The 90,202-nt window shown below is 70.3% G+C and carries 68 protein-coding genes, 1 other RNA gene and 1 pseudogene (1 of these 70 cut by a window edge); 33 read left to right on the forward strand and 37 right to left on the reverse strand.

The features are described from left to right. Nucleotides 1–332, reverse strand: partial view of a TetR family transcriptional regulator gene (locus tag M8J74_RS14125; RefSeq protein WP_249836719.1) — the 5' portion only. Its footprint begins 298 nt before the window's first position; only the first 332 of its 630 coding nucleotides appear in the window; it begins with the start codon at nucleotides 330–332; the stop codon falls past the left edge of the window. 210 nt (nucleotides 333–542) lie between these two features. On the opposite strand from M8J74_RS14125, the gene M8J74_RS14130 reads away from it, so the two are divergent. The 3 genes from M8J74_RS14130 to M8J74_RS14140 are packed head-to-tail and all read left to right on the forward strand — an operon-like array spanning nucleotide 543 to nucleotide 3,738. Continuing rightward, nucleotides 543–1,943, forward strand: coding sequence for a glycosyltransferase family 4 protein (locus tag M8J74_RS14130; RefSeq protein ID WP_249836720.1), 1,401 nt, complete (start codon nucleotides 543–545; stop codon nucleotides 1,941–1,943). After that, complete coding sequence (locus M8J74_RS14135; protein ID WP_058925602.1) at nucleotides 1,937–2,671, forward strand: class I SAM-dependent methyltransferase; 735 nt, start codon at nucleotides 1,937–1,939, stop codon at nucleotides 2,669–2,671. The genes M8J74_RS14130 and M8J74_RS14135 overlap by 7 nt, the downstream gene beginning before the upstream one ends. Next, the gene (locus M8J74_RS14140) at nucleotides 2,668–3,738 is read left to right on the forward strand and encodes a prenyltransferase/squalene oxidase repeat-containing protein (RefSeq protein ID WP_249836721.1); all 1,071 of its coding nucleotides are present in this window, start codon (nucleotides 2,668–2,670) and stop codon (nucleotides 3,736–3,738) included. Before M8J74_RS14135 ends, M8J74_RS14140 begins: the two co-directional genes overlap by 4 nt. 115 nt (nucleotides 3,739–3,853) lie before the next feature. Here M8J74_RS14140 and M8J74_RS14145 read toward each other — a convergent pair whose 3' ends face one another. After that, nucleotides 3,854–4,141, reverse strand: a complete 288-nt coding sequence (locus tag M8J74_RS14145; protein ID WP_200698593.1) for a hypothetical protein — start codon at nucleotides 4,139–4,141, stop codon at nucleotides 3,854–3,856. 46 nt (nucleotides 4,142–4,187) lie between these two features. On the opposite strand from M8J74_RS14145, the gene M8J74_RS14150 reads away from it, so the two are divergent. After that, a complete protein-coding gene (locus M8J74_RS14150) occupies nucleotides 4,188–4,601 on the forward strand; it encodes a VOC family protein (protein ID WP_249836722.1) in 414 nt (137 codons plus the stop codon). Nucleotides 4,602–4,613: 12 nt separating this feature from the next. Here M8J74_RS14150 and M8J74_RS14155 read toward each other — a convergent pair whose 3' ends face one another. The 3 genes from M8J74_RS14155 to M8J74_RS14165 all read right to left on the reverse strand — a co-directional run bounded on the left by M8J74_RS14155 (nucleotide 4,614) and on the right by M8J74_RS14165 (nucleotide 7,597). After that, nucleotides 4,614–5,624, reverse strand: coding sequence for an LLM class F420-dependent oxidoreductase (locus M8J74_RS14155; RefSeq protein ID WP_249836723.1), 1,011 nt, complete (start codon nucleotides 5,622–5,624; stop codon nucleotides 4,614–4,616). A gap of 120 nt (nucleotides 5,625–5,744) precedes the next feature. After that, entirely contained in the window at nucleotides 5,745–6,524 is a 780-nt protein-coding gene (locus tag M8J74_RS14160) for a DUF5336 domain-containing protein (RefSeq protein WP_249836724.1), read from the reverse strand. Nucleotides 6,525–6,607: 83 nt separating this feature from the next. Further along, nucleotides 6,608–7,597, reverse strand: coding sequence for an N-acetylmuramoyl-L-alanine amidase (locus tag M8J74_RS14165; protein ID WP_249836725.1), 990 nt, complete (start codon nucleotides 7,595–7,597; stop codon nucleotides 6,608–6,610). 313 nt (nucleotides 7,598–7,910) lie between these two features. On the opposite strand from M8J74_RS14165, the gene M8J74_RS14170 reads away from it, so the two are divergent. Beyond that, complete coding sequence (locus M8J74_RS14170) at nucleotides 7,911–8,363, forward strand: hypothetical protein (protein WP_249836726.1); 453 nt, start codon at nucleotides 7,911–7,913, stop codon at nucleotides 8,361–8,363. A gap of 94 nt (nucleotides 8,364–8,457) precedes the next feature. Here M8J74_RS14170 and M8J74_RS14175 read toward each other — a convergent pair whose 3' ends face one another. Next, on the reverse strand, nucleotides 8,458–9,108 hold the full coding sequence (locus M8J74_RS14175) for a class I SAM-dependent methyltransferase (protein WP_249836727.1): 651 nt from the start codon (nucleotides 9,106–9,108) through the stop codon (nucleotides 8,458–8,460). A 419-nt stretch (nucleotides 9,109–9,527) separates the two neighbouring features. Between M8J74_RS14175 and M8J74_RS14180 the strand changes: the two genes are divergently transcribed. After that, nucleotides 9,528–10,709: an RNA-guided endonuclease InsQ/TnpB family protein gene (locus M8J74_RS14180; protein ID WP_249836728.1), complete on the forward strand. Its 1,182-nt coding sequence runs from the start codon at nucleotides 9,528–9,530 to the stop codon at nucleotides 10,707–10,709. A 34-nt stretch (nucleotides 10,710–10,743) separates the two neighbouring features. Here the strand turns inward: M8J74_RS14180 and M8J74_RS14185 are convergent, their stop codons facing one another. Then, complete coding sequence (locus M8J74_RS14185) at nucleotides 10,744–12,477, reverse strand: MFS transporter (protein WP_249836729.1); 1,734 nt, start codon at nucleotides 12,475–12,477, stop codon at nucleotides 10,744–10,746. A 160-nt stretch (nucleotides 12,478–12,637) separates the two neighbouring features. On the opposite strand from M8J74_RS14185, the gene M8J74_RS14190 reads away from it, so the two are divergent. The 4 genes from M8J74_RS14190 to M8J74_RS14205 all read left to right on the forward strand — a co-directional run bounded on the left by M8J74_RS14190 (nucleotide 12,638) and on the right by M8J74_RS14205 (nucleotide 16,869). Then, the gene (locus M8J74_RS14190; RefSeq protein ID WP_249836730.1) at nucleotides 12,638–13,825 is read left to right on the forward strand and encodes a lipid-transfer protein; all 1,188 of its coding nucleotides are present in this window, start codon (nucleotides 12,638–12,640) and stop codon (nucleotides 13,823–13,825) included. Between the two features lie 123 nt (nucleotides 13,826–13,948). Further along, nucleotides 13,949–15,412 carry an MFS transporter gene (locus tag M8J74_RS14195; RefSeq protein WP_249836731.1) on the forward strand — a complete coding sequence of 488 codons (1,464 nt, stop codon included), beginning with the start codon at nucleotides 13,949–13,951 and terminating at the stop codon, nucleotides 15,410–15,412. A gap of 96 nt (nucleotides 15,413–15,508) precedes the next feature. Then, the gene (locus tag M8J74_RS14200; protein WP_249836732.1) at nucleotides 15,509–16,051 is read left to right on the forward strand and encodes a SigE family RNA polymerase sigma factor; all 543 of its coding nucleotides are present in this window, start codon (nucleotides 15,509–15,511) and stop codon (nucleotides 16,049–16,051) included. A gap of 26 nt (nucleotides 16,052–16,077) precedes the next feature. After that, entirely contained in the window at nucleotides 16,078–16,869 is a 792-nt protein-coding gene (locus M8J74_RS14205; RefSeq protein WP_249836733.1) for a hypothetical protein, read from the forward strand. A 6-nt stretch (nucleotides 16,870–16,875) separates the two neighbouring features. Here the strand turns inward: M8J74_RS14205 and M8J74_RS14210 are convergent, their stop codons facing one another. Beyond that, nucleotides 16,876–17,508, reverse strand: coding sequence for a response regulator transcription factor (locus M8J74_RS14210; protein WP_249836782.1), 633 nt, complete (start codon nucleotides 17,506–17,508; stop codon nucleotides 16,876–16,878). Nucleotides 17,509–17,783: 275 nt separating this feature from the next. On the opposite strand from M8J74_RS14210, the gene M8J74_RS14215 reads away from it, so the two are divergent. Beyond that, nucleotides 17,784–19,337, forward strand: coding sequence for an alpha-L-arabinofuranosidase B (locus tag M8J74_RS14215; protein ID WP_249836734.1), 1,554 nt, complete (start codon nucleotides 17,784–17,786; stop codon nucleotides 19,335–19,337). On the opposite strand, the gene M8J74_RS14220 is transcribed toward M8J74_RS14215, so the two are convergent. Genes M8J74_RS14220 through M8J74_RS14230 form a run of 3 tightly spaced genes read right to left on the reverse strand, consistent with a single transcriptional unit; the run spans nucleotide 19,315 to nucleotide 22,320 of the window. Beyond that, nucleotides 19,315–20,586: a sensor histidine kinase gene (locus M8J74_RS14220; RefSeq protein WP_249836735.1), complete on the reverse strand. Its 1,272-nt coding sequence runs from the start codon at nucleotides 20,584–20,586 to the stop codon at nucleotides 19,315–19,317. The two genes, M8J74_RS14215 and M8J74_RS14220, sit on opposite strands and share 23 nt — an antisense overlap. A gap of 16 nt (nucleotides 20,587–20,602) precedes the next feature. Further along, entirely contained in the window at nucleotides 20,603–21,319 is a 717-nt protein-coding gene (locus M8J74_RS14225) for an ABC transporter permease (protein ID WP_249836736.1), read from the reverse strand. Continuing rightward, nucleotides 21,319–22,320: an ABC transporter ATP-binding protein gene (locus M8J74_RS14230; RefSeq protein WP_249836737.1), complete on the reverse strand. Its 1,002-nt coding sequence runs from the start codon at nucleotides 22,318–22,320 to the stop codon at nucleotides 21,319–21,321. The genes M8J74_RS14225 and M8J74_RS14230 overlap by 1 nt, the downstream gene beginning before the upstream one ends. Nucleotides 22,321–22,583: 263 nt before the next feature. On the opposite strand from M8J74_RS14230, the gene chsH3 reads away from it, so the two are divergent. From chsH3 to M8J74_RS14245, 3 genes are read left to right on the forward strand one after another with little or no spacing between them, the layout of a single operon-like run. Further along, nucleotides 22,584–23,441 carry an enoyl-CoA hydratase ChsH3 gene (chsH3, locus tag M8J74_RS14235; RefSeq protein WP_249836738.1) on the forward strand — a complete coding sequence of 286 codons (858 nt, stop codon included), beginning with the start codon at nucleotides 22,584–22,586 and terminating at the stop codon, nucleotides 23,439–23,441. 29 nt (nucleotides 23,442–23,470) lie between these two features. Then, the gene (locus tag M8J74_RS14240; RefSeq protein WP_249836739.1) at nucleotides 23,471–24,547 is read left to right on the forward strand and encodes a Zn-dependent alcohol dehydrogenase; all 1,077 of its coding nucleotides are present in this window, start codon (nucleotides 23,471–23,473) and stop codon (nucleotides 24,545–24,547) included. A gap of 24 nt (nucleotides 24,548–24,571) precedes the next feature. Then, entirely contained in the window at nucleotides 24,572–25,510 is a 939-nt protein-coding gene (locus M8J74_RS14245) for a 3-oxoacyl-ACP reductase (RefSeq protein ID WP_249836740.1), read from the forward strand. A gap of 87 nt (nucleotides 25,511–25,597) precedes the next feature. Here the strand turns inward: M8J74_RS14245 and M8J74_RS14250 are convergent, their stop codons facing one another. Then, a complete protein-coding gene (locus M8J74_RS14250; RefSeq protein WP_249836741.1) occupies nucleotides 25,598–25,753 on the reverse strand; it encodes a hypothetical protein in 156 nt (51 codons plus the stop codon). Between the two features lie 96 nt (nucleotides 25,754–25,849). After that, nucleotides 25,850–27,184: a TrbL/VirB6 family protein gene (locus tag M8J74_RS14255; protein ID WP_249836783.1), complete on the reverse strand. Its 1,335-nt coding sequence runs from the start codon at nucleotides 27,182–27,184 to the stop codon at nucleotides 25,850–25,852. 222 nt (nucleotides 27,185–27,406) lie between these two features. Here M8J74_RS14255 and M8J74_RS14260 point away from each other — a divergent pair, with 222 nt between their 5' ends. Genes M8J74_RS14260 through M8J74_RS14270 form a run of 3 tightly spaced genes read left to right on the forward strand, consistent with a single transcriptional unit; the run spans nucleotide 27,407 to nucleotide 30,188 of the window. After that, nucleotides 27,407–28,246 carry a Nif3-like dinuclear metal center hexameric protein gene (locus M8J74_RS14260; RefSeq protein ID WP_249836742.1) on the forward strand — a complete coding sequence of 280 codons (840 nt, stop codon included), beginning with the start codon at nucleotides 27,407–27,409 and terminating at the stop codon, nucleotides 28,244–28,246. Next, the gene (locus tag M8J74_RS14265) at nucleotides 28,243–28,986 is read left to right on the forward strand and encodes a zinc ribbon domain-containing protein (RefSeq protein WP_249836784.1); all 744 of its coding nucleotides are present in this window, start codon (nucleotides 28,243–28,245) and stop codon (nucleotides 28,984–28,986) included. Before M8J74_RS14260 ends, M8J74_RS14265 begins: the two co-directional genes overlap by 4 nt. An 11-nt stretch (nucleotides 28,987–28,997) precedes the next feature. After that, entirely contained in the window at nucleotides 28,998–30,188 is a 1,191-nt protein-coding gene (locus tag M8J74_RS14270) for a bifunctional RNase H/acid phosphatase (protein ID WP_249836743.1), read from the forward strand. Nucleotides 30,189–30,200: 12 nt separating this feature from the next. Here the strand turns inward: M8J74_RS14270 and M8J74_RS14275 are convergent, their stop codons facing one another. Together M8J74_RS14275 and yaaA are read right to left on the reverse strand one after the other, a co-directional pair. Further along, complete coding sequence (locus tag M8J74_RS14275; protein ID WP_249836744.1) at nucleotides 30,201–30,827, reverse strand: bifunctional 4-hydroxy-2-oxoglutarate aldolase/2-dehydro-3-deoxy-phosphogluconate aldolase; 627 nt, start codon at nucleotides 30,825–30,827, stop codon at nucleotides 30,201–30,203. 74 nt (nucleotides 30,828–30,901) lie between these two features. Beyond that, entirely contained in the window at nucleotides 30,902–31,684 is a 783-nt protein-coding gene (gene yaaA, locus M8J74_RS14280) for a peroxide stress protein YaaA (protein ID WP_249836745.1), read from the reverse strand. A gap of 65 nt (nucleotides 31,685–31,749) precedes the next feature. Between yaaA and M8J74_RS14285 the strand changes: the two genes are divergently transcribed. The 5 genes and pseudogenes from M8J74_RS14285 (at nucleotide 31,750) to rnpB (ending at nucleotide 36,068) form a co-directional block, all read left to right on the forward strand. Continuing rightward, nucleotides 31,750–33,183: an RNB domain-containing ribonuclease gene (locus M8J74_RS14285; protein ID WP_249836746.1), complete on the forward strand. Its 1,434-nt coding sequence runs from the start codon at nucleotides 31,750–31,752 to the stop codon at nucleotides 33,181–33,183. 100 nt (nucleotides 33,184–33,283) lie between these two features. Then, complete coding sequence (locus M8J74_RS14290; RefSeq protein WP_249836785.1) at nucleotides 33,284–33,880, forward strand: Uma2 family endonuclease; 597 nt, start codon at nucleotides 33,284–33,286, stop codon at nucleotides 33,878–33,880. A gap of 103 nt (nucleotides 33,881–33,983) precedes the next feature. Then, complete coding sequence (locus M8J74_RS14295) at nucleotides 33,984–34,745, forward strand: helix-turn-helix domain-containing protein (protein WP_249836786.1); 762 nt, start codon at nucleotides 33,984–33,986, stop codon at nucleotides 34,743–34,745. Between the two features lie 85 nt (nucleotides 34,746–34,830). Further along, nucleotides 34,831–35,553: pseudogene (locus M8J74_RS45010) on the forward strand (DMT family transporter); the annotation flags it as partial. 112 nt (nucleotides 35,554–35,665) lie between these two features. Next, nucleotides 35,666–36,068: RNase P RNA component class A (gene rnpB, locus M8J74_RS14305), an RNA gene on the forward strand. Between the two features lie 112 nt (nucleotides 36,069–36,180). On the opposite strand, the gene M8J74_RS14310 is transcribed toward rnpB, so the two are convergent. Then, a complete protein-coding gene (locus tag M8J74_RS14310; RefSeq protein WP_249836787.1) occupies nucleotides 36,181–38,286 on the reverse strand; it encodes a DEAD/DEAH box helicase in 2,106 nt (701 codons plus the stop codon). Between the two features lie 20 nt (nucleotides 38,287–38,306). Continuing rightward, nucleotides 38,307–39,644: a BREX system ATP-binding protein BrxD gene (brxD, locus tag M8J74_RS14315; protein WP_249836748.1), complete on the reverse strand. Its 1,338-nt coding sequence runs from the start codon at nucleotides 39,642–39,644 to the stop codon at nucleotides 38,307–38,309. Nucleotides 39,645–39,862: 218 nt separating this feature from the next. Between brxD and M8J74_RS14320 the strand changes: the two genes are divergently transcribed. After that, nucleotides 39,863–41,671 carry a GmrSD restriction endonuclease domain-containing protein gene (locus M8J74_RS14320; RefSeq protein WP_249836749.1) on the forward strand — a complete coding sequence of 603 codons (1,809 nt, stop codon included), beginning with the start codon at nucleotides 39,863–39,865 and terminating at the stop codon, nucleotides 41,669–41,671. A 7-nt stretch (nucleotides 41,672–41,678) separates the two neighbouring features. After that, complete coding sequence (locus tag M8J74_RS14325; protein ID WP_249836750.1) at nucleotides 41,679–42,731, forward strand: CBS domain-containing protein; 1,053 nt, start codon at nucleotides 41,679–41,681, stop codon at nucleotides 42,729–42,731. Nucleotides 42,732–42,786: 55 nt separating this feature from the next. Here M8J74_RS14325 and pglZ read toward each other — a convergent pair whose 3' ends face one another. The 5 genes from pglZ to M8J74_RS14350 all read right to left on the reverse strand — a co-directional run bounded on the left by pglZ (nucleotide 42,787) and on the right by M8J74_RS14350 (nucleotide 52,512). Then, nucleotides 42,787–45,681 (reverse strand): BREX-2 system phosphatase PglZ, encoded by a 2,895-nt coding sequence (gene pglZ / locus M8J74_RS14330; RefSeq protein ID WP_372500178.1) that lies wholly within the window; start codon nucleotides 45,679–45,681, stop codon nucleotides 42,787–42,789. 34 nt (nucleotides 45,682–45,715) lie between these two features. Beyond that, nucleotides 45,716–49,642: a BREX-2 system ATPase PglY gene (pglY, locus tag M8J74_RS14335; protein ID WP_249836752.1), complete on the reverse strand. Its 3,927-nt coding sequence runs from the start codon at nucleotides 49,640–49,642 to the stop codon at nucleotides 45,716–45,718. Between the two features lie 192 nt (nucleotides 49,643–49,834). After that, nucleotides 49,835–51,280: an ATP-binding protein gene (locus M8J74_RS14340; RefSeq protein WP_249836753.1), complete on the reverse strand. Its 1,446-nt coding sequence runs from the start codon at nucleotides 51,278–51,280 to the stop codon at nucleotides 49,835–49,837. Nucleotides 51,281–51,427: 147 nt separating this feature from the next. Next, entirely contained in the window at nucleotides 51,428–51,631 is a 204-nt protein-coding gene (locus M8J74_RS14345) for a DUF397 domain-containing protein (RefSeq protein WP_249836754.1), read from the reverse strand. Beyond that, nucleotides 51,628–52,512 (reverse strand): helix-turn-helix domain-containing protein, encoded by an 885-nt coding sequence (locus tag M8J74_RS14350; RefSeq protein WP_249836755.1) that lies wholly within the window; start codon nucleotides 52,510–52,512, stop codon nucleotides 51,628–51,630. The genes M8J74_RS14345 and M8J74_RS14350 overlap by 4 nt, the downstream gene beginning before the upstream one ends. 199 nt (nucleotides 52,513–52,711) lie before the next feature. Here M8J74_RS14350 and M8J74_RS14355 point away from each other — a divergent pair, with 199 nt between their 5' ends. Beyond that, nucleotides 52,712–53,365, forward strand: a complete 654-nt coding sequence (locus M8J74_RS14355; RefSeq protein WP_283948148.1) for an ATP-binding protein — start codon at nucleotides 52,712–52,714, stop codon at nucleotides 53,363–53,365. On the opposite strand, the gene pglX is transcribed toward M8J74_RS14355, so the two are convergent. Then, a complete protein-coding gene (gene pglX / locus M8J74_RS14360) occupies nucleotides 53,366–57,109 on the reverse strand; it encodes a BREX-2 system adenine-specific DNA-methyltransferase PglX (RefSeq protein ID WP_372500179.1) in 3,744 nt (1,247 codons plus the stop codon). Between the two features lie 72 nt (nucleotides 57,110–57,181). Continuing rightward, nucleotides 57,182–61,882: a BREX system serine/threonine kinase PglW gene (gene pglW / locus M8J74_RS14365; RefSeq protein WP_249836757.1), complete on the reverse strand. Its 4,701-nt coding sequence runs from the start codon at nucleotides 61,880–61,882 to the stop codon at nucleotides 57,182–57,184. Between the two features lie 348 nt (nucleotides 61,883–62,230). On the opposite strand from pglW, the gene M8J74_RS14370 reads away from it, so the two are divergent. From M8J74_RS14370 to M8J74_RS14395, 6 genes are all read left to right on the forward strand, one after another. Further along, nucleotides 62,231–62,401 carry a hypothetical protein gene (locus M8J74_RS14370; protein ID WP_249836758.1) on the forward strand — a complete coding sequence of 57 codons (171 nt, stop codon included), beginning with the start codon at nucleotides 62,231–62,233 and terminating at the stop codon, nucleotides 62,399–62,401. Between the two features lie 161 nt (nucleotides 62,402–62,562). Next, the gene (locus tag M8J74_RS14375; protein WP_249836759.1) at nucleotides 62,563–63,897 is read left to right on the forward strand and encodes an N-6 DNA methylase; all 1,335 of its coding nucleotides are present in this window, start codon (nucleotides 62,563–62,565) and stop codon (nucleotides 63,895–63,897) included. Continuing rightward, nucleotides 63,894–65,114 (forward strand): restriction endonuclease subunit S domain-containing protein, encoded by a 1,221-nt coding sequence (locus M8J74_RS14380; RefSeq protein WP_249836760.1) that lies wholly within the window; start codon nucleotides 63,894–63,896, stop codon nucleotides 65,112–65,114. Before M8J74_RS14375 ends, M8J74_RS14380 begins: the two co-directional genes overlap by 4 nt. Nucleotides 65,115–65,256: 142 nt before the next feature. Further along, nucleotides 65,257–66,864: an HNH endonuclease gene (locus M8J74_RS14385; RefSeq protein WP_249836761.1), complete on the forward strand. Its 1,608-nt coding sequence runs from the start codon at nucleotides 65,257–65,259 to the stop codon at nucleotides 66,862–66,864. A gap of 68 nt (nucleotides 66,865–66,932) precedes the next feature. Next, nucleotides 66,933–68,075, forward strand: coding sequence for a hypothetical protein (locus tag M8J74_RS14390; protein ID WP_249836762.1), 1,143 nt, complete (start codon nucleotides 66,933–66,935; stop codon nucleotides 68,073–68,075). Between the two features lie 159 nt (nucleotides 68,076–68,234). Then, on the forward strand, nucleotides 68,235–68,867 hold the full coding sequence (locus tag M8J74_RS14395) for a hypothetical protein (protein ID WP_249836763.1): 633 nt from the start codon (nucleotides 68,235–68,237) through the stop codon (nucleotides 68,865–68,867). On the opposite strand, the gene M8J74_RS14400 is transcribed toward M8J74_RS14395, so the two are convergent. The 4 genes from M8J74_RS14400 to M8J74_RS14415 form a co-directional block, all read right to left on the reverse strand. Further along, nucleotides 68,843–69,976, reverse strand: a complete 1,134-nt coding sequence (locus M8J74_RS14400; RefSeq protein WP_249836764.1) for a hypothetical protein — start codon at nucleotides 69,974–69,976, stop codon at nucleotides 68,843–68,845. The genes M8J74_RS14395 and M8J74_RS14400 overlap by 25 nt on opposite strands. 536 nt (nucleotides 69,977–70,512) lie before the next feature. After that, on the reverse strand, nucleotides 70,513–71,433 hold the full coding sequence (locus tag M8J74_RS14405; RefSeq protein WP_249836765.1) for an LAETG motif-containing sortase-dependent surface protein: 921 nt from the start codon (nucleotides 71,431–71,433) through the stop codon (nucleotides 70,513–70,515). Between the two features lie 356 nt (nucleotides 71,434–71,789). Then, entirely contained in the window at nucleotides 71,790–72,050 is a 261-nt protein-coding gene (locus M8J74_RS14410; protein WP_249836766.1) for a hypothetical protein, read from the reverse strand. An 8-nt stretch (nucleotides 72,051–72,058) separates the two neighbouring features. After that, nucleotides 72,059–72,517 carry a hypothetical protein gene (locus M8J74_RS14415; RefSeq protein ID WP_249836789.1) on the reverse strand — a complete coding sequence of 153 codons (459 nt, stop codon included), beginning with the start codon at nucleotides 72,515–72,517 and terminating at the stop codon, nucleotides 72,059–72,061. Between the two features lie 611 nt (nucleotides 72,518–73,128). Between M8J74_RS14415 and M8J74_RS14420 the strand changes: the two genes are divergently transcribed. Continuing rightward, the gene (locus M8J74_RS14420) at nucleotides 73,129–74,661 is read left to right on the forward strand and encodes a glycosyl hydrolase (RefSeq protein WP_249836767.1); all 1,533 of its coding nucleotides are present in this window, start codon (nucleotides 73,129–73,131) and stop codon (nucleotides 74,659–74,661) included. On the opposite strand, the gene M8J74_RS14425 is transcribed toward M8J74_RS14420, so the two are convergent. From M8J74_RS14425 to M8J74_RS14450, 6 genes are all read right to left on the reverse strand, one after another. Beyond that, a complete protein-coding gene (locus M8J74_RS14425) occupies nucleotides 74,643–77,756 on the reverse strand; it encodes an AfsR/SARP family transcriptional regulator (protein WP_249836768.1) in 3,114 nt (1,037 codons plus the stop codon). The two genes, M8J74_RS14420 and M8J74_RS14425, sit on opposite strands and share 19 nt — an antisense overlap. Nucleotides 77,757–77,868: 112 nt before the next feature. Next, a complete protein-coding gene (locus M8J74_RS14430) occupies nucleotides 77,869–79,428 on the reverse strand; it encodes a hypothetical protein (protein ID WP_249836769.1) in 1,560 nt (519 codons plus the stop codon). Between the two features lie 132 nt (nucleotides 79,429–79,560). Further along, entirely contained in the window at nucleotides 79,561–79,959 is a 399-nt protein-coding gene (locus M8J74_RS14435) for a DUF4913 domain-containing protein (RefSeq protein WP_249836770.1), read from the reverse strand. A 149-nt stretch (nucleotides 79,960–80,108) separates the two neighbouring features. Then, entirely contained in the window at nucleotides 80,109–80,861 is a 753-nt protein-coding gene (locus M8J74_RS14440; RefSeq protein ID WP_249836771.1) for a hypothetical protein, read from the reverse strand. A gap of 265 nt (nucleotides 80,862–81,126) precedes the next feature. Then, nucleotides 81,127–82,332, reverse strand: a complete 1,206-nt coding sequence (locus M8J74_RS14445) for a hypothetical protein (RefSeq protein WP_249836772.1) — start codon at nucleotides 82,330–82,332, stop codon at nucleotides 81,127–81,129. A gap of 127 nt (nucleotides 82,333–82,459) precedes the next feature. Further along, a complete protein-coding gene (locus M8J74_RS14450; RefSeq protein WP_249836773.1) occupies nucleotides 82,460–83,506 on the reverse strand; it encodes a C40 family peptidase in 1,047 nt (348 codons plus the stop codon). A 162-nt stretch (nucleotides 83,507–83,668) separates the two neighbouring features. Here M8J74_RS14450 and M8J74_RS14455 point away from each other — a divergent pair, with 162 nt between their 5' ends. Beyond that, on the forward strand, nucleotides 83,669–84,061 hold the full coding sequence (locus M8J74_RS14455; protein WP_249836774.1) for a hypothetical protein: 393 nt from the start codon (nucleotides 83,669–83,671) through the stop codon (nucleotides 84,059–84,061). 610 nt (nucleotides 84,062–84,671) lie between these two features. On the opposite strand, the gene M8J74_RS14460 is transcribed toward M8J74_RS14455, so the two are convergent. The 3 genes from M8J74_RS14460 to M8J74_RS14470 are packed head-to-tail and all read right to left on the reverse strand — an operon-like array spanning nucleotide 84,672 to nucleotide 89,673. Continuing rightward, nucleotides 84,672–86,474, reverse strand: a complete 1,803-nt coding sequence (locus M8J74_RS14460) for a type IV secretory system conjugative DNA transfer family protein (RefSeq protein WP_249836775.1) — start codon at nucleotides 86,472–86,474, stop codon at nucleotides 84,672–84,674. Further along, nucleotides 86,471–88,183: a putative type IV secretion/conjugal transfer ATPase gene (locus M8J74_RS14465; protein ID WP_249836776.1), complete on the reverse strand. Its 1,713-nt coding sequence runs from the start codon at nucleotides 88,181–88,183 to the stop codon at nucleotides 86,471–86,473. The genes M8J74_RS14460 and M8J74_RS14465 overlap by 4 nt, the downstream gene beginning before the upstream one ends. Beyond that, nucleotides 88,180–89,673, reverse strand: coding sequence for an SCO6880 family protein (locus M8J74_RS14470; protein ID WP_249836777.1), 1,494 nt, complete (start codon nucleotides 89,671–89,673; stop codon nucleotides 88,180–88,182). The genes M8J74_RS14465 and M8J74_RS14470 overlap by 4 nt, the downstream gene beginning before the upstream one ends. Between the last annotated feature and the right edge of the window lie 529 nt (nucleotides 89,674–90,202).

Below are 90,202 nucleotides of genomic sequence, written 5' to 3' on the forward strand. Positions count from 1 at the left end.
GCGCGGAAGGCCCGCATCAGGGTCTCCGCGACCCGCTCGGCGGCCGTCTCGCCCTGCGGCGGCTTCTTCCGCAGCGTGCCGTGCATGTGCTCCAGCTGGTCCTGCATCGTGGCGACCAGCAGATGGATCTTGGACGGGAAGTAGCGGTACAGCGTGCCCAGGGCCACCTGGGAGGACTCGGCGACCTCCCGCATCTGCACGGCGTCGAAACCGCCCCGGCTGGCGAGCTGCGCGCTCGCGTGCAGGATGCGCCGACGACGGGCCTCCTGCCGCTCGGTGAGGGGCGAGGAGGACGTCCGCGCGGTGGCGTCTGGCTTGGCTTCCGCAGGCATGGGTCCCGTTCCGTGACACTCGGTGAGGGCTGGTGATCGGACCGGGCACGGCAAGGGCTCGGCCGTGGCGCGAATCACCTGATCCACTGCTCACAGTGCCCTTACCTGCCGGTAGATTCAGAGCCTCCTGGACGATCAAGTCTGAAACTTGTTCTAGATTAGCGTCCCGGCGTAATCTCGCGGGACAATGCATGCAGAAGGGGGCCCAGAGTGACCGCTGAGGCCAGTCAGGCCGGTCCCCAGGAGGACCTGGCCGCCGACGGCGGGCGACCGCTCGACATCGCGCTCCTCACCTATAAAGGGAACCCGTTCTGCGGCGGACAGGGCGTCTACGTCCGCCACCTCTCCCGCGAGCTGGCCCGCCTCGGCCACCGCGTCGAGGTCATCGGCAGCCAGCCGTACCCCGTCCTCGACGAGGGCTACGACGGACTGACCCTGACCGAGCTGCCGAGCCTCGACCTCTACCGCTCGCCCGACCCCTTCCGCACCCCGGCGCGCGACGAGTACCGCGACTGGATCGACGCCCTCGAGGTCGCCACGATGTGGACCGGCGGCTTCCCCGAACCGCTCACCTTCTCCCTGCGCGCCCGCCGCCATCTGCGCGCCCGGCGCGGCGAGTTCGACGTCGTGCACGACAACCAGACCCTGGGATACGGCCTGTTGGGGGACGTGGGCGCCCCCCTCGTCACCACCATCCACCACCCCATCACCGTCGACCGGCAGTTGGAGCTGGACGCCGCCGAGAACTGGCAGCAGCGGATGTCCAAGCGCCGCTGGTACGCCTTCACCCGCATGCAGAAGCGCGTCGCGCGCCGGCTGCCGTCCGTGCTCACCGTCTCCGGCACCTCCCGCGCCGAGATCGTCGACCACCTCGGCGTCCGCGAGGACCGTATCCACGTGGTCCACATCGGCGCCGACACCGACCTGTTCTCGCCGGACGCGTCGGTCCCCGTCGTCCCGGGCCGGATCGTGACGACGTCCAGCGCGGACGTCCCCCTCAAGGGCCTGGTCTTCCTCGTCGAGGCCCTGGCGAAGGTGCGCACCGAGCACGCCGGCGCCCACCTGGTCGTCGTCGGCAAGCGGCCCACCGAGGGGCCCGTCGCGCAGGCGATCGAGCGCTACGGCCTCGAAGGCGCCGTCGACTTCGTCAAGGGCATCTCGGACGCCGAACTGGTCGACCTGGTCCGCTCGGCGGAGGTCGCCTGCGTGCCGTCCCTCTACGAGGGCTTCTCCCTGCCGGCCGCCGAGGCCATGGCCACCGGGACACCGCTCGTCGCCACGACCGGCGGGGCGATCCCGGAGGTCGCCGGAACCGACGGCGAGACCTGCCTCGCGGTGCCGCCGGGCGACGCGGGTGCGCTGGCCGCCGGGCTGAGCCGGCTGCTGGGCGACGCGGAACTGCGGACACGCCTCGGCCGGGCGGGCCGGGAGCGGGTGCTGCGGCACTTCACCTGGGCGCGGGCCGCGGAAGGCACCGTGGCCCGCTACCGCGAGGCGATCGCCGGGTCCTCCGGCAGGCTTCCCGGCCGCACCGCGGCCGCGCAGGGCGTCGAGTCCACGCCCCCCACACCCGACACCGGCGTCTATTCCGAAAGCAGGGCCACGTGCTGACCGTCGACTTCTCCCGGTTCCCGCTCGCCCCGGGCGACCGCGTCCTGGACCTCGGCTGCGGTGCCGGCCGGCACGCGTTCGAGTGCTACCGGCGCGGCGCCCAGGTCGTGGCGCTCGACCAGAACGGCGAGGAGATCCGCGAGGTCGCGAAGTGGTTCGCGGCGATGAAGGAGGCCGGCGAGGCACCCGAGGGCGCCACCGCCACCGCCATGGAGGGCGACGCCCTCGCGCTGCCCTTCCCGGACGAGTCCTTCGACGTCGTCATCATCTCCGAGGTGATGGAGCACATCCCGGACGACAAGGGCGTACTCGCCGAGATGGTGAGGGTGTTGAGGCCCGGCGGCCGTATCGCCATCACCGTCCCGCGCTACGGGCCCGAGAAGGTCTGCTGGACCCTGTCCGACGCCTACCACGAGGTCGAGGGCGGCCACATCCGCATCTACAAGGCGGACGAACTGATCGCCAAGATCGAGGAAGCCGGCCTCAAGCCCTACGGCACGCACCACGCCCACGCCCTGCACAGCCCCTACTGGTGGCTGAAGTGCGCGTTCGGCGTCGACAACGACAAGGCGCTGCCCGTGCGGGCGTACCACAAGCTGCTGGTCTGGGACATCATGAAGAAACCGCTGGCCACCCGGGTCGCCGAGCAGGCGCTGAACCCGCTGATCGGCAAGAGCTTCGTGGCCTACGCGACCAAGCCCCACCTCCCGGCGGTGGACGCCAAGTGACCACCCCCCGGACAGAACACCTCGTCCTGCCCGGGGTCCTCACCGCCGGGCAGGCCGCCGCGACCGTCGCCGGCATCCTCGCCGTACAGCGGGAGGACGGTGCGATCCCGTGGTTCCGGGGCCACCACCTGGACCCCTGGGACCACACCGAGGCCGCGATGGCGCTCGACACCGCCGGCGAGCACGAGGCCGCCGAGCGGGCCTACGAGTGGCTCGCCCGGCACCAGAACGAGGACGGCTCCTGGTACGCGGCCTACGCCGACGGCGACTTCGCCGACGTCACCGACCGCGGCCGGGAGACGAACTTCGTCGCCTACATCGCGGTGGGGGTGTGGCACCACTACCTCTCCACCGGCGACGACACCTTCCTGGACCGCATGTGGCCCGCCGTCTGCGCGGCGATCGAGTACGTCCTGCGGCTGCAGCAGCCCGGCGGGCAGATCGGCTGGAAGGGCGAGGACGACGGAAGCTTCACGACCGACGCGCTGCTGACCGGCTCCTCCTCCGTCCACCACGCCCTGCGCTGCGCGCTCGCCATCGCCGAGCAGCGTGAGGAACCGCAGCCGGACTGGGAGTTGGCGGTGGGCGCGCTGCGGCACGCGATCCGCCGGCACCCGGAGCGGTTCCTCGACAAGGACCGCTACTCGATGGACTGGTACTACCCGGTGCTGGGCGGCGCGTTGACCGGCGCGGAGGCCAAGTCCCGTATCGAGGAAGGGTGGGACCGCTTCGTCGTGCCCGGCCTCGGCGTGCGCTGCGTCGTCCCCAACCCGTGGGTCACGGGCGGCGAGTCGGCCGAACTCGCCCTCACCCTCTGGGCGATGGGCGAATCGGACCGCGCGCTGGCCCTGCTGAAGTCGATCCAGCACCTGCGGGACGCCGAGAGCGGCCTGTACTGGACGGGTTACGTCTTCGAGGACGAGGCGATCTGGCCGCAGGAGCTGACCACCTGGACGGCCGGCTCGCTCCTGCTCGCGGTCGCCGCCCTCGGCGGCCACGACGCCACCTGCACGGTGTTCGGCGGGGAGAACCTGCCGAGGGGCCTGGACCCCGACTGCTGCGACTAGGGCGCGTGCCAGGCGTCGCGGGGCAGGCGGGACTTTCGACACACGCCCCAGGGCCCATCTGAAGTGCGCTGAGGCCCCGGCGTCCCTGCCGGGGCCTCAGCGCCGCTGCCGCGCCTCAGTGGCGCTGCAGCCGTCCGGCGATCGCGTGACCGACGAACAGGTAGACCACCGCCGCCAGTCCGTAGCCCGCCACCACACGGGCCCACGCCTTGTCGAACGTGAACAGGTCACGCGACCAGCCGGCCAGCCAGTTGGCCGCATTGTGGACGAACTGCACCAGGTCATTGGCCCGGTTGGCGTCCAACAGGTACATCAGGATCCACAGCCCCAGGATGAGGGCCATGATGTCGGCGACGATCGCCACGACCGTGCCGGCCCGATTGCCGCTGCTATATCGAGACATGCTTTCCGGATTGCCGCGACTTCGGGGATGAAACCCGGTCGGTACGATGAACGCCGTGGACGCTCTCTACCCCCGGCTGCTCGTCGAGGACTTCGACACCGCGGCCCACTTCTGGACCGAAGCCCTCCGCGACCTCCTCGGCATCGAGCCCGTGAAGGTGCTCCCCGACGCCGGGTACGCCAACTGGGACCTGGACGGACAGGCCGTCCTCGTCCTGTTCGGCCGCAAGGCCGTCGCCCAGGTCGTCGGCACCGAGAACCTGCCCTCCGCACCGCCCGCCCAGGACGCCGCGATGCTCGTCCTGCGGGTCCCCGACGTCGACGACGCCACGCGCCGGCTCGGCGGCCACGGCGCCACCGTCGTCGCCGAACCCCAGGACCGCCCCGAGTGGGGCCCCGGCCTGCGCACCGCGCACCTGAGGACCCCGGACGGCACGCTGGTGGAACTCCAGGCCTACTGAGCCCTACTGAGCCTACGAGTTGAGCTCCGCCAGCACCCGGAGCGTATGGGGGTCGGGGGCCAGCGCCAGCAGGTCCGTCACCGGGCCCTTGCGCCACAACTCCAGCCGCTCGGCGATGCGTTCGCGTGGGCCGACGAGGGAGATCTCGTCGGCGAAGGCGTCCGGCACGGCCAGCACCGCCTCCTCGCGCCGCCCCCGCAGGAACAGCTCCTGCACCCGCCGCGCCTCCTCCTCGTACCCCATCCGCGCCATCAGATCGGCGTGGAAGTTACGGGTGGCGTGCCCCATACCGCCGATGTAGAAGCCGAGCATGGTCTTCACCGGCAGCAGGCCCTCGCGCACGTCGTCGCAGACCCGGACCTGGGCCATGGGCGCGACGAGGAACCCGGGCGGGAGCTGCGCGAGGGAGGGGCCGTAGACGTCGGGGCGGCTCGGCGACCAGTACAACGGCAGCCACCCGTCGGCGATACGGGTCGTCTGCTCGACGTTCTTCGGCCCCTCGGCACCGAGGAGGACGGGCAGGCCGGCCCGGAGCGGATGAGTGATCGGCTTCAGCGCCTTCCCGAGGCCGGTGCCGTCCGCGCCCCGGTACGGATGGGAGTGGAACCGCCCCTCCAGGGAAACCGGCGCCTCGCGCCGCAGCACCTGCCGTACGACGTCCACGTACTCCCGGGTGGCGGTGAGCGGCGACTTGGGGAACGGCCGCCCGTACCAGCCCTCCACCACCTGCGGCCCCGACAGGCCGAGCCCCAGCATCACGCGCCCGCCGGAGAGATGGTCGAGGGTGAGCGCGTGCATCGCGGTGGTCGTCGGCGACCGGGCGGCCATCTGCGCGACGGCCGTACCCAGCCTGATCCTCGACGTGCGGGCGGCGATCCAGGTCAGCGGCGTGAAGGCGTCGGACCCCCACGACTCGGCGGTCCACACGGAGTCGTAGCCGAGCCGCTCGGCCTCCTGCGCGAGCGGCACATGACCGGCGTCGGGACCACGGCCCCAGTAGCCGAGCGCGAGCCCCAGTCGCATGACGCGCCTCCCTCACCGATCTGACGGTCCGTCAGTAGTCGCACTGCGGGAGGCGACTGTACGGCAACGGCCCCCCACCCGGAAGGGCGAGGGGCCGGCCGTGAAGCGGGAGGGGGAAGGTCAGCCGCGCTGGATCCCCGAGGTGTCCTGCAGCACGCCACGACGTCCGTCCTGGGTCTGGGCGACCAGGCCCGGACCGCGCTGCTCGACGGCCAGGTACCAGGTGCCCGGCGCGAGTTCGGCGATCGGCGTCGGCGAACCGTCCTCCGCGAACAGCGGCCGCGGCACCGGAACGGCGAACCAGAACGGCGAGAACTCCCCGCCGGCCGGCTGCGGCTGCCCCTGCGCGGGCTGCGGCTGGGCGCCGTAGGGCTGACCCGGCTGCGGCTGGCCGCCGTACTGCGGCTGCTGCGCACCCGGGTAGCCGTAGCCACCGGGAGGCTGGGCGCCGTACGGCTGCGGAGCCTGCGGCTTGGGCGCCGGGATGAGCGCGGCCTGCAGGGCGGGGACGAGGGGGGTGGCGATGGCGGCACCGGCCATGACGAGCGCGGCGATGAAGCCGAGGATGATGCCCGCGGAAGGGCTGGCGGGGTCCGGGACGTCCACCATCGTCCAGAACAGGATCCACACGACGAGGACCGCGAACGCCGTGCCGACCGTGCCGAGGTCCAGGCCGGCCACCTTGCGGGGCTGCGGCAGGCATCGGTTGACGACGATCAGCGCGGCGCCGACGACTCCGCCCATGTAGAGGCCGAGCCCGTTGCCGAGGTTGTCCCACGCCGTCACGTTGTAGCTGCTCAGGCCGTCGACAGAGTAGAGGTGGAGGAACGACGCGATGAACAGCAACACCGCTGCCCCGATCACCACGCCGTCGCCTCGGTTGAGGGAGCGGATATTCACTGCAGGTCCTTCGTCAGTCGTCTCGTCGTCGGTAGACCTTATCGCCCGCCCGACCAGGGTGTCCGCAGGGATCCGCCCGCCGATCACGAAGAGCGCAGGAAACTCACGATTCCCTCAGAGATTCCCTGCGCCGCCTTCTGCCGCCAGGCTCCGCTGGTGAGCAGTGCCGCGTCCTTGCTATCGCGCATGTTGCCGCACTCGATGAACACCTTGGGAACCGTTGACAGATTGAGACCGCCGAGATCCTTACGCGTGACGAGGCCGGTGCCGTCGCCGATGTAGTTGGAGGCGGGTTCTCCCGTCACGCGGACGAAGTTGCCCGCGACGCGCTCGCCCAGCGAGGCCGAGCGGGCGACGATCGGGCGGGTGTCGGCGGCGCCCGAGTGCACGGCGCCCGGGAGGATGACGTGGAAGCCGCGGTTGCCGGCCGCGGAGCCGTCGGCGTGGATCGAGATCGCGGCGTCGGCATGGGCGTCGTTGCCGATCCGGGCCCGGCCGTCGACGCAAGGCCCCCAGGACGGGGAGCCGTTGTCGTGGGTCAGCTTCACGGTCGCGCCCTGCCGCTCCAGCAGCGCCTTCAGCCGGTGCGAGACGTCCAGGGTGAACTGGGCCTCCGTGTAACCCGCGTTGGTGGAGGTGCCCGTCGTGTCGCACTCCTTCCAGTTCGTGCCGATGTTCACCTTGCGGTTGATCTCGGCGGTGTGCTGGAAGTTGCCCGGGTTGTGGCCCGGGTCGATGACGACGACCTTGCCCTTGAGGGGGCCGGAGGCGGCGGGCGCGGAGGTGGTCGGATCGGCGAGCGTCGGCGTCGGACTCGGCGTGCCGGGCTGTTTGGCGTCGTCGCTCGTGGACGCGGAGGACGTGGGGGAGGCCGCGGCGCTGGACGCCGCGCTGGTGGCCGCCCGTACCGTCGCCCCGTCCGACCCGCCTCCGCCGCCTGACCCGCCGACGGTGTCGTAGACGAGCCAGCCGAGCAGCGCGCCGGGCACGAGCGCGGCGAGAGCGACGGTCAGGGGGCCGCGACGGGGGCGGCGGGGCTGCGGTGGATCGAAGTCCGGGCCTACGTACGACACGTCTGCCACCCTAGCGGGCCCCCATGGTGTCCACAGCGAGTGCGAAACGGTCGCTGCTCCCGCGCACGAGCACCTCCCACTTGTGGATCGCCGACAGCGGCCCAGACCAACGATGTGTCCGACAGCGTCGATTTCGCAAGCGGCGACAACGCCTGCGGCGATGCCGCAGAGAAGGGATTCGACAAGGCTGTCGACGCGATCGCCGACGACCCGGTGTGCGCAACGCCCGCCACCGTGACCACGGGACCTTTCGCGAGGTCACAGCATGGATACGCAACCTCTTCGGCGTCGCGGGACAGCTCATGATGCTTTCTTGACACACGATCCTGGGGAGACCATGCGCACCATCGCCGTAGCTGCCTCGATAGTCGCCGCAGCTCTTCTCGTCGGCTGCGGCAGCAGCGACACCGGTGACGCCCGCTACGACGCTCGCCAGGCCTGTACCAGCATCGACGCAGGCCACGGCATCAGTCCGACCAGCGCCCCCACTCCTGCGGGAGACACGGACTGGTCAGGGCTGTCGGACGCGTTGAACCAGAGCGCCGACAGCGCGGCAGCGGCGGCGGCCAAGGACGGCCGGTGGAACCGGCTGGCCGACAGCCTCAACACCCTGCAGCGCCTGGCCGCCGGCCTTGCCCAGCAGCAGGGCAGCGTGGACTCCGCGTACGCTTCCTCGCCTGTGCTGTCTCCGGAGGACCAGCAGCTCGCCACCGACACGTTGGCCATCGTCCAGTCGGAGTGCCGTAAGGCGTACGCAGCCGGTTAGATGCTGGACGGCGCGGCAGGGCGTGTCAGACGCGATCGATCCTCGCGAGGGTGCGCGCTTAAGGTCCGTAGCCGGGCCGGGTCCGACGGCGCCCTCAGATCCCCGCTCCCGTTCGCCGCAGGACGCGCAGGGAGTCGGTCACCGAGACCTCGGTGAACGCGCCGGACTCGAGGGCCCGGAGGTAGACGCGGTACGGGGCCTGGCCGGTGAACTCGTCCTTGGGGTCCGGGAAGACGTCGTGGATGAGGAGCAGTCCGCCCTCGGCGACGTGCGGGGCCCAGCCCTCGTAGTCGGCGGTGGCGTGCTCGTCGGTGTGACCGCCGTCGACGAAGACCAGGCCGAGCGGGGTGCCCCAGAACTTCGCGATCTGCGGGGAGCGCCCCACCAGGGCGACCACGTGCTCCTCCAGACCGGCCCGGTGCAGGGTGCGCCGGAACGTCGGCAGCGTGTCCATCAGGCCGATCTCCGGGTCGACCGTCTCCGGGTCGTGGTAGTCCCAGCCGGGCTGCTGCTCCTCGCTGCCGCGGTGGTGGTCGACGGTCAGGGCCGTCACCCCGGCCTGCCGGGCGGCGTCGGCGAGCAGGACGGTGGAACGGCCGCAGTAGGTGCCGACCTCCAGCAGCGGCAGACCGAGCGCGCCCGCCTCGACCGCGGCCGCGTACAGCGCCAGCCCCTCGTCGACGGGCATGAACCCCTTCGCCGCCTCGAAAGCGGCCAGGATCTCCGGCTTGGGCGCCGCGGCCATGGGGTTCCTCCCGGTCGTACGACATCAACGGCTCCCCATGCTGCCGCACCCCCGGCCACAACTTCGACCGAGGGTGCGTACAGCGCCCCGAAAGGGGCGCGGGGCTGTATCTATATGCGGCTCCGCCGCGTGGGCGCGACAAGCCACGACGGCGGGTGGGTCGCCCTACGGCCGTTACCACGCGCTCTGCCCTTGATCGCAGACGACGTGGCCGCCGGTGCGTCCATCGGGATTCGGATTCCAGCGCGGTGGCGCACACCGAAAGCTAGATTTATCGCGTGGCAACGGAACGTGCACAGGAGAAGCGGCAGTTGGGGCACCGCGCCCGGCTGGCACTTACCCCTGCACAGATCCGGCTCATCGACGCGCAGGCGCACGCCGCCCGTACGACGTGAAATCTCCTGCACGACTGGTGGACGATGTTGCCGAAGGGTAAGCGCACCTTTGCCGCGGCGGACGCCGCGATCCGCCAGGCCCGAAAAGACATCGACTGGCTCGCGACCCTTCCCGCCCAGGCTGCCCAGGCGGTGCTGAAGATCTACTTGCAGGCGTGGAAGAACTGCTGGGAGGGTCGTGCCGAAGCACCGAACTTCAAGGCTCGTTGCCGCACTGTGATGAGCGTGGACGTCCCGCAGGTCCGCGACCTTCGGATCGCACGCGTGCACCGCCGCTGGGGCATGGTCAGCATCCCGAAGGTTGGCCGTGTCCGTTTTCGCTGGACCAAAGATCTCCCCATCGGCAGGGCCGCCGGCACCGACAACAAGATCACCGGCGCCCGACTGGTCAAGGACGCGCTCGGCTGGCACATCGCCTTTCGTGTCCAGGTCCTCGCCACCGTCCCCGAGCCTCACTCCGGTCCCGAGGTCGGCATCGACGCCGGAGTCAACATCCCCCTGGCCCTGTCGGACGGCCACCATCAGGACCACGGTCGCCCCGTCCGCCTCCCCGACGGCACCGCTGACCGGGACAAGTGGCTCAACTCAGATGAAAAGGCCAAACTGCTCCGCCTGGAACAGCGGGCCGCGCACCGCAAGAGCTTCCGCCAGTCGGGCAGGACAACCTCCAACCGACTGAGGCGGACCTACGATCAGATCGCAAGCCTCCGCACGACAGCCAAGCGCAGGGCGAGTGACTGGCAGCACCGGACCACCACCCACCTTGCCCGCACCTACGGCGTGATCGTGGTGGAAAGACTCCACATCCCGAACATGGTCAAGAGTGCCAGAGGCACCACCGAGAACCCGGGGAAGAACGTCGCCCAGAAATCCGGCCTAAACCGCTCCATCAGTCAGGAGGCGTGGGGACGCACCGTGACGATGCTGACGTACAAGGCCGACCGCCATGGCGGCGTTCTATACAAGGTTCCCGCCCCCGGTACCTCCCGGCGCTGCTCCATGTGCGGCTTCACCACACCGGGCAACCGCGAGTCCCAGGCCGTGTTCGTATGCAAGAACGAAGACTGCGGATGGTCCGATAACGCTGACCACAACGCCGCACGGAACGTCTTGCACCTGTACCGGATGGGCCACGCGCTCGTCCCGGCTGCCGGGAGGGCAGTCGTCAGGCGTCCCTGCGACGTCAAGCCCGCCACCGCAAGGTAGGAGGGAATCTCCCGGCCTCCGCCGGGAGAGCACTTCAAGCGCTCACACTCTCCCCGGGCAGCGCGAGATCCACATCCACTGCCCGCTCCTCACCGGAGTGCGTCGCGGCAGAGGCCAACGGTCCATGGCCGGAGGCCCTCGCGGCGAGCACGTACGCCCCTTCCGTAGGCACCGCCAGCACATACGTCCCGTCCGGCTCCGACAGCGTCGCCCCCGCCTGCCGCCCCCGCCGGTCGATCAGCGTGACCTTGGCGCGGGCCACCGGCGCGCCCTCGGCGTCCAGGACGCGCCCGCGGAACCCGCGCAGCACCTGCTCGGCGCGCTCCAGCGCGGCCTCCTCCTCGCTGCTGGCCCGCAGCCGCGGCGCCCGGTCGGGCTTCGGCAGGAACAGGGCCATCAGCAGGCCGATCGCCACCGCGCCGGTCGCGATGAGGAAGGACACCCGGAAGCCGTGCATGGTGGGGATCGCGACCCCGCCGACGTTCTGCGCGGTGTTGGCCAGCACCATGCCGATGACGGCGCTGGAGACGGACGTGCCGATGGAGCGCATCAGCGTGTTGAGGCCGTTCGCGGCGCCCGTCTCGGAGGCCGGGACGGCGCCCACGATCAGCGCGGGCAGGGACGAGTACGCGAGGCCGATGCCCGCGCCGAGGACGACCGAGATGACCAGGCTCTGCCAGGCCGCGCTCATCAGGCCGAGGCCCGCGCCGTAGCCGACGGCGATGATCAGCATGCCGAGGATCAGGGTGGTCTTGGGGCCGTACTTGGCGGAAAGACGGGCGTACACCGGCGCGGTGACCATCATCGTCAGGCCCAGCGGGGCGACGAGCAGGCCCGCGACGACCATCGACTGACCGAGGCCGTAGCCGGTCGCCTTCGGGAGCTGGAGCAGCTGGGGAAGGACGAGCGAGACGACGTAGAAGCTGACACCGACCATGATCGACGCCAGGTTGGTGAAGAGGACCGCCGGGCGGGCGGTGGTGCGCAGGTCGACCAGCGGGGCCTTGGAGCGCAGCTCGTAGACGCCCCACAGGACCAGGACGGCGGCCGCGGCGCCGAACATGCCGAGCGTGGTGCCGGAGGTCCAGCCCCAGTCGCTGCCCTTGGTGATGGGCAGCAGGAAGAGGACCAGGCCGGCGGAGAGGCCGATCGCGCCCAGGACGTCGAAGGAGCCCTCGGCGCGCATCGGGGACTCCGGTACGACGAGGAGGGTGAGCGCGATGGAGAGGACACCGAGGCCGGCGGCGCCGTAGAAGAGGGCGTGCCAGTCGGCGTGCTGGGCGACGAGGGCCGCGAGCGGCAGCGCGAGCCCGCCGCCGACGCCGATCGAGGAGCTCATCAGGGCCATCGCGGAGCCGAGCTTCTCGCGGGGCAGCATGTCCCGCATCAGGCCGATGCCGAGCGGGATGGCGCCCATCGCGAAGCCCTGGAGCGTACGGCCGGCGATCATCGGGAGCAGGGTGCTGGTGAGGGCGCTGACCAGGGCGCCGACCACCATCACGGCGAGGCTGAGGATCAGCATCCGCCGCTTGCCGTAGAGGTCGCCGAGGCGGCCCATGATCGGCGTGGCGACGGCGCCCGAGAGCAGTGTCGAGGTCAGGACCCAGGTGGCGTTGCTGGGCGCTGTGCCCAGCAGTTGCGGCAGGTCCTTGATGACCGGGACGAGCAGGGTCTGCATCACCGCGACAACGATGCCCGCGAAGGCGAGGACCGGGACCACGGTCCCGCTCGCTCTCCGGGCGGGCTGGTCGTTCGTCGTGTGCGTCATTGCGTGAGGCCTCCCGTTGGATAAGTGCTGGGTAAACCTCGTATGCACAGGCAACTATTCCGTGGCGTCGGGCCTCCCGCTGATCCTTGACCCGGTCATGAAGATCTGACCGGCCATCAGGTCTGGTCATGGAATGGAACGTGTTCTAGTCTCGCGCGTCATGAGGGCATACGTGGCCGGGGTCGGGATGACCGAGTTCGAGAAGCCCGAGACCCGGTACTGGCAGTACTGGGACATGGTCCGGGAGGCGGGGAGTGCGGCGCTCGCGGATGCCGGAGTGACCTACGAGGACGTGGAACAGGTTCCCGTCGGCTACTGCTTCCAGCCGTCCACCGCCGGCCAGCGCGCCGTCTATGAGCTGGGTCTCACCGGCGTCCCGGTCTACAACGTCAACAACAACTGCGCGACCGGATCGACCGCGCTGATGCTGGCGCGGCAGCTCGTGGAGGGCGGGGCCGCCGACTGCGTCCTGGCACTGGGCTTCGAGAAGATGAAGAAGGGCGCGCTGGGAGGAGGGGCCGACGGGGGCGACTTCTCGACCTCCCCGGTCGCCCGGCACTACGGGATCATGGCCGCCCGGCACGGCTTCGAGGCGACCCCGCCCACCGCCCAGATCTTCGGTGACGCGGCCCGCGAGCACATGGAGCGGTACGGCACCACCGAGGCGCAGCTGGCCGCCGTCGCCGCCAAGAACCACCGGCACTCCGCGCACAACCCGTACACGCAGTTCCAGGACGTGTACGAGGTGGCCGACATCCTCGCGGCCCGTACGGTCCACCGGCCGCTGACCAAGCTCCAGTGCTCGCCGACGTCCGACGGGGCCGCGGCCGCGGTGGTGGTGTCGGAACGGTTCGCCGACGCGCGCGGCCTCACCGGTCTCGTCGAGATCGTCGCCCAGGCCATGACCACCGACACCGAGGAGTCCTTCGCGTCCGGCTCCTGTATCGACGTCGTCGGGCAGCCCATGTCCCGGGAGGCCGCCCGGCAGGTCTACGAGCGGGCCGGACTCGGCATCGAGGACGTGGACGTCGTCGAGCTGCACGACTGCTTCTCCGTCAACGAGTTGTTGACCTACGAGGCGCTCGGGATGTGCGGGGAGGGCGAGTCGGGCAAGCTCGTCGAATCCGGGGCGACCACGTACGGCGGGCGCTGGGTGGTGAACCCGTCCGGCGGGCTCATCTCCAAGGGGCATCCGCTGGGGGCCACGGGCATCGCCCAGGCCGCCGAGCTGGTCTGGCAGCTGCGGGGTACGGCGGGGGAGCGACAGGTCCCCGGGGCGCGGGTCGGTCTCGCGCACAACATCGGGCTGGGCGGGGCGGCGGTGGTGACGCTGCTCCGGGCGGCGTAACGCGGCAAGCCGCTCTTCCGCCCCTTTCGGGCGCTCCGTGGGTGGCCTAGGTCCGGCGACCGAAGATTTCGTGGGGCGAAATGCCGATGCAAGGGGCGCTGAGGGGTTGAGAGCATGACAGGCATGCTGGAAACCGCTGACGTCACCCGGACCTCCCGTCGCACCGCACCCCCCACATGGCTGGTCGTGGCCCTCGCCTGCGCGGGCCAGTTCCTGGTCGTGCTGGACGTGTCGGTCGTCAATGTGGCGTTGCCGTCGATGCGGGCCGACCTGGGGCTGAGCGCGCAGGGGCTGCAGTGGGTGGTCAACGCCTACGCCATCGCCTTCGCCGGGTTCATGCTGCTCGGCGGGCGGGCCGGCGACCTGTACGGGCGCAAGCGGATGTTCCTGGTCGGGCTCGGCCTGTTCACGCTGGCGTCGCTGGGCGGCGGGCTGGCGCAGGAGGGCGGGCAACTCCTGGTCGCACGCGCCGTGCAGGGGCTGGGCGCGGCGGTGCTGGCGCCCTCCACGCTGACCATCCTGACCTCGGCGGTCCCCGAGGGCGCGGCGCGGATGCGGGCCATCGCCACCTGGAGCGCGGTGGGCGCGGGCGGCGGGGCCGCGGGCGGTCTGGTCGGCGGAGCGCTGGTGGACGGGCTGTCCTGGCGGTGGGTGCTGCTGATCAACGTGCCCGTCGGCGCGGTGGTGCTGGCCGGCTCCACGAGGTGGCTGGCGGAGAGCCGCAACGGCGGCGGGCGGCGGCTGGACCTGCCGGGCGCCGTCCTGGTGACGGCCGGGCTCGCCACCCTCGCGTACGGCATCTCGCAGACCGAGGCCGAGGGCTGGACGTCGCCCGCGACCCTGCTGCCGCTGGCCGCCGGACTCACGCTGATCGCCGGGTTCCTGGCCGTCGAGGCGCGTACGACGGTCCCGCTGATGCCGCTCGGGCTGTTCCGGGTGCGGGCGGTGTCGTCGGCGAACGCGGCGATGTTCCTGAACGGCTCCGCGATGTTCTGCATGTGGTTCTTCATGACCCTGTACGCACAGAATGTGCTGGGCTACACCCCGCTGGAGGCGGGGCTGGCACTGGTGCCGAGCTCCCTGGCGATCATCCTCGGCTCCAAGCTCGCGCCCCGCTTCCTGCCCGCGCTGGGGGCGCGCCGGCTGGCCGCGCTGGGGACGCTGATCGCGGCGGCCGGCTATGTGTGGCAGTCGGCGATGACGTCCGAGGGGGCGTATCTCACGGAGATCATGCTGCCCGGCATCCTGATGATGCTGGGCGCCGGGCTCACGGCGACCCCGCTGGCAGCGCTCGCCACGTCCGGGGCCGCGCCCGGGGAGGCCGGCCTGGTGTCGGGGTTGATCAACACCTCGCGCACGATGGGCGGTTCGCTCGGGCTCGCCGTGATGTCGACGATCGCCGCTGCGCGCACGGGCGACCGCGGGACACCGGCGGCACTGACCGAGGGATACGCGCTGGTCTTCCGGACGGGGGCCGGGGTGCTGCTCGCCGGGGTGGTGCTGATGCTGGTGTGGCTGCCGCGGCAGAAGGCGGCGGGGCGGGGAGAGGGCATGGGGATGCCGCGTCCTGACTCCGCCGCCGAGTGATTCCGCCGCGGAGTGATTTCGCCGCGGAGTGATTTCGCCGATCGAGGCAACGGTCCGGGCCGCTCGTGGACTCCTTCTGACATCTAGGAGGTGCCCATGGGGGATCGCAAGGAGGCTCGGGACGAGGAGTTCCAGAGCTTTGTCACCGGCCGCTGGCCGCGGCTGGTGCGGACGGCATTTCTCCTCACGGGGGAGCGACACGCCGCCGAGGACCTCGCCCAGGCGACCCTCGAACAGGTCTACGTGGCCTGGCGCAGGGTCGGTTCGGCGGACGACCCGGAGGCGTATGTACGGCGCGTGATGATCAACGCGCACGCGCGCAGGCACCGCAAAAAGCTGCGGGAGTTCCTGGCGCCGAAGGACGACTCCGGCCTGGTCCGCGAGGTCGCCGACACCGGTGACCGTATCGCGCAGGCCGACGACCGCGGAGTCCTGCTGAAGGCGCTGGCGCAGCTGCCGCCGCGGCAGCGGGAGGCGGTGGTCCTCCGGTACTGGGAGGACCTGACGGAGACCCAGGTGGCGCAGGCCATGGGCTGCTCCGTCGGCGCGGTGAAGAGCAACGCGGCCAAGGGGATCGCGAAACTGCGCGCCATACCGGGGCTGGCGGAGACGGTGACGAGCGGGGGCGGTAAGGGATGAGCGCGGACCGGGAAGCGGACCAGGACATGACGCACAGGGACATCGCCCTCCTGCTGGCCGACGCGGCGGACGGGGTCGAGGTCGGTATAGCCCCCACCCAGGCGGTCGTCCGGGGCGGGCGGCGGCGCAGGGCGCGCAGGTGGGCGGTGGCCGCGGCGGCGGCGCTGGCGATCGTCGGGACGACGGGGACCGTGGCGCTGGCGGGGCTGCCGGGCGGAGGCGGACGGGTGGAGCCGTCGGCGCCCCGGCCGTCGGCGACGCCGGACACCCCCCGGTACCAGCCGCACCGCACGGATCTGGCGAGCGGCACGGAGGACGGCAAGGACTGGGAGGTGTACGTCGACGTGTGGGACGCGCCCCGCGACAAGGCGCAGGCGGAGGCCCAGTTGACGGCGATGGGCGAGTACAGGGGCGAGTGGCCGGCGTCCGTGCGGACGGCCGCCGACCTGGTGGGCAAGAGCACGTTCTTCGTGCAGCGCGGCTATGAGGGCGACACGTCGGTGGTCATCGAGAACTCGGTGCCCGAGGGGGACGCCAACGTGAGTACGGACATGGAATCGGGCGGGCTGGGCCTGTCGCCGCAGGCGAAATCCCTTCGCCTGGTGATCGGCCGGATCGCGAAGGCCGCCCTGGAGGTGACCTGCGACTGGAAGGACGGCACCAGCACGGTCCTGCACCGGGTTTCGGGCCCCGAGACCGACGGCACGCTGAAGCAGGGCATCCGGTCGGCCGAGGGCTCCCCGGACCGCTGGTTCGTGTGTGTCGCGCCCAAGGGCACGGCTTACAAGGACGCGCGGGTGACGGGGCTGGACCAGTGACCACCTTCAGAGCCACCCCTGCTGCCGGGCTTCCCGCATCGCCTCCATGCGGTTGCGGGTGCCGGTCTTGCCGATGGCCGAGGAGAGGTAGTTGCGGACGGTCGACTCCGACAGGTGCAGCTTGGCGGCGATGTCGGCGACCGTCGCGCCGTCCACGGACGCCTTGAGCACGTCGCACTCGCGGGCGGTGAGGGGGTTGGGTCCGGCGCTGAGCGCGGCGGCGGCCAGCGCCGGGTCGACCACGGTCTCGCCGGTCAGCACCCGGCGGATCGCGGCGGCCAGTTCCTCCACCGGGCCGTCCTTCACCAGGAAGCCGGCGGCTCCGGCCTCCATGGCGCGGCGCAGATAGCCGGGCCGTCCGAAGGTGGTGAGGATCAGCACCCGGCAGTCCGGCGCCTGCTCGCGCAGTTCGGCGGCCGCGTCCAGGCCGCTCATGCCGGGCAGTTCGATGTCCAGCAGGGCCACGTCGGGGCGGTGCGTCAGCACGGCGTCCACGATCGCGTCACCGGCGGAGACCTGGGCGACGACCTCCAGGTCGGCCTCCAGGTTCAGCAGCAGGGCGAGCGCGCCGCGCATCATCCCCTGGTCCTCGGCGAGCAGAACCCGCACGTTCCTGGTCGGCCGGTGTTCCCGGGGCATCTCGTCCACGGGCCAAGAGTAGGGCGCGGGCGGCAGGCCGCACCCCTTAAAGACTCGGCATGGTTCCGTTCCGGAAGGCTTGACGGCATCTGGCGCCGGCCCAACAATCGCCTCTGCATTGGGAGTTCGCCTTTGCAATTCCTGTGCCCGTACTCCCACACCGCACTCCCACCCGTAATTGTTCGGCATTTCGATCGGCGAGAGAAATCCCGGAATGGCATCCGGAATACACTTCGAACGCTGTTCGGAATATCGGACGTTCAAGGAGGTCCACCGTGCTCTCCCGCGCGTTCCCCAGACTCAGAACCACGGCCCTGGCAGCGCTCTCGGCGCTCGTCACGGTGCTCGCGCTCGCCGTCGGCATCCCGCAGGCCCAGGCGGCCGGTTCACTGCCCTGCGACATCTACGCCGCCGCGGGCACCCCCTGCGTCGCCGCGCACAGCCTGGCCAGGGCGCTGTACTCCTCGTACAACGGCTCCCTCTACCAGGTGCAGCGGGCCTCCGACGGCGCCACCAAGGACATCGGGCTGCTGGCCGCCGGCGGGTACGCCGACGCCGCGGCACAGGACTCCTTCTGCACCGGCACCACCTGCATCATCACCAAGATCTACGACCAGTCCTCGCGCCACAACGACCTGACCGTCGAGGGTGCGGGAGGCGCCGGGGCGGCCGACGTCGGCGCGCCCGCGGACGCCCTCCCGGTGACCGTCGGCGGCCACCAGGTCTACGGCCTGGAGATCTCCGCCGGCATGGGCTACCGGGACAACTCCACCTCGGGCGTCGCCGTCAACGGCGGCGCGGAGGGGATGTACATGGTCACCTCCGGCACCCACGTCAACGGCAGCTGCTGCTTCGACTACGGCAACGCCGAGACGAACAACAAGGACACCGGCAACGGCCACATGGACGCCATCAACTTCGGCACCGAATGCTGGTTCTCGCCCTGCTACGGCCAGGGCCCCTGGGTACAGGCGGACCTGGAGAACGGGCTGTTCCAGTCCGACCTCGGCTACAGCACGAACTCCTCCAACACCGGCACCGGCGCGCTGCCGTTCGTGACCGCGCTGCTGAAGAACAACGGCCAGAACCATTTCGCACTGAAATGGGGCAACGCCCAATCCGGCAGCCTGACCACCACCTATTCCGGCAGTGAGCCCACCAACGCGAGCGGCTACTCGCCGATGCACCAGGAGGGCGCCATCGTCCTCGGCACCGGCGGCGACAACAGCAACGGCTCCATCGGCTCCTTCTTCGAGGGCGTCATGACCTCCGGCATCCCGACGGACGCCGCCGACAACTCCGTCCAGGCCAACATCGTCTCCGTCGGCTACGGCGGCGCCACCGGCGCCACCGGCACGCTCACCCCCGGCTCGGAGATCTCCCTGAAGGCGACCACGTCCTGCTGCACCAGCGACTACATCCGCCACCAGAACAACTCGGCCGTCATCTCCGCGATCACGTCGAGCAGTTCGGCCCTGGACAAGAGCGACGCCACCTGGATCGTCCGCCGCGGCCTCGCCGACGCCTCCTGCGTCTCCTTCGAGTCGCGCAACTACCCCGGCGACTTCCTGCGCCACTACAACTACCAGCTGCTGCGGCAGCCGATGACCGGCACCACCCAGTTCAGACAGGACGCCACGTTCTGCCCGACGACCGGCAAGAGCGGCACCGGCACGTCGTTCGCGTCGTACAACTACCCGGCGAAGTTCCTCCGCCACTACGACTACAACGTCTACATAGCGAGTGACGGAGGCTCCAACACCTGGGACAGTGCCACGTCCTGGACGGACGACGTGAGCTGGGTGGTCAGCGCGCCCTGGGCGCCGTAGCCGCCACGGGGGCCGGTGCGTCGCCGGGCTCCAGGGGGAGCTCGGCGGTGACCGTGAAGCCGCCTCGCGGTGACGGGCCGGCCCGCAGGGAGCCGCCCGCCGCCGCGAGGCGCTCGGTCAGCCCCTTCAGGCCCGTCCCGCCGAGACCCGGGGAGGACGGGAGGGCCGGTTCGCCGCCGCCGTTGTCGGCGACCGTCAGACGGACCTGCTCGGAGGCGCTGTCCACGGTGATCTCGCAGCGGGTCGCGCCCGCGTGCCGCAGCACATTGGTCACGGCCTCCCGCACCACCCAGCCCAGCAGGACCTCGGTCTGCGGCGCGAGGGGCGTGCCCGAGCGCCGCACCACCGGTTCGACGTCGGCCGCCGTCAACACCGAACGCGCACGGTCCAGTTCGGTGCCGAGGCTGCCCTCGCGGTAGCCGGTGACGGCCTCGCGGATCTCGGTGAGGGCCTGGCGGCCCACGGACTCGATGTCGGTGATCTGGGCCAGGGCCGCGTCCAGGTCCCGCGGGGCCAGCCGCCGGGCGGCCTCCGACTTCACCACGATCACCGACATGGTGTGACCGAGCAGGTCGTGCAGGTCGCGGGAGAAGCGCAGCCGCTCCTTCTCCACGGCCTGGTGGGCGAGCTGCTCGCGGGCGGCGCGCAGTTCCCGTACGGCCTCGGACAGGGAGAGGATCGCCGCCGTCACCATGGTCGAGATGAAGGTGGCGTAGGCGATGTTCAGGCCGTTCCAGCCGTCGCGCGCGGTGGAGACCACCCCCGCGAGGAGGGCGACCCCGGTGCCGGACCAGCGCAGGTGCTCGCCCCGCAGGGCCGCGCCCGTGGCCAGCCCGAGCAGCGGGAAGAACAGCAGCCAGTTGTCGCCGTACGCACCGGCCAGTGCGCAGGTGATCGCGGCCATCACGGCCAGCGCCACCCGCGTGGAGACGGCCTGCCGCTTCTCCTTCACGAAGGCCCGCGTCGCCACGAAGATGTACAGGGAGTTGAAGGTGAGCAGCCCCAGACCGCCGATCCACGGGTTGGGGGTCTTGCCCTGGAAGAGGTTGGAGAACGCGCCCAGCCCCATCAGCAGCCACGGCAGCAGGGAGAAGGCGGTCGGCGGCGGCCCCGGATGCTCGGGCACCTCGGCGCCCGTGCGGCGCGCCTCCTTCTGCGCGGTCTTGAAGGCCCGCATGTCCGCCCGCCACCGCTCCCGGGCCGCCCGCCACTGCCGCAGCTGACAGGCGACCCCACGCGTCCACTTCATGATCCTCGTCCCCCGTTCAGGCGGTCCGTCCGGACCGCCGGTACGACAGCACAGCGTACGAACCGAACGCCAGCAGCCAAGCCCCCAGGACACCGACCGCGCCGAGCGCCGGAGCGTGCCCGTCCGCGACCGACGTGCCCAGCTGGGCGAACCGGTAGGTGGGCGTGTAGGCCGACAGGGCGCGCAGCCAGTCCGGGAAGAGGGTGACGGGGAACCACAGGCCGCCGAGGACGGCCAGGCCCAGGTTGCAGGCCATGTTCGCCACGCCGGTGGTCTGCCCGGTCAGCCGGTAGCCGTTGCCCAGGCCCAGCAGCGTGAAGGGGATCGAGCCCAGCCACAGCAGCAGTGCGATCGCCGCCCACTGCCAGAGCGCCAGCCGCACCCCGTTGAGCAGACCGCCCGCCGCCAGCACCGCGAGAATCGCCGGCAGCACGGTCACCGAGCCGGTCAGCGCCCGGCCCATGACGACCTGCCGCGGTGTCATCGGCGTCACCCGCAGCTGCCGCAGCCAGCCGATCGCCCGGTCCTCGGCGACCCCGCCGCCGGTGTTGAGCGCGGACCCGACGGCCCCGTAGCCCGCCATCCCGACCATCGCGGCCGTCTTGTAACCCCCGTCGTCCGCGCCGAGGTTGGTGAACAGCAGATACATCAGCACGGGCATCGCGACCCCACCGATGACGAACCCGACGTCACGGAGGGTACGGCGCACTTCGAGCCGCAGGTAGTCCAGCATCAGGAGGCCTCCTCGATGTCGGCGCTGTTGAACGCCGGCCACTGCAATCCAGCCCGTCTGGGGGAGTTTGAGGACGAGGCCCGTTCAGGGCCGAAGGGGGGCCTGGAGCCCTCGGCAGCGGTCAGGGCGAGAAACGCGTCGTCCAGGGACGCCGGCGCCACCTCCAGCCCCCGTATCGCCCCCAGCTCCGCGAGAGCGACCACCGTGGCGTCGGGGTCGTCGGTCCGCAGTCGCGCCCGGTCGCCGCGCACCTCCACGGACCGTACGCCGGGCAGCCGTTCCAGCCCCCCGGTGCCGCCGCCCGCGAGGTCGAAGGCGACCAGGCCGCCGCCCACCGACCGCTTCAGCTCCTCGCTCGTGCCGTCGGCGACGATCCGGCCGCCGTCGATGACGAGGATGCGGTCGGCGTAGGCGTCCGCCTCCTGGAGGTGGTGGGTGGAGAACAGCACCGTGTGGCCGAGGCGCGCGTAGGACCGCATCGACGCCCAGAAGGCGTGCCGCGCCTCCACGTCCAGGGCGGCCGTCGGCTCGTCCAGCACGATCAGCGCGGGGTTCCCGGCGAGGGCGACGGCGAAGCGGACCCGCTGGGTCTGGCCGCCGGACAGCCGGTCCACGCGGCGTCCGGCCAGCTCCGTGATCCCGGCCAGCCGCAGCGCCCGCTCGACCGGCATCGGCGCCGGATAGCGCCCGGCGACGAAGGCGACCAGCTCGCGCACGGTGACGCGGGGCACCGCGCGGCCCTCCTGCAGCATGGCGCCGACCCGCCCGGCGCGCACGGCCGCGCTCGGAGGCTCCCCGAACAGCTCGACGCTGCCCTCGTCGGGCTCGTTCAGGCCGAGCAGCAGGGAGATCGTCGTCGACTTGCCGGCGCCGTTGCGCCCGAGGAGGGCGACCGTCTCGCCGGGCGCGATGGTCAGATCGACGCCGTCCACGGCGCGCACGGCACCGAATTTCTTGACCGCCCCCGTGAAGGACACGGCGGCGCGTTCCGTCTGTGTCATGGCTACGACGCTACGAAGCCGGTACCCCCGCCCGGCAGATGCGCTTGTACGGACCTGGGCAGGACAAATGTCACGGCCGGCCCGGCGTCCCCCACACAGACCTGACACAGCGTCAGGAGCCTTCACAAGTGACGAGCCCTGGGCTATACAGAGGGCGCCGGACTGGAACGCGTTCTAGATCGGCCCCGTGACGACCTCGGTCGCGGCCGACGGTGCGGACGGCCGCGCCGAGGTCTTGAGCCACTCGATCCACCAGGAGCCGTATGCCCATCGACGCAGCGAAGGCCCTCGCCGCCGAACCCCGGTCCGGCGAGATCACCTGGGTCCCCAAGGACGTCCAGCTCTACCACCTCGGCATCGGCGCGGGCATCCCGGCCACCGACCCCGACGAGCTGCGCTACACCCTGGAGTCCCGGCTGCACGTCCTGCCGAGCTTCGCCACCGTGGCGGGCGCCGGTTCCCCCGGCGTGATCAGCGGTCTGTCCATGCCGGGCGTGGACGTCGACCTCGCCAAGGTCCTGCACGGCGGCCAGTCGCTGACCATCCACCGCCCCCTGCCCGTCCGCGGCGCCGCCACCGCCACCGGCCGCATCGCCGCCGTGTACGACAAGGGCAAGGCGGCCGTCCTGGTCATGCGCACGGAGGTCGCCGACGCCGACGGCCCGCTGTGGACGAACGACGCCCAGATCTTCGTCCGCGGGGAGGGCGGCTGGGGCGGCGACCGCGGCCCCTCCACCCGCCGCGAACCCCCCGTCGGAGAGCCGGACCGGATCGTCGAACGGCACGTCCGCGAGGACCAGGCGCTGCTCTACCGCCTCTCGGGCGACTACAACCCGCTGCACGCCGACCCCGAGTTCGCCAAGCTCGCCGGCTTCGACCGGCCCATCCTGCACGGGCTGTGCACCTACGGCATGACGCTCAAGGCGGTCGTCGACACGCTGCTCGGCGGGGACGTGAGCCGGGTGCGGTCGTACTCCACCCGGTTCGCGGGCGTCGTGTATCCGGGGGAGACCCTGCGGATGCGCATGTGGCACACGCCGGAGTCCACCACGGTCGCCGTCAGCGCGGTGGAGCGGGACGACGCGCCGGTCCTCGCCGACACGAACATCGAACACGGTTGACACAGACAGCAGTTGAGGGGAGCCGCACCATGCGCGCAGCCGTACTGCAGGAGATCGGCCAGGACAAGCTGGAGGTCCTCGACGACGTCGAGGCCGTGGGATTCGGGCCCGGCAAGGTGCGCATCCGGGTCCGGGCGACCGGGCTGTGCCACTCGGACCTGTCCGCGATGAGCGGGGTGCTGCCGCAGCCCGCGCCGTTCGTGCCCGGACACGAGGGGGCCGGGGAGATCCTCGAAGTCGGCGACGGGGTGAGCCACTTGAAGGCGGGCGACCGGGTGGTCGTGTGCTGGCTGCCGGCCTGCGGCGCCTGCCCCGCCTGCAAGCGCGGCCAGACCGAGCTGTGCCTGGCCGGTTTCATGAACGCCGGAACCCCCAACTTCCGCCGTGCCGGGGGCGATGTGTTCGGCTTCGCCGGTACCGGGACCTTCACCGAGGAGGTCGTGGTCGACGCCGGCTGCGCGGTGCCGATCCCGGACGACGTGCCCTTCGACATCGCGGCGCTGATCGGCTGCGGGGTGACCACCGGGCTCGGGGCCGCCCTCAACACCGCCGACGTGGAGGCCGGTTCGTCGGTCGCCGTCATCGGCTGCGGCGGCGTCGGCATCTCGGCGATCCAGGGCGCGCGGCTGAAGGGCGCGGCGGAGATCGTCGCCGTCGACCCGGTGGCCTCGCGCCGCGAGTCCGCCCTCCGGTTCGGCGCCACCAAGGCCGTCTCCCCGGACGAACTGGCCGACGCCAAGCAGCAGGTGACCGCCGGGGAGGGCTTCGACTACGTCTTCGAGGTCGTCGGCAGGTCCGCCACCGCCCGGACGGCGTACGACAACACCCGGCGCGGCGGCACCCTCGTCGTGGTCGGCGCGGGCGCCATGGACGACTTCCTCCAGCTCAACATGTTCGAGCTGTTCTTCGACGAGAAGCGCATCCTGCCGTCGATGTACGGCGGCGGCGACGTCCTGCGCTCCTACGAGCGCACCATCGCCCTGTGGCGGGCGGGCCGCATCGACCTGGAGGGCCTGATCACGCACCGGGTGCAGCTGTCCGAGATCAACGAGGCGCTGGACCAGATGCGCACCGGCACCGCCCTGCGCACCTGCATCGAGATCTGAGGGGCGCCGCGGATGTCACTGCCGATGTCACAGCCACTGGAAGGACTGTCGGCCGTCGTCACCGGCGCGGGCCGGGGCCTGGGCCGCGCCGAGGCGCTCGAACTGGCCCGGCTCGGCGCGGCCGTCGTCGTCAACGACTTCGGCCAGCCCGGCCGGGACGGCTCGGGGGAGTCCTCCGCGGGCCCCGCCGAGGAGGTCGCGGCCGAGATCCGCGCGTCCGGCGGACGGGCCGCCGCCCACACCGGCGACGTGGCCGACTTCCAACAAGCCCGCGAACTGGTCGAGTTGGCGATCGAGGAGTTCGGCAAGCTGGACATCCTGGTCAACAACGCGGGCATCCTGCGCGACCGCATGGTCTTCTCCATGACCGAGGGCGAGTGGGACTCGGTGATCCGGGTCCATCTCAAGGGCCACTTCAACACGACCCACTTCGCCGCCGCCCACTGGCGCGAGCGCTCCAAGGCGGCGGGCGGCCCGGTCTACGGCCGGATCGTGAACACCTCCTCGGAGGCGTTCCTCGCGGGCTCCGCGGGCCAGCCCAACTACGCGGCGGCGAAGGGCGGGATCGTCGGCCTGACCACCTCCACGGCCCTCGCCCTCGCCAAGTACGGGGTCACGGCCAACGCCATCTGCCCGCGCGCCCGCACCCGGATGACCGAGGACGTCTTCGCCGGCTTCGAGCAGCCCGCCGACGGCCTCGACCCGCTCGCCCCCGAACATGTCGCCCCCCTCGTGGGCTACCTCGCCTCACCCGCCGCCGCCCGCGCCAACGGCCAGCTGTTCGTCGTGCACGGCGGCATGGTCGCGGTCGTGGACCGGCCGCGTGTGCGGGCCAAGTTCGACAGCAAGCAGGACACCTTCACCTACGACGAGCTGGACGCCGTCCTCACCGCGCACTACGCCGAGCGGCCCGAGGGGGAGACGTTCGCGGCGGCGGAGGTGCTCGGCCTCAAGCGGACGTAGAGCCGACGCAGGGCGGACGTCGGGCGAGGGTGGACACGCGGAAGGGCCCGCACACCGGCCGGTGTGCGGGCCCTTCCCTGCGTACCCTCAGGCAGCTGCCTCGGTGTCCTCGGCCGGCTTGCGGTGCCGGCCACGAGGGGCCGAGTCACCGTCCTGGACCGAGTTCGGACCCCGGTGACGACCGTGACCGGCGTCCCCCTGGGTCTCGGCGGACAGCGGCTGCATGGTGCTGGTGTCGCTCATCGGAAGGATTCACCCCGTCAACATGATCTTTCGAACAGCCCGGCGAGTTTAACCAGCACCCCAGCACCCGAATCCAGGCGGCCACGCCCATCGGCACTAGTTCGTTACAAGACGTCCCAAGGGGGCCTCCCGCAACGGCACCGGACGGGCCACGACCGGTTCCGGAGGCTCCGGTTCGGACGGTTCTCCCGTCGCCGGGAGGCCGGGCAGCGACGGTCCGTCCGCAGCTGCGAGGCCCACCTGTGACCGTTCGTCCGCCGCCGCGAGGCCCGCCTGCGACTGTTCGTCCGCCGCCGAGGAGGCTGCCCCCCGCAGCGCCCGCACGGCCGCACCGCCCTCCGTCGGACCCGCCGGGCCCGTCCCTCCTGCGTCCCCCGGGTCCGCCGCGTCCCCCGCGCCCCCCGAGGGCGCCGAGGGCGCCGCCACCCGTGCCAGTCCGCACGGCATCTCGGCCGTCGCGTACGGCAGTTGCAGCACCCCGTCCCTCGTCCACAGCCCCGCCCCGGTCAACCAACCGGCCGGCGCCGGGAGATGGTGCACCTGCCGCCCGTCCGGCCGCCACAGTCCCAGCCAGCCGCCCATCGGCCCCTGCACGCGGAGCGCCACCGCACAGCTCTCCGGCATCAGCACCAGACCCGGCTGGATCGCGAACGGCGTCACCGAGCAGTCCGGCACCCGCAGGCACTCCGGGAACCGCACCGGAAGCGTGCTGCCCAGCACCCCCCAGCCCAGCCGGTCCTCGCCCGGCGACGGCGCGTCCGAGCGGATCAGGAGCAGCCCGCTGTCCGGGTCCGCCAGCAGCAGCCGGTCGTCGCTGCCCTCGGTGATCTGCAGGAACGGCGACACCTCGCCGCCCCGCCCCAGGTCCACCACGACCGTCTTCGTCCGCCCGCCGACCTCCCGGTCCAGCGCCAGCATCCGGCCCGCGTGGTCCAGCCACACCCCGCCCGAGCAACGCCCGGGGATCTCCGCCAGCCGCTCCGGCCCGAAGGCCCCGCCCGCCACCAGCCACAGCGTGCTGGACCGCCGGCCCACCGCGAGCGCGTACGCCCTCTCGCCGCCCGGCGCCGGGGGCAGCAGCCGCAGCGGGGCGTCCTCGTCCGGGCACTCGACCGCGCCGAGCAGCACCTCGCCGGTGCCGGGGCCGGTCGGGTACAGCAGGGAGAAGACGTGCCGCCCGTCCGTGGGCCGGCGGATCAGCACCCGCCCGTCGCCCATGGGCTGCACCTCCGTGCCGGGCTCCTCCGGCTGGTTGCCGGGCAGCGGCACCGCGTACGGCTCGGGGCCGTCCAGCGTCCAGCGCTCCGGGAACCAGCAGTCGCCGTCCAGGGTGAGGCGGGCGGCGTAGGCGCCGTCCGCGGTGATGGTGCAGCCCACCTCCGGAGCACCGTCACCGGGGGCAGCCTCGGGCTCGATCGCACAGGCCGTCATGGTCTGGTCACCTCCGGTCATGACGCTAGTTTTCGCACGCACACACGGGGAACCACGAGGCTCCTGCTTCACACATAAGGGTGGTAGAGGAACGATTCGCCTGAGGGAAGGCCGGCCCGTGTGCTGAAGGTGGCCGACGAGGGACGGGCCCGCCGGGACCGGTGCGCGCCCGGCCGCGGACATCGGTTCAGCGGCACGGATCAGGCAGGTAGCCTTCTGTCCGTGCCCCGTCTGTCTGAAGTCATCGCCGCGCTGGAGAACCTGTGGCCCGCCGAGCGGGCCGAGTCCTGGGACGCGGTCGGCACCGTCGTGGGCGACCCCGAGCAGGAGGTCACCCGGGTCCTGTTCGCCGTCGACCCGGTCCAGGAGATCGTCGACGAGGCGGTCGAGCTCGGCGCCGGCCTGATCGTCACCCACCACCCGCTCTACCTCCGCGGTACGACGACGGTGGCCGCGAGCCATTTCAAGGGCCGCGTCGTGCACACCCTCATCAAGAACGACATCGCGCTGCACGTCGCCCACACCAACGCCGACACCGCCGACCCGGGCGTCTCCGACGCGCTCGCCGGCGCCCTCGACCTGCGCGTCGTACGACCGCTCGTGCCGGACCCGAGCGACCCGCACGGCCGCCGCGGCCTCGGCCGCGTCTGCGAACTCGACCACCCGCTGCCGCTGCGCGAACTCGCCGCCCGGGCCGCCGCACGCCTGCCCGCCACCGCGCAGGGCATTCGCGTGGCCGGCGACCCCGACGCCACGATCCGCACCGTCGCCGTCAGCGGCGGCTCCGGCGACAGCCTCTTCGACCAGGTCCGCGCGGCCGGCGTCGACGCCTTCCTCACCGCCGACCTGCGCCACCACCCGGCCTCCGAGGCCGTCCTCCAAAGCCCCCTCGCGCTGCTCGACGCGGCGCACTGGGCCACCGAGTGGCCCTGGTGCGAGCTGGCCGCCACCCAGCTCGACGAAATCTCCGACCGCCACGGATGGGACCTGCGCGTCCACGTCTCCAAGACGGTCACCGACCCCTGGACCAGCCACTCCCCTTCACCTGGAGCCCCCAACTGAACGCCGCGCCCGCCGACCAGATCCGCCTCCTCGACGTCCAGGACCTCGACGTACGCCTGCAGCAGCTCGCGCACAAGCGGAGGTCGCTGCCCGAGCACGCCGAGATCGAGTCGCTCACCAAGGACCACACGCAGCTGCGCGACCTCCTGGTCGCCGCGCAGACCGAGGAGAGCGACACCGCCCGCGAGCAGACCAAGGCCGAGCAGGACGTGGACCAGGTGCGCCAGCGCGCCGCCCGCGACCAGCAGCGCCTGGACTCCGGCGCGGTCACCTCCCCCAAGGACCTGGAGAACCTCCAGCGCGAGATCGCCTCCCTCGCCAAGCGCCAGGGCGACCTCGAGGACGTCGTCCTGGAGGTCATGGAGCGCATCGAGTCCGTGCAGGAGCGGGTGCGCGAGCTGACCGACCGCGTCTCCTCCGTGCAGTCGAAGATCGACGACGCCACCGCGCGCCGGGACGCCGCCCTGGAGGAGATCGACGGCCAGGTCGCCACGGTCACCAAGGAGCGCGAGGTCATCGCCGGCACCATCCCCGCGGACCTGCTCAAGCTCTACGACAAGCTGCGCGAGCAGCAGGGCGGCATCGGCGCGGCCAAGCTGTACCAGCGCACCTGCCAGGGCTGCCGCCAGGAGCTGTCCATCACCGACTTCAACGACGTCCGCGCCGCGGCCCCCGACACGGTGGTGCGCTGCGAGAACTGCCGCCGCATCCTGGTGCGCACGGCCGAGTCCGGCCTCTAGGAGGCGGCTCCGTGCGGGAGTTCATCGTCGAGGCCGACGGCGGGTCGCGGGGCAACCCGGGCCCCGCGGGCTACGGTTCGGTCGTGCTGGACGCGGCGACGGGGGAGACGCTGGCGGAGGCGGCCGAGTACATCGGCGTCGCCACGAACAACGTCGCCGAGTACCGGGGGCTGCTGGCGGGCCTGCGAGCGGCGCACGGCCTGGACCCCTCCGCGACCGTGCACGTCCGCATGGACTCCAAGCTCGTCGTCGAGCAGATGTCGGGACGCTGGAAGATCAAGCACCCGGACCTCAAGCCGCTGGCGATGGAGGCGGCTCGGGTGTTCCCCGCGGAGCGGGTGACGTACGAGTGGATCCCGAGGGAGCGGAACAAGCACGCGGACCGGCTGGCCAATGAGGCGATGGATGCCGGTGGCCGGGGGGAGCAGTGGTCGGCGGCGGAGTCGACGGCCGAGCTGGACAGTGCGGCGGAGAGCCTGGGCGGCGGAGCCGCTGTCGCCGACGATGCCGGGAAGGCCGCCGCCGACGCCCGTGCCGCGACCGCCGTCGCGAGCCCCGGCTGGGCTCCCGCCGACATGGGCGCCCCGGCGACCTTCGTACTGCTGCGGCACGGTGAGACCCCGCTGACCCCGCAGAAGCGGTTCTCGGGGAGCGGCGGCACGAACCCCGCGCTGTCCGAGGTCGGGCGGGAGCAGGCCGAACGGGTCGGCGCCGCGCTGGCCCGCCGCGGGACGGTCCAGGCGATCGTCGCGTCCCCCCTCGCCCGTACCCGCGAGACCGCCGCCATCGTCGCCCGCCACCTCGGCCTGGAGGTGAGCGTCGAGGACGAGATCAGGGAGACGGACTTCGGTGCCTGGGAGGGCCTGACCTTCGGCGAGGTCCGCGAGCGCTACCCGGACGACCTGACCCGGTGGCTGGCCGACCCCACGGTCGCGCCCCCCGGCGGCGGCGAGAGCTTCGCGGCGACGGCGACCCGTATCGCCGCCGCCCGCGACAAGCTGGTCGCGGCCTACGCGGGCCGCACCGTCCTGCTCGTCTCGCACGTCACGCCCATCAAGACGTTCATCCAACTCGCCCTGGGCGCCCCGCCGGAGGCCCTGTTCCGCATGGAACTGTCGGCCGCGTCCCTGTCGGCGGTGGCGTACTACGCGGACGGCAACGCGAGCGTACGGCTCTTCAACGACACGTCCCACCTGCGCTGAGGCCCGCGCGCGTCACGCTCCCCTCTGCAGCCCCGCCGCCTCGCGGGCCAGCGCCTCGATCCGCCCCCAGTCGCGGGCCGCGACGGCGTCCGCGGGGAGCATCCAACTGCCGCCGACACAGCCGACGTTGGGCAGCGCCAGATAGTCGGGGGCGTCGTCCGGCCCGATCCCCCCGGTCGGACAGAACCGGGCCTGCGGCAACGGCCCGGCCAGCGACCGCAGATACGCCGTACCGCCCGCCGCCCGCGCCGGGAAGAACTTCATCTCCCGCACCCCGCGTTCCAGCAGCGCCACGACCTCCGACGTGGTCGACACCCCCGGCAGGAACGGCACCCCGGACGCCCGCATCGCCTCCAGCAGTACGTCCGTCCAGCCCGGGCTCACCAGGAACCGCGCCCCGGCCGCCACCGACTCCCTCACCTGCTCCGGCGTGATCACGGTCCCCGCCCCGACCACCGCGTCCGGCACCTCGGCGGCGATCGCCCGGATCGCGTCCGGCGCGACCGGCGTCCGCAACGTCACCTCGACGGCGGGCAGCCCGCCCGCGACGAGCGCCCGCGCGAGCGGTACGGCGTCCGCCGCGTCCTCGATGACGACGACGGGGACGACGGGGGCGAGATCGAGCAACGACGAGAGCATGCCGACATCGTGCCCGCGCGGTGCATCCTGCGCAAAGGGCGTTGCGCATGCTGCAATGGCCGTGTTCGGTCGGCTCAGTGCACCTTGTCCACCAGCACGTCGAGCATCCACGGCTTCCCGGCGCCCTTCGGGGGCTCGACCTCCACCACGTACCCGAGGTCCCGCAGCGCCTCGACCAGCCCGGCCGGGTCCTTCGGCGCGGCCCCGGCCGTCAGCAGGCTCCGTACGATCCGCCCCTTCGTCGCCTTGTTGAAGTGGCTGACCACCTTCCGGGTCGGCGCGTGCAGCACCCGCACGCTCGCCGTCCGGCCCGCGACCTCGCCCTTCGGCTTCCACGCGGCCGCGTAGGCGGAGGACCGCAGATCGAGGACGAGCCCGTCACCGGCGGCCTCGGGCAGCGCGGCCGCCATGGGGGTGCGCCAGTGCCCGCCGAGCGCGCCGAGACCGGGCAGCTTCACGCCCATCGAGCACCGGTAGGAGGGAATCCGGTCGGTCACCCGCACGGCGCCCCAGAGCCCGGAGAAGACGAGCAGCGACCGGGCGGCCCGCTTCTTCGCGGCGGCGTCGAGGGAGGCGAGGCCGAGGGCGTCGTACAGCACGCCCGTGTAGATCTCCCCGGCGGGCCGGGCCCCGGCGCTCGGCAGCCCGGCGTTCTTCGCGACCTCGCCCCGCAGCCCCTCGCTCAGCCCGAGCACCTCGCGCGCCTTGTCCTCGTCCCCGGCGCACAGCTCCACGAGCTCCCCGAGCACGGCCGCACGGGCCTCCGTCAGCCCCGGCAGGGACAGCGACTCCAGCTTCAGCGGGGCGCCACGGCCGGAGGACGCCTTGCCTTCGGAGGGCGGCAGCAGGACAAGCACGGAAGATCTCCTTACGGTTGAGCTCCCGCACAGCGTACGGCGCCGGATTTCCTTACCCTCCCTGTATGCCCCGCCGCCACATCCGCGTGACCGGTGCCCCCGAAGCCCCTCTCCGGGCCGCCCTCACCGCCCTGCGCGCCGAACTCGCCCTCCCCGAGCGCTACCCGCCCGAGGCCCTGGCCGAGGCGGAACACGCCGCGAACGCCCCGACGCTCCCGGCCCTGGACGCCACGGACATCCCCCTCTTCACCATCGACCCGCCCGCCTCCACCGACCTCGACCAGGCGATGCACCTCTCCCGGCACGGCACCGGCTACCGCGTCCGGTACGCCATCGCCGACGTCGCCGCCTTCGTCGTACCCGGCGGAGCACTGGACGCGGAGACGCACCGGCGGGTGACGACCCTCTACTTCCCGGACGAGAAGATCCCGCTCCACCCCGAGGTGCTGAGCGAGGCCGCGGCCAGCCTGCTGCCGAACGTGACCCGACCCGCCGCCCTCTGGACGATCGACCTCGACGCGGACGGCCGCACCCACGCCGTCGACGTCCGCCGCGCGGTTGTCCGCAGCCGAGCCAAGCTGGACTACGCCGCCGCACAGAAACAGATCGACGAGAAGACAGCCGAGGAACCACTGGCGTTGCTGAAGGAGATCGGCGAGCTGCGGGAGCGCCTGGAGGTGGAGCGCGGCGGGATCTCGCTGAACGTGCCCGAGCAGGAGATCGTCGAGCGCGACCACACCTACGAGCTCTCCTACCGCGCCCCGCTCCCCGCCGACGGCTGGAACGCGCAGCTCTCCCTCCTGACCGGCATGGCGGCGGCCGACCTGATGCTGACGGCGGGCACGGGCATCCTCCGCACCCTCCCCGCCGCCCCCGACGGAGCGGTCGGCCGCCTGCGCCGCACCGCGCACGCGCTGCACATCGACTGGCCGCACCACGTGTCCTACGCGCAACTCATCCGCTCCCTCGACCCGCACGACCCGCGCCACGCCGCCTTCCTCCAGGAGTGCACGACCCTGCTGCGTGGCGCCGGCTACACCGTCTTCCGCGACGGCGTCCTCCCCGCCATCACCACCCACGCCGCGGTCGCAGCCCCCTACACCCACTGCACGGCCCCTCTACGCCGCCTGGCCGACCGCTACGCGTCGGAGATCTGCCTGGCGGCGGTGTCCGGCGACCCCCCGCCCGCCTGGGTCCTCGCCGCCCTCGACACGCTGCCCCACGAAATGGCCGACGGCACCCGCCGCGCCGGAACGGTCGAGCGGGAGTGCGTCGACATCGTGGAGGCGGCGCTGCTGGCGGGGCGGGTGGGGGAGGTGTTCGAGGGCTGCGTGGTCGACGTGGACGACCGCCAACCGACCGTCGGCACGGTCCAGCTGGAGTCCCCGGCGGTGATCGGCCGCATCGACGGCGAGCACCTGCCCCTGGGCGAACGCCTCCGCGTCCGCCTCACCCAGGCGGACCCGGGGGATGCGAAGGTGCGCTTCGCGCCGGCGTGAGCCGTCGGACTGAGGGCCTGGCGTCGCGCAGGGTCCCGTACAGGTGAACTTTCCCGGCGCCGTCCTCAGCCGGGGGGAGCGGCCGTATTGCATGGAAACCATGGTGCCGATCCACCCCATTCACCCCATCCATCCCATCGACTCGATCACACAGGGGCTCTTGCTCGACTGGTTCGTCGAACTCGACACCCCGGAGGGCATCCGGGCGGAGCTCATCGAGGGGGAGGTCGTGGTGACGCCGGTGCCGGACGGACACCACGAGCACTGCATCAGCCGCATCGTCGGCCAGATCTACAAGCGAACCGCGATCGAGACGCAGTTCTCCGCGAACAAGGGGCTGAAGCTGGGAACCGCGGACGGCTGCCCGCAGGATCATGTGATTCCGGACGGCACCTTCGTGCCGGACTCACTGCGGCTCTACCGCGGAGCGGACCCCTGGATGCCCTGCGCTGGAGTCACCATGGTGCTGGAGGTCACGAACCGAAGGCCGGAGATCGACCGGGAGACCAAGCGCCGCTGCTACGCCCGCGCCGACATCCCCCTCTACCTTCTCGTCGACCGTGAGACCGCGCGGATCAGCTTGTTCACGGCCCCGGAGTCGGGCGAGTACCAGGATCTCCAGACTGTGGCCTTCGGCAGACCCCTCCGCCTCCCCGAACCCTTCGCCTTCGACCTGGAGACCACGGACTTTCTCTGACCCTTCCGGCGTTGCACCCTGTGGACGACGGACAGGGGGACGGGGCGTGGAACAGGCACGGTGGACCAGGGCGCGGCTGGGCCGCTGCGGACCGCAGCTCGACATGCTCACGGCCCGCTTCCGCCGGCACGTCTACTGCCCGCACGCCCACGACGAGTACACGATCGGCGTGTGCGTGGCCGGCTCCGAGGTCATCGACTACCGCGGCGGCCGCATCCGCCCCGGCCCCGGCTCCATCGTCGTCCTGGCCCCCGGCGAGATGCACACGGGCGGCCCCGGCAACTCCACCGACGGCTACGCCTACCGCGCCCTGTACGCGGAACCGTCGCTGCTGACGGAAGGCACCCTCGGCGGCCTCCCGCACTTCCACGAGCCGCTCATCGACGACCCCGAACTGGCCGCGGCCTTCCGCCTCACCCACACTGACCTGGGCACCTGCCCCGATCCACTGGAGGCGGAGTCCCGCCTGCCCTGGCTCCTCACTGCCCTGGCCCGCCGCCACTCCACGGCCCGCCCGGTGCCGGACACGGTCCCCGGCGCGGGCGGCATCGCCCTCGCCGTCCGGGACCGCCTGGCCGACGAACTGCTCTCACCCCCGTCCCTGGCCGACCTCGCCACCGACCTCGGCCTGTCCCGCTACCAGCTCCTGCGCGCCTTCCGCACGACGATGGGCGTGCCGCCGTACGCCTGGCTGGCCCAGTACCGGGTCGCCCGGGCCCGGGGGCTGCTGGAGTCGGGCCTGCGCCCGGCCGAGGTCGCCGCGCTGGTCGGCTTCGCGGACCAGGCGCACCTGACGCGCTGGTTCCGGCGGGTGCTGGGGGTGACGCCGGCGGCGTACCGCAACAGCGTTCAAGACGGCCGTTAGGGGATGGGCCGAAACTCGCCGTATGACTGCACGCGGCTGGTTCCTGTTCTCCCTGATGGGAGTCGTCTGGGGCATCCCCTACCTGATGATCAAGGTGGCGGTGGACGCTCCGCTGTCCCCGTCCGTGGTGGTGTTCACGCGCTGTGCGCTGGGCGCCGCGCTCCTGCTCCCCTTCGCTCTGCGACAGGGGGGCCTGGTGAGGACGGTCCGTACCCACTGGCTGCCGATGCTGGCCTTCGCGTGCATAGAGATCATCGGCCCGTGGTTCACGCTGACGGATGCCGAGCGGCACCTGTCCAGTTCGACGGCGGGCCTGCTGATCGCGGGCGTACCGATCGTCGGAGTGGCCCTGGCCCGCTTCTTCGGCGACACGGAGCACCTGGGCGTACGACGGATGACGGGACTGGCGCTGGGGCTGGCGGGAGTCGCGGTGCTCACGGTCCCGCACCTGACGGGTGGCGACGCGCTCTCGCTGGCCGAAGTACTGCTGACGGTCGTGGGCTACGCGACGGCCCCGCTGATAGCGGCCCGCTGGCTGAAGGACGTCTCCACCTTCCAGCTCATCACCCCCTGCCTGGCGCTGGCGGCAATCGTGTACGCGGGGCCGGCCGCGGTGACCCGGCCGTCCGAGATGCCGTCGGCCTCGGTGCTGGCGGCTCTCGCCGGCCTGGGCGTGATCTGCACGGCGCTCGCCTTCGTGGCGTTCCTGGAGCTGATCAAGGAGGTGGGCCCGACGCGCGCGACGGTCTTCACGTACGTCAACCCGGCGGTGGCGGTCGCGGCGGGAGCGCTGTTCCTGGGCGAGGACCTGACCTGGGGCATCGGGGCGGCGTTCGCGCTGATCCTGGCGGGCTCGGTCCTCGCCACGACAACTGGTCGGACGCGTCCGACCCGCCCGGTAACATGGTCGACACGGCAGACGAGCCGGGCGGACGGCCGCGTGGAGTCCCCTTGAGGGGCTTCCCGAGGAACGTCCGGGCTCCACAGGGCAGGGTGGTGGCTAACGGCCACCCGGGGTGACCCGCGGGACAGTGCCACAGAAAGCAAACCGCCGGGGGCTTCGGCCCTCGGTAAGGGTGAAACGGTGGTGTAAGAGACCACCAGTGCCCAGGGTGACCTGGGCAGCTAGGTAAACCCCACCCGGAGCAAGGTCAAGAGGGAGCACCCCGGTGCTCCTGCGGGGACGTTCGAGGGCTGCCCGCCCGAGTCCCCGGGTAGACCGCACGAGGCCGGCGGCAACGCCGGCCCTAGATGGATGGCCGTCGCCCCGGCCCCCGCGAGGGAACCGGGGAACAGAACCCGGCGTACAGCCCGACTCGTCTGCTGCTCAAAAGCGTGCACCGGGAATCCTCGGAATTGACCGGCGCAAGACCACCCTTGCGGCACCGGAAGATTTGTGCGGGAGTCGTGTTGCGCCAATGAAGCGCCCCCACCCTCACTTGACCGTGAACCTGACTGTTTCACGGAGCGCGGCGGATGCACCGCCTAGGTCGGCCAGCCGAGCCGCGAGCGTGGCCTCAGCCAAGCGAGGCGGAAGGGCCACGCCGAACTTCAGTCCCGTCAGTGCGCGAGGGTCCACAGCTGGGAGGCTCAAGTGATCGGCGGCGTCCGCAGTGGCCTTTTGCCACTCCTGGGGAGTGATGTCCTCGCGCAGTCGGACGTATGTGTCCGTAGGGCGCTGCAAGGGGTCGGCGATGCCAGAGAGAGTCGCGGCCAGGGTGGCGTTGGCGCGATAGCCTGCCCATGTCCACCACCGCACGTTCGTGTCGTGGCCTCCGCGCATGATGACAGTGCGGTTGCGGCACACAAGTTCGCTGTTCTCATCGCGCATACGCGCAAGGGTGCTTTCGGCACGGCGGGTGAGCCTCACCGGCGGGGTGGCACCGAGCAAGACCTCTCGGGCGGCCCGCGTCAGCTCGTACGACGCAGTGCGAGTCAGGCCGATGCCGCCCCAGCGGGCCCTCCCGCCGCTTTCCACCGGCTCGACGAAGCAGCGGCGGCGCGACCAGTCGATGTACGTCACCTGCCAGCTGCGCCCGGCGAGGAGAAGTCGGCGCGGGCCGACGACCTCGTCAGTGAGCAGCACCGGATCCGTGGTGCCAATCTCCGTGCGGCCCGATAGCACGGTGAATTCCGGAGCGGCGGTGAAGACGGCGGTGAGGTCCATGAAATGGCGGTAGCCGAACCGTTTTTCGGCCTCAGGACCTACGAAGAGAAGCTCGCCGTCCCGCTCCAGGTAACCCTCCCCGACCAGATGGCGAACGATCGGCTCGGCGGGTCGGCCGAACGGACCGAGGCCTCCCCACCACTCCTGCCACAGTCGGTCACCGACCTGGTGCTCCTGCAGGCACAGAGCGAGCACCTGTTGCGCGACGATGTGCCGGGGCTCGGGTGGAGCGGTGACCGGTTCCACCCAGCCGCGCGACCAGAGCAGCAGCAGAGCCGCCGCGGACAGCAGTCCGGAGTCGTCGGTGGCCAGGAACAGGCAATTGCGGACAGACCCCGGTCGTCGGCCGGTGCGCCCCAGTCGCTGCAAGAACGACGCCACAGTGCTTGGTGCGTCGATCTGGACGACCCGGTCGAGGTCGCCGACGTCGATGCCCAGCTCCAGGGTGCTGGTGGAGACGATCACGCAGTCGCGAGCCTCCGCAAACGCCTCTTCGGCTCGCCGTCGCTCGTCCACGGACAGCGATGCGTGGGAAAGGAAAGTGGTGATGCCCTTCGCACGCAGCGCCGCCCCGAGCTCCTCGACCTGTTTGCGTGATTCGCAGAACACCAGACGCTTCTCGCCTCGGTGCAATGCCGCGATCACTGTCGACGCATTGGCCAAAGACCCCACATAGTCGAGCTGGATGTCTCCAGGCGGAGGCAGCTCCTGCTGCTTCTCCTTCAGATGCGGAGCCACCACCTGGGCCTCGCGCTGTCCGGTCTTTGCGCCCTGTAGCCAGGAGAGCAGTTCGTCCGGGTTGCCCACTGTGGCGGACAGGCCGACTCGCTGAACCGGGCGTCCGGCCACCCGCTCCAGCCGCTCCAGCACGGCCAGCAGATGCCACCCTCGATCGTCGCCCGCGAAGGCGTGCACCTCGTCGACGACGATCGCCCGCAGACCGGAGAAGAAGGCTTGATGCTCGACGTTCGCACTGACCAGCATGGCCTCGAGGGACTCGGGGGTGGTCAGGAGTACGTCTGGTCGTTCGCGCAGGATGCGCTTACGGCGGAGATGTGTGACGTCTCCGTGCCAGAGCGCCGCTGTGCGCCCAAGCCATGAGGTGTACGTCTCCAGTCGGGGATGCAGGTTGTTGAGCAGTGCCTTCAGGGGGCAAACGTAGAGAACTGAAGTGCCGTCCCATTTCTCCTGTGCCATCCGCGAGAGCAGAGGAAAGAAAGCGGCCTCGGTCTTCCCTCCAGCGGTCGGGGCGATCAGTACTGCGTCCGCGCCGTTTGTCAGGGGGGCGATCGCCTCCTCCTGGAGGGAACGGAGTCCGGGCCAGCCCAGAGTGTTCACGATGTGGTGAACCAAGCCCGGATGAAGTTGATCCATCGGGTCCGGCGCGACATCGCTCACGGCAGGTCCAGTTCCACGCTGTCGGCACTGTCGACCGCGGCAGCGTTGCGCTCCACCTCGGTCAGTTCCGATGCATTGACGGTGAGTGCGTAGTGCTCGCGCGGGTCGAAATCCTCGAACTGGTCGATGCGGTCGAGTACGTCACCCACCAGCTTCTTGAGGAACAGCCGCGGGGCGACCCCCACCTTGCCTCCCAGCGCCCCGCCCACAGCCTTGGCCAGATCGGCAACGTAGCCGTCATCCGCCACTTCTCTGATTCGTTCAGCGACCGGCGAACCGGATGCATACAGGTCCCGGATGGTCAGGCCGAGTGCGATCAGTGAGTCCTGGGTGAAGCCCGGCAGTCTGAGCTGTACGGCGCGCGGGTTGTCGAAGCGCGGGTCAGTGGTGAAGTCGGTGGCCAGGCGCTGTGCCAGCGGGGCCAGGCGTTGCACCCCCTGCCTACCGTCGAAGAACGCAGGCGTACCAGTGACCAGCAGGTAGAGGCCGGGGAAGCGTCCGGAGTGCACTTCGTCGATGAGCTGACGCAGTGCGTTCAAGGCCTTGTCACGGGCGTCCGAGCGGACCCGCTGCAGAGTCTCGACCTCGTCCAGGACGACGAGCAACCCCGACTGGCCAGAGTCGTGTAGCACTGTGAGCAGCCCCTGGAGAAAACCAAGTGCCCCGAAGTGATCGAGGTCGCCGCGCACGCCGGCCCCCCTGCGGGCAGCCGCTGCCACGTGGGGCTGTCCGCCGAGCCAGGCCATGACCGCCGAGGCGGTGGCTTCGTCGCCCGCGGCGACTGCGGCCCGGTATCCACGCAGAGCCGTCGCGAACGACGGGGCGTGCCGAGACACCTCGCTCAGCCGGGAAGTCATCAGCTTCTCCACCTGGGCGGGCAGGTTTTCCTCGGTAGCTCCGTCGGCCAGCGCATCCTCCTCCAGGACGTAGAACCACGCGTCCACAACCGGTCGGAGCGCGCTCGGCGGGAAACTGGACGTGGTGAGCCGTTCCGTGAGACGGCGGTAGACGGTCTCGAGTTTGTGCAGTGGCGTCTCGGTTTCCGAGATCTGGATCTCGGCGACGGCGAGGTTACGCCTCTTGGCCCGCTCACCGAGCCACCGCGCGAAGAAGGTCTTGCCCGACCCGTACTCGCCTCGCACCGCCTTGAACACCGAGGCTCCGGACACGACGGCATCGAGTTCCGCGTCGAGCGCGGACTCGAACCGGTCCAGGCCGGTCGCCAGCAGACCCAGTCCGTTTTCCGGAACGGCGCCTCGGCGCAGGGCATCGATCACGTCGCGACGCCGAGCGGCACTGACGGGTCCGTTTCCAGCGGGGCTGTCTGTCCTCACCCGGACAGTCTCCCATTTGGCCGGATAGGGGGTGACCGCACCGTAAGGTACGCGGCCGGAAGTTCGGGTGTCTCACCTGCGGAGCAAGCTCCACGTCCTGTCGCCCATACAGGTTGACAACGGTCTTGACTGAGTTCAACTCCGTTGATGCAATGGCATGTTCACCGCCGGTGACCGGTGGCGACTCGCCGTTCAGGTTCAACACGGGAAGACACAGCGTGGCACTCGACAGTCTGAAACTCAGCGACGCTCTCGCGGACGTCGCTTCCGGCGCGTTACAGCTCCCAGACTTCCAACGTGAGTGGAAGTGGGACGACGAGCGCATCAGGGCCCTCATCGCGACAGTGACACTCGACTATCCGCTCGGCGTGGTGATGGCGCTGCAGACCAACGGCACGTCACTGTTCCGCACCCGGACGCTCAAGGGGGCCGAGGATGCGCAGGCCAGGGTGCCCGAGCTCCTGCTGCTCGACGGACAGCAGCGCCTGACCTCCCTCTTCCAGGCACTCCACCGCGATCGTCCGGTCGAGACAGTGGACGCGCGGGGGAAGGAGCTGAGGCGCTGGTACTACATCGACATCGAGAAGGCCATCGGGACGCCGGCCGACCGCGACGACGCCATCGTCTCCGTGCCGGAAGACAAGATCCTCAAGACCGGCTTCAACCGCAGGGAAGTCGTGGACCTCAGCACCGTCGAAGGCGAGTGCGGGGCCGGCTACTTCCCGCTCCACTTCGTTTTCGACACGGAGCGGGTGAACGACTGGCACCAGGAGTTCGTGAAGGTCGACGTCACGAACTGGGGGCTGTGGGGTCAGTTCCAGGTCCACGTACTGAACCGCATGCAGTCGTTCCAGGTCCCGATGATCAAACTTGCGGCTTCCACGACCATGGACGCGGTCTGCGCGGTGTTCGAGCGGGTCAACACCGGTGGTGTGCCGCTCAACGTCTTCGAACTGCTGACAGCCACGTACGCGGGTAACCAGGAGTACGTGGCACAGCACGGCGACTACTACAAGCTCCCGGACGTCTGGTTCGACATCAAGAAGAGCCTGGCCTCGTCGTACCCCGTGTTCGGACGCATGGAGGCCGGCGTCGAGGACGGACTCAGCAGCAGTGACTTCCTCCAGGCCGTGGCACTCGTCCGCACCTGGGAACGTAAGCGGCAGGAGCCGCGTGCTGCCGTCTCGTGCAAGCGCCGTGACCTGCTGGAACTACCGCTCACCGACTTCAGCCTGTTGGCTCCCCGCGTGGCTGAGGCTTTCGAGTGGGTCGGAGCATTTCTGGAGCGCCAGTGCATCGTGCGCGCCCCCGATCTGCCGTATCGCACGCAGCTCGTACCCTTGGCCGCCGTACGCACCATCCTGGGCGAGGAGACCGACAGCGAGGCAGCCGACGACCTGCTCACGCAGTGGTTCTGGTGCGGTGTCCTCGGCGAGATGTACGGCGGTTCGACGGAGAGCCGCTTCACCCGCGACGTGGAACAACTCATCGAGCGGCTGCGGGGCAACACGGAGGTGATTCCCGACACTATCGCCGAGGCGGCCTTCCTGGACGATCGGCTGGACACGCTCAGCACTCGCAACAGCGCCGCCTACAAGGGCATTTACGCCCTCCTGGTCAAGCAGGGGGCGGTCGACTGGTACTTCACCGAAGCACCCCTGAATGCCGCGCGACTGGCCGAGTACAGCGTGGAGGTGCGCCAGATCTTCCCGAAGGCATGGATCGACAAGAACCAGCCCTCCTACAGCGGCAGGGCGAACTCGATCGTCAACAAGACGCCGCTGTCGCTGCGGGCCAGCAAAAGCATGGGCGGATCGCCGGCGGGTTATCTCAAGACGCTCGCACTTGAGTCGGGCATGCGCCTCGAGTGGTTCGACGACGTCGTTGCCACGCATCTGGTGGACCCTGCCGCATTGCACGCAGGCGACTTCGAGCAGTTCTACCAGAGCAGGGCGAAGCAGCTGCTGGAGCTGGTCATGTCGGCCATGGGCAAGCGCACCGTCTTCCGCGACACGAAGGCCGGGTGAGGTGCTCGTGCTCCGGACACCTCCCGATGATGAGCTGCTGGCGTTCAAAGGCCGGCGCGTACCTCTCATCGAGCTGCTGACCTGCTTCAACACCCGGTTCCGCAACGACCAGGCAATCCTGCTCATCGAGCAGCGGCTGAAGGAAGTCGGTCTCGCGACCCTGCCGTACTTCGCCACCTGCGGCAGCCAGTCCGAGATCCACATCGTCGCCCAGGGATCCGCAGCGACGGGTGACGGGGACGGCGCGGACGAGGAGCAGGAGGACGAGGCCGGGCTGCTGCCCGGTGCGCTGCCGCAGCAGCCCTTTCGTGTCGGTGACCTTCCGAGCGCCCACGCCGGGGTCGACTCGGTCACCTCTGCCTCGGACCTCACCGAGGCGACCTACATCATGCACACGAAGAACTACTCCCAGGTCCCGGTCCTGGAGGACCAGTACACGGTGACCGGTGTCGTCACCTGGCGCTCGGTGGCCAAGATGTACGGCACAGGGGCGACCGTGGCGTTGGCCAACGCGATTGTGGAGGACCCGCCGGTCGCGCATGCCCACGACGACTTCTTCGCCATGCTCCCCAATGTCTGCGAGCACGGATATGTGCTGGTCAGAGCCCACAACGGGCGAATCAGCGGCATCGTCACGGCCACGGACATCACCCAGCGCTTCGACGCCACGGCGTGGCCGTTCTTCGTCGTGGGCGAGATCGAACTCCGGTTGCGCAAGTGCCTTGGTGCAAAGCTGAGCGAGGACGCCATCCGCAAGGTGCAGCGGAACGACAACAAGACAGGGAAGATCACGGACCTCACATTCGGCCAGTACGTGATACTCCTCGATGGTGACCAGCGGAACAAGAACGGACAGCGACTGGAACAGAAGTGCGCTGAGGCGGACCAGAACTGGCAGGCTCTCGGCTGGTCCGGAGTGAACCAGGTCCAGTTCGTGCACCAGCTCAACCGGGTGCGCAACATCCGGAACCAGATCGCGCACTTCGACGCGGAGCCGCTGTCGCCACAGCGGAGCGAGGAACTGCGCCAGTTCGTGGGACTGCTGCGCCAGCTCACCTGACGAACGGCGAGCCGGTCCTGGATATCACCTCCAGGACCGGCTCACGGTCCTCTGCTCAGCTCAGTTCGAACTGGTCCCGCAGCAGTCCGGTGTGCAGTCGTAGGGTTCGCCCGTCCGGCAGTGTTTCCAGTACCTGGACACCGTCGTGGTTGAGCAACTGCCGTAGCACGGCCGCGAAGCCGTCGGCCGGCCGGTTCGCGGGCAGCCCGACACGCTGGGCCAGAGCAGTCATCGGCAGCGTGCCGCCGGCGTCCAACAGGGCAAGTACGGCCTTCTCCACTCGCACGAGATCCGGTTTGCGGGCGAGCAGCTGCACCTGTGCCGTGAAGACCTCGGACCGGAGGAACGCCTCGACCAGGGCATCGCTCGGAGAGACGGGAGCTACGGAGAGCAGGGCTCCGTCCTCGGACTCCGCGGGGACGAGGGCCACATCGAACAGAGCCTCGTGGCTCCTGGCGAGTTCCGCCTCGTTCTTGCTCCGCTTGGCGGGCTTCTTCGATGCCGGTGCCGGAACCGCGGCGGCCTGAGGACGCGGAGACTGCTCCTGTGCCTGCGGGGTCAGTGACCACCAGCTCGGCTGCTGGTTCCCCAGCTCCCGCCAGCCGCTCGGCGGCTTCGCCCCGAAGGGCAGGAAGGCCAGCACCGGGATGGCGAACTCGGCCAGGGACGCTCCACCGTGATAGCCGGCCTTGCGAGACGTGTAGCGGGTGTCGGCGTCCCAGAGCGCGACGATCTCGCTCTCCGGTTCCGGGTCGAGAACCCGAGGGCCCTTCAGCACGATTTCCTGCTCCACGAGCGGACCTCCTGGGCCGCGGTGCCGCGCGGACCGCACATCCTCGGCGTCCACCCGAGCCGACCGTCGATCGACGACATGGCCGTGGTCGCTGGTGAGGATCACCGCTCGGCCCTGGTCCGCGGCAGACCGAAGCAGTGCGCGCAGCCCTCCTATGTCGGACAACCGCCAGGCACCGTCACCGAGTTTCTGCTCGGAGGCCAGCCGGTCGTCCACGGTGTTGAGGACCACCGCCACATGCGTACGGTCGCCGACGAGCGCCTCGTGCAGCTCGGGCCCGAACGGCTCACCACTGGTCCCGGCGCGCAGATCGTCCTTGTGGAAGACCGCCACGTCCTCCCCGCCCCAGAAGCGGTGAGCGGGGAACAGCCTCTTCTCGTCGGCCTGCGTGCCCTTCATCAGCCGTGCTGCGAAGAGCGAGGTCCGCGACACAGAGGTGACCGTGGGGAGCGCGGCTGCCATCGCGCGGCGCCGCGGAGCGTCCTTCGCTCCGGGCAGCGGGTCGTACTCGACCCAGTGCTCGCGCAGTTGCTCGCCGAGCTCGGCGGCGACGGCGGCGCTCATGCCGTCGAGCACGAGGAGCAGCACTCTGCGCTCTCCGGCCTTCACGACCGGGGCGACGACCTCGGGGAGGAACGTCTCCACGGCCGGCATCGAGCCGGGACCACGGTCGGTCGCCGCCCGGGCGGCGAGCACCTGGGCGAAGTGCCGGTCGATCTCGCGTCGGCGGTCGCGCGCCGAGGTGCACAGAGCGTCGTACGCGGACCGGAGCGCCGGATCGGGATCGCCCCCGGACTCGATGTGTTCCAGTGCCAGGTCCACCCAGCCCGTCTCGGTGACGTGACGGGCGATGGCATCCGCCACCGTGCGGGTCTCTACCGGCGGGTCGGTCGCGAGCCAACGTGCCAGCCGCTGCGCCATGCGTGCCCGCTCGATACGGACGCTGTAGTCGGGATCCCGGGCGAGCCGGTGTCGGCTGAGGGCCTTCACCGCGGCTGTGATCCGCTCGGGGCCGCCGCTCGACAGCGCCTCGCCGACAGCGGTGAAGCGTGCTTCAAGTCCTGCCGCCAGTACGGGACTCGTCCCTGCAGCCCGCTCCGCCCCGAACTGGCGCGCAAGGGCGGCCGCCCGGTCGAGAACGAACCCGGTCAGCCGCCGGGCCTCCGCCGCCGTTTCGTCACTGTCCGACCGTCCCGTCAGCAGCAGGGCGGAGACGAACTCCTCGCAGGACCGTCCGAAGGCCGTAGCGAGGGCGTCCAGATGCTCACCCTCGGCGGGCGGCTCCTCTCCGAACCAGCGCTCGGCCCGCCCCCGGGCCCGGTAGTCCTCCGCGTCCGCAACGGCGTCGACGGGCCCCCACAGCGCCGCGCAGACCAGCCCGAACGCGACGGCGTCCGGCCCGTGTTCGGCCGTCACGAGGGCGAGCAGGGCCTGTCCCGCGCGCCCGGCCTGCTCCTCTTCGCCGAGGAACTGCACGAGCCCGGCTCGCTCGGGCGCTCGCAGCGCCAGGAGCCGTTCCGGGCCGCCAGGTACGAGAGACCACCGCAGCAGGGTGTGGATGTCCAGTTCGTCACCGGCTCCCGCCGCGGAGCGGGAGATTTCGGCGTCCGGGTCGTAGCGGCCGATTCCCAGCCGGCGCAGGGCGAGCGAGGTCAGTGCCTCGCGCCGCGACAGGACACCGCCCGCCAGCTTCGGCCATCCGCCGTGCGGGGGAGCGGCGTCCAGCAGGGCCTCGGCAGCCCAGTTCTCCTCGAACAGCCGGTGGTCGGAGGCGCCGGCACCGAAAGCCTCCCGTACGACGTCCCAGGTGTCGACGGCGTTGACCCGCTGCCGGTGCACCTTGGCCAGCAGATCGGGCCCGAGTTCGGCCTCCTCGCGGTCGGTCAGTACCACCAGCACGTCGGGCCCGGTGGCCGACGGCTTCTGGTGTGCGAGGAGCAGCTCGTACACGCCGAGGGGAGAGGGCGCCGCCGCGACCGTGGCCCGCCGCTGCTCACCCCACGGCAGCTCGTTGGGGCCGTCCCAGGAGGGCGCGGCCCGCAGCAGCACGACCCTGCGCTTGTCCGGCTTGAGGCCGGGCTGCGACGCCAGGTACTGGGTGATGGTCGCGGCGTTGAGCCGTACCGCGCTGGTGGTGGTCACGGCCGCTGTACTCACTGTTGCCACACCCTCTCCGCCTGCTGCCTTCCGCTCATTCCACAACCCGCCAGCTGATCTCGATCTCCGCGTCCGGCTCGGCAGCCGCCAGTTCGGCCAGTTCGGCCTTCAACTCGGCCAGCGCACGGGAGGCCGTGGTCCGGCCCCCGCCCGAGCGGCGTCCCGCACGTCGTCCGCCGTCGGTGCCAGGGTGGGTGGAGGGCACAGGCGGCCGGCTGGCGTCGGTGCTCAGGCTGATCGCGTCGGGCTTGGTGAGAGGTTCGGCCGGCGTGGGCGCGGCGTACGCCCTGCGCGGGTCGGCGGTGGGTGCCTGGCTGCGCTCGATGACGGCGACGATGGCGCGCCGTGCCTCCCGCAGCGCCTCCTTGAGGTCCTTGGTGCGCTGATCGACACGGGCCGCGCCGCGCAACTCCTCCAGCACCGCCTCGCCCTGCGGCCCGTAGTTGGGCGCGAGCTTGAGCATGTCCCAGGCCGCGGTGGCCAAGGCAGCCGCGACGGGCTCGGCCTGCTTGATCGACGCACCGTACCGGCTCGTCGGCACGTCGCCGAGATCGAAACCGGCGAAGGCGGAGATGACCTGCTTGGCCGCGGCGGAACCGCCACCCGGCCCCTGATCCAGCCCGCGCAGTTCGTCCAGCAGGTCCCGGGCCCGGCGGGCGATCGCCAGCCGGCCGGCCTCGTCGGTGCCGTCCAGACCGAGCAGCGTCGCGTGCTTCTCCAACTGCGCCACCAGGTCGGCCGCGTGCGGCTGGTAGGTGCGGGCCCGCTCGGTGATCCGCCGGGCGAACTGCCCGACCATCCGGCCCCGGCGCAGCCTGGGCGGTTCCTCCCCGAAGATCTCCCAGTAGCGGCGCCCCGCCTCTTCCCAGACGTTCTCCTCCGGCAGTGGCTGGGAACGCAGCGCGTCCTGCGGCTTGATCGCCGACAGCTCGGGCGAGGGGTCGAGCAGCGCACCGGCCCGTACCCAGACCCGGTCGTCCATCTCCGCGTACGACGCGATCACCAGATGGGCGAGGAACGGCTCCAGACCCATCGGCGCGGGACGGTCGATCCACTCGGTGAGCTGCACGACGCTGAGGTCACCGGGACCGGCCTCCCCGCGCGCCTGGAGGGCGAAGTGCTCCGGCCAGCGAGTGGAGAGCCGGAAGTACGCCTCCTTCTGCTGGCCGAGCCCCAGCGGCGCGGCGATGCGCCGCATGAGCGGACGCTCCTTGGCCGGGATCTCGGCCTGCCGTTCACCGGCCTCCGCGGCGGCCCGGATGTACCCGAACACTGCCCGCGCGTCGGCGAGCCGGACGACGGTACCCGTGCCTTCGGGATCGAAGTCCGGATGCGCGGGGAACTGGTGGGCCAGCAGCTTGCCCGCCACATGCCGGGCCGCGTCGTGCAGGGACTGCCCGATGGAGACGCGCAGTTCCGGCACGTCTGGCAACGGCTCCAGGTGCTCGTTGAAGTCCGGGTTGACATCGCCCGGCTTCTTGGCCGCAAGACCGTAGGCCTGCTTGAAGGCCGCCTTCACCGTCTTGGTCAGCGTCTCGCGCTGGTCTTCCAGCAGTGCCTTGGCGCGGGCCCGGTTGTCGGCGTTCAGGTGCTGCGCGTAGCTGGTGTCGAAGCGCCGCTGGTCGGCGAGGGCGTAGTGGATGACGACCAGCCGCTGGAAGTCCTGGAAGCGGCCGGCGGACAGATGGGTGGGAATCCATCCCACAGTCCGTGGCCGGTTCCCGGGAAGCCGGCGGAGCTCGGCCATGCGGTTGGCGTCCTCGCGCGGCCCGTACTCGCCCTCGTCGTACGGCAGATCGATGATCATCCGCCACAGCCCGTCCTGGCTGGGCGCGAAGTCGTGGTCCTGCAGGTCGTCGTGGTCGGCGATGTTGCCGAAGATGACCTCCACCGTGCGGTTCGAGCCGCGCCAGACGAACTTCAGCTCGTCCGCGGTGAGCCGTTCCTGGAGGTCGATGCCCAGCTCTTCGGCGAGGAGCCGCTTGGCGAGTGAGCGGCGGTTGGCCCGGTTGTTGTTGACGTTGGCGTTGGCGATGACGGAGTCCACGTCCACGCCGGCCAGCTCGAGCCGTACGCCCGGGTTGACCTTGGTGCCGGTGGGCTTGATCTCCGCGAAGCGCGCCGCCCACTCGTCGACCTTCGACTGGATCGCGCCGACCTCCGCGCCCGGGATCGGGGAGATGACCGAGCCGTGGTTGAGGGCCGCGAGCCGCCGGATCGTCAGGTCCCGCAGCGCGGGCACACTGGGCGCCAGCGCGGACAGCAGGAGCGTGCACATCAGCCGGTCGTCGCCCACGAACGCCTTGCACCGCTGGACGAGCCCCTGATCGGTGACGGTCTCGCGGCGGTGGCGGTAGCGCTCGATGTCCTCCTCGGTGACGTCGTACATCGCCAGGAGATACGGCCGCAGCTTGGTGCGGTACAGCTTGTCCGCGGCCTGGAACTCCACCTTCAGACTGTCGACGAACGGCCGGTCGCCGCCGTCGGCGATGACCGGGTAGAGGTCGCCGAGCGGGATGAGCTGCTCCAGCGTCGCGTCGTCGCGATGATCGGCCAGCAGCTGGCCCATCAGCTTCAGACCGGTACGGGAGCGCTGCAGCGCCGACGAGATGTGGACCAGGGTGTCCATGAACGAAGGGGAGAAGGGATACGTCAGCCGGAACGACGCCTCGTCGGCGCCGGTCGTCCCCTCGTCGGAGCCCAGCAGCACGTCCCACACCTGCGGCCCGACCCGCTTGATCTTCGCGAACGCCGCGTCGAGCTTGGCGGCGGCCTCCGCGTCCTTGGGCCTCAAGAGGCGGGCATGGGCGATCTGGGGGAGGTTGCGGTCCTCCAGCGTGATCTTGTCGAAGCGCCCGGACGCCAGGTTGAGACTGTCCTGGATCGCGGTCTCGGCCGCCCCGGAGACCTCCTGGCCGACCAGCTCCCGCAGATCGCGCTGCCGTGCGATGAACGACACGATCGGGATGGCGCGGCGGGAGTCCGCGCCCTCCACGAAGTTGGTGATCTTGTCGGCTTCGCGGGAGACGAACTTCTGGTCGTGGATGCGGTTGGCGAGCCAGAGGATCAGCTCGTCCATGAAGAGGATCAGCCCGTCGTACTTCAGCGACTTGGCATGCTCGGCGATGACGGCGAGGCCGGCGTCGAGCGAGATGAAGCCGTGCTCGTCCTCGGCGGCGTTCTTCGCGAAGCCGGGGAACCAACTGGTGCTCGCGTCGTGCACCAGCTTGGCGCGCAGCTCGGCCGGGGTGGTCGGGTTGACCAGGTTGAGGTTGACCTCGGCGCCGTCCAGCTCCTCGGCGGCGAGGGCGGTGTCGAGGAGCGCCGGGGTCCAGGCGAAGGAGTCCCCCCACTCGTCGTCGGTATCGACGGGGTCTCCGTCGGCCGCGGCTCCGGCAAGCCCTTCGATGAACTTGTCGTCGCCCATACGATCCCGCAACGCGCGGATGTCCGCGAAGAGGGAGTCGGTCCGGTAGACCTGCGGCGTGGGCGCATCGGAATGCAGCGCCTTGACGTGACTGACGTACCCGCCGAGCACCCGCTGCTCCAGGGACTTGGCCCCGAGCATGTGGTACGGCACGAGCAGGAACCGCTTCCCGTCGGTGCTCAGCCATTCGTGCTTGGCCAGCACCGGATCGAAATCGGCCCGGGCGCGCGCGGCCTCGTCGCCCCGGAGCAGGGCGTGCAGCACGGCCATGAAGTGCGACTTACCGGAACCGAACGAGCCGTGCAGATACGCGGCCTTCGACGTCTGCCCGTCCAGCGCGGTCTTGATCAGACTCAGCGCCTCGTCGAAGTTCTCGAGAAGGCGCTCGGTGACGACGTAGTCCCGCAGCGCCCGTTCAGCGCCCTCCGGGGTGACGGCCTCGGCCAGCTTCAGGACGAAGTCCGACGTGGAGATGGACGTCTTGATGTCGATGACATCGCGGAGGAGGGGGGCCGTGGCGGCGGTCGGGGCCATCTCTGTCTCGCGTCTCCTGTTTTCCGTGTACTGCGTCTACGTCCACCGGGCAGCGCGGCGCGTCCCCCCGTCGACCGGAACGGCGTGCGATGCCCGCACCGCACGCTGCTCCGGAAGCACCGTCCGCCACGGTTCACCCATGTGGGGACGGTCTCCGATCGTATCGGGCGTCTCTGACATGGGGGAGGGAGCTCACGCAGCGGAAGCCCAGGCCTCCATCAGATGCTCGGGCCCGTACGTGGCCGCCAGCCCGTCCACCGAGAACCCGGAGCGGGACACCGCCACCAGCGGAGTGTCCTCGTCGGCACCGGGTACGACGAGAGCGTCCCGGGCCAGCGCGGCCAGGGCGCGACGGTCGAAGGTGCCGTGCTCGTGCCACTTGATCGAGCCGACGAACTCGATCTCGCGCGCCGGCGACCGGTCCGCCCCCACGAGGTCGACCTCGGGGTTGTTGGTACGGGGCCACCAGCCGCCCACTTCTCTCACCTGCGGCCACGTGTCGTCGGGCAGCAGTCGGGCCAGGGACTCGCGTACGACGGGTTCGATCGCCCGCCCGCGCCACGAGGTCCATCCACGTTCGACCGCCTCGACCACGATCCGGCTGCGCCCGCGCTCGATCTCCGGGATCCCCTGCTCGAGGAAGGCCAGCCAGAAACGGAGGTAGGGGTCGGCGACGCGGTAGCGGCGGTCGCGGTCTCCGGGGTGAGTGGAGAGAGGGGTGTCGACGGCGATGAGCCGCTTGTCCGCGAGGGTGCGCAGGGCGGGGTTGAGCGAGCCGGGCGGGAGCGGTCGATCGGCCGCCCCGGCTTTCGCGGCGATCGTTCCGAAGGTCCGCTCACCGCTGCCGATCACGGAGAGCACGTGCCTGGCCTGGAGGGCGGTCGGGAATTCGGCGGCCAGTGCCCGCTCGGCGGAGACGAGGAGGGGGGAGGTGGGGTCGTCGAGGGCACGGGAGAGGAAGTCGGTGCGGCTCTCGCCTTCATGCCACTCCTGGCAGATGAGCGGCAGGCCGCCGGTGATCAGATGGGCGTCGAAGGCGTCAGCGGCCGGGAGCCCGGTCATGGCCATGACCTCGGAGGGGGAGAGGGGCGCGAGGACCATCTCGACCCCTCGCTGATGGAAGGGGCGGCCGTAGGCGGAGAGCTGTTCCATCATGGCCAGGTCGCTGCCGATGAGGATGAGCAGCACGGGCTTCCGGCTCAGCACCCGGTCCCACACGGTCTGCAGGGTGCCTTCCAGGACCGGGTCGCCTTCGAGCATCCACGGCAGCTCGTCGAGTACGACGATGCTGGGGGCGTCGTCCGGGAGTACGGCGGCGAGCTGGCGCAGGGCGGTGTCCCATTCGGCGACGGTCGTGACGCCGGCGAGGAGGGCGGTGTCGGGCAGCGAGGAGTCCCTGACCTCGGCGAGGAAGCGGGCCCGTTCCCGTTGGGGGTCCTCGCCTCGGGTGGCCTGGTGGACGACGTAGGGCACCTGGGCGCGCTCACAGAAGAGGTCCACGAGCCGCGATTTCCCGACGCGACGTCGGCCGCGGAGGAGCAGGGCACGGCCGCGCTGGTCGCCTCGGCCGTCGCGTACCCAGGCGAGGTGGCGGTTCAGGGTGGCCAGCTCGGATGTGCGGCCTACGAAGCCTGGCATGGGGTCACCTTCCGAGCTTGCTCGTGTCGAACATACTCAAGTAAACCATAGTATGGAGAAAACGAGTAATGAATGGTGACCGTGAGTGATGGGCGCGGGTGAACTGGAAGACGGTGAAGGGCGGGCCGGCCTCGAGGGTGATCGGGTTCAGGTCAGGTGGGCGATGAATGCACGCCAGGCGTGGGGGGCGAAGGCGATCACTGGGCCGGCGGGGCGCTTGCTGTCGCGGACCGGTATGAGTGCGGGGGTGCCGTCGGCGATCTCGACGCACTCGTTGTTGCCGCCGCTGTAGGTGCTGCTGCGCCATTTTGCGCCCGACAGGTCCAGCGTGCTGTGGCGTGCGCTATTCATGCTCTGTGCTCCTTGGCCCTGCGTCGGATGACGGCTCGGGATTCCATCGGAGAGAGCGCGGACGTGCGAGCGGCGTCGAACAGATCTTGGTATCGGGCGACTTCCGCCTCCCGCTCCAGCCAGATGGAGCCGGTTGGGTTGTCCGCCAGCACCACGTCGAGCGCTGCCTCCTCTGAGAAACCCAGTACTACGTACGGGCCGAACATACTCGCGTGTGCTCCGCGCGAGAACGGCAGGACCTGGATGGTCACGTTGGGCTGCTCGGAGGTCGCCAGGAGGTGCTCCAACTGTGCCTGCATCACATGAGGGCCGCCGACCTGTTGGAGGAGAACGGCCTCCGACAGCACTGCCCAGAGACGCAAAGGGGAGTCGCCAGTGAGGCGCTCCTGTCGGGCGAGGCGAACCTGGACGAACTTTTCGATCTCGTCGGCTGTCTGCCATTGTCGTGAGGCCACCGTCACGGCACGGACGTACTCCGGGGTCTGGAGCAGGCCGGGAACCAACTGCGCCTGGAACGTGCGGATCTCTCCAGCCATGGCTTCCAGCGCGATGTAGTCGCGGTACGTGTCGGCGAGGACGGATCCGTACTGGTTCCACCATCCTTGCCTGCGACGGCGGTTGGCCTTGCGGGCCAGCGCTCCCAGTCGCTCGCGAAGCTCAGGATCCGCCACCTCGTAGGCGTGCAGCATCGCGGTCAGGTCCGGGAGTCGGACGGCCACTCGACCGTTCTCGATCCGGCTGATCTTGCCCTTGGTGCAGTCGAGGGCTTCAGCAGCCTGATTGGTGGTCAGCCCTGCCGCCTCCCGCAACCGGCGTAGCTCGTCGCCAAGTTGGCGGCCGAGCACGGTCGAGGGGTTCGGGGTGGTGCTCTTCGCAAGCATGCCAACACCTTTAGCAGAGCCGTGGATGCGTCAGGGTTGTATTAACCCGGAAGGAGGAAGATTGAGGCCATCTCAGTCGGCAACGTTGCAGATTCGGATGGTGCGCATACATTCTGCTGGCCATGGACATCGGCGCCCCATGGCTCGACTTGCTGTCTCTATGGGGCTCCGGCCGCGCGTCGACCCTCTGGGGGCTGCCATGGCTGCACCGAATGAAGTCACCTTCCGGTTAACTCGTTGCCGTCGCAGCGTGCCCCGATCGCGAGCAATGGCGTATGCCGTGCTCATCGGCTGGGGCGTCAGCCAAGACGTCCTGGAGTCAGCAGAGTTGGTGCTCTCGGAATTGGTGACCAACGCGTTGCGAGTACGTGTGCCGGGTGACCGGCAGGTGGGCGTCCGGATCGCGCGATCCCTGGAGGACGGCCTACTGCGGCTGGAAGTCAGCGACGCGGGCTCGGGCAGGCCCGAAGTGCGGAAGCCCGGTGACGAGGAGACAGGCGGGCGCGGGCTGTTGCTCGTGGAGGCGTTGGCCCACCGCTGGGGAGTTGATGAGCGCGCGGGCGGGATCGGGAAGACCGTGTGGGCCGAGCTGAAAGCGCCGGACATCGTGGCTGAACCCGACGGGCGGGAGGTCGCGGCTGTCATGGTGCGGCCTGGCCAGCTAGTGCGAGTGTGGGGTGAGTGGCGCACTGTCCGTACGGTGCGCACTGAGTCGTACGCGGCTGGTGGGCTCGCCGTTGTGCTTGGACTGGACGAGGGCCCGGCGCTACGGGTACACGCGGCAGAACCGTTGACCATGCGAGACGTTGGCGTGCCCTCCACGCGGGCGAGAGGGGAGGGCACGCCGGGGTGATCAGCCCTTGGTTGACTTCCCGGGACGCCACGCGCGCAAGTCGTCGTCGGTCAGACCATGTTCACCCTGCTTGGTCGCCCGGTAGCCCGCGAAGAAGGCTGCGGGGGAGCCGCCGTACAGGGCGTCGAATTCGTCGTGCCACTGGTTGAGCCAGGGCTGAAGTTCGAGGAGGCCGGCGAGCAGCGGGGTCATCTGCTCGTCGGACAGCTCGTCGTGGTTTGTGAAGTACGTGCTGAGTGCCTGGGCCTGCTCACGGTGATCCCAGCCCGCCCAGCCGAAGAGGTGCGGGGTGCCGGAGATCGCGCCGGTGGTGTAGGAGATGAACCGCTCCTTCGGCACGTCCAGCTTCCCGCGGGCGCGCCAGTAGGACGGCTTGAGGAAGTCGGCCGATGTGTATTTCGGCGGTACGGGGATTGAATCCCGGATCCTTCGCTTGGCGGGCTCGTCCGGGGCGGCGTCTTCCTGACGCTGGAGATCCCAGACATGCTCCCAGTCGGCGCGCTTCCTCAAGCCGGTGGACTTGTAGCGCAGGGCGGCAAGGAAGGGGACATGTTCGTTGGCGAGGAGATCCGCGACGACGGTCGCCAGCTCTTTGCGGGGTGCGTACAACTCGGCGACGGAGACGAAGTCCTCGTCGAGGGAGAGAGCGGAGGTGAGCTGAGCACGGGTGAGGATGGTCGGCTGGCCGTCCTCGAACCAGAGTTCGCGGTTCTCGATGCGGTCGAGAAGCCAGGAGCGCAGGGCCTTGTCCTGGAGGGCGTCCCAACCTTCGGTCGCCCACCGGCGCTTGTACTCGGGGCGCTCGACCATGCCGATGGCGCGGGACGACTCGATGACGTCGATGCGCTTCTGGACAGTGGCCTTGTACGCGTCGGACCAGTGGTCGGGCAGGTTGGTGATGGGGGTGGACCCATGTCGCTCGAACCACTCGTCGGATGCCTCACCCTTCTCGACCCGCCGAGCGAGCACGATCTCGAAGGCCCGCTCGCCGAGGGCGAGTTCGGGGACTTCGGCCTCGGGGGCACGGAGGTCTTCGGAGTGCAGGTTGTAGAGAGAATAGACCTGCCAGTCGAGCTCCTCCTGGAGGGCGATCATGCGGGCACGAGTGTTCTCCCACGTGACGCGAGCTTCCCGGAGTTTGGGGGCGCTCGGGGGCGACGAGCTGGAAGTGGTTAGCGCGGCAGGCTCGGTGGCAGAAAGGGCTTGGGCAAGGGTGTCCAGTGCAGTGCCGAGCGCGGTGGGGTAGGCGACGGGCAGAGGGAAGTCTTCGACGTTGGTACCGGTGAACTCATAGCGTTCCTCCCATGCTTCGCTTTGGATGCCGCGACCGAGTCCACTCCCCCCCTTACCTTGACTCACCTGCTTGAGCCAGAAACAGGCGGTGGAGCTGTTGAGCAGCCCCAGCAATTTGAGATAATCTCCCTCCACGGCATCATCCCGCAGTTTAATCACTGGTGCAGTGCGATTGAAAAGGCGTGCGTCGCGATCGAAGACGAAGTGGTTGTGGGTCGCGACAAAGGCGAATCCGATGCCGAATTTGTTATTCAGCTTGCTCGGGTAATTTTCAAGATGGACGTACCATGCTCGCCCATTTTGTGTGAGTGTTTTCCCGAAGATCTTCCGGTTGCGAAGTCGAGTCCTGTCACGCCACAGGTGTTGAGTGACTAGTGGATGCCTTGGATCGGAAAGATGTGAATTCTTGTGATCCGTGTAAGGATTGCTAACCGGGATTTCATGGTCGAATTTGAAATCCCGAACAAACTCTCCTGCGATCAATGGTCGGGTGTGCTCGCCGTGCCCATAGCGACTGGCTGTTTCGCTGTCTGGCCAAAAGAAAATGTCATCTGCTCCAGTGGATGTCGTGCGCCCGACACTTGCGCTGATGCTGCCGAGTTTCAGATTTGCCGCAGACGTAATTTGCTCCACCATTTCAAGGCCGCCGTCTGCCAAGATCCATGGTTGCTTTCCGAAGTAGCGCTCACGCGTCAGATCGTCGACGGATACCCATTGGCTGGCTGAGCCGGGTCTGTCGATTTGGTCGACTATTGCATCCCAGACGAGCCCATTCTCTCCATCCTCTGGAATTTTAGGCTCGCCCTGGACTCCGCGCACAGTGCGGATAATCTCGGCACGTGCGTTGCCAGACCGTCGGCGGCCAATCAGGATTACCGTAGGGGTGCCATGCTCAGGAATATAAGCCCCCGAAGTGTCGATTACTTCCGTCAGCTCGACCTTGTGTGCAAAGTACTCCTCGATCAGCCTGGTTCCGAATTCTCGCTTCATGAAGGAGTTCGCGGTGATTTGGCCAACCATGCCGTACCCGCGCCCGTCAGGATTCCCTGCTTTTGCCAGCTGAAAAAACCGCTCAGCGAAAGGAACCGATAGGGCATATGACCCTGCGCAGGATGCGTAGAGCTTCCGGTAAAGCTTATTCAGGTTGGCGTCTGCGACCTGAATGTAAGGTGGATTCCCCACCACGACGTCATATCGCCCCTGTTCCAGAATCCCGGGATGCGCATCCAAGTCCTCCGTGGCGTAGGAGAACTCTGCAAGTGGATCCCCCGACTCTTCGTCGCCCAGAGTCAGTTCAAGCTGGCGAGCCTTGATCAGCGAGTCGCCCACCGCCAGATGGATCGGCCAGTCGTACCGCCCTGCCTCTTCCAGCGTCCGTACCCCGGACACTGCCATCGCCGCCACCAACAACCGGAACCGCGCGATAGCCACCGCGAACGGATTGATGTCCACCCCGTGCACGGAGTTCAACGCATACCGCACCCGCTCATGCACGTCTCGCCCAGGCTCCCGCTCCGCCCAAAGCCGGACCATCCTCCTGAACGCGCCCAGCACAAAGTGCCCCGACCCACACGTAGGGTCGATCATCTTCAGTTCGCCGAACCGCCCGCCCAGCTCCCGCACCACCGGATTCATCGTCCGGTCGAGGATGAACTCCTCCACGAATTCCGGGGTCTGAAGCAGCGCATACGTCTTCCGAGCTGCCTCCGACAGGTCCTGGTACAGGTCGCCCAGGAACCGCGTATCCCACCCCTTCGTCCCGTCCTCGTTAAGCGGGTCGGTGAAGTCGTGGACCAGCTCTCCGTCCTCCCCCCGCTCCCGCCAGAACTCCACCAGCGCCCGCGCCCCGTCGTGCGAGACCGGGATCTGATACAGCGGATTGCGCCGCTTGTCGAACAGCAGCTTGCCGGCCTGCCCGGAGCCCAGCTCCGCGAACGCCCGCTCCAGCCACCCTCGGTACGTCGGGTCCTGCTCATCCTCCACGTACTGCCGGTACCGGGCCTCCGCCAGATCCCACCGCTCGGCGTCCGGGCCTGTGAGGTACGGCTCCGGGATCAGGCGGTTGTCCTCGCAGAACCGTACGAACACCGTGCCCAGCACCCACGCCACCGCGACCTGGGTGATCCGCTCGTCCAGCCACGCGCTCCAAGTCGCCCCCGTACGACCGAGCTTGAATGCCTGGTCGTATTCAGCCCGCAGCCTCCCAGCGACAGCCTCCGCCGCCCGCACCAGCTCGGCACGCTCCTCCGGCAGCTCAGCCAGCCGCCCCTCCAGCCAGGCATCCCACTTCGGGCTCCCCTTGGGATCGGCCTTCTGTAGCTTGCCGTACTCCGTGCGCAGTGGCTTCAGGACGGTCTCGCCGTCCCGTACCTGCTGGCCGAGGTCGACCTCGACCGCCTTCACCTGCTTGATCAGGTCCGTCAGCAGTGCCTTGGACTTGCGGTCGATCACCTGGTCACGTCTCCTGTCGTCATCCCCACCCACACGCGAACCGCTCCGAGTACGGCACGCGCGCTCAACGCATCATCCCCGTGGCCCGCCGGCCCCGGCCCTCTCCGGCTTCGCGCGGTGCGCGTTCTGCACCCAGGACTCATTCAGCACGATCCACTCGCCCAGCCCCGACTGATACGGCACCGCCACCGTCCCCAGCCGCGGCGGCCGGGCCGGGTCGCTCTGCGGGCACAGCAGCCACAGCGCGCGTCCGCCACCCCGCGACCGCTCCGCCAGCCGCTCCAGTACACCCATCGCGTCGTACCGGGCGAAGACCCCGGCGTCCGTCAGCAGCAACGGAGCAGCCGACCCGCCCCCGCCGCCGTTCCCAGAACCCGTGCCTCCCGGCACCAGCAGCTCGCCGATCCGAGGCTCCACCAGCCCCCACGCCGTCCCCGCGTACTCGGCGAACTTCATCGCTCCCGGCGTCCCGGCCTTCGCCACATCCGCACGCAGGATCGTCTCCCACGTGGGCTTGGGCCGAGGGTCGACCAGCTCGTGCAGCGCCCGCACGAACAGCTCGGCCACCGACACCACGACGGCCCCGCCCGCGAAGTCGTCGCGCCCAAGTTCGTCGATCGCATCCCGCGCCCACTCCGTCGGCACCGTCAGTACGCGGAAGCCGTCCCGCCGTGCCGAGGCCTTCAGCCGGTCCTCGGCCGTGCCCGCCGCCGCGAGCTCCGGGTCGTCGGAGTAGCGGTGCGCGGAGACGGTGCCCGTCGGCTGCCGTCGGGCGTCCGACGACAGATAGGCAGACACTCCGTCCGGACTGCTCGGCAGATAGCGCAGCGTCCCCGTGCTCTTGCGCGTCGACAGCACCAGGTCGAAGCCGGCCTCACGCAGAGCCCTCGTCAGCGGGCCGCCCGTGGGCAGCGCATGGCCACGCCGCTCGTTCAGCAGCTCCGGGAAGCGGGCCCGTACCCGCTCGTGGACGTCGTCCGCCGTCAGGCCCGGCTGCTCGGCCTCCGCCATCCCGGGGATGAGCGGTACCAGGCCGGCCTGGGTGAGGCGCAGCGCGCGCACCAGCGGCAGCTTGCGCGGATAGATCTCCAGGCGGGGCGTCGCGGCGGCATGGCGGGAGGCGGCCACCGCGATCTCCACCATGCGCCGGTCGTCCCACTGCACTGCCGCGCTCGGCGGAGGTACGGCACCGAGCTCGGCCACCACGGTCGCCGCGGTCGGCAGGGTGTCGAGTTCCGACATGGTGTCGGCGATACGGCCGAGCCGCTGGGCGTAGTGGAGCAGGCCCGGCGCGGACGGCGTGTCCGGCGCGTCGTCCGCGCCCACCTCCAGCGCCAGCAGCCCTGCGCCCATGCTCTCGTCGGCCGCGTCGCGGTTCGGGGCGTGCTGGAACTCGGCCTCCTCCGGGACGAGTTGCTCGACCTCCACCACGGCCCGTACGGCGGCCAGCGCCAGCGCCCGGCGCTGCTCGCGCTCCTGGAGCTGGGTGCCGCGCCGCACGGTCAGCGCGTCCGCGATCTCCGCCGCCGAAGCGACCCGGCCCAGGTCGTGCAGGAGGTCCAGGACCTCGGCGCGCAGCGCCCGTACCGCTGGGTGCTTCTTCCAGCGGGTCCGCTGGTTCTTCAGCATCTGAGGGATGCGTCCTCGCGACAGCCCGAGCACGTGCGCGACGTCCGTCTGCGTCGGCCATACCCCGACCTCCGCCGGCAGTACGCCCTGCTCGTTGGGCAGGCGCAGCAGCAGCCGTACCATCTCGCACTCGTTGTGGTTCGAGCCGTCCTTGCGCAGCGGCGGTACGAACACCGTGGCGAGGGTGTCGAGGCTGACGCTGCGCAGCGCGCGCTCAGGCAGCGAACCCGCACCGGTACCGCCGCTCGCCGCCACCGCGTCGGCCGCCGCGGCCTCGGCGGCCGACAGCTCCTCCTTCGCGGCCTTGCGACCCTCGGGAGTGAGCGGCGCGGCGGGCTTCTCCGCGAGCTTGAGCCGCCACTGCTTGATGCGGCTCAGGACCTCCTTGCGGGTCTTGGCACCGAGACCGGGGGCGTTGACGAGCTGGCGCTGGCTGTAGTCGAGCAACTCACCGACCGTGTTGACGCCGAGGCCGTACACGAACGACTCCGCGGCCGGGCTCAGACCGGACGACGAGACGAGCGTGTCCCGGTCGACGCGCTCCGCCAGCCGCTCGCGCTGCTGCTCGGCGCTCTCCTCCTCGGCCTCCGGGATAGCGGCGTCCGGGGCGGGCTGCGCCGCCTCGCCCTGCGCGGGCGGTGCCGCGTGCCGTGACGGGCGGCGGGACGAGGGCTTCGCCTCGTCCATGGCGAGGAAGATCTTCTTCCAGGCGTCCCGCATCGGCTTGAGGTCGGGGAAGCGCTGGGAGGCGTCCCGGTGCAGTGCCTTCTGGAAGAACGCGACCAGGCCGTCCCGTACCGCCGGGTCGAAGGCGTCGGCGGCGATCCTCGGGTACGGCTCCTTCTCCGGGTCGGTCTGGCGCGGCGAGACCTTGCCATCGCCCCACACCGGGAGCTCTCGGGACGCCATCTCGTGCAGGGTGACGGCCAGGGCGTAGCGCTCGGCGTGGGCGTCGTAGACCGAGCGGTCGGTGAGCATGCCGATGAACGGGTCGAGGTAGCCGTCCGTGCCCGCCGCGGTCTCGTTCACCGGGTAGCCCGCGAGCGAGAAGTCGATCAGCACCAGCTCGCGGGTGCGGTTCGGCCGGATGCGGATCGCGATGTTGTCCGGCTTGATGTCGCGGTGCCACACGCCCTCGCCTTCGAGGAAGTCCACCGCGCCGAACAGGTAGTCGCCGTACGCCTCGAGTTGGTCCACGGACAGGCGGCCGAACTCGCGCAGCTGCCGGGCGACGGTCTCCTCCCGGCGTCGGCGCTTCGTACCCGGAGCGGACGACTCGCCGCTCTCCTCGCGCTCGTCGCCGACGTATTCCATGACCAGGACCGTGCGCGGGCCGATGCGCTGCGGCTCCGGCTCGACCAGGCGGATCACGCGGGAGTCGGGGCGGAGCCGGCCCAGCACCTCGGCCTCGCGGCGCAGCACCTCGCCGCGACTGTCCGACGTCGCGACCTTCAGCACCGCCAGGGACTTCGAGAAGCGCACATCCGGGCCGGCGGTCAGGTCCCGCACCAGGAACGCGCGGCTCGTCGAACCCGTACCGAGGCGGCGCCTGACCTCCCAGCGGCCCGCCAGCACGTCGCCCGCGACCGCGTCCAGGGGGTCCTTCTCGGGTTCGGCCGGGCGTGGGGCCTCGGCCGTCGGAGGTTCGGTCAGGTCGGCCTCGACGACCTCCAGCATCTCCAGGAAGTCGTCCACCGACGACAGCCGGGCGGAGACGTCGTAGGCCGTGGCCGCCTGCACCAGCTCGTCGATGTACGGGGAGAGGCCGTCCACCACAGAGCTGGGGCGCAGGCCCTCGCCCGCCTCGTAGCGGGCCACCAGTTCGGCCTGGCTGGCGGCCGGTGGCCTGCCGGTGGCCAGGAGATAGGTGAGCACTCCGAGTCCGTACACGTCCAGGGCGACCGGGTCGGGCCTGAGCGCGGTCAGCTCCGGGGCCAGATAAGGGTCCGCGCCCTCGGCGAGATGCGCGCCCGCGCGCGAGAAGGTCGTGGGGGCGAACCGCTCGCCGTTGCCGGTCACGCCGTGCTCGGAGCTGCGCTGGACGGCGACCTGCCAGTCGGAGATCTGCAGGTGTGGGCTGGACCAGGCCCCGGACTCGCTCTCGGAGTCTCTCCGGCCGCCACGGCCGCCACGGCCGCGCGGGATGACGTGGACCGCGCGGGCCGCCAGGGTGCGGTGGAAGATCCGTCGGCCGTGCGCCGAGCGCACCGTCTCGGCGAGCTGCCGCACCAGCGCCATCCGGCTGAGGATGTCCAGCTTCTCGCCGTACTGGATCAGGTACTCGTCCAGACGCAGGGTCCGCGGATCGAAGTCGAAGATCAGCGCGGGGCCCGCCGAGTGCCCCGACGGGTCGTACTGCTTGAGCTGGACGACACCAGGGTGCCGGAAATAACGCAGCACCGCGGCCTCACGGCGCGCCGCGCGCTCCACGGATGCCCGCAGCTCGGCGTCGGAGCCGCGCTCGCGCAGATAGACACGGACGCGGGCTGCCTCCGGCAGCTCACTGTGCTGGGCCAGATAGTCGGCCCAGGTGGGACCCGAGTCGAACGCCTTCCGGCTCAGCAGGTACGGGCCGACCTTGTACTCGGCGTCGCTGCGCGCGATGCCGATGCGCTCCAGGGCCGCCTTGATCCGGCGCGACCGTGCGGCGTCGATCCGGCGGTACTCGTCCTTCGGCGGCTCCTTCAGCATCTCGCTGAGCTGGTGCACCGTGAAGACACCGTTGCGGTCGTGGGCGGGCAGCCGGTTGCGCAGCGAGGAGTCGGTGAAGCAGACGGCCTCCGAGACCCACACCTTCTCGCCGTTCTGCTGGAGCAGCGCGGCCAGCTCCTTGGCCTTCTTGTTGGCCAGGTGCAGCGGATTGCCGTGGGGGATTTGCCGGCCGCTGGGCTGGGTCTGCAGCCAGGTGCCGTTGCGGGACTCGACGGAGCCGTGCCAGTCCTTGAGCTCGATCAGGTGCACGCCGCCCGGGGCGATCACGAGCAGGTCTACTTCCCGGACGTGGCCGGTGTGGGCGGTGAAGGTGAAGTTCGACCAGGCCCGCCACGGGTCGTTGTCCGGGAGCTTCTCGCGGATGGCCTCCAGGCCCCTGTGCTCATGCTGGAACTCGGAGTCGGTGACCGCAGTCCACCGGCCGTCCCGCATGTGCCATCCCCGCTTCGCTGTTGTTCTTGCCGATCGCTGCTGCTCAGGCTGCAAAAAGCCCCGCACCGATCGTAGCGGGGCGGGGAACTGGGACGAAGGGGGATGGGTGGGGTGACTGTCAGAGCTCCCGGCTTGGGAGTGGATTCACCAAATCAACTTCGAGCTTTGGAAGTGGCATTTTAATGTCGAGTGGAGCACCAAACCGACTGCTAGCTGTTTACCAAACCGACTGCTGCAGTACGCTACTGTGGTGTGTGGGTCGACAGGGGGGTGTTGCATCTCGCCTGTTTGTTGTGCTTTGTAGGCATGCATGGTGAAGGGAGAGCACGGGTGGGTGGGATGCGCGGCATGAAGGTGACGCTCGCGATAGCGGTGGCGATGATCTCTGCGCTGCTGGTCGCCCTCTGGCGCCTGGCGCGCACAGGAAACCTGGATCAGGCCGTCATGACCGGCGGGGGCGTGTTCGTAGCGGTGTTCACCATGGCCTTCATGGTCATGACCTATCTGAGCGGCGACTGAGCCGGGCCAGGCATGATGGGCGCACCAGAAGCCGGTCGTCCGGCCGAACGCGTGCGCAGACGGGAGACAAGGTGGAGCGAGCGTCGAAGGGGATGTCACTGGGGAGGGTGCTGGATGCCCTGCGCGGGGCACTGGCACCTCAGGACGCTCTACTCCTCGTCATGGCAGTGATCCTGCTGCGCCACGAGGCAGATACGGACCGCGACGATGGGCGAGGCGATTACACGCTGGCCTGCGAAGGCTGGCGTGAGCTTTCACGTGGAGGTCTCCGACACGACGGGGGGCACGGCCTGGCTCGCGCGCTCCATCGTGGACTAAGCGCGCGGGAGAGGGAGTTTCCCGTGCTACTGGACCTGCCGAATCTGGATGGATTGCGAGGTCACCAAGTAGCGCCCTTGATCGACTGGGTGGCTGCAGCGCCCGACCTGACAGAGATCTTCGAAGCCTGTCTGGACCGTACGCAGACAACAAGCAAGGGCGGCGACTACTACACGCCGTCGGATGTCGCTCGCCTCCTGGCCGGTGTGATGGAGCCCAGGGAGGGCGACGCCGTCTATGACCCCGTCTGTGGTTCCGGCGGCCTCCTCCTGCGGGCTCGCGAGTACCTCGAAGCGAGCGGTGGCCATGCCGATGAGCTGGCGTTGTACGGCCAGGACGCGAGTCGGATCGCGCTGCAGACCGCTGCGATGAATGTCTCGATACACGGGGCTGCAGCGCACCTGCAGGGGCCGGAATCCACATGGGTCAACGATCGGTTCCCGGACCATACCTTTGACGTGGTTGTCGCCAACCCGCCTTTCAATCAGTCCGGTTGGGACGAGGGTGGCTACCTCCGCCACAGCCTTCCTTGGCCGTACGGGGTCCCACCGGCCGGAAACGCCAACTTCGCCTGGGCACAGCATGTCGTGAAAAAGATGAGGCCGACGGGGCGAGGTGCACTCCTGCTGCCCACAGGCGCTGCCACGACGGCGAAGGCCGGCGAAGGCCGGATCCGCGCCCGTCTGGTCGATGACGATGTCCTGAGTTGCGTGGTCGAGCTGCCTGCCGGCCTGATTCCACATGTGCGCAACCCGGTGAGTCTCTGGCTCTTCACCAAGAGCAAAAAACCTCGCGACAACTGGGGGCGCAGTGACCGGTCGGGACAGTTCCTGCTGATCAACGCTAGTGACACCGCAGCGAGCGTGACGCGTGGACGGCGAGCCATGCCGGAGGCAGCGAAGAAGCGCATCATCAAGACCTTCGCTGCCTGGAGGGGAGCGCGGGGCAGCCAGCCGTACGAGGACGTACCCGCCTGGTGTACATCGGTCTCCCGGGACGAGATCGCGGCGAAGGAGTACGACGTACTGCCCTCCCACCATATCGCCGCGCCGGCTGTCGAATCCGTGACCGTAGATGCCCACGAGCGTGCTGCCGACCTGACCGACGAACTGCTCGGTTTGTTCGAGACGTCCCGCCGCCTCGAAGCCGAGTTGCGTAACCTGCTGGGGCAGCTGTGACGCAGGAGAGTCTGGAGAGCGAGCTGCAGCGACTGCCCGGGGATTGGGGCGTGGGACGGCTGGGTGATCTGCCGACCGTGCAGGTCATTGGGTATGGCATCACTCGCCCTGGGGCGCACATCGATGACGGCGTGCCCATGATTAGAGCTGCCGACATCCAGGACGGACGACTGCGCAGCGACGAACCGAGGCGGATCGCCCCCCAGGTGCACGAAACCAACCTGCGCAGCCAACTGGAAGTTGGCGACGTCGTTGTGGTCCTGGTCGGCCGCGTGGGTGAAGCGGCAGTCGTCAGCAGAGATTTCCGTCACTGGAACGCGTCTCGGACCGTCGCCATCATCCGCGCGAGCGAGCCCGACGAGGCGGCCTGGCTGAGCCTGTGGCTCGGATCGACGGCTGTGCAAAACTGGTGCGAGCGGCAGGCCACTAGTTCCACGCTGCAACGCACGCTCAGTCTGGCGGCGCTACGAAGCCTCCCTGTGCCGATGCCGCCGCCAGGGCCGAGGGCCGCCCTATTGCGGGCGACGCGGCTTCTGGCGGCGAAGACAGCTAAGAATGTGCGTATCGCCGAGTGCGCCACGGAGCTGAGCGATGCGCTATTCGCATGCGAGGCGCGCAACAGCGAGTCCTGGCCGGAACAGCCCATCGCCGGCCTGGTTCACCTCGCAGCCGGAACTGCACCACGCCCGCGCCCGGACGACGACGGAACGCATACCGAGGGCGGTACCGCTTTCGTCGCTCCTGCGGACATCCTGCAGAGTGACCTGCCTCACCTGTACAGCACCGAGCGACGGCTGCCCAAGGGCAAGGAGCGTCGCGCGTGTGCCCCGGGCTCCCTTCTTGTCGCCTCCAGAGAAGACGGCGTGCGCGCCGTGATGAACCATGTACCTGTCGCCATCGGCCGCGGGGTACTGGTGCTGGGGCTCGACTCGGTCTCCGATGCGCACTGGTTGTTGCACGAGATCCGCTCACGTGGGGCCGAATTCGCAGCCGCCGCACATGGATCTGCAGGACGTGAACTCAGCCGTAGCGCGTTCGGAGCCATCATGGTTCGGTGGCCCCCGAGTGAGGTGCGTGAGCACTTCGCCCGGCTCGTCGGACGCCTCCATGAACGGGCGCGCATCGCGCAAGTGGAGGACGAGAAACTGCGCGACCTGCGAGGGCGGATCCTTGACAGCTTCCTGACCGGAGCCTTTCCCGGGGAGTCCGCTTCCTGACCGGGGGCTGACGTCGGGCCCCACGAGGAGCCATGAGGTGGGATCCGCTTGAAGCGGGGCGAGGAACCGGCGAACTCCCTCGGTGCGGCTGTTACCAAAAGGCCTTACCTGAGGCCCTCGTTCGTATGAAAATCTGATCACCATGGGGAATGAGTATGGTGGCCGCCTGATCCTCGGGACTGGCGCGGTAACGGACAAACGGGACGGTACGGACCCCGCCGGGGAAGCCGATGCCTCGGTGCAGTGGCTACTGCAGCCCAGGGGTACCGCGCAGCTTCGTGGGCCTCAGAACTTCGACCGCTCGATACGGAAGGGCATCCGGCTCGCGGAGTACGAGCACGTCTTGGGTACGCACGCGGAGCAACTCAAGGAAATCTTTCCCGATGGAGTGGCCCGGCTGTGGGGAGCGACGCCGGTCAAGAAGGAGACCCATCCCAAGGGCACCGCACTGCGGGAGCAGAAGGTCGGCGACGAGGTGTTGTTCTACGCCGAAAAGTCGTTCATCGCCAAAGCCCGCGTCCTCGGGCTGTTCCGCAATCCCGAGTTGGCTAGGGCGATCTGGGGGGAGCTCAAGGACGGGCGAACCTGGGAACACATCATGGCACTTGGAGACATCTCCGAGTTCAAGATCCCAGCGGCCCCGATCCTGAGCGCATTGAAACTACACAAGGAGGTGCGCTACCTCACGCTGGTGCGGGCCGCTGAGCGGCGACGTCAGCTGGGGCTGCTGAACAGCCTTCTGGAGGGGAAGACAACCGCCCTGGACCGGCCCACCAGGGGAGAAGCCGCTGTGGCGGCGGCAGTCAACCTGGGGCGAGAGGGGCTCCTCCGTGCCCTCGGCACCTTGGATGCCAACGTGCCGGGGGAGACGCATACGCACCACGGGGCACTGACTCTGTTGTGGTCCATCAGCCGACTCGTGTCGGGGCAGAGCCGCCTTGTGCCATGGAACGACTTCAAAGCAGAGGTCGGTCCTCTTCTGGTGGAGTTCGGTGGCTCTGGCGACGCGGCGGCACCCGAGTACCCGTTCCGGCACCTGCAGAGCAGCGGATTGTGGGAGACGGAACGTGCGCAGGGTGAGGGGCTCCAATCCATGTCAGCGGTGTCCTCGACCGAGTCCGGTGTCGCGGCTGGGCTCCGGCCAGAGGTGGCGAAGCTGCTGAAGCAGCCACTCACCCGCGCCGAAGCGATCGGCCTGCTCTGTGCCACGTACTTCCAACGCATCGACCAAGGGGCTTTGCTGACGCGCCTCGGGCTGGCGGGATACGCGCATGCCAGCGGGGACGCGGGAGAGGAGTTCGAAGGCCGGGGTGACGGCGCCGAGACCACTGGAGGCGGAAAGCGACGACAGGTGACTTCCTCGCGCCCCGATCGCGACCTCCGCCTCGTCGAGAAGATCAAGTTCATTCATCAGCATCGGTGTCAGGTGTGCGGCCTGCAGCTAGAAACCCGTTTCGGTCATTACAGCGAGGCTGCGCACATCCAAGGCCTTGGAACCCCGCATGAGGGACCGGACAAGCTGTCCAACCTGCTGTGTCTCTGCCCCAATCATCATGTTCAGTTCGATCGCCTGTTCCTCTTCATCGACGAGGACTGGAACGTGCGGCGCAGCAGTGACGGCGAGTTGATCCGGCCCCTGATACGTCGTCCCGAACATGTCATCGACCAGGAGTACGTCGAATATCACAGAGGGTTGTGTGGTCATAGTCGCTACAGCCTCAGCTCGGGCGGATCGTCCGAGCCGGGGTGACGCGGCTGCCGCCGCGGAGGTGACGATGCTTCCGTAGCTCTGTCAGTGCCTCCTGGCACCCTGCCTCCATGAGCGTGAGACAGACCTACTTATGGTTCGTTTTCTATTTCTGGTTCACCGTCACGCCTTGTGTGCTCGTCAGCTACTACATCCCGTGGGTGAGCGGCACGCGCATCCCCGGGAGGTATCTCGGGCGCGTGCCTCTGCTGAAGCGTCTCGGGCTCGGCAAGGCCAGAAGCAGACTGGAATCAATCAGGGAAGCGCTGCCCGAACCGGTACGTGTCTGTACGGAGGTCGACGTGCTGACGCACAAACCGGTCGTAAGACAGGTGCACGCTCACGCCACGTGGGCACAGCTCAGCTGGATGTTCCTTGCGGCACCAGGCATGCTTGCCTCCGCTGCTCTCGCACTCGTGGTCAACCCCTCGGCCTGGCGTGCGTCGTCGCTTTGGGCTGTCGGCGTCTACCTCACCTTCGTCTTTGTGTCAGCCCTTCTGACCTGCATCGACATCTGGGCCGTGCGTAACGCCGACTCGGCGGGCACGGTCACATATACCGCCGTGGAGGTTCTTGAGTCCTTCACCACGCGTGCCAAGAAAGGCCCGGTCAAGTCGACCCCTGCGGCCTGGCAGAGCCAGTCGATCGAGCAGCTGTGCACGGCCCTGGCACGGCGTGCGCACAGGGAGTCTGCCGGAGCCGTACCCGGCAGCCGTCTGCAGATGATCCAGAGCACCGCACGTGTCGTACGGGCCTTGCGGCACCACACCGCGCACATTCATGAAAGCGCCGATAGTGAGCAACGGCGAACGCACGAGCGTGAACTGTGGCTGCTCATCTGCAACATCATGAAGTACAGCAGCCGTCCGCGAGCCGAGGTCGCGGATTTTCGCGTCGTCGACGTCGATCGACTGGTCGCCGTGCCGGACACCGTTCTCGAACCGACCGCAGTGCCCTCCCCGAAGGCCCGAGTTCTTGTCCCGCTGCTCTTCATGTGCGCCTTGGCGGCTGTCGGAGTGGCACTGGGCGTGACCGGAGTCGCGGGGGAGTTCACCCAGCCGATCGTGGTCGCGCTGGCCATGGCCGTTGTGCCCTTCGCACGTCGATTCGGGGTAACTGCACTCGACGCCTTTGCGCAACCTTCACCCACTGCACTGGCCCCGCAGCAAGCAGACCCTCAGACAGTGTCGGAACCAGTACGGAGGGCGGCGTAGAGAGGTGACGTCCTAGCGGGATATGGCCGGGGAGGCCGCATTCGGCCCCCGGATGTGCCCGGAGCGCGCAGGGCTGGTAGACATCGGGAGACGAGCCGTGTCGAAGGGCCACGGGCCGCCGACAGACCGCCCCCAGCCACCCGGACGAGGACACAGGACATGCTGCTGGCCGAGCAGGCACTCGTCGGACTGAGACTGCGCGGACAACAGGTGCAGGCCGCCGTCACCGTGTTCGCCGATGAGGCCCGCCGCCGCTCGGCAGCGGGCCTCGGCGCTGTCGACAGCCGCGTGGTGCTCACGGTCCTGCAAGACCTGCCAGCGGACCTCCCCGTACAGCTGTCATCTCTCGAGGCGCACGCCCTGCGGACCTTGCACGGCGCGCCGCCCGGCGTCGTGGATCTCGAGGACGGACAGGGCATCGCCGTGCGGCGGCTCGTACCGGCTGTCCGTGTCGAGTTGGTCCTTGTCCATGGACTGTGCGGCATCTCTCCTCGTGGATGGGACTCGGCGGTTCGCGATGCCTCGCAGTTCGCGCCGTTCTGTGCCCGCGGGGTCGTCGTATCGCACTCCGCCTCGGGACGGAGGCGGCGCAACTCCGATGCAGCCGACGACACTGATATGGACCTACTCCTCCTCAAGGCCCGCCTCTACGGGGTCGGCGTTGCTACCCAAGGGCCCGCAGGGCTGCGTTGGCTCCTTGAACCTGCCCCCTACCGCCCCCGACGGCATTCCGCTGCCCAATGGCTCTTCCACGAGCAGGCCTGGCATCAACTCGGGTCGACCTGGCCCTGAGCCCGATACGCCTCGGCGGCGGGCAGCGCCGGCGGACTCGGGCGGCGCCAGGCCTGGAGCACCTTCGGAAAGGAGACCTCGGTGTCGGTCTGGGATGCCAGTAGACGGTGGTAGTCCCAGGCGTCCGCGAGTTGCTGACGCCACCAGCCGATGCGCTCGTCGCCAGGCAGTGTCGCTTCCAGTTCCTCGTGCAGCGAATAGAGTTCGCGGACCGTGTGCTGCAGGGCCGCGAGAACGTCGGCGTCGCTGTCCGTGAAGCGGGTGAGAGCGGCGCCGTCGCAGACTGCGCAGGTACAGGTCCACGGGTCGACGTGGGCGAACCAGTCGTCGAGTGTCGCCACGCGGTGGTAACGGAGCAGTCGCCGGACCAGGACCACCGGATACGGCTTGTGACCACCGCCTGCGCTGTCAGGCCGCGGCATCACACCATGCCGGAGTACGGCCGAGGCACCGACCGCCGCACCCAGCGCTCCGTGTGCCATTGCGTCAAAGGCGGCGAGATCGGTGCGCCACAGAACGAGCCGGGGGCAGGAACGACACAACTGCCGTAAGCCTTCAGGGACCTGTTTGCGTTCGAGTGGATCACCGTCCGCCTGCACGATCAGTGCAACAGGATGCCGGCTGGTCTGGATCTGCTCCGCGAGGTGGGGCAGAGCCGAACGCTGGAACCACCGCCAGCTGCAGGGCAGCAGTAACAGCGTGTCGTCGCGGCGCAGTTGGTTGGCCTGACGAATCACAGCCTTGAGTACCGAGGCGTCTCCCACCTGGTCCGCCGGGATGAAACACGTGGGTGTGACGGCATAGGACGCCTTGTTGTCGCGCTGGCCGTCCAGAATCTCGCTGAGCCCGGCGAGATCCAGGCGGCGCCAGCCGTAAGGGGTTTTGATGCAGAAGGGAGCGTCGGCCGTGGCGGTTTGTTGGGTGTGACTGCAGTAGTCCATGGCCACGACCGTCTTCGGCAGGACGTTGCGAATCTCTCGGCATCTGACCGGTGCGGCGGCGCCTGTCAGCACCAGTCCGCCCGTACGGGCCGGGACGTGCGGCAGCATGTCGATCGCCAACTGGTCGTTCACCATGATCAGCAGACGGTCCCGCAGCAGTTCGTCCATTCCTTCGAACCCAGCCCGCACGAGATCGTCCCCCTCACGGTCAGCGCGCTGCCTCAGTGATCCTCACTGTCAGAGTCGTTGAACGACCGCCGCAAGACCGCCTGTCTGCTGCGGAGCCCTTCTCGGACATGAAGTCAAACCGCTGAGCGTTATCGATCCTCACCACAGGCATCGCTTTGGGCGAGTCGCGCCACTGCTGTGCACTCAGTCATTGCTCAGCGTGATGGACGGCCATGGAACCTGAGCCTGGTTCGTGCGCAAGGCATGCCGAATCCGTGTGCCCCGGCGAGGCCGCGAGGGAGGGGAGCTGAGCTTTTGCATGGAGGGTGTGAGCGGTGCCCCTGAGGAAGATTACGTCCCGCCCATGGGCTCTCCCCAGAAGTCTTGGGAAGGCTGGAGCCGTATGGGTAATCACCGGAGGGTGACTGCCCGGTGCCGCTGCGGCAGCTCCGCCGCTCCGTCTCCCGCGCAGCGGCTGGGAGTAGGTGTGCGGCGGAGCTGCCGGGTGTTCTACGGAGCTTTCCTGTCCGACCGTTCTACGACCGGCGGGTGCGGCGGGTCATGTAGAGGGCGCCTGCGCCGACGGCGATCACCACGGCGGCACCGCCGGCTATCGCGCCGACCGGTGCGTTGGAGCCGGTCTCGGCCAGCGGGGGAGTGCTGTCGCTGGGGGAGGGGGCCGGGGTGGTGGGCGGCGTCGAATGCAGCGGCGGGACGTCCGGGGTGGTCGGCGGGGTGGTGGCCGAGGACGGCTTCGTCGGGGTGGCCGGCGGGGTCGTCTCGGTGGCGGGCGGCTGGCTGGCGGGGGGCGTGCTCGGGGTGGCCGGGGTCGAGTCCGACGGCGTGGGCGAGCTGGGCTTGTCCGGGGTGCAGGGCTTGTCGCCGCCGTTCCACGCGGCGATGAGGTGGTACGGGGTGACGATGTTGTCGGGCTGGTACGGGGCGGGGCCGTGCCCGTCCCCCGACTTGCCGTCGTAGATGACGTCGTCGCCGTACAGGTCGATCTGCCCGTAGCAGTCGGGCGTCTTCACCGACAGCTTCTGCCAGGTCCGCTTGCTGTCACCGCTGTTGTCGGCGACGTCGGCGGCCGTGAGGTACACCGTCGCGTGGTCGACGAGGGTCTGGTGGCCGGAGGTGTACCAGTTGGAGCCCTCGGTGGTGTACTCGGCCAGGGAGACCGGGTACTTGCAGCCGTCGCCGACGGTCTGCCCGGGGGCCAGGCGCACCTCCACGGTGCCGGGGACGGCGGTCCACTGGTGGAAACCGCCCTGCGAGGTCCAGTCGTCGCCGACCGGCTTTCCGTCGGCGTCGACGATGCGGTACTGCACGGTGGCGGACTGGCAGTCGCCGGCCGTCGTGGCGCTCGCCGTGGTCGCTCCGAGCAGTGGAGTGGCAGCGGCGAGGAAAGCGGTTGCGGCAAGGGCGACCGAGGTTCTGGAGCGGGGAGAGCGCGTCAAGATCTGCCTCTGTGGAATCAGGGGTGTGGGAGGTGTGTGGGCGCGCGCGGCCGACCGACGGGCACGAAGACGAGGAGTTCGTGGGGGCGGGGCCACTCGCGTCACTTCGCTCACTTCAGAAACAGTGAGTGAGCCGGATTGTCGCCGGTCTTCACAGCTCCCGTCAATCTTTCAACCGTCCTCAACTGCCGTTTGATGAGGTTTGGTTGGCTTGCGGTGAGATCCGATTCGAGCTTGGCCGCTCCATAGTGGATGACAGTTCGAGGTTCGTCCCGTGGCGGGAATGCGTCGGGCCGCCCGCTCGGACGAGAGGCGGACGGCCGCTATCAAGGTGAAGCGTTGGCCGCCATGGACGGTTACAGGCCCTTTCGCCTCAGACTTTCTGTCTTCTTACGTTCCGCATTCGTCATCCGGGACTGGCAAAGCCATCGGGCAAGCACACCCACAACGAGGGCTACCAGGAGCGCTCCCCAGTCGATGACGTTGGGCAGTCCGGGGAAGAAGGCGAAGAACGCCAGGGTGGCGACGAGGCCCGCGAGGAAGGCGGCGATGCCCGCTCGCCGCCTTCGTGTCTCCCAGGCCTGGTCCGACGCGTTCCTCTGTTCCTGCTCGACCATTGAAGGACTCACTTCGTGATGTGGTGGCACTGGCTCACGCGGCGCACTCCGTTGACATAGAGCTGGGCGCACGCCTTGCCGTAACGAGGCAGCCTCTGAGGAGCGTTGTTCCGCATCGGGTCGATCTTGCACTCGTTGTGGGTCCGGCCGCGTGATGTGCGGTAGGTACGGTTGTTGGTGTCGGCGTAACTGAAGTCGATCCGCCAGTTGCAGAAACCGCTGCTGAGTGCCGCGACGAACGCGCAGTCGACGCCGGCGTTCTGATAGGTGATCTCCCTGCCGCTGCCGCGAATGATGTGCGTGAACATACAGCCGGTCGGGATCTTCATGGTCATTCCACCCACGCTGTACTCGAAGGTCCGGACGGGAGTCGACCCGATCGCGGTGGCGTGTGCGGATACCGGCGAGGCAAGGGCGAGGGTTGCGGCGGTGGCCAGCGTTGTGGCGAGGCGCGCGAAACGGTGCATGGCCAAGGTGGTCCTCCTGGTGATCAGCTGACGAGCACCTGGGGCAACCTGGTTCCGAAGGCGACGGTTGCGTGACTGTGCTTGATTCCCCGCGATCGAGTGATGACCGGGAAGTGCGCTGACCTGCGGAAACGTTCCTGATCTCAGGTCTCGGCTTCCGCCGATCCGCGTCTCGTTTGAACCTCGCCCACCCCGGCCCCGTTGTGCGGGCATGGCCGGCGGTGTCGGGCCGTCGTCGAGTCCGGGAGGTCGCGTTCGTGGTCATGCCGCTCACTGCCTCTGCCGCCGAGGGGGGCTTTCGCCCTCGTCTCGGCCCGCACGGTCTGCTGTGTCGTCGTAGGGCCGTCCCCGAAGGGGAACGGGAGGCGGTTGCAGAGGACGGGGCTCTGGCGCCTCGCCTTCGGGTGCCAGAGCCTCCCTGCTCCCCGCTGCCCGCCGCCCTTCTGCCCCTGCCGGAGGGGTTCGAGCTGAACCGCCCTCCCTCCGCATCCGTCGTGCCTCCGCAGGCGGCGTTCGATCGTCTGCGATCCGCCGCAAGCGCGATCTGAGAGGCATGGTTCATGCGTTTTATGCGCAGACGCTCAATTCTGTTGGTCCTGTTACTGGTTGTCGTGGGGGCGACCGCCGCGACCGCGGTCGGGCTCAGCGGGCGGCATTCCGACGCCGCCCGTCTGCACGGCGCGCCGGCCGCCGACGTGGGGAACGTGGAGCACACCATCACCCTGCAGAACAGGACCGACAGCCGTATCTGGGTGGGGAGCAATGTCAATGCGGACGGGTCTGCCGCGTTGACCGGGCTGCCGGTTCTCGAGCCGGGGCAGTCCGCCACCCTCACCATTCCCGAGCGTGAGGGTGCCGGGCACTGGCGCGGTACCTTCTTCGCCCGGCAGGGCTGCTCCGGGGACGACGGCAGCACCTTCCACTGCGCGGTCGGTGACTGCGGGCCGTACGTCGATCATTGTTCCACCGGGCAACAGCCCACCAGCCTGGCCGAGTTCAACTTCGACCCCAGTGACTCGCTCGCGCCCTGGTACGACGTCAGTTATGTCGACGCCGTCTCCGCCGCCGTCACCATCACCCCCAACGACATGACCCCGCCCGAGACGGGGGAGTGCGCGGCGGCGGGGTGTGCGGTGGACCTGCTGTCCGCCTGTCCGGCCGAGGATCTGGTCAAGGATCAGGGGACGGGCAAGGCGCTGGTGTGTGTCAATCCCAATCGGGATGCCAAGACCTCCTACAGCGACGTCATCAATCAGAAGTGCCCGACCGCGTACGCCTGGTCGAAGCAGGACGCGGAGCCGGGCAACCGGACCATGTACCAGTGCACCAAGTGCAGCCGTATGACCGTCACCTTCAATGGGGCGAACGGGCCCAGTACTTCTGATCCGGGTACCACCACCACTAACCGCCCGGCCACCTCCACCCGTAAGGGCGTCAGCCTCAACCCCGTCGACGGTGCCTCGCAGGCGCTCGTCGACTCCAAGGCCTCCTGGTACTTCAACTGGGCCTCGTCCACCGGGAGCGTCACCAAGCCCGACGGTGTCGAGTACGTCCCGATGATCTGGGGCCCCGGCTCCGTCACCGACGAGCAGCTCGGCAGCGCCAAGAACGAGGGCAGTGAGCTGCTCGGCTTCAACGAGCCCGACTCCGGCTCGCAGGCCAACATGACCGTCGAGCAGGCCCTGGACCTGTGGCCCCGGCTGCAGAGCACCGGTATGCGGCTCGGTGCACCCGCCGTCGCCACCGGCGCCGACATCGCCGGCGGCTGGCTGGACCGCTTCATGCAGGGGGCCGAACAGCGCGGCCTGCGCGTCGACTTCATCCCCCTGCACTGGTACGGCGCCGACTTCGGCCCCGACGCGGCCAACCAGCTCAGCCAGTACATCCAGCGCGTCCACGACCGCTACCACAAGCCGATCTGGCTGACCGAGTACGGCCTGATCGACTTCTCCCAGGCCACCCCCCGCTACCCCAGCCAGCAGGAGGAGACCGCCTTCATCAACTCCTCCACGCGGATGCTGGACGGCCTGGACTACGTCGAGCGCTACGCCTGGTTCACGCTGTCCACCACGACCAGCCCGACCGGCCTGTACGACGGGACCACAGCGAACGCCGCCGGTCAGGCCTACCGCGACGCCAGCTGAAGGGAGTGCAGCTTCTCTCGGATCTTCGCGGCGTCCGGATGGTCGAACTCCGCGAAGATCCCGAGGGCTTGACGCCAGCTGCCGTCGGCCGCCTCCGGTTCGCCGGCGGCCAGCTGGACGTCACCGAGGTGGCCCAGGGTGTGGCCCTCTCCCCAGCGGTTGCCGATGTCCCGGTGGGCGGCGAGCGCTTCCCAGTAGTACGCCACCGCGCGGTCACGCGCCCCGAGCCGGTGGTGGACGGTGCCGAGTACGTCGAGGGCGACCCCCTCCACCCAGCGGTTGCCGCTCGCGCGCAGCACGGTCAGGGCCTGTTCCAGGCAGTCGACGGCTTCGTCGAACCGGCCGAGCCGCTGGTAGGCGTCTCCCAGGTTGCTCAGGGCGATGCCCTCGCCCCAGGTGTTGCCCAGCGCCCGGTCCAGTACCAGGCCCCGGCGGCTGTACTCGACGGCCTTGTCCAGCCGGCCGGTCTGGAGGTAGGCGTCCCCGAGGTTGCCCACCGCGCGCAACCGGCCGTCGACATCGCCGAGTTCGCGGCAGACGACGATCGACCGGTGGAAGAGCGCGATGGCCTCGTCGAAGCGGTCGTTGCTGCGCAGCGCCGCGGCCGCGTCCGCGAGTGCCTGCGACTCGCCCCGGCGGTCCTGCGCGGCCCGGGCGGCGGACAGGCCCGTGCGGGTGGTGTCGAGCCAGTCGCCCAGATGGCTGCGGAGGTAGAAGAACCCCCACAGCACGGCGGGCAGCCGCCAGGCGATGCCCGGCTGCCCGGAGGCGGCCGCCTGGTGGACCGCGTCGACCAGGTTGGGCCGTTCGGTCTCGCACCAGTCGACGGCCTGGTCGAGGGTGGTGAACGACAGAGGGCGGCAGGAGGCCGGCGGCGGTTCGAGGGGGATCGGGTTGCGGTTCGGGGTGATCAGGGGATAGGCCGCGGCCGCGGTGTGCAGATACCAGGACAGCAGCCGCTCCACCGCCAGGTCCCGGTCGCGCGGTGTCTCCTCGGCGCGGACGCGCTCGGCGGCGTACACCCGCAGCAGGTCGTGCAGGGTGTACCGGCCGGGGAAGTGCTCGGTGAGCAGGTGGGCCCGGGTCAGCTCGACGAGCAGGCCGCGGGTCTCACGCGGGGTGAGCCCGGCGAGCGCGGCCGCCGCGGGAGAGGACAGATCCGGGCCGGCGTGCAGACCCAGCAGCCGGAACAGCCGTGCGGCGGGCGGGGACAGGGCCTCGTACGACAGGGAGAAGACCGTTCGTACGTCGATGGTGATGTCGTCGCCCGCGAACGCGTCGAGGCTGTCGTCGCTGTCCCGCAGCTCCTCCGCGATGGCGCTGAGCGGGAAGTCGGGGTGGGTGGCGGCGCGGGCCGCGACCACGGCGAGGGCCAGCGGCAGCAGTGCGCAGCGCGCGATGATCTCGTCCACCGCCCGTGGTTCCTTCTCCAGCCGTGCGCCGCCGAGCCGCCGGGCCAGGAACTCGTGGGCCTCGGCGGCCGTCAGCTGGTTCAGCGTCAGCGGGTGCGCTCCCTCACCGGCGACCAGGCCGGTGAGCTGGTTGCGGCTGGTGACGATGACGAAGCAGCCGGGGGAGCCGGGCAGCAGCGGGCGGACCTGCTCGGCGTCACGCGCGTTGTCGAGCAGGATCAGCACACGCCGCTCGGCGAGCACACTGCGGTAGAGCGCCGTCTGCGCCTCCAGGCCGGCGGGCAGCCGCTGCGGGGGGACGCCCAGGGCGTCGAGCAGCACGCGGATCGCGTCCTGCGAGCACATCACCGAGCCGGTCGGGTCGAAGCCGCGCAGGTTGACGCAGAGCTGTCCGTCCGGGAAGCGGTCGGCGACCTGGTGCGCCAGGTGCACCGCCAAGGTCGTCTTGCCGACGCCGGCCATACCGCCGATCGCGGTGATCACCAGGGTGGCGGGGGCGCTGCCGTCCAGCGGCAACATGCCCAGCGTCGCCTTCAGTTCGGCCTGACGGCCGGTGAAGGTGGGCAGGTCGGCCGGGAGTTGGGCGAGGCGGGGGGCGTAGGCGGGGCGGCGGGAGGCGGACTGCGGCCCGTCGGTGGCCTGGGCGGGGGCGGGGGCGGGGGCGGGGGCTGGGGAGGGTACGGCGGCGGGGGCGGCCGGGACGGACTGGGTGGCCGGGGTGGGCGGGGCGACCGACGGCTGGGGCTCCTGGGGCTCCTGGTACTGCGGAGTGTCCATGGCCGGTACCGGCTGCGAGGCGGCGTCGGAGGTCGGAGGCTCCTGCCCGAGAGAACCGGCGGCCGAGGGCGACGACTGCCCGGGAGAACCGGCTGCCGAAGCCGACCGCGGCGAGGTCCCCGAGATCAGGCCGGCGTCCGTCGCCAGTATGCGTGCGTGCAACTCCTGCAGCGGTGCGCCCGGTTCGATGCCCAGGTCCGTCACCAGGGTGGCACGGGTCCTGCGGTACGCGGCGAGGGCCTCGGCCTGCCTGCCGGACCGGTACAGGGCCAGCATGAGCAGCCGGCACAGCTCCTCCCGCAGCGGGTGCTCAGCGGTCAGCGACAGCAGCTCCGCGACGACCTGGCCGTGGCGGCCGAGCCGGACGTCGAGGTCCAGTCGCGCCTCCAGCGCGCTCAGCCGCTCCTCGGCCAGCCGGGCCCGCTCCGATTCGGCCAGCGGGCCGGGCAGGCCGGCCAGCGCCGCGCCCGGCCAGCCGTCGAGGGCGTCGTGCAGCAGCTGCGCGGCGGTGGACTCGTCCCCCGCGGCGGCCGCCTTCGCCGCGTCCGCCGTACTGCGCTCGAACACGGTCAGGTCCAGGGCTTGTTCGGGGACACAGGCGCGGTAGCCGTCCCCGACCGAGACGATCGTGCGGGGCGGGTCCTGCGGGCCGCGGCCGGGTTCCAGCACCTTGCGCAGCCGTGAGACATAGGTGCGCAGGACGGACACGGCGGCGGCCGGCGGCTCGACACCCCACACGGCGTCGACGAGTTCGGCGAGCGAGACGGGATGCCCACGCCGCAGCAGCAGCGCGGCCAGTACCGCCCGCTGCTGCGGTGAACCGAGGTCAAGCTCCCGGTCCGCGTGCCAGGCCCGGACGGGGCCCAGCACGGAGAAACGTAAGTCGGTCGAGTTCGCTGCGTTCACGCTGCGGACTCTAGTGACACTTCATGTGCTCAATGTTGCCCGGGTGTTGAACTGTTTCCTTCCGGGGACGTCACAGGACGTGACATTCGGTACGTCACACCCGTGACGCCGCTCACACGGTGAACTTGACCGCCTCCAGGTACACATCGTTGGTGAGGGTGCCGCCGAAGACGTACTCGGGCCTCGGTCCGACACAACCCCACTGGCCCCAGTCGGAGTTGTGGACGCGGGCGGCCTGGCAGACCTGGCCGCCGCTGCCGATGTTGATGGCGAATCCGAGCATGTTCGGTGCGCTCTTCTTCGCATGGCCGATGTAGATGTCCTTGCCGTCGGCGGTGTTGGCCGTCCAGTGCGGCATCCACACACCCTTGCCGTCGGTCGAACCGGGCTTGTGGACGAAGGCGTTGGCTGCCGTACCACCCGTCCCGCGCACCGCGATGTTGAGCGCCTTGATCGACCGGTTCTGACCCGTCGTACCGGCCACCGTGCCGTCGCACACGGGCTTCTGCCAGCCCTGTCCGGACACGTACGCGCGGTAGCAGATGTGCCGTCCGGGGTCGTTCCTGGCGAGCCGGTTCACGGCGGAGGCGGCGGTGTCCGCGGCGGGCCTGGCGGTCACGGTCGCCGTGGCCGCGGGGGGCCGTACGGTCACCGTGGTCGTCACGCCGGTGGCACCGTCGGTGTGCTTCTTGCCCTTCCCTCCGCGTTTGCCCTTCCCCGACGGGGAGGCGCTGGGCGAGGGGGACAGCAGGCTGGGCGAGACGGACACGGTCGGCGTCGGCGTCGCCGAAGGGCCGTGGCTGGACGGTCCCTTGGTCAGCTCGTCGCTGGCACCGGCGGCCTTGTTCTCCCCTCCCCCCGAACCCCCGCTGCCCAGCAGCACCAGCGGTACGACGACGAGGGCGGCCACACCGAGCGCCACCGGTCCTACGACCAGGGGGCGGTGCAGCAGACCGGACGCGCGGAACTCGTCGTCGGACTGGCGCGAGGCGGTGCCTGCTGCGGGCTTCTGGCGGCGCAGCAGGGGGCCGGTTGCGGGCCGCGTCCCCGAGGGCCGCTGCGGTGCGTACGGCGCGTCGTCCAGGTCGTCCAGGACGTCGGCGAGGGCCTGCTCGAAATCGGCATCGTCCTTCGAGGAGCCCGTCGGAGGCGGTGTCGGCCCAGAAGGTGGTGCCATCCCCGGCCCCGAGACTCCCGGCCCCGAGGCTCCCAGCCCTACAACTCCCGGACCCGCGACTCCCGGACCTTCCGATCCCGGATCTTCGAACACCGGCCCCCCGAAGCCGGGCCCTTCCGGCCACGGTGTCGGCTCGGAGCCGTCCTCGGCCGGCTCCGGTGGTTCCACGAGTCTGCTCGAGCCGTCGGGGGAGACCTCGACGAAGGTCACCTGTTCCACGGCGGGATCGGAAATGGCCGCCGTGACGGGGAAGCCGCGTTCGGTCGCGCGGTGATGCAGGGCGTCGAGGATCGCCGCGTCGACGGCCCCGCCCTCCACCGGCACGGGTGCCCCGTCGATGGCGGCGGAGCCGTCCGCCGCGATGACCACCGACAGGGGCTGTGGCGCCCCGGGTGCCTCCTCGAACGGCTCGCGCTTGCTCATGTCCACCGGACGTCGGGGCGCGGAGTTTTCGTCCACCGCGCCCGGGTCGTCCGTCTCTTCGTCCCGGCTCATGCCCGTCCCTTCCTGGCGTTCCGGCTGCGAGCTACAACGGGCGTCGGGCGAGCACGGTTCAACCGTGCTCGCGAGTGGTCGGAACCCGCTCGGTGGGTGGTGTGCGCCGCGAGGGGCGCTCGAGTGCGGTGCTCACGCGGGATAGGGGTCCATCTGCGGCGCCTCCTTCGCCCGATGGGCACCGGCTTTGCAGCCCGCGAAGGGGCCGTTGGGGTCACGCAGGGAGGCCATCACGTGCGTCAGGTGATCACGGTGCCAGACCGCCGGGCCGGACAGGCCGGCTGTCGGAGCCGTGAGCTCCTGCCAGGCCATCCAGAGTCCGTACAGCTGCGCCACGGCCTCCGGATGCTGCCACCAGCTCGGGCACCAGGGCGCGTTGGAGGTGACCTCCCTGGCGTACACGGGCAGCAGCAGGTGCCGTACCCACAGGGTCAGCCGGTTCAGGGCGTCGGCGTGGTCGGGTCCGTCCAGGTAGAGGATGAAGGGGGGTGCCTGGGGTGCTTCGGGTGCGGGCGCGGGCTCGGCGGACATGCGGCTGCTCCATACGTTCCGGTCTTGCTGTCGGTGCGGATGTGCCGAGGGCTGCGGGACCCGGAGCGGGGTGGGCGCCCGGCGGTCGATCGCCCGCCGGGCGCCCACCCCTACTTAGACCGGTCGGCCGGATTTCCCCGGCGCGCGGATCACCTGCCGGGGCTGGGAGAACCGCTCCTGCGCGGGGGCTGCTGAGGTACGGCGCCGCTCGACTGGCCGCTCGGACGGCCGCGGTGCGACGGCGGCTGCCCCTGGCCTTGCTGCCCTTGGCCCTGTGCGTAGGGCGAGGACATGTACGCGGCCGAGGACGTGCTGGACGGGGTGCTCTGCGACGGTGTCGGGTTCTGCTGCCCCGTGTACGAGAACGCGACTCCGCTGCCCCAGACCGCCGAGCCCGTCGACTGGGCGGCCAGTTGCTGGGCGGAGGTCAGGGTGGAACTGTTGCCGTATGCGTAGTAGGCGGCTCCGGCCAGGGTGGCCGCGCCGCCAGCGACGCCGAGTGGCTGGCTGTTCTGGTAGGCGTTGTACATCGTCTGGGCGCCCCTGAGGCCGCCCGCCGCGATGGAGACGGTGTTCAGGACGTTCCCGGTCGCCGTGAGGTTGCCGTCATGGTCGGTCATGCGCTTGGCGATGGCCTGACCGATGAGACCGGAGGCGTCGTAGAAGAAGCGCGCGACGTCTGACTTGTGGTTCTTGACCCAGTTCTGGGCGCTCGCGCTCCACCGGTGGATGGCATTGTTGTCTCTGGCGAGGTAGGTGTTGGACTCGACGTCGTAGACGCCGGAGCCGACTCCGCCCGGCGGGTCGAACCGGGGGCCGTTCGGGTCCTGGGTGGGCACGAAGGGGTCCGGATTGACCTGGAGCTGGCCACTGGACCTTCCGCTGACGGAGTAGAAGGCCATGGACGTCGCGCTTGAGTAGGAAGCGCTCGACCCGGCGGACTGCTGGGAGGTTCGGGACCGGTTGGACTGCTGGGAGCTCCTTGATCGGTTCGACTGATGAGTCCTGGCACTTTCGAACGAGTCTTCGCTGCCTGAGCCCGAGGGGCTGCTTCTTGGCATTTCGGACGTCCTTTCACGAGGCAGGAAACCTGCTTGCCGTGGGGCACAACGGCCCCTGGGCGACGCCTGGTTCAACAGGCAACGAGGCGCTCGCGTGGGCGCGAGGTCAGCGCCTGCTCGCGGCACCCGGTCGGTCCTGGCCGGCCGGTCGGGCAGGCGTACGACCACCCGGGGCCGAAGGGGAGTGCGTGTCCGAGCGGACCGACGGGCCACGGGTGAGCGCCGGCTGCTCACGCAGCACCGCCAGCCCTTCCGGGCCGAGCGTGGACGTGACCGAACTGCTCCGGCTGAGAGCGGGCCCCTCAGGGCTCAGCGGGCTCAGTGGACTGAACGGGCTCACCGGACTCACAGGGCTGACGGGGCTCATCAGGGGTGAGGGCGGAGTGGGCGCGGTACTGCCGGCCGCACTCGCCGTACGGCTCCGCTCGGCCTCGGCCCGCTCCTGACCGGCCCGGTGTTCCGCCTCGACCGCGAGGAACGCGTGGCCGTCATGGGTCTCGTCCCCGCTCACCCGCCGTCGCACCGCGTCCGGGCTCGCCTCGGCGCCCTGCAACCGCTCCCTGAGCGCGGCGTGTTGCCTCGCGTCCTCGGCGATCGTCCTGTCCCTGATCCGGTCCAGGGCCTCGACGGCGCTGTTGCCCTCCGCGAAGGCGCGCTCGGCGGTGTCCCACAGTGCCTGGCCGTCCGGCAGACGTGGGCCCGGCAGGTCGACGGTCAGCGGGGTGAAGGCGGGACCGGACGTCTCGGGCGAGGGGGAAGCGGGCTGCCGGCTTCGAGCGTCGGCCGTGGAAGCGGCTTCGCTCGCCGACTCCGCCTCCCTCAGGTGCGCGTTGACGGCGAACCGGGCGACGGCGGGCATGCTCATGGGGTCCGCGCTGAACGCCTTCTTCAGGGTCTCGTCGGTCCTGACGAGCTTGAGGACCGCGTCCTCGAGCGCCTTCAACTCGTCCGGCGGCAGCCGCTGGATGCGCTCCATGAGGGACGCCATCCTGTCGATCGCCTTCTGCTCGGCTGCGGACGGCTCCAACCGCGTGGCCGCCGCCCCGGGGCCGGCCGTCACCGGGCCTCCAGCGGCCGCACCGGGTCCGGGCGGCGTGCCCGTCCGCTGCTGTTCCGCTCCCGACGACGGCGCGCCCTCCCACGCCTGATCCGCCCGGCCCTCGCCCCGCCCCCGCAGGCGGCGCCACGCGTCACGCAGACCCCTCCAGAACCGCTCGGCCCTGGAACCCTGCTCGCGTCTGCGGCGCTCCCTGCCCAGCCGGGACTCGGTCTCCACTAGCTCGCGGGCCAGGCTGCCGGGACTCTTCGTCAACCGGCTCCGGTCCCGGGGACCTGCTTCCGTACCGGCCATGGTGTCCCCACTTTCCGCTCGGACGTCCGACGGGGGCTACAACGGGCCGGTGGCGGTGGACGGTTCAGCGCCGGGGAGAGGGGCCCCCTCACGCGCCCGGCCGCACCACCCCCAGGATCTCCATCGACCCCGCCGGCGACACGTACACCCATCGCCCGGGCCGCGGTGCGGAGATGATCTTTCCGTCGCCGATGTAGAGGGCCACGTGGCTGGCGTCGGAGAAGTAGATGATGAGGTCGCCGGGGCGCATCTGCGAGACCGGGACGTGGGGGAGGCGGGCCCACTGTTCCTCGGAGGTGCGGGGGATGACCACGCCCGCGTGCAGCCAGGCCTGGGAGGTCAGGCCGGAGCAGTCGAAGGAGTCGGGGCCCTCGGCGCCCCACACGTAGGGCTTGCCCAGCTGCTTGGTCGCGTAGGCGATGGCCTTCCGGCCGGCCGGGGTCGCCTTCGTGGAGACCTTGTCGAGGACGCCGGTGTCCTCCCACTTCGCCTGCGCCTTGTCCTGCGCCCGCTTCTCCAACTGGGCCAGTTTCTGCAGCTGTTCGGCCCGCAGTTGTGACTCCAGCGCGCGGGCGGTCGCGATGCGCTTCTCGATCTTGTCGCGGTTGTCGTCCATCGCGCGACGGCTCGCCCGCAGGCCCTTCAGTTCGGCGGTGGCCTCGTCCGTGCGGGTGCGCAGTTCCCTGCGGGCCGCCTCCAGCGCCGTCAGCCGGTCCTGCGTGCCCTGCTGCGCCCGCTGGGCCAACGCGGCGTCGTCCAAGGCGTGTTCGGGGTCGGGGGCCAGTGCGAACTGCATCTCGGCCGGCAGCCCGCCGCCGCGGTACTGGGCCCGGGCCGCGGCGCCGAGCAGCGCCTTCAGCCGCGCCTCCTGCCGCTCCGCCTGCTTGATCCGCCCGTGCAGCGTGTCGACCTTCTTGCGCTGGGCGGTGGCCTTCTCGTCGGCCGCGTTGTACTTCTCGGTGGCCACCTCCGCCTGGTGGTAGAGGTCGTCGAGCTGGGCGCGGACCTCTTCGAGGGTGACGGGACCGGGGGCGGGGGCCGCGAGGGCCGCCGACTGGGTCGTCGCCGTCAGGGCGCACAACAGGGTGAGGGCCGCCGCCGTCCGGTTGCGGTGCGCGCGCGGAATCCGTCTCATGCCGTCCGAAGCTCCCTTCACAGCCGACGTGGTGACGGCTTCGCCCACACAACGGGGTTGCCGTGCGCAGTGGTTCAAGGGGACCGCGTGAACCGGGGTGGGCCGTGGCCCGTTGTGCCCTGTCGTGGGGGCCTACGCCGCTGTCGAGGACAAGGGGACGCGATGGACGCGGAGTTGCTGCTGGCAGCCCTGTGCACGGGATTCGGGCTCGGCTGCCTGCTGCTCGCCGCCCGCGGCCTGCTGACGGCCGGCCGGCTGTGGGCGCGCGGCCTGCGCGTGATGGGCGTCGTCACCGCGCGTACGGCGGCCGACCGGCGGCGCGGCGGGCTCGTCGCCTTCTCCGACCACCTCGGGCGCGACCTCGTCCTCGATCCGGGTGCGTACGCGCCGCTGTGCGGGTTGCCGCCGCTCGGCCGTACCGTGCCCGTGGTCTTCGTCCGCGAGCGGCCCACGACAGCCAGGCTGTGGACGGTACGGCACCTGCTCGCCCCGTCGTTCGCCTGGTTCCTGTCCTCGACCGTCGCCTTCGGCACGGCGGTGGCGGTGTCCGCTTGAGCACCTGAAGGCGACTGCGGCCGCCCGTCGCGGCATGGCGCGGTGTCACGTTGAGGGCCTGGGGCTGACTGCGGCCGTCGCCTTCGGGCCGGCGGTGGCGGTGTCCGGTCGAGGGCTTGAGGCCGACTGCGGCCGCCGGACGTGGCATGGCGGTGGCGGTGTCACGTCGAGGGCTTGAGGCCGACTGCGGCCGCCGGTCGTGGCATGGCGGTGGCGGTGTCACGTTGAGGGCCTGGGGCCGTTTGCGGCCGTCGCCTTCGGTCCGGCGGTGGCGGTGTCACGTTGAGGGCCAGAGGCTGACTGCGGCCGTCGGACGTGGCATGGCGGTGGCGGTGTCACGTCGAGGGTCTGGGGCCGACTGCGGCCGTCGCCTTCGGTCCGGCGGTAGCGGTGTCACGTCGAGGGCTTGAGGCTGACTGCGGCCGTCGGACGTGGCATGGCGGTGGCGGTGTCACGTCGAGGGCCTGGGGCCGTTTGCGGCCGTCGCCTTCGGTCCGGCGGTAGCGGTGTCACGTTGAGGGCCTGGGGCCGACTGCGGCCGTCGCCTTCGGTGCGGCGGCGGTGTCTCGGTGAAGGTCTGCGCCTCGCCCCGGACACCGCCACGGCGCCCTCACGCCGGCGTGGCGTCCCGCTCCCAGCGGCTCTTCTTCGTCAGCGGCACCCCGCCGGTCGCGCGGGCCGCCGCCCGGGCCGTGATGGCGTTCGCCTCGGCCTTCGCCTGCGCCGAGATGACGGCAGCGCCCGGCTCCTTGTACCAGGGGCGCAGCCGGATCAGGGCCGGCCGGACACCGGTGGCCAGCAGAAGGGCGGTGCCCTTGGGCAGGGCGCGGATCTTGTCCGGCGGCAGGATCGACTCCTGTCGGTAGGAGTACGAGCGTTGCGTGCCGTCCTTGCTGCGCGACAGGCTCGGCGTCTTCACATCGTGCTGGCCGACCAGCGTCGAGATCTTCTGCACGAAGTCGGCGTCGTCCAGGCCCGCGCCGAGCAGCTTCACCGTCGCCGCGCTCCACAGCGCGTCCATCCCCACCTCGCCCCACACCCGGGCGCCCTGCCGGTAACTCTGCAGCAGCGTCACCACGTTGATGCCGCGGGAGCCGAAGTGCGAGTAGAGGTCGGGCAGATCGGAGATGCGGCACACGTTGGCGGCCTCGTCGAGGACCGCGGTCAGCGGCGGGTCGAGACGTCCGCCCATGCGCTCCGCGGCCACCACGCCCGCCCGCATCGTCGCGTCCGCGAGGCCCGCGATGACACCGGCCGCCGAGCCGCCGCCGTCCTTGGACAGCAGATAGAGGGTGTCCTTGCCGACGACGTGCCGGTCCGGTCGGAACTCGGGCAGATACGGGTCCGGGGTGACCCAGGCGAGGATCTCCGGGTCCAGGAGGCAGGACACGGTCTGCCGGGCCGTCTCGTAGATGCCGTCCCGGGTCTCGACGGCGCCGCGCACCGTGCCCTGCAACTGCTCCGCCATCGCGACGAGACGCGCGTCGCGCAGCAGGTCGACCGGGGTGCGGTCGGCGGGGTCGGCGAGCCAGCCCAGCAGATCGGTGACCGGGGCGCCGCCGCGCGCCGCGGCCAGGAAGAGCGCGGTGAGCGTGTTCTGCGCGGCCGAGATCCAGAAGTCCTTCTTCGCGGTGTCGTCGTTGACGGAGGCGACGAAGTGCCCGGCCAGCCGGCGGGCGCCCTCGATGGTGTGGCAGTCGCCGAGCAGGTTCCACCACATGGCGCGCTCGGTGTGGGCGATGCCCTGCGGGTCGAACGTCCACACCCGGCCCGTCTTCGCCCGTTCGGCGCGCGTGACGGCGTACACGTCGGACTTGTTGGAGGTCAGCAGGACGGCGCCCTGGGCGCGCAGGACGCGGGGAACGGCGATGCCGGTCGACTTGCCGGCCCGCGGGGCCATCAGGTCGAGTTCGACGTCCTCGTGACTGCTGCGCAGCTCCGGCCCGTCGGGGGCGAGGTCGCCGAGCAGGTTGCCGGTCTCGTCGGGGTGGAGTTCGTCCCTGCCCTTGAGGCTGGGGCGCAGTTCCCGGGCCCGGGCCTCGATGCCCTTGGGGCACATGCCGGCCAGCTCGCGCCGGCCGGCGAGGCCCTTGGCGCGTCCCGTCCGTGCCAGCAGCAGCCGTACGACGACGGCCGCGGGAACCACGATCAGGGCGAGCAGGGCGAGCATCCCGCCGTAGACCGCGGCGGGCGCGGTGCCCGGCCACAGGGCCCCGGGACCGTCGCCGACGAGCCGGGAGGCGGTCGACAGGGCGAACGGCGGTGCGTCCCAGCCGTGCCCGGTGATCCCGGCCCCCAGGGTGCCGCCGGCCCAGCCGACGGTGAACACGGTGAGGGATGCCGCGGCGACGGCCACGATCGCCCAGGGGGCGAGTTCGTGGACGCCACCGGCCGAGGGCGGCCTGCCGCTCATGCGGTCCACCTTCCGGGCAGCGGACGGGGTTCCTCCTGGGCGGCCCGCGCGACCTGCGCCGCGGTGTGCGCGACGGCCTGTTCGACGGCCGTCTCGTTGGGCGTCCAGCGGGTGTTGGTGTTGTGCAACTGCCGTTCGGCGTCGGTGATGGCGACCTTGATGGGGATGCCGGGCCGGCCGCCGACCTTGATCAGGAAGCGGCCCCGGCCGGGCGGCTCCTCGTGCTCGCCGGAGACGCCCCAGCCGGGCGGCGAGGACCACGACGACACCAGCTCGATCTCACGCCGGGACAGACCCACCACCTTGCCGAGGTCCTCCATCTCGGCCTTCGGCAGTCCCGCGCAGACCACCATCCCGGCCCGCTCGACGAAACCCCGCGCCTTGGCCCGGTCGGAGTCGGTGCCGAGCGCCTCGGCGTCCTTGAGGGTGTGGGTGATCTTGGCGTCGCCGAGGCCCAGGGACCGGTTGAGCCGGGTCAGCGCGTCGATGCGGTCGACGATGCCGGAGGCGGCCCGCAGCGGGCGCCACAGCTCGTCCAGGACGGTGAAGAACCAGCGCCGGGGCGCGAGTCCCGCGTCCGCCAGGGCGTGCGAGGCGGCCACCGTGCCCAGCCCGTCCGACCAGGCGGCGAGCATCGCGGCCGCGGTCAGCTGGGTGTCGGCCTCACCGATGCCGGAGATGTCGATGCACACCGCCGGCGCGTCCGGGTCGATCCGGGTGGACGTCTCGGAGGCGAAGGTGTCGCCCAGCGGACCGTCGAGGATGCCCAGCAGGGAGCGGTGCAGCGGATCGACGGCGTCCCGGTAACGGGTGTCGTCCCCGCGGTCCAGGGTCACCGCCCGCACCCGGTCGGGGCCCTCGGTGAGCACCCGCAGCAGGTCCGGCAGCAGCGCCGCGCGGCCCTTCGGGGTGCGCTCGCGGAGGTGGTGCAGCACGGCGGACAGCACGGACTGCTCGTGGTCGTCCATGGGACGGCCGCGCACGATGGTGACCAGCGCCGCCACCATGTTCAGCACACGGCCGTGCGTCTCGGCCTTCAGGACCTCGCCCGCCTCGCCGCCGATCCGCGCCGCCGCCGCGCCCATCGCGCCCGGGTCCAGGACGTTGATGCCGCCCCGGCCACGCCCGATGGAGATCACCTGGCCGCCCAGCGCGCGCACGGTGTCCGCGTAGTCGGGCTTGAGGTCGCCGAGCACCAGCGGTACGACGCCGGTGGCGCTGAGCCCGATCAGCATCCGGTTGACGAGCGTGGACTTGCCCAGACCCGGCATGCCGAGCATGAACAGCGACGGGTTGGAGATGTAACGGGCCCGGGTGAACCAGTTCAGCGGGTCGCCGCACACGGTGGCGCCGGTGAACAGGTGCTGCCCGAGCGGCACTCCGGTCATCGGCGAGCCCGAACCGGCGGCGAACGGCCACATGCCGCAGGCCTGCACGGTGGTGGCCCGCCACATGGTCGGCGGATCCATGTAGCCGACCCGACCGCCACCGGGGCCGTACCAGCCGCGCGGCGGGACGTAGAGCTCCTTGGGCCGGGCGGCCTTCCTACCGCTGTCGGCCTTCTTTCCCCCCGGTTTCTTCTCCGCCCAGGACGGGTCGACTTCCGCCAGTGACGCCGCGGAAGCCGCCCCCGCCGGTGACCGCCAGGCCGACTCCTCGGCGAGCCGGTCCGCCCGCTCCGCCCTCTTCTCCTCGCTCCGGCGGCTCACAGCGCCTCCTGCAGCTCGTGCGGGATCAGGGTCTGCTCCCACGGAAGGATCCCGGCCGGCAGCGTGCAGGCGAACGCGGCCGCCTGCATCCGGTCCGCGGGACGCATCAGCACCCGCGAGGCCGCGGTCAGGTTCCGTACGGCGACGGTCGCGTCCGCCAGCTCGTCCATGTCGTCGACGGTGACCGTCAGCATCAGCGAGAACTCCACGAGTCCGGCGCCCGACGCCTCCTCCGCCGCGGTCTGCTCGGCCGCCCGCATCTCGGAGGCGGCCCGCGCCTGCACCATGCCGCGTCCCGAGGTGGCCATGAACTGGGCGGCGCGCCGGTCCGCCTCGACGATCCGCGCCGAGGTGGCGGGATCGATGGGCCGGTAGACGAGCGCGACCCGCTTGCGGCGGGTGCCGGGGGACGCCTCCAGCAGCCCCCGCAGCACCGAGGACCGTACGGTGCCGCGCGGCGCCAGCGTCAGCAGCCAGGTCCGGGACACCCCCGAGTCGTGCTGGTAACTGCCCACCGTCTCCACGGCGGCGGCCGGACCGGCGTCCTCCCACTCCAGGCCCGTACCGCCGTACTGGGCACGGGCGTCGAGGACGTCGGCGGCGACCGCGGGGTCGTAGGCGACCCGCACGACCTCGGCGATCCGCTCCGCCGACAGCGGGTACGCGGCCCCGCCGCCGGCCGCGACGAGCCCGCTGAGCAGACCGGGGATACGGATCGCCAGGTCGGTGATCACGTCCTCCTTGCTGCGCTTCTGGCCCGCGGGCATGCCGTAGGTGAGGGTGACGTAGGTGTGCATCTCCGAGGAGGCGGTCGGATAGCGCTCGACGACCTCCTCCATCACCGCGCGGGCCGCGGGCGGTGCGTCGGGGCGGATGCGCGGCAGCACCTCGTGGGCCAGGGTGGTGCCGGGATCGGGCGCGGTCTCCACGATCAGGGACGCGCCGCGCAGCCCGGGTTCGTGCGACAGCCGCGCCAGCCACTCGCCCCACAGCGCGACCCATACGTCGACCTGGTCGGGGTCGACCAGCGAGCCGCCGTCCGGGTCGCAGCCCAGCACGATCGTGTACAGGTTGCGCGCCGGGTGGTGCAGGACGCCGAAGGGGCGGTCGTAGGCGTCCCGGCCCTCGATCGCGGCGACCTTGTTGAGCAGGCCCGGCGGGCGGAACCGGCCGCCCGGCCGGGCGGACAGCGGCCCGGAGACGTACAGGTGCGCGCCCTTGGCCTTGCGGCTGCGCCAGCCGATGCGCAGGGTGAGCAACTGGTAGACGTTGCGCCCGTCCTGGGTGCGCAGGGCGAGCGGCGTCAGGAACAGCACGACCGGGACGAGCACGGTCAGCGCCGCGTACAGGGAGATCAGGGACGCGAGCAGGGTGACGACGAGCCCGCCGAAGACACCGAACGTGCCGACGAGCCCGAGCGGTCCGAGCCCCGGCCGCCGTGGCCGGCGCCAGTTCCCGTAGGTCGGATGAGTGACGGCTTCCGTGGACATGGGGGTCCGGTTTCCCTTCGTGAGGTGATACGGCCTCGGCGCTGGGCCGGGTGAGCAGGAGAGCGGGGAGGGCCGCCGGACTCTCCGGGGGGGAGCGGGAGTCCGACGGCCCGATCGGGGGACGGCGCGCGCCTGAGCGGGCCGCCGTCCTGAGGGCGGCGTGCGCTCGGGCGAGCCGCCTGGGGGCGACCCCGGGCTGGCCGCCGCGGCTGCGGCATCCGTCCGGCGGTCCGCCGCCGGGGCGGCCCACCGTCGGACGGGGGCGCCGTCCGGGCGGGCTGCCCCGAAAGGGCGTTCGCCTTTGGGGCGGGCCCACCGTTGGACGCGGGCGCCTCCCGGCGGGCCGCTGTCGGGCCGGCGTGTGCCGTCCGGGCTGGCTGCCCCGGGTCGGCATTCGCCTTTGATGCTGCCCACCGTTGGACGGGTGCCGTCCGGGCGGGCTGCCCGGGGCCGGCGTGTGCCGTCCGGGCGGGCTGTCCGGGGTCGGCGTTCGCCGCCGGAGCGGCCCCCCGTCGGACGCGAGCGCCTC

The sequence above is a fragment of the Streptomyces panaciradicis genome, assembly GCF_023516615.1.
Taxonomy (GTDB): domain Bacteria; phylum Actinomycetota; class Actinomycetes; order Streptomycetales; family Streptomycetaceae; genus Streptomyces; species Streptomyces panaciradicis.

Excerpts from the sequence above, each read along its gene's own strand:
- M8J74_RS14145 (WP_200698593.1), bottom strand. The coding sequence starts at position 4,141 with ATGTCTCGATATAGCAGCGGCAATCGGGCCGGCACGGTCGTGGCGATC.
- M8J74_RS14150 (WP_249836722.1), top strand. The coding sequence starts at position 4,188 with ATGAACGCCGTGGACGCTCTCTACCCCCGGCTGCTCGTCGAGGACTTC.
- M8J74_RS14155 (WP_249836723.1), bottom strand. The coding sequence starts at position 5,624 with ATGCGACTGGGGCTCGCGCTCGGCTACTGGGGCCGTGGTCCCGACGCC.
- M8J74_RS14175 (WP_249836727.1), bottom strand. The coding sequence starts at position 9,108 with ATGGCCGCGGCGCCCAAGCCGGAGATCCTGGCCGCTTTCGAGGCGGCG.
- M8J74_RS14180 (WP_249836728.1), top strand. The coding sequence starts at position 9,528 with ATGTTGCCGAAGGGTAAGCGCACCTTTGCCGCGGCGGACGCCGCGATC.
- M8J74_RS14185 (WP_249836729.1), bottom strand. The coding sequence starts at position 12,477 with ATGACGCACACGACGAACGACCAGCCCGCCCGGAGAGCGAGCGGGACC.
- M8J74_RS14190 (WP_249836730.1), top strand. The coding sequence starts at position 12,638 with ATGAGGGCATACGTGGCCGGGGTCGGGATGACCGAGTTCGAGAAGCCC.
- M8J74_RS14195 (WP_249836731.1), top strand. The coding sequence starts at position 13,949 with ATGCTGGAAACCGCTGACGTCACCCGGACCTCCCGTCGCACCGCACCC.
- M8J74_RS14200 (WP_249836732.1), top strand. The coding sequence starts at position 15,509 with ATGGGGGATCGCAAGGAGGCTCGGGACGAGGAGTTCCAGAGCTTTGTC.
- M8J74_RS14205 (WP_249836733.1), top strand. The coding sequence starts at position 16,078 with ATGACGCACAGGGACATCGCCCTCCTGCTGGCCGACGCGGCGGACGGG.
- M8J74_RS14210 (WP_249836782.1), bottom strand. The coding sequence starts at position 17,508 with ATGCCCCGGGAACACCGGCCGACCAGGAACGTGCGGGTTCTGCTCGCC.
- M8J74_RS14220 (WP_249836735.1), bottom strand. The coding sequence starts at position 20,586 with ATGAAGTGGACGCGTGGGGTCGCCTGTCAGCTGCGGCAGTGGCGGGCG.
- M8J74_RS14225 (WP_249836736.1), bottom strand. The coding sequence starts at position 21,319 with ATGCTGGACTACCTGCGGCTCGAAGTGCGCCGTACCCTCCGTGACGTC.
- M8J74_RS14230 (WP_249836737.1), bottom strand. The coding sequence starts at position 22,320 with ATGACACAGACGGAACGCGCCGCCGTGTCCTTCACGGGGGCGGTCAAG.
- chsH3 (WP_249836738.1), top strand. The coding sequence starts at position 22,584 with ATGCCCATCGACGCAGCGAAGGCCCTCGCCGCCGAACCCCGGTCCGGC.
- M8J74_RS14240 (WP_249836739.1), top strand. The coding sequence starts at position 23,471 with ATGCGCGCAGCCGTACTGCAGGAGATCGGCCAGGACAAGCTGGAGGTC.
- M8J74_RS14245 (WP_249836740.1), top strand. The coding sequence starts at position 24,572 with ATGTCACAGCCACTGGAAGGACTGTCGGCCGTCGTCACCGGCGCGGGC.
- M8J74_RS14250 (WP_249836741.1), bottom strand. The coding sequence starts at position 25,753 with ATGAGCGACACCAGCACCATGCAGCCGCTGTCCGCCGAGACCCAGGGG.
- M8J74_RS14255 (WP_249836783.1), bottom strand. The coding sequence starts at position 27,184 with ATGACGGCCTGTGCGATCGAGCCCGAGGCTGCCCCCGGTGACGGTGCT.
- M8J74_RS14275 (WP_249836744.1), bottom strand. The coding sequence starts at position 30,827 with ATGCTCTCGTCGTTGCTCGATCTCGCCCCCGTCGTCCCCGTCGTCGTC.
- M8J74_RS14285 (WP_249836746.1), top strand. The coding sequence starts at position 31,750 with ATGCCCCGCCGCCACATCCGCGTGACCGGTGCCCCCGAAGCCCCTCTC.
- M8J74_RS14290 (WP_249836785.1), top strand. The coding sequence starts at position 33,284 with ATGGTGCCGATCCACCCCATTCACCCCATCCATCCCATCGACTCGATC.
- M8J74_RS14295 (WP_249836786.1), top strand. The coding sequence starts at position 33,984 with ATGCTCACGGCCCGCTTCCGCCGGCACGTCTACTGCCCGCACGCCCAC.
- M8J74_RS14310 (WP_249836787.1), bottom strand. The coding sequence starts at position 38,286 with ATGGATCAACTTCATCCGGGCTTGGTTCACCACATCGTGAACACTCTG.
- pglY (WP_249836752.1), bottom strand. The coding sequence starts at position 49,642 with ATGGCCCCGACCGCCGCCACGGCCCCCCTCCTCCGCGATGTCATCGAC.
- M8J74_RS14340 (WP_249836753.1), bottom strand. The coding sequence starts at position 51,280 with ATGCCAGGCTTCGTAGGCCGCACATCCGAGCTGGCCACCCTGAACCGC.
- M8J74_RS14345 (WP_249836754.1), bottom strand. The coding sequence starts at position 51,631 with ATGAATAGCGCACGCCACAGCACGCTGGACCTGTCGGGCGCAAAATGG.
- M8J74_RS14350 (WP_249836755.1), bottom strand. The coding sequence starts at position 52,512 with ATGCTTGCGAAGAGCACCACCCCGAACCCCTCGACCGTGCTCGGCCGC.
- M8J74_RS14355 (WP_283948148.1), top strand. The coding sequence starts at position 52,712 with ATGGCTGCACCGAATGAAGTCACCTTCCGGTTAACTCGTTGCCGTCGC.
- pglW (WP_249836757.1), bottom strand. The coding sequence starts at position 61,882 with ATGCGGGACGGCCGGTGGACTGCGGTCACCGACTCCGAGTTCCAGCAT.
- M8J74_RS14370 (WP_249836758.1), top strand. The coding sequence starts at position 62,231 with ATGAAGGTGACGCTCGCGATAGCGGTGGCGATGATCTCTGCGCTGCTG.
- M8J74_RS14375 (WP_249836759.1), top strand. The coding sequence starts at position 62,563 with ATGGCAGTGATCCTGCTGCGCCACGAGGCAGATACGGACCGCGACGAT.
- M8J74_RS14385 (WP_249836761.1), top strand. The coding sequence starts at position 65,257 with ATGGGGAATGAGTATGGTGGCCGCCTGATCCTCGGGACTGGCGCGGTA.
- M8J74_RS14390 (WP_249836762.1), top strand. The coding sequence starts at position 66,933 with ATGAGCGTGAGACAGACCTACTTATGGTTCGTTTTCTATTTCTGGTTC.
- M8J74_RS14395 (WP_249836763.1), top strand. The coding sequence starts at position 68,235 with ATGCTGCTGGCCGAGCAGGCACTCGTCGGACTGAGACTGCGCGGACAA.
- M8J74_RS14400 (WP_249836764.1), bottom strand. The coding sequence starts at position 69,976 with ATGGACGAACTGCTGCGGGACCGTCTGCTGATCATGGTGAACGACCAG.
- M8J74_RS14410 (WP_249836766.1), bottom strand. The coding sequence starts at position 72,050 with ATGGTCGAGCAGGAACAGAGGAACGCGTCGGACCAGGCCTGGGAGACA.
- M8J74_RS14415 (WP_249836789.1), bottom strand. The coding sequence starts at position 72,517 with ATGCACCGTTTCGCGCGCCTCGCCACAACGCTGGCCACCGCCGCAACC.
- M8J74_RS14430 (WP_249836769.1), bottom strand. The coding sequence starts at position 79,428 with ATGAGCCGGGACGAAGAGACGGACGACCCGGGCGCGGTGGACGAAAAC.
- M8J74_RS14435 (WP_249836770.1), bottom strand. The coding sequence starts at position 79,959 with ATGTCCGCCGAGCCCGCGCCCGCACCCGAAGCACCCCAGGCACCCCCC.
- M8J74_RS14440 (WP_249836771.1), bottom strand. The coding sequence starts at position 80,861 with ATGGCCTTCTACTCCGTCAGCGGAAGGTCCAGTGGCCAGCTCCAGGTC.
- M8J74_RS14450 (WP_249836773.1), bottom strand. The coding sequence starts at position 83,506 with ATGAGACGGATTCCGCGCGCGCACCGCAACCGGACGGCGGCGGCCCTC.
- M8J74_RS14455 (WP_249836774.1), top strand. The coding sequence starts at position 83,669 with ATGGACGCGGAGTTGCTGCTGGCAGCCCTGTGCACGGGATTCGGGCTC.
- M8J74_RS14460 (WP_249836775.1), bottom strand. The coding sequence starts at position 86,474 with ATGAGCGGCAGGCCGCCCTCGGCCGGTGGCGTCCACGAACTCGCCCCC.
- M8J74_RS14470 (WP_249836777.1), bottom strand. The coding sequence starts at position 89,673 with ATGTCCACGGAAGCCGTCACTCATCCGACCTACGGGAACTGGCGCCGG.